The sequence below is a fragment of the Methanobacterium alcaliphilum genome (genome assembly GCF_023227715.1).
In the GTDB taxonomy this organism is placed as follows: Archaea; Methanobacteriota; Methanobacteria; order Methanobacteriales; family Methanobacteriaceae; genus Methanobacterium_E; species Methanobacterium_E alcaliphilum.
Window position 1 is genome coordinate 57,372 of sequence record NZ_JALKIF010000004.1, and the last position, 115,343, is coordinate 172,714.

114 protein-coding genes and 3 tRNA genes (2 of these 117 cut by a window edge) are annotated in these 115,343 nt (G+C 34.6%); 60 read left to right on the forward strand and 57 right to left on the reverse strand.

Translation table 11 applies throughout. The annotated features are described in order from the left end of the window. The 3 genes from MXE27_RS03745 to hisF form a co-directional block, all read right to left on the reverse strand. Nucleotides 1-164, reverse strand: the 5' end (the start) of a protein-coding gene (locus MXE27_RS03745) for a cation-translocating P-type ATPase (protein WP_248611067.1). It extends 2,545 nt beyond the left edge of the window; only the first 164 of its 2,709 coding nucleotides appear in the window; the start codon lies at nt 162-164; its stop codon lies off the left edge, out of view. 227 nt (nt 165-391) lie between these two features. Further along, on the reverse strand, nt 392-883 hold the full coding sequence (locus MXE27_RS03750) for a hypothetical protein (RefSeq protein WP_248611068.1): 492 nt from the start codon (nt 881-883) through the stop codon (nt 392-394). Nucleotides 884-957: 74 nt separating this feature from the next. Next, complete coding sequence (hisF, locus tag MXE27_RS03755) at nt 958-1,782, reverse strand: imidazole glycerol phosphate synthase subunit HisF (RefSeq protein ID WP_248611069.1); 825 nt, start codon at nt 1,780-1,782, stop codon at nt 958-960. Nucleotides 1,783-1,932: 150 nt separating this feature from the next. Here hisF and MXE27_RS12025 point away from each other — a divergent pair, with 150 nt between their 5' ends. Further along, on the forward strand, nt 1,933-2,184 hold the full coding sequence (locus tag MXE27_RS12025; protein ID WP_425438268.1) for a PAS domain S-box protein: 252 nt from the start codon (nt 1,933-1,935) through the stop codon (nt 2,182-2,184). On the opposite strand, the gene MXE27_RS03760 is transcribed toward MXE27_RS12025, so the two are convergent. Then, nucleotides 2,137-2,535 carry a hypothetical protein gene (locus MXE27_RS03760; protein ID WP_248611070.1) on the reverse strand — a complete coding sequence of 133 codons (399 nt, stop codon included), beginning with the start codon at nt 2,533-2,535 and terminating at the stop codon, nt 2,137-2,139. The two genes, MXE27_RS12025 and MXE27_RS03760, sit on opposite strands and share 48 nt — an antisense overlap. Here MXE27_RS03760 and MXE27_RS03765 point away from each other — a divergent pair. Next, a complete protein-coding gene (locus MXE27_RS03765) occupies nt 2,492-3,613 on the forward strand; it encodes a CARDB domain-containing protein (RefSeq protein WP_248611189.1) in 1,122 nt (373 codons plus the stop codon). The two genes, MXE27_RS03760 and MXE27_RS03765, sit on opposite strands and share 44 nt — an antisense overlap. A gap of 95 nt (nt 3,614-3,708) precedes the next feature. Here MXE27_RS03765 and MXE27_RS03770 read toward each other — a convergent pair whose 3' ends face one another. Next, on the reverse strand, nt 3,709-4,146 hold the full coding sequence (locus MXE27_RS03770; protein ID WP_248611071.1) for a hypothetical protein: 438 nt from the start codon (nt 4,144-4,146) through the stop codon (nt 3,709-3,711). A gap of 632 nt (nt 4,147-4,778) precedes the next feature. Here MXE27_RS03770 and MXE27_RS03775 point away from each other — a divergent pair. The 6 genes from MXE27_RS03775 (at nt 4,779) to MXE27_RS03800 (ending at nt 8,801) form a co-directional block, all read left to right on the forward strand. Then, complete coding sequence (locus tag MXE27_RS03775) at nt 4,779-5,450, forward strand: DUF4013 domain-containing protein (protein ID WP_248611072.1); 672 nt, start codon at nt 4,779-4,781, stop codon at nt 5,448-5,450. A gap of 10 nt (nt 5,451-5,460) precedes the next feature. Beyond that, complete coding sequence (locus tag MXE27_RS03780; RefSeq protein WP_282730729.1) at nt 5,461-6,279, forward strand: DUF4013 domain-containing protein; 819 nt, start codon at nt 5,461-5,463, stop codon at nt 6,277-6,279. A gap of 62 nt (nt 6,280-6,341) precedes the next feature. Next, nucleotides 6,342-6,944, forward strand: coding sequence for an FmdE family protein (locus tag MXE27_RS03785; RefSeq protein ID WP_248611074.1), 603 nt, complete (start codon nt 6,342-6,344; stop codon nt 6,942-6,944). Between the two features lie 100 nt (nt 6,945-7,044). Continuing rightward, nucleotides 7,045-7,779, forward strand: a complete 735-nt coding sequence (locus MXE27_RS03790) for a DUF4013 domain-containing protein (RefSeq protein ID WP_248611075.1) — start codon at nt 7,045-7,047, stop codon at nt 7,777-7,779. A gap of 117 nt (nt 7,780-7,896) precedes the next feature. Continuing rightward, nucleotides 7,897-7,972: transfer RNA gene (locus tag MXE27_RS03795), tRNA-Arg, on the forward strand. Between the two features lie 205 nt (nt 7,973-8,177). Further along, a complete protein-coding gene (locus tag MXE27_RS03800) occupies nt 8,178-8,801 on the forward strand; it encodes a flavin reductase family protein (protein ID WP_248611076.1) in 624 nt (207 codons plus the stop codon). Nucleotides 8,802-8,808: 7 nt separating this feature from the next. On the opposite strand, the gene MXE27_RS03805 is transcribed toward MXE27_RS03800, so the two are convergent. After that, on the reverse strand, nt 8,809-10,620 hold the full coding sequence (locus tag MXE27_RS03805; RefSeq protein ID WP_248611077.1) for a helicase C-terminal domain-containing protein: 1,812 nt from the start codon (nt 10,618-10,620) through the stop codon (nt 8,809-8,811). 233 nt (nt 10,621-10,853) lie between these two features. On the opposite strand from MXE27_RS03805, the gene cobI reads away from it, so the two are divergent. Continuing rightward, nucleotides 10,854-11,549, forward strand: coding sequence for a precorrin-2 C(20)-methyltransferase (cobI, locus tag MXE27_RS03810; protein ID WP_248611078.1), 696 nt, complete (start codon nt 10,854-10,856; stop codon nt 11,547-11,549). Here cobI and MXE27_RS03815 read toward each other — a convergent pair. Then, entirely contained in the window at nt 11,533-12,912 is a 1,380-nt protein-coding gene (locus MXE27_RS03815; RefSeq protein ID WP_248611079.1) for a glycoside hydrolase family 191 protein, read from the reverse strand. The two genes, cobI and MXE27_RS03815, sit on opposite strands and share 17 nt — an antisense overlap. Nucleotides 12,913-13,000: 88 nt before the next feature. After that, entirely contained in the window at nt 13,001-13,798 is a 798-nt protein-coding gene (msvR, locus tag MXE27_RS11985; RefSeq protein ID WP_248611080.1) for a transcriptional factor MsvR, read from the reverse strand. Nucleotides 13,799-14,025: 227 nt separating this feature from the next. Here msvR and MXE27_RS03825 point away from each other — a divergent pair, with 227 nt between their 5' ends. From MXE27_RS03825 to MXE27_RS03840, 4 genes are all read left to right on the forward strand, one after another. Beyond that, on the forward strand, nt 14,026-15,249 hold the full coding sequence (locus MXE27_RS03825; RefSeq protein WP_248611081.1) for an FprA family A-type flavoprotein: 1,224 nt from the start codon (nt 14,026-14,028) through the stop codon (nt 15,247-15,249). Nucleotides 15,250-15,299: 50 nt separating this feature from the next. Continuing rightward, entirely contained in the window at nt 15,300-15,716 is a 417-nt protein-coding gene (locus tag MXE27_RS03830; RefSeq protein WP_248611082.1) for a ferritin-like domain-containing protein, read from the forward strand. Nucleotides 15,717-15,839: 123 nt separating this feature from the next. Next, a complete protein-coding gene (locus MXE27_RS03835) occupies nt 15,840-16,451 on the forward strand; it encodes a rubredoxin (protein WP_248611083.1) in 612 nt (203 codons plus the stop codon). Between the two features lie 80 nt (nt 16,452-16,531). Further along, the gene (locus MXE27_RS03840; protein WP_248611084.1) at nt 16,532-17,158 is read left to right on the forward strand and encodes a DUF998 domain-containing protein; all 627 of its coding nucleotides are present in this window, start codon (nt 16,532-16,534) and stop codon (nt 17,156-17,158) included. Nucleotides 17,159-17,168: 10 nt separating this feature from the next. Here the strand turns inward: MXE27_RS03840 and MXE27_RS03845 are convergent, their stop codons facing one another. Continuing rightward, entirely contained in the window at nt 17,169-18,521 is a 1,353-nt protein-coding gene (locus tag MXE27_RS03845) for an FAD-dependent oxidoreductase (protein WP_248611085.1), read from the reverse strand. Nucleotides 18,522-18,690: 169 nt separating this feature from the next. Between MXE27_RS03845 and arsM the strand changes: the two genes are divergently transcribed. The 12 genes from arsM (at nt 18,691) to MXE27_RS03905 (ending at nt 24,456) form a co-directional block, all read left to right on the forward strand. Further along, nucleotides 18,691-19,446, forward strand: a complete 756-nt coding sequence (arsM, locus tag MXE27_RS03850) for an arsenite methyltransferase (protein WP_248611086.1) — start codon at nt 18,691-18,693, stop codon at nt 19,444-19,446. A 19-nt stretch (nt 19,447-19,465) separates the two neighbouring features. After that, the gene (locus MXE27_RS03855; protein ID WP_248611087.1) at nt 19,466-20,434 is read left to right on the forward strand and encodes a reductive dehalogenase domain-containing protein; all 969 of its coding nucleotides are present in this window, start codon (nt 19,466-19,468) and stop codon (nt 20,432-20,434) included. A gap of 8 nt (nt 20,435-20,442) precedes the next feature. Further along, nucleotides 20,443-20,625 carry a hypothetical protein gene (locus MXE27_RS03860; protein WP_248611088.1) on the forward strand — a complete coding sequence of 61 codons (183 nt, stop codon included), beginning with the start codon at nt 20,443-20,445 and terminating at the stop codon, nt 20,623-20,625. Nucleotides 20,626-20,640: 15 nt separating this feature from the next. Beyond that, the gene (locus MXE27_RS03865; RefSeq protein ID WP_248611089.1) at nt 20,641-21,015 is read left to right on the forward strand and encodes an ArsR/SmtB family transcription factor; all 375 of its coding nucleotides are present in this window, start codon (nt 20,641-20,643) and stop codon (nt 21,013-21,015) included. Further along, the gene (locus tag MXE27_RS03870) at nt 21,005-21,379 is read left to right on the forward strand and encodes a putative zinc-binding protein (protein ID WP_248611090.1); all 375 of its coding nucleotides are present in this window, start codon (nt 21,005-21,007) and stop codon (nt 21,377-21,379) included. Before MXE27_RS03865 ends, MXE27_RS03870 begins: the two co-directional genes overlap by 11 nt. Before the next feature lie 20 nt (nt 21,380-21,399). Next, the gene (locus tag MXE27_RS03875; RefSeq protein WP_248611091.1) at nt 21,400-21,825 is read left to right on the forward strand and encodes an arsenate reductase ArsC; all 426 of its coding nucleotides are present in this window, start codon (nt 21,400-21,402) and stop codon (nt 21,823-21,825) included. Nucleotides 21,826-21,843: 18 nt separating this feature from the next. Then, nucleotides 21,844-22,500 carry a DUF166 domain-containing protein gene (locus MXE27_RS03880; RefSeq protein WP_248611092.1) on the forward strand — a complete coding sequence of 219 codons (657 nt, stop codon included), beginning with the start codon at nt 21,844-21,846 and terminating at the stop codon, nt 22,498-22,500. 76 nt (nt 22,501-22,576) lie between these two features. Then, on the forward strand, nt 22,577-22,951 hold the full coding sequence (locus MXE27_RS03885) for a DsrE/DsrF/TusD sulfur relay family protein (RefSeq protein ID WP_248611093.1): 375 nt from the start codon (nt 22,577-22,579) through the stop codon (nt 22,949-22,951). A gap of 1 nt (nt 22,952) precedes the next feature. Beyond that, nucleotides 22,953-23,315, forward strand: a complete 363-nt coding sequence (locus MXE27_RS03890; RefSeq protein ID WP_248611094.1) for a DsrE family protein — start codon at nt 22,953-22,955, stop codon at nt 23,313-23,315. Nucleotides 23,316-23,336: 21 nt separating this feature from the next. After that, nucleotides 23,337-23,936, forward strand: a complete 600-nt coding sequence (locus MXE27_RS03895; protein ID WP_248611190.1) for a (Fe-S)-binding protein — start codon at nt 23,337-23,339, stop codon at nt 23,934-23,936. Beyond that, a complete protein-coding gene (locus MXE27_RS03900; RefSeq protein ID WP_248611095.1) occupies nt 23,926-24,279 on the forward strand; it encodes a DsrH/TusB family sulfur metabolism protein in 354 nt (117 codons plus the stop codon). The genes MXE27_RS03895 and MXE27_RS03900 overlap by 11 nt, the downstream gene beginning before the upstream one ends. A gap of 9 nt (nt 24,280-24,288) precedes the next feature. Next, on the forward strand, nt 24,289-24,456 hold the full coding sequence (locus MXE27_RS03905; RefSeq protein ID WP_248611096.1) for a hypothetical protein: 168 nt from the start codon (nt 24,289-24,291) through the stop codon (nt 24,454-24,456). An 11-nt stretch (nt 24,457-24,467) separates the two neighbouring features. Here the strand turns inward: MXE27_RS03905 and MXE27_RS03910 are convergent, their stop codons facing one another. Both MXE27_RS03910 and MXE27_RS03915 read right to left on the reverse strand, forming a co-directional pair. Then, entirely contained in the window at nt 24,468-25,694 is a 1,227-nt protein-coding gene (locus MXE27_RS03910; RefSeq protein WP_248611097.1) for a site-2 protease family protein, read from the reverse strand. Nucleotides 25,695-25,850: 156 nt separating this feature from the next. Beyond that, the gene (locus MXE27_RS03915; RefSeq protein WP_248611098.1) at nt 25,851-27,065 is read right to left on the reverse strand and encodes a molybdopterin molybdotransferase MoeA; all 1,215 of its coding nucleotides are present in this window, start codon (nt 27,063-27,065) and stop codon (nt 25,851-25,853) included. Nucleotides 27,066-27,305: 240 nt separating this feature from the next. Between MXE27_RS03915 and MXE27_RS03920 the strand changes: the two genes are divergently transcribed. From MXE27_RS03920 to MXE27_RS03930, 3 genes are read left to right on the forward strand one after another with little or no spacing between them, the layout of a single operon-like run. After that, a complete protein-coding gene (locus MXE27_RS03920) occupies nt 27,306-28,223 on the forward strand; it encodes an ABC transporter ATP-binding protein (protein WP_425438270.1) in 918 nt (305 codons plus the stop codon). Nucleotides 28,224-28,253: 30 nt separating this feature from the next. Continuing rightward, entirely contained in the window at nt 28,254-29,465 is a 1,212-nt protein-coding gene (locus MXE27_RS03925; protein WP_248611100.1) for an ABC transporter permease, read from the forward strand. Between the two features lie 6 nt (nt 29,466-29,471). After that, nucleotides 29,472-30,608 carry an ABC transporter permease gene (locus tag MXE27_RS03930; RefSeq protein WP_248611101.1) on the forward strand — a complete coding sequence of 379 codons (1,137 nt, stop codon included), beginning with the start codon at nt 29,472-29,474 and terminating at the stop codon, nt 30,606-30,608. A gap of 2 nt (nt 30,609-30,610) precedes the next feature. Here the strand turns inward: MXE27_RS03930 and MXE27_RS03935 are convergent, their stop codons facing one another. From MXE27_RS03935 to MXE27_RS03950, 4 genes are all read right to left on the reverse strand, one after another. Further along, a complete protein-coding gene (locus MXE27_RS03935; protein WP_248611102.1) occupies nt 30,611-31,177 on the reverse strand; it encodes a diacylglycerol/polyprenol kinase family protein in 567 nt (188 codons plus the stop codon). Nucleotides 31,178-31,220: 43 nt separating this feature from the next. Beyond that, complete coding sequence (gene purL / locus MXE27_RS03940; RefSeq protein WP_248611103.1) at nt 31,221-33,371, reverse strand: phosphoribosylformylglycinamidine synthase subunit PurL; 2,151 nt, start codon at nt 33,369-33,371, stop codon at nt 31,221-31,223. A gap of 192 nt (nt 33,372-33,563) precedes the next feature. Then, the gene (gene ileS / locus MXE27_RS03945) at nt 33,564-36,740 is read right to left on the reverse strand and encodes an isoleucine--tRNA ligase (protein WP_248611104.1); all 3,177 of its coding nucleotides are present in this window, start codon (nt 36,738-36,740) and stop codon (nt 33,564-33,566) included. Between the two features lie 246 nt (nt 36,741-36,986). Beyond that, entirely contained in the window at nt 36,987-38,195 is a 1,209-nt protein-coding gene (locus MXE27_RS03950) for a methionine adenosyltransferase (protein WP_248611105.1), read from the reverse strand. 170 nt (nt 38,196-38,365) lie between these two features. Between MXE27_RS03950 and MXE27_RS03955 the strand changes: the two genes are divergently transcribed. Next, a complete protein-coding gene (locus MXE27_RS03955) occupies nt 38,366-38,722 on the forward strand; it encodes a DUF192 domain-containing protein (protein ID WP_248611106.1) in 357 nt (118 codons plus the stop codon). 9 nt (nt 38,723-38,731) lie between these two features. Here the strand turns inward: MXE27_RS03955 and MXE27_RS03960 are convergent, their stop codons facing one another. From MXE27_RS03960 to MXE27_RS03990, 7 genes are all read right to left on the reverse strand, one after another. Continuing rightward, a complete protein-coding gene (locus tag MXE27_RS03960) occupies nt 38,732-39,124 on the reverse strand; it encodes a HEAT repeat domain-containing protein (protein WP_248611107.1) in 393 nt (130 codons plus the stop codon). 111 nt (nt 39,125-39,235) lie between these two features. Next, a complete protein-coding gene (locus tag MXE27_RS03965; protein ID WP_248611108.1) occupies nt 39,236-39,928 on the reverse strand; it encodes a dihydromethanopterin reductase (acceptor) in 693 nt (230 codons plus the stop codon). Between the two features lie 65 nt (nt 39,929-39,993). Continuing rightward, nucleotides 39,994-41,262, reverse strand: a complete 1,269-nt coding sequence (gene glyA / locus MXE27_RS03970) for a serine hydroxymethyltransferase (protein WP_248611109.1) — start codon at nt 41,260-41,262, stop codon at nt 39,994-39,996. 221 nt (nt 41,263-41,483) lie between these two features. Then, nucleotides 41,484-43,463 carry a CoB--CoM heterodisulfide reductase iron-sulfur subunit A family protein gene (locus tag MXE27_RS03975; RefSeq protein WP_248611110.1) on the reverse strand — a complete coding sequence of 660 codons (1,980 nt, stop codon included), beginning with the start codon at nt 43,461-43,463 and terminating at the stop codon, nt 41,484-41,486. 431 nt (nt 43,464-43,894) lie between these two features. Then, nucleotides 43,895-44,803, reverse strand: a complete 909-nt coding sequence (locus MXE27_RS03980) for an AEC family transporter (RefSeq protein WP_248611111.1) — start codon at nt 44,801-44,803, stop codon at nt 43,895-43,897. A 100-nt stretch (nt 44,804-44,903) separates the two neighbouring features. After that, nucleotides 44,904-45,839 (reverse strand): DNA repair and recombination protein RadA, encoded by a 936-nt coding sequence (gene radA / locus MXE27_RS03985; protein WP_248611112.1) that lies wholly within the window; start codon nt 45,837-45,839, stop codon nt 44,904-44,906. A 59-nt stretch (nt 45,840-45,898) separates the two neighbouring features. Then, nucleotides 45,899-48,277, reverse strand: coding sequence for an OB-fold nucleic acid binding domain-containing protein (locus tag MXE27_RS03990; RefSeq protein ID WP_248611113.1), 2,379 nt, complete (start codon nt 48,275-48,277; stop codon nt 45,899-45,901). A 521-nt stretch (nt 48,278-48,798) separates the two neighbouring features. Between MXE27_RS03990 and hacA the strand changes: the two genes are divergently transcribed. From hacA to ribH, 6 genes are all read left to right on the forward strand, one after another. Further along, entirely contained in the window at nt 48,799-50,055 is a 1,257-nt protein-coding gene (gene hacA / locus MXE27_RS03995) for a homoaconitase large subunit (RefSeq protein WP_248611114.1), read from the forward strand. A 42-nt stretch (nt 50,056-50,097) separates the two neighbouring features. After that, nucleotides 50,098-50,580 (forward strand): 3-isopropylmalate dehydratase small subunit, encoded by a 483-nt coding sequence (locus tag MXE27_RS04000; RefSeq protein WP_248611115.1) that lies wholly within the window; start codon nt 50,098-50,100, stop codon nt 50,578-50,580. Nucleotides 50,581-50,628: 48 nt separating this feature from the next. Then, a complete protein-coding gene (locus MXE27_RS04005) occupies nt 50,629-51,618 on the forward strand; it encodes an isocitrate/isopropylmalate family dehydrogenase (protein ID WP_248611116.1) in 990 nt (329 codons plus the stop codon). A gap of 198 nt (nt 51,619-51,816) precedes the next feature. After that, nucleotides 51,817-52,581 carry a DUF169 domain-containing protein gene (locus MXE27_RS04010; protein WP_248611117.1) on the forward strand — a complete coding sequence of 255 codons (765 nt, stop codon included), beginning with the start codon at nt 51,817-51,819 and terminating at the stop codon, nt 52,579-52,581. 241 nt (nt 52,582-52,822) lie between these two features. Then, on the forward strand, nt 52,823-54,022 hold the full coding sequence (locus tag MXE27_RS04015; protein ID WP_248611118.1) for a cysteine desulfurase: 1,200 nt from the start codon (nt 52,823-52,825) through the stop codon (nt 54,020-54,022). A 147-nt stretch (nt 54,023-54,169) separates the two neighbouring features. Continuing rightward, complete coding sequence (gene ribH / locus MXE27_RS04020) at nt 54,170-54,580, forward strand: 6,7-dimethyl-8-ribityllumazine synthase (RefSeq protein ID WP_248611119.1); 411 nt, start codon at nt 54,170-54,172, stop codon at nt 54,578-54,580. Between the two features lie 260 nt (nt 54,581-54,840). Here ribH and MXE27_RS04025 read toward each other — a convergent pair whose 3' ends face one another. Then, on the reverse strand, nt 54,841-55,419 hold the full coding sequence (locus MXE27_RS04025; protein ID WP_248611120.1) for a DUF1847 domain-containing protein: 579 nt from the start codon (nt 55,417-55,419) through the stop codon (nt 54,841-54,843). A gap of 427 nt (nt 55,420-55,846) precedes the next feature. Here MXE27_RS04025 and mmp11 point away from each other — a divergent pair, with 427 nt between their 5' ends. Then, a complete protein-coding gene (gene mmp11, locus MXE27_RS04030) occupies nt 55,847-56,779 on the forward strand; it encodes a methanogenesis marker protein 11 (protein ID WP_248611121.1) in 933 nt (310 codons plus the stop codon). 28 nt (nt 56,780-56,807) lie between these two features. Here mmp11 and MXE27_RS04035 read toward each other — a convergent pair whose 3' ends face one another. Continuing rightward, nucleotides 56,808-58,526, reverse strand: a complete 1,719-nt coding sequence (locus MXE27_RS04035; protein WP_248611122.1) for a glycosyltransferase — start codon at nt 58,524-58,526, stop codon at nt 56,808-56,810. A gap of 322 nt (nt 58,527-58,848) precedes the next feature. Here MXE27_RS04035 and purE point away from each other — a divergent pair, with 322 nt between their 5' ends. Together purE and MXE27_RS04045 are read left to right on the forward strand one after the other, a co-directional pair. Beyond that, nucleotides 58,849-59,868: a 5-(carboxyamino)imidazole ribonucleotide mutase gene (gene purE, locus MXE27_RS04040; RefSeq protein ID WP_248611123.1), complete on the forward strand. Its 1,020-nt coding sequence runs from the start codon at nt 58,849-58,851 to the stop codon at nt 59,866-59,868. A 32-nt stretch (nt 59,869-59,900) separates the two neighbouring features. Beyond that, complete coding sequence (locus MXE27_RS04045; RefSeq protein ID WP_248611124.1) at nt 59,901-61,181, forward strand: UbiD family decarboxylase; 1,281 nt, start codon at nt 59,901-59,903, stop codon at nt 61,179-61,181. Nucleotides 61,182-61,213: 32 nt separating this feature from the next. Here the strand turns inward: MXE27_RS04045 and amrS are convergent, their stop codons facing one another. The 4 genes from amrS to MXE27_RS04065 all read right to left on the reverse strand — a co-directional run bounded on the left by amrS (nt 61,214) and on the right by MXE27_RS04065 (nt 64,220). Next, a complete protein-coding gene (gene amrS / locus MXE27_RS04050) occupies nt 61,214-62,221 on the reverse strand; it encodes an AmmeMemoRadiSam system radical SAM enzyme (RefSeq protein ID WP_248611125.1) in 1,008 nt (335 codons plus the stop codon). Continuing rightward, complete coding sequence (gene thiL / locus MXE27_RS04055) at nt 62,196-63,263, reverse strand: thiamine-phosphate kinase (protein ID WP_248611126.1); 1,068 nt, start codon at nt 63,261-63,263, stop codon at nt 62,196-62,198. The genes amrS and thiL overlap by 26 nt, the downstream gene beginning before the upstream one ends. Before the next feature lie 143 nt (nt 63,264-63,406). After that, nucleotides 63,407-63,850, reverse strand: a complete 444-nt coding sequence (cfbA, locus tag MXE27_RS04060) for a sirohydrochlorin nickelochelatase (protein WP_248611127.1) — start codon at nt 63,848-63,850, stop codon at nt 63,407-63,409. Further along, nucleotides 63,822-64,220 carry a Zn-ribbon domain-containing OB-fold protein gene (locus tag MXE27_RS04065; RefSeq protein ID WP_248611128.1) on the reverse strand — a complete coding sequence of 133 codons (399 nt, stop codon included), beginning with the start codon at nt 64,218-64,220 and terminating at the stop codon, nt 63,822-63,824. The genes cfbA and MXE27_RS04065 overlap by 29 nt, the downstream gene beginning before the upstream one ends. A gap of 427 nt (nt 64,221-64,647) precedes the next feature. Between MXE27_RS04065 and MXE27_RS04070 the strand changes: the two genes are divergently transcribed. Then, nucleotides 64,648-65,616, forward strand: a complete 969-nt coding sequence (locus tag MXE27_RS04070; protein WP_248611129.1) for a hypothetical protein — start codon at nt 64,648-64,650, stop codon at nt 65,614-65,616. 18 nt (nt 65,617-65,634) lie between these two features. Then, nucleotides 65,635-66,606, forward strand: coding sequence for a hypothetical protein (locus MXE27_RS04075; RefSeq protein ID WP_248611130.1), 972 nt, complete (start codon nt 65,635-65,637; stop codon nt 66,604-66,606). 23 nt (nt 66,607-66,629) lie between these two features. On the opposite strand, the gene cobJ is transcribed toward MXE27_RS04075, so the two are convergent. Both cobJ and MXE27_RS04085 read right to left on the reverse strand, forming a co-directional pair. After that, complete coding sequence (cobJ, locus tag MXE27_RS04080; RefSeq protein ID WP_248611131.1) at nt 66,630-67,697, reverse strand: precorrin-3B C(17)-methyltransferase; 1,068 nt, start codon at nt 67,695-67,697, stop codon at nt 66,630-66,632. A 43-nt stretch (nt 67,698-67,740) separates the two neighbouring features. Further along, on the reverse strand, nt 67,741-68,271 hold the full coding sequence (locus tag MXE27_RS04085; RefSeq protein ID WP_248611132.1) for a hypothetical protein: 531 nt from the start codon (nt 68,269-68,271) through the stop codon (nt 67,741-67,743). 359 nt (nt 68,272-68,630) lie between these two features. Here MXE27_RS04085 and MXE27_RS04090 point away from each other — a divergent pair, with 359 nt between their 5' ends. Further along, the gene (locus tag MXE27_RS04090; RefSeq protein ID WP_248611133.1) at nt 68,631-70,265 is read left to right on the forward strand and encodes a DNA-directed DNA polymerase II small subunit; all 1,635 of its coding nucleotides are present in this window, start codon (nt 68,631-68,633) and stop codon (nt 70,263-70,265) included. 89 nt (nt 70,266-70,354) lie between these two features. Next, complete coding sequence (locus MXE27_RS04095) at nt 70,355-70,927, forward strand: class II aldolase/adducin family protein (RefSeq protein WP_248611134.1); 573 nt, start codon at nt 70,355-70,357, stop codon at nt 70,925-70,927. A gap of 123 nt (nt 70,928-71,050) precedes the next feature. Here the strand turns inward: MXE27_RS04095 and MXE27_RS04100 are convergent, their stop codons facing one another. From MXE27_RS04100 to MXE27_RS04110, 3 genes are all read right to left on the reverse strand, one after another. Then, entirely contained in the window at nt 71,051-71,305 is a 255-nt protein-coding gene (locus MXE27_RS04100; RefSeq protein WP_248611135.1) for a stationary phase-response protein, read from the reverse strand. A 170-nt stretch (nt 71,306-71,475) separates the two neighbouring features. Continuing rightward, the gene (locus MXE27_RS04105; protein WP_248611136.1) at nt 71,476-72,489 is read right to left on the reverse strand and encodes a cobalt-precorrin 5A hydrolase; all 1,014 of its coding nucleotides are present in this window, start codon (nt 72,487-72,489) and stop codon (nt 71,476-71,478) included. A 143-nt stretch (nt 72,490-72,632) separates the two neighbouring features. Then, nucleotides 72,633-73,550 (reverse strand): cobalamin biosynthesis protein, encoded by a 918-nt coding sequence (locus tag MXE27_RS04110; RefSeq protein ID WP_248611137.1) that lies wholly within the window; start codon nt 73,548-73,550, stop codon nt 72,633-72,635. A gap of 118 nt (nt 73,551-73,668) precedes the next feature. Here MXE27_RS04110 and MXE27_RS04115 point away from each other — a divergent pair, with 118 nt between their 5' ends. Both MXE27_RS04115 and MXE27_RS04120 read left to right on the forward strand, forming a co-directional pair. Next, nucleotides 73,669-74,151 (forward strand): DUF2299 domain-containing protein, encoded by a 483-nt coding sequence (locus MXE27_RS04115; protein ID WP_248611138.1) that lies wholly within the window; start codon nt 73,669-73,671, stop codon nt 74,149-74,151. Between the two features lie 995 nt (nt 74,152-75,146). Continuing rightward, nucleotides 75,147-76,295, forward strand: coding sequence for an orc1/cdc6 family replication initiation protein (locus MXE27_RS04120; protein WP_248611139.1), 1,149 nt, complete (start codon nt 75,147-75,149; stop codon nt 76,293-76,295). Nucleotides 76,296-76,354: 59 nt separating this feature from the next. On the opposite strand, the gene pyrB is transcribed toward MXE27_RS04120, so the two are convergent. From pyrB to MXE27_RS04160, 8 genes are all read right to left on the reverse strand, one after another. Then, nucleotides 76,355-77,275, reverse strand: a complete 921-nt coding sequence (gene pyrB / locus MXE27_RS04125) for an aspartate carbamoyltransferase (protein ID WP_248611140.1) — start codon at nt 77,273-77,275, stop codon at nt 76,355-76,357. Between the two features lie 210 nt (nt 77,276-77,485). After that, nucleotides 77,486-78,217, reverse strand: a complete 732-nt coding sequence (locus tag MXE27_RS04130) for a tRNA (adenine-N1)-methyltransferase (RefSeq protein ID WP_248611141.1) — start codon at nt 78,215-78,217, stop codon at nt 77,486-77,488. Between the two features lie 138 nt (nt 78,218-78,355). Next, nucleotides 78,356-80,662 carry a DEAD/DEAH box helicase gene (locus MXE27_RS04135; protein WP_248611142.1) on the reverse strand — a complete coding sequence of 769 codons (2,307 nt, stop codon included), beginning with the start codon at nt 80,660-80,662 and terminating at the stop codon, nt 78,356-78,358. Between the two features lie 266 nt (nt 80,663-80,928). Further along, on the reverse strand, nt 80,929-82,116 hold the full coding sequence (locus MXE27_RS04140) for an aconitase X (RefSeq protein WP_248611143.1): 1,188 nt from the start codon (nt 82,114-82,116) through the stop codon (nt 80,929-80,931). A gap of 135 nt (nt 82,117-82,251) precedes the next feature. Continuing rightward, a complete protein-coding gene (recJ, locus tag MXE27_RS04145) occupies nt 82,252-83,604 on the reverse strand; it encodes a RecJ family nuclease (RefSeq protein ID WP_248611144.1) in 1,353 nt (450 codons plus the stop codon). After that, nucleotides 83,570-83,971, reverse strand: coding sequence for a 30S ribosomal protein S15 (locus MXE27_RS04150; protein WP_248611145.1), 402 nt, complete (start codon nt 83,969-83,971; stop codon nt 83,570-83,572). Before MXE27_RS04150 ends, recJ begins: the two co-directional genes overlap by 35 nt. Nucleotides 83,972-84,049: 78 nt before the next feature. Next, complete coding sequence (locus tag MXE27_RS04155; protein ID WP_248611146.1) at nt 84,050-84,619, reverse strand: XTP/dITP diphosphatase; 570 nt, start codon at nt 84,617-84,619, stop codon at nt 84,050-84,052. Between the two features lie 35 nt (nt 84,620-84,654). Further along, a complete protein-coding gene (locus tag MXE27_RS04160) occupies nt 84,655-86,292 on the reverse strand; it encodes a bifunctional N(6)-L-threonylcarbamoyladenine synthase/serine/threonine protein kinase (protein ID WP_248611147.1) in 1,638 nt (545 codons plus the stop codon). A gap of 290 nt (nt 86,293-86,582) precedes the next feature. Here MXE27_RS04160 and cobT point away from each other — a divergent pair, with 290 nt between their 5' ends. Then, nucleotides 86,583-87,653: a nicotinate mononucleotide-dependent phosphoribosyltransferase CobT gene (cobT, locus tag MXE27_RS04165; RefSeq protein WP_248611148.1), complete on the forward strand. Its 1,071-nt coding sequence runs from the start codon at nt 86,583-86,585 to the stop codon at nt 87,651-87,653. A gap of 40 nt (nt 87,654-87,693) precedes the next feature. On the opposite strand, the gene MXE27_RS04170 is transcribed toward cobT, so the two are convergent. Together MXE27_RS04170 and ilvE are read right to left on the reverse strand one after the other, a co-directional pair. After that, nucleotides 87,694-88,527, reverse strand: a complete 834-nt coding sequence (locus MXE27_RS04170; protein WP_248611149.1) for an undecaprenyl-diphosphate phosphatase — start codon at nt 88,525-88,527, stop codon at nt 87,694-87,696. Between the two features lie 339 nt (nt 88,528-88,866). Then, nucleotides 88,867-89,790 carry a branched-chain-amino-acid transaminase gene (gene ilvE, locus MXE27_RS04175; protein WP_248611150.1) on the reverse strand — a complete coding sequence of 308 codons (924 nt, stop codon included), beginning with the start codon at nt 89,788-89,790 and terminating at the stop codon, nt 88,867-88,869. Between the two features lie 322 nt (nt 89,791-90,112). On the opposite strand from ilvE, the gene MXE27_RS04180 reads away from it, so the two are divergent. Beyond that, nucleotides 90,113-90,184: transfer RNA gene (locus MXE27_RS04180), tRNA-Val, on the forward strand. A 103-nt stretch (nt 90,185-90,287) separates the two neighbouring features. After that, nucleotides 90,288-90,359, forward strand: a tRNA-Val gene (locus tag MXE27_RS04185). A 70-nt stretch (nt 90,360-90,429) separates the two neighbouring features. Here MXE27_RS04185 and MXE27_RS04190 read toward each other — a convergent pair. Further along, entirely contained in the window at nt 90,430-91,227 is a 798-nt protein-coding gene (locus MXE27_RS04190; RefSeq protein ID WP_342765989.1) for a restriction endonuclease, read from the reverse strand. A gap of 310 nt (nt 91,228-91,537) precedes the next feature. Here MXE27_RS04190 and surE point away from each other — a divergent pair, with 310 nt between their 5' ends. The 5 genes from surE to MXE27_RS04215 all read left to right on the forward strand — a co-directional run bounded on the left by surE (nt 91,538) and on the right by MXE27_RS04215 (nt 94,697). After that, nucleotides 91,538-92,314: a 5'/3'-nucleotidase SurE gene (gene surE, locus MXE27_RS04195; RefSeq protein ID WP_248611152.1), complete on the forward strand. Its 777-nt coding sequence runs from the start codon at nt 91,538-91,540 to the stop codon at nt 92,312-92,314. Between the two features lie 426 nt (nt 92,315-92,740). Next, nucleotides 92,741-93,082, forward strand: coding sequence for a hypothetical protein (locus MXE27_RS04200; RefSeq protein ID WP_248611153.1), 342 nt, complete (start codon nt 92,741-92,743; stop codon nt 93,080-93,082). Then, complete coding sequence (locus MXE27_RS04205) at nt 93,079-93,903, forward strand: DUF4405 domain-containing protein (RefSeq protein WP_248611154.1); 825 nt, start codon at nt 93,079-93,081, stop codon at nt 93,901-93,903. The genes MXE27_RS04200 and MXE27_RS04205 overlap by 4 nt, the downstream gene beginning before the upstream one ends. 153 nt (nt 93,904-94,056) lie before the next feature. Next, nucleotides 94,057-94,335, forward strand: coding sequence for an ArsR/SmtB family transcription factor (locus MXE27_RS04210; protein WP_248611155.1), 279 nt, complete (start codon nt 94,057-94,059; stop codon nt 94,333-94,335). Between the two features lie 14 nt (nt 94,336-94,349). Next, entirely contained in the window at nt 94,350-94,697 is a 348-nt protein-coding gene (locus MXE27_RS04215) for a DUF8036 family membrane protein (protein ID WP_248611156.1), read from the forward strand. A gap of 78 nt (nt 94,698-94,775) precedes the next feature. On the opposite strand, the gene MXE27_RS04220 is transcribed toward MXE27_RS04215, so the two are convergent. Then, on the reverse strand, nt 94,776-94,922 hold the full coding sequence (locus MXE27_RS04220) for a hypothetical protein (RefSeq protein ID WP_248611157.1): 147 nt from the start codon (nt 94,920-94,922) through the stop codon (nt 94,776-94,778). 167 nt (nt 94,923-95,089) lie between these two features. Here MXE27_RS04220 and MXE27_RS04225 point away from each other — a divergent pair, with 167 nt between their 5' ends. Further along, nucleotides 95,090-95,293 carry an LSM domain-containing protein gene (locus MXE27_RS04225; protein ID WP_248611158.1) on the forward strand — a complete coding sequence of 68 codons (204 nt, stop codon included), beginning with the start codon at nt 95,090-95,092 and terminating at the stop codon, nt 95,291-95,293. A gap of 18 nt (nt 95,294-95,311) precedes the next feature. On the opposite strand, the gene MXE27_RS04230 is transcribed toward MXE27_RS04225, so the two are convergent. The 4 genes from MXE27_RS04230 to MXE27_RS04245 form a co-directional block, all read right to left on the reverse strand. Next, entirely contained in the window at nt 95,312-96,331 is a 1,020-nt protein-coding gene (locus tag MXE27_RS04230; RefSeq protein WP_248611159.1) for a methanogenesis marker 12 protein, read from the reverse strand. A gap of 9 nt (nt 96,332-96,340) precedes the next feature. Next, entirely contained in the window at nt 96,341-97,327 is a 987-nt protein-coding gene (gene ilvC, locus MXE27_RS04235; protein ID WP_248611160.1) for a ketol-acid reductoisomerase, read from the reverse strand. A 252-nt stretch (nt 97,328-97,579) separates the two neighbouring features. Next, nucleotides 97,580-98,077 (reverse strand): acetolactate synthase small subunit, encoded by a 498-nt coding sequence (ilvN, locus tag MXE27_RS04240; RefSeq protein WP_248611161.1) that lies wholly within the window; start codon nt 98,075-98,077, stop codon nt 97,580-97,582. 1 nt (nt 98,078) lies between these two features. Beyond that, on the reverse strand, nt 98,079-99,827 hold the full coding sequence (locus MXE27_RS04245) for an acetolactate synthase large subunit (RefSeq protein WP_248611162.1): 1,749 nt from the start codon (nt 99,825-99,827) through the stop codon (nt 98,079-98,081). 383 nt (nt 99,828-100,210) lie between these two features. On the opposite strand from MXE27_RS04245, the gene purD reads away from it, so the two are divergent. Both purD and argF read left to right on the forward strand, forming a co-directional pair. Next, on the forward strand, nt 100,211-101,524 hold the full coding sequence (gene purD, locus MXE27_RS04250; protein WP_248611163.1) for a phosphoribosylamine--glycine ligase: 1,314 nt from the start codon (nt 100,211-100,213) through the stop codon (nt 101,522-101,524). Between the two features lie 434 nt (nt 101,525-101,958). Then, a complete protein-coding gene (gene argF, locus MXE27_RS04255) occupies nt 101,959-102,864 on the forward strand; it encodes an ornithine carbamoyltransferase (RefSeq protein ID WP_248611164.1) in 906 nt (301 codons plus the stop codon). A 33-nt stretch (nt 102,865-102,897) separates the two neighbouring features. Here the strand turns inward: argF and MXE27_RS04260 are convergent, their stop codons facing one another. The 4 genes from MXE27_RS04260 to ilvD all read right to left on the reverse strand — a co-directional run bounded on the left by MXE27_RS04260 (nt 102,898) and on the right by ilvD (nt 107,710). Then, nucleotides 102,898-103,497 carry a hypothetical protein gene (locus MXE27_RS04260; RefSeq protein WP_248611165.1) on the reverse strand — a complete coding sequence of 200 codons (600 nt, stop codon included), beginning with the start codon at nt 103,495-103,497 and terminating at the stop codon, nt 102,898-102,900. 157 nt (nt 103,498-103,654) lie between these two features. Next, entirely contained in the window at nt 103,655-105,358 is a 1,704-nt protein-coding gene (gene argS / locus MXE27_RS04265) for an arginine--tRNA ligase (RefSeq protein WP_248611166.1), read from the reverse strand. A gap of 145 nt (nt 105,359-105,503) precedes the next feature. Beyond that, a complete protein-coding gene (locus MXE27_RS04270) occupies nt 105,504-105,929 on the reverse strand; it encodes a signal peptidase I (RefSeq protein WP_248611191.1) in 426 nt (141 codons plus the stop codon). Between the two features lie 125 nt (nt 105,930-106,054). Further along, on the reverse strand, nt 106,055-107,710 hold the full coding sequence (ilvD, locus tag MXE27_RS04275) for a dihydroxy-acid dehydratase (RefSeq protein ID WP_248611167.1): 1,656 nt from the start codon (nt 107,708-107,710) through the stop codon (nt 106,055-106,057). 167 nt (nt 107,711-107,877) lie between these two features. Between ilvD and MXE27_RS04280 the strand changes: the two genes are divergently transcribed. After that, nucleotides 107,878-109,119 (forward strand): MgtC/SapB family protein, encoded by a 1,242-nt coding sequence (locus tag MXE27_RS04280; RefSeq protein ID WP_248611168.1) that lies wholly within the window; start codon nt 107,878-107,880, stop codon nt 109,117-109,119. Nucleotides 109,120-109,164: 45 nt separating this feature from the next. Here MXE27_RS04280 and MXE27_RS04285 read toward each other — a convergent pair whose 3' ends face one another. From MXE27_RS04285 to rd, 4 genes are all read right to left on the reverse strand, one after another. Continuing rightward, complete coding sequence (locus tag MXE27_RS04285) at nt 109,165-109,488, reverse strand: cupin domain-containing protein (protein WP_248611169.1); 324 nt, start codon at nt 109,486-109,488, stop codon at nt 109,165-109,167. Between the two features lie 52 nt (nt 109,489-109,540). Continuing rightward, nucleotides 109,541-109,879 (reverse strand): cupin domain-containing protein, encoded by a 339-nt coding sequence (locus tag MXE27_RS04290; RefSeq protein ID WP_248611170.1) that lies wholly within the window; start codon nt 109,877-109,879, stop codon nt 109,541-109,543. Nucleotides 109,880-109,944: 65 nt separating this feature from the next. After that, nucleotides 109,945-111,234, reverse strand: a complete 1,290-nt coding sequence (hcp, locus tag MXE27_RS04295; protein ID WP_425438271.1) for a hydroxylamine reductase — start codon at nt 111,232-111,234, stop codon at nt 109,945-109,947. Nucleotides 111,235-111,343: 109 nt separating this feature from the next. Next, entirely contained in the window at nt 111,344-111,499 is a 156-nt protein-coding gene (gene rd / locus MXE27_RS04300; RefSeq protein ID WP_282730806.1) for a rubredoxin, read from the reverse strand. 151 nt (nt 111,500-111,650) lie between these two features. Between rd and MXE27_RS04305 the strand changes: the two genes are divergently transcribed. The 4 genes from MXE27_RS04305 to MXE27_RS04320 all read left to right on the forward strand — a co-directional run. Beyond that, nucleotides 111,651-112,439, forward strand: a complete 789-nt coding sequence (locus tag MXE27_RS04305; protein ID WP_425438269.1) for a TrmB family transcriptional regulator — start codon at nt 111,651-111,653, stop codon at nt 112,437-112,439. Nucleotides 112,440-112,551: 112 nt separating this feature from the next. Further along, nucleotides 112,552-112,965, forward strand: coding sequence for a hypothetical protein (locus tag MXE27_RS04310; RefSeq protein WP_248611172.1), 414 nt, complete (start codon nt 112,552-112,554; stop codon nt 112,963-112,965). Nucleotides 112,966-113,157: 192 nt separating this feature from the next. Then, nucleotides 113,158-114,987, forward strand: a complete 1,830-nt coding sequence (locus MXE27_RS04315) for a threonine--tRNA ligase (protein WP_248611173.1) — start codon at nt 113,158-113,160, stop codon at nt 114,985-114,987. Nucleotides 114,988-115,163: 176 nt separating this feature from the next. After that, nucleotides 115,164-115,343, forward strand: the beginning of a protein-coding gene (locus MXE27_RS04320) for a ParA family protein (protein ID WP_248611174.1). Its footprint extends 594 nt past the window's final position; only the first 180 of its 774 coding nucleotides appear in the window; its start codon is at nt 115,164-115,166; its stop codon lies off the right edge, out of view.

Genomic DNA, 115,343 nt, shown 5'->3' on the forward strand with positions numbered 1-115,343 from the left:
AGAAATCTTAAAATGGGGCTGATTTTCTTAAAAGTGATTTCATTGTATCCGTACTTTTTCAGTCTTTTACTTGCTTCATCCGAGGTTAGTCCTTTTTCACTAGATTTTAAAATATTAAAAGTTTTCTCCAGGGACATCTGGTACCATTCAGTTTTTCTGGACATTAACAATATTTTTTGTTAAAATAAGATTATATAATTTTGTGAATTATATTAGCAATTAACAATCTGATCCATAGAATAGTAATAAACTGCTTTTTATTCCAAATACAAAGACAAGTTAAAAAAATAGATTTCACTTTAATTTTTCAATTAATTATCTGATTCAATAGCGCAAGATACGGGAATAAAAAACAAACTTGGATTTTTGCCCAGTATTGCAAATATGCCCCTTAAGAATTCTGAAAATCATCTAATTTCTGGCTTATATGCTGATAAATTTCCTTAGTTACGCCAGTTTTACTAATAAAATCATTAGAATACCTAATATCCCCTCTTCGAGGATTGTCCTTCCGCATGACATACATGCAGATGGCTGTTACTATCATTAAAGGATCGGTTTTTCTACCTTTTCCTCCCCGATAGAGTTTACGAAAATCTGCTTTGCATATGATCTCCTTGGCTCTATCTTTTTGACCTCCACCCACTGGCATGAGTATCTCGTCTCCTTCTTCCCTTTTGGTTAAAACCAGGGTTGGACTGTGGCCAGTCATCATGAAATTACTAGCAACCACACTAAGCATAGCTAATTTTTCCTGCAATCTGAAGTCTTCTTCAGCAGTTTTCAGTTTGTGTGGCTTGTATCTCTCGTATTTTTTAATTTTCCTTTCCATACGCTCGATTTTAGCGTTTTCGTCAAGGAAAATGTGTTTTCGTTTTTGCAATTAGATCGCCTGATTACTCACTGTTAGTATATTAAGATCGCCAGTATTAATTAATCTATTCAAAAAATAAAAAATTACTCTCTGACCACAACACCATTTTCCTTCAAGAAGCCCTTCACTATTGGTACTGGATACTCATCAAAGTGGAATATACTTGCAGCTAAAGCAGCATCTGCTTTGCCCAAAGTGAAAGCTTCCATGATATGTTGTGGGTTACCTACACCACCCGAGGCAATGACAGGAATGTCCACACTTTCACTTATAGTTCGGGTTAATTCAAGGTCATAACCATCTTTGGTACCGTCCCTATCCATTGATGTTAAAAGAATCTCCCCAGCACCGCGGTCTTCACATTCCATGGCCCAGGCGATAGCATCCATTCCTGTAAATTCTCGACCACCATATATACTGCAATCAAACCAGCACAGACCTTTATCGGTTTCCACAATTATCTTGTCTTTGGCCTCGCTCTCATCTTGGATGTATCTTCTTTTGGCATCGATTCCAATGACGCATGCCTGAGACCCCACAACTTTAGATGCTTCATTAATTAAATCAGGGTTGTGGATAGCTGCTGTATTGGTGGAACATTTATCTGCTCCAGCTTTGAGCATATTAACATAGTCTTCTGGTTTTCTGATACCCCCACCCACACAGATAGGCACGAATACATTTTCAGTGGTGGCCCTAATTACATCAGCCATGGTCTCTCTTCGCTCGTGGGAGGCAGTTATATCCAGGAACACTATTTCATCTGCTCCATCTTCATAGTATTTAGTGGCCAGATCCACTGGTTCACCAGCATATCTTATTTGTTTGAATTCTACACCTTTTACTACCCTTCCGTGAGGTACTTGAAGGTCGCAGTCTAAGCATGGAATAATTCTTTTGGCAAGCATGAGTAATCTCCTGTGAAACTTATTCAATAATAAATGTTAGTTAAATGTTTTATTTATAATGGATTTTATGGGTGTTTGAAAATAATAGTAAGTCTTATTTTAATATAATGTCATAATTATACATTAATCATAATTATTTTAGGGGGGACTATGAGCCACAGGGATAATAATCCGGACCCAGAATTATATGAACTAATTTTTGAAAATAGTGTGAATGCTATTTTACTTACATCTCCTAAAGGAGAAATTTTAAAAACTAACACTTGTTTTAAGGAAATTTTTGGATATCTCGATGATGAAATTCTACATAAAAAGCTGAATACCATCCTTCTTCTATTTCTCATTTGCATAAGATTAATTAACAGGATTCTTTACAATATATGCATTAAATTTAGTTTGTAAGTTATCAAATAATTTTTCAGTAAATTCAGAATCATTTGTTTCATTTACAAAATGATAACAACTTTCATCAGTCCTTATGACTTCAAAACTATTTGAGTCTTCAGAATAACTAATTGAATGAATATTATCAAAAAGAATAGGCCATGTATTCGTTTTTTTACTCTTAACATCAATTTTATAATCATGAATTTCGATATAAGATCTTTTAAAATCATGGTCGTTATTTACAACTTTTTGTTTAATTTTAGGTTTATCTTCTTTTTTAACTAATGCATAACCTGCAATTGCACCAACAGGACCTAAAAGAATTCCACCACCTAAAGCAGATCCTGCTTTTTTAAGATTAGTCAAATCTGGTGATTCAACTGTTTATAATGAAGGATTAGGTGCATGTGGACCATTTAAAGTATCATTATATGAGAACACAACACCTGCTGATGGAGATACACCACCTAAATTTGTTTTAGTGGATCAAAAAACGGTATTGGCTTTATGTGGTAAAGATGATGGTGTGTTATATCCTTCTAGTGAAGATGTATCTTTCAATTGGACTCCAAATTCAGGAGGTAAACATCTTTTAAAAGTTGTTGCAGATTCAGAAAATGTTACAATAGAAACAAATGAAACAAATAATGATGATTTTGCTAATGTAACAGTTGCATTACCAGACCTTAAACCTAAGTTAGAAGTTCCAGAAAAAGTATACAAAAACAAATTAACTAACGTTTCAGTTGACATAACAAATAATGAATCTGAAGGTACAGGTGATTTCCAAGTAACTTTATTAGAAAATTGTTCATCACCTGATGAAAATAACGATATGAACTTTACAATTATAGGAACGCAACGAGTACAAGGATTACTAGAAAATTCAACTAGTAAAATAAAATTTAATTGGACACCATCAACTAATGGTGAACATGTTCTTAGAGTTTTTGTCGATTCACTAGGTGAGGTAACTGAATCTAATGAAACCAATAATAATGACACTAAAACAATTGATGTAGAAAAAGAAAAAATGCATTTATATAACACAGAAATGTTCCCATCAACTAGTGATCCTAACGGATATAGTGCTGCAACATACTATTATGAAGCAGATGAACCAGTATATCTAAACCCCGGCGCCAGAACCCCTACATTTGTATTTAAAACTACGGATCCAGTATATAGTGATGTTGGATTCCAAGCATGGTATCCATATGGAGCAATTTGGTTATCTTTTTCTAATTCCTCAGATGGACCATGGACATCGGCTTTCTCTAATCCCTATGTATATTGTGGCGCTAATACCAGCGAATATGAAGTAGCACACTGGGCAAGTGGATCAGGATACTACAAATACTTTAAAGTACATATACGAACAAAACCAACACTTGGAAGCAGCGGACTACTAAAAACATTCATAGAAGGATTCGAAATAAAATAAAAAGAATAATTTCATTAAATTATTCTTATTTTTTAAAAAATATTCAGCAATGTTTTTTTAAAACATTTAAAGACTAAGCTCTCTCTAATATTTTTTTATTTTAAAGTGCTTATTATTTCTTCAAAATAGGGTCTGGCTTGAGTTCCATTTTTTGGTGAACCGTCATGTTTATTGGGTATATAGTTTATACTGTAATATTTGTTATTTTTTTCAAACCAAATTGCCGCAGGCGGTATATAGCTGCATTTGCAGATTGTACCATTTATGGTTGTAGTTAAGTTATTATTCTCACTATTTATTTGATAGCTATTTATATCAGGGTATTGTTGTACAATTATATTTTTTTCCCCGGAATTTATAATTATTCTTGTGTCATTTGTATTATTTCTATTTAAAATATAATGCCAGTCACTTGTGAGTTGAAAAGTACTGTTTCCCACTGTTACTTGGCTTGTAGATGGATAAGTACAACCAGATACTATTATTAGTAAAATAAATAATCCTATTATTGTTATCAATTTTGGTTTATTCATTAAAAATTACTCCCCTTAAAAAGTATTTTAATTAATAATTCGTATTTTATATCATTATTTTTATTTATATGGGTTTTTTTTTAGTTGATTAAACATGGAACATGAAACTAACAATAATCAATAGCTTTTTTCTTCTTCGTACATTTCTATTATATTTATGAAGTATTTTAGATCTGGGTCCTGGCATTTATTGTTGGTTTATTTTAACCAGGTTTTGAATTCTTTTAATGTATTCATATTTTTATTTTTAGTAATAATTAGATTTTATATTTTTTCTGAAAACATATTATCACTAAAAACAGGTTGTTGCTTTTTTGTAAAATTGAAATTGGAATGAGAATAAAATTATTAATTTATATTAAAAAAGTATGTCAAAGTTGATGGTTTACTGGACTGTGTAGGTGAGTAACCACCTAACCTCGACGAAATTAGCAGTTTAGGCCTTCAATTAGTTTACAGTTTAGTAAAACAGATAGACGGTGCAATAAACTTAAATTCTTCTCAAGGGACTAAATTTACCATTAAATTCCAGGAAATGGAATATAAAGAACGTATTTAAAAATATTTTTTTCATCGCTAAGCTTATATGACTTCTACTCAAATTGATAATAACACATTGTAGGAGATCAATTATGTATTTTAGTGAAATTTTAGTGGATTCTATTAGTTATCCTTTTACAGATTTAAAAAAATATTTTACATTACTGTTACTTTTTTTAACCAGTTTTTTAATTATTCCCGGCATTATGGCATGTGGGTATTTATTAAGAATAGTTGAATGCAGTACCCACAGACAAAAAGAACACCCAGATTTTAGTGACTTTAAAAAACTGTTAATGGATGGATTAAAATTCTTAGCACTGGGAATAATATTTGGAATTGTATTTTATGCATTGTTATGGATAATAAATCCCATAATTTCATCTTACATTCAATTAGATAGCAACTTTATCCTGGTTATTGAAGCTGTTTTTACAATAATTATTAACAGCATTTATATAATGTGTTTAGCCAATATGGCCCATGAAAAACAATTTAAAAGTGCCTTTAATTTTAAAAAAATATTTAGATTTATTTCCAGAGTAGGTGGAGCTAAATACCTAGCATTAATTACTATTTTCACTCTCTTGGGGGAAGTGCTGAATTTATTAATAAAATATGTAACAGAAATACTTAAAATTTACACGGGATCATATGCCATAGGATTTATTGTAGTGACTTTAGTAGTCTATACCTACCTATTTACATTCGAATCCAGATTCACAGGACTAATATATCCCAAAAAATTGAATAATTCCGTTTAGAGGCCAAATAATGCAAATTAAAGAAATAATATCGGACTCAATTAGCTTTCCATTTTCCAATCCAGTTAGATTTCTAATATTAGGAGTTATATTAATATTCAGTCCACTCATGCTACCCCTAATATTAGCTGGAGGTTATATGATTCGAATTATCAAAAATACCTCCCAAGGAATCCGAGAAATGCCTCCTTTTGAAGATTTGACTAATATGTTTATTGATGGTATTAAATTTCTCGTGGTTAATATTGCATACTCTCTTCCAGGGTTACTATTCATATATGCTGCGTTAATAATTTCCATATTTACGTCCTTAAGTAACATGATTACTTCGGGACATATCAATAATCAAACCATTGCCATGTATTCTGCCCCATACTACACTATGGATTACATGTCCCTATTTAGTGGCCCCATTCCTCTTTTATTGTTAATTATTGGAATAATATTAGTATCTCTTGGTTACTTAATACAAGTAATAGCTATTCCTAGAATGGTTTATAAAGATAAAGTAGGGGCTGCATTTGAGATCAAATCTATTTATAAAAAGATTCAAGTGTTGGGGTGGGGAAAATATCTAGTTTGTGGTATTTTCTTTTTGATAGTAGTTGCTTTGACTACTATCCTTGGTCTGATCTTGCCCGACCTCTTTAAAAATTATGGAATCAATGGCTACATCATAAGCATCATAATCAGTGGATTACTGATTAGTTCATTTGAATACTGCTTCCAAGGTCGATTTATGGGACTAATCTACCCGGGGAAAATAGAAAATGAAAAAAAGACTATGAATGATATTAGAAAGCCCCGATTTGTTAAAAATTCGGAATAATTCTTTTTAAAAATATGAAAATTTAAACCAAAAAAAAGTCATATAAAAAGCTGGTGAATTTAATGCAAAAAATAATCCCATTTTCAGAAGTAACTAAATTTCACGGGCATGTATGTCCCGGAACCGCTATTGGATACCGTGCCGCTAAAATATCTCTAAAAGAACTCCAATCAGATAGACCCGTTGATGAAGAATTTTTAACTATTGTGGAAAATGATAGCTGTAGTGTAGATGCCATCCAAGTAGTTACCGGTTGTACCCTAGGTAAGGGGAATTTAATCTTTAAAGATTATGGAAAACAAGTATATACTTTCCTTAATCGCAATACAGGTAAATCAATCAGATTATCATTAAAAAAATCTATCGACGAACTTGATTCTGATTTTTCTAAAATAAGAACTAAAGCATTTTCCAAAGAGGGCACACATGAAGATAAATTAGAATTTAAATCCCGGAAAAATGATTTATCTGAAAAAATTCTGGAAATGTCTGCTGACGAATTATTCAAATTAGAACATGTAACAATGGAAGAACCTGAAGAAGCCCGTTTATTTCAATCTATTAAATGTGAAAAATGTGGAGATTATGTGGCAGAACACAGGGCTAGAATAGAAGAAGGGAACATCGTTTGCATACCATGTTTTAAGGAATACAACCGGAATTAATTCCATTAATTTTTTTTATATTTATGAATTTACCCTATTTTTTTCGAAATGTATAATAATAAAAAAGAATATTGTATTATAATACTTGGAGGTATTGGTTATGAAAATTGGAGATATGATTTCAAGTTCATTTAAATTCCCTTTAAAAAACATAAATCGTTATATCGGGTTATTATTGCTAAACTTAGGGAGCATCTTAATTATCCCCATATTTCTTCAGTTTGGATATCTTTTAAGAATTATTGAAGATACCACTCACGGAAAAAATGAACTTCCCGCTTTTGTTGAATGGGGAAAAATGTTTTTTGATGGTTTAAAATTTCTGAGTGCAACTATAATCTATTATATATTGCCTTTAAGCCTATTTGTAGTCTCTTTATCTATGATGAATACACTACCATCCATCATTGCCGTCATTTTAGTAATTATATGTTTCATCATATTCTTCGTTCTAAATTTAGTTTATGTTACTGCACTGAATAATATGGCATATACTGGAAATTTCAAAGCAATTTTTGATTTCAATAAAATTTTAGGACTTATAGGGGACATGGGTTGGATAAATTATTTTGCATATATATTTACTGCAGGAATAATAGTTTTAATTTTTATTGCCGTGGCTCAGGTATTTTCACTTCTAAAAGTTTATGGAATTGCCGGTGCATTAATTGGAACTGTAGTTTCATTGTTATTGAGTAATTATGCATCAATATTCCAATACAGATTTATTGGATTATTATTTAACAAGATGAATAAATTGGAAACTTTAGAAGAGAATATGGGTCCTGAGATTAGAAATGAAAACCTTGAAGAAGGAGAATTCCAATCTCCCTAGCCTTATTTTTTATTATTAATAAAAATATGATTATATCTTCAAACCAACGAATACTTTATAAGGGAAAACCACCTAACAACTAATTTGTCTATTATTTTAGATAATATGAATTATATTGGGCCCGTAGTCTAGCCTGGAATATGACGTGGGACTTCGGATCCCAAGGTCGGGGGTTCAAATCCCCCCGGGTCCGCTATTATCAATTTTAAATTTTACAGTTCGTTGATAGAGGCCGGATTTTCAGTTAAGTTGAAAAATCAATCCTTTCGTTCGAGGCCTCTTGAGAACTTAATTCCAAGTATTTTAAAAAAACTAGGTATCATGCCAGTTAAGTAATACTTTTTATATATTTAATAAGATTTATATGTATCATACAATTAAATGAATTTGGTGATGCAATGATATTAAAAAATTTTAAAAGAGAATCTTTAATACCTCTTCCTGTAACTTTTATATCAACCATTAGTGAAGAAGGAATACGCAATATTGCACCATATTCATGCATCATGCCTGTTTTAAGGCCTTTTGATCTGATATGTGTAGCTTCTGCGAAAATGAGAGATACTTTCGTGAATATAAAGAGCACCAAAGAATTTGTTATTAATTTAGCCGGGGCAAATTTGGTAGATAAAGTAATACCTACTTCTTCACATGTTCCTTTTGATGTAAATGAATTTGAATTAGCAGACCTGAAAGAAAGGCCTTCTAAAAAAGTTAAAGCCCCAGGAATAGAAGGTTGCTATGCCTGGATGGAATGCAAATTACATTCCATATATGAAGAAGAATACCAGGGTTTTCCTTATTTGTTAATAATGGGCCAGGTGGTTCATCTGGAAATAAAAGACAATGTTTACAACCCCCATGACGGCAGCTGGGACGTGGAATCTGCTAAGCCATTGATGATGGTGGGTTCAGATGAAGGCATGCATTTTTGTACCATTGAAGATATTAACAAATTTGAACCATTTGGTGCTATGTTCCCTGATGGGAAAGACCCCTTATCATGGATGTATAATGATTAAGGCATATTTAATCTTCTTCAATCACTGCTTCTTTAAAGAACTGAGGAACCAGGGAACGGTATAACGGACTCTTAAACAACATTTTTATATTTTCATCCAGAACATAAGTGTAACACTCATCGTCATGAGCCCTCATTCCACGCCCATATGCTTGCATGAGAGTCATGACTGTTTTATAAGCATACCAACGTTGATCTCTTTGTCTTCTCAAGTTAACCTGTCTGTCCCCCAGATAAGGGAAAGGTACTTTATATATTACCTGAAAACGACACTGGTCATATGGTAAATCAACTCCTTCACTCATAGAAGGACTTACTAAAACCAGTGGATTGCGACTGGCCTCAAAGTGATAGAGAACACTTTCTCGGTTAGCAGAATTATGTCCTACCAGACGAGAATTAGGTACTTTTTCCATTAAATATTTTTGACACTGATAATTGTGAGTATGTATCAATCCTTTATCATGTTTGTGCCTTTTAAGTATCTTATTTAAAATGGGTAGCGTATCCGGAGCTGTCCTTTTTATCCTATTTTTAGACATTTTACCTGCTAATTTAAACTCTATTGGTCGTTTAGAAGCAGGGAAAGGGCTATCCACTTTAACAAAATATACTTCTTTAGGATCCAAACCCAGCCACTTGCAAAACATCTGATGGGAGAGAATAGTAGCACTCATAAATATACATGTCTCTGCATGGCGGAATAAATGTTCATGGGCATACTGGTGTACTCTGAGGGGTTTAAAGGATACTTCTTCCTGATTAAAATCAACCACCCAATTCTTTGGTTCTTTTTCTAATTTATCTGTTAAATCTTCCAAACGAGAAACAGTACGATTCACCCTATCTGCCTTGTTTTTTGGGAGATCTTTGAGATTTAACTCTTTATATCCCTTATAAACTGCTTCAACTTGCATTATCCAATCTTGAGGGTCTGGAGAAGATATTAACTCTTTAGAAAGCACTGTGTTGAGGTCCTTTTTTAATCTTTGATTAAATATATTTACCTCTAACCTCTTCATGAGCTTATCTTCAATATTATGCGCCTCATCAAGTATCATTAATTCCCGTTTGCCAAAGTGGCCCACATAATTGAGTTCTAAAAGAGCATAATCATAGTTCATTAAAGTTATATCACCATTTACAGCATCTGCCTTTTGATTCCAGTAGTGGCAATGGTCATTAGACTGATAGAATATGGAATTACCATAAGAATCCGTGAAAGCTTCGGTATTGCCCAGAGTAGGAGCTTTGCTCACACCATAAGAACAGTTGAATGGCCTATTGCGGGGAGTGGTCTGACATGTCCCTATATCACACCCCGATTCCAGATCATCATGTTTACACTGGAAGTTCCCCCGGCCCTTTACCAGTGGAAAATCAAATTCATTCGCATACTGTGCTTGGAGCTGCTTGGTCATAGTCAGAATATAAGCCGGATTGTATATTCTGGCCAAAGTAGTAGCAATTGGTGATTTTCCTGTGCCGGTTCCAGCTTCCAACACAATATATTTATATCCTTCTTCAATTGCGTTATAAATATCAGAAATAATATCTAACTGCCCCTCTCGTGGGTTTGGAAAAGGAAAAGATTCAATAATATCATCCTCAATATGTGGAAATTTATTTTTTATTTCTCTTCGACGGGAGGGGGATAAAACTGTGGGACGAGAAATATTATCATCATTTTTCTTATTTTTCCTTCTGGATAAAAACTTAGCTTCGAATAGAGATGTATCTTTTCTAATGTCATCGTCTGGTCCACATATACAACGACTTTTCATCATTCCACAATTGGGACAAAAAAGAGGGTTTGCCATGCCACCTATATTAGTTTTGATGCTATAAATAGGTTTAAAGAGACCAGCTGAAAACTATTAATAACATACCAATTAATATCACACATTATTATATGTGTAAAATTTAAAAGCATTCTTTGCCAATGTTAAATTACTGGTTGAAAACCTTGCTTAAAAAATAAAATTCCAATATTTTAATTTTTATAACAAATTTTAAATTCAAATATTAATTTACAATTATCATAGGTGTTTTAATGACAAAAGGAAAGCTTATAGGAGTGGGAGTGGGGCCGGGAAGCCCCGAACTCCTTACTATTAAAGCAGATAAAGTATTGAAGTCGGCAGATGTTATATGTGCTCCAAGATCTGCCCCTGGAAAGCCAAGTATTGCACTGTCTATTGTACAATCAGCATTAGATCAGAGAAACGATGATTATATTGTAATGGAACCTGTTTTCCCTATGACAGAAGATAAGAAATCTTTGGAAGAACACTGGGATCGCGCTGCAAAAATGGTGAAAAGGCATTTAGAAGAAGGAAAAGACGTGGCTTTTGTGACTTTGGGGGATCCGTCCATATACAGTACTTTTTCTTACCTCCAAAAACGCATACTGAAAAAAGGATTTTTAGTAGAAATGGTTCCAGGTATAACCTCCTTTACTGGTTGTGCAGCTAGTGCGGGTATCCCTCTGGTGGAAAAAGATGATATTCTAATAATAGTACCTAAGGTTGACCATAGATTAGATAGTATCTTAGAAGGCGGAGATACATTTGTGGTTATGAAAACCTCGCGCCATAGCCAACTTTTAGAGGATACTATTGAAAAAGATACCCGGCATAAAGAAATAATTTCTGTACAAAACTGCAGTATGGAAGATGAAACAGTTAATGAAGGTTTTGCCAAGAATAAAAAATATTTATCCACTACCTTAATTAAGTTTTCAAAATAACCTTTATTTTTTTATTTAAGTAATTCCAGGGCGGAGTATTAGACAATCGATCCAGTAATTTCATTGAACAATAAGGGATAAAGCCATTTTTTCTAGACTTCAAGTATGCTATTTTTGCTTTTTTTACAGCATATTCACAGTTAAAAACAGCTTTTCCTGCTTTTTTATAGCGATTTAAGTATTTAATATACTCTTTCGTCAATATTTGATCTGTTGAAATATCATGATTTTTCTTATGATTCCAATCATACCATATGGACTCCTGTGCAATCCCATCGACAATATAAAATGCTTCTGAATACCCATATGCTAAATTAGCAGCATTTTGTTGAATTATAATAAAGTTTGGATTTTTGGATCGGGCATAGTTTCGAATCTCTTTGATAAATTTAATCATTTCTACTTTAGGATTCTTACCTGCCTTTTTTGCTGCTTTGATAACTTCCGGATTTTCATATCCTTCCACCCAATCCAGATAAACTCCATCAAAGCCAGCTTTTAGGACTTCATCCACTAAACTACGGTATTTCCAGTAGGGATTTGTTTTTTGATTTTTTCCATATAATACAATATCTTTCCATCTCCCATCCCAATAGGCAACCGGGTAGTTTCCGCCCCATCCCTGAGGATCGGGTGTTAAAATATACGATGGCCAATCTTTAGGTTTAGATTTTCCTTTGACCCATGTTTTCGACCATTTCCAATACCCACGGTAATCTTCAGCCTCCCCAATATTAATATATGCCAGGACTAATTTACGGTGAATACCATCGTGGGCCTTAGAGCGCTTCAATCGATTGATTATTTTTTGAGTATTGAAACTTCCTTCATCTTTAACCGTCTGAGTAGGTTCAATAACCAGTAAATCATACTTTGAAGCAGCTAATTTCTTTACAGCACCAGGCTTTTCAATATTTTGAAGTTGATATGCCCAGTATTTGACTTTAGAAAGTTTAAGTGGTTTGTTAGTTGATAATAATTTTTTGCGGTATGCTTTCCAGTAGTATTTAGTGAGGGTTAATCGAGTTTTTATGAATTGGGATTTTTTAAAATTACCATTATATCTTATTTTAATTTTAGATTTAGACACTTTATTAAGATAAATATTTTTTTCTATCCTTTTTTTAGAATTATAATAATAGTTGTATCCCTTTATTTTAAGGTGTTTTTTTCCTTTTGCATATGTTTTAAAAGAATATTTAACATCTGATTTAGCCGCATAATCATGAAAAACTTGAGAACCTTTATCAATCAGTTTAGTTTGGGTAGCAGATGCAGGTTCAGCCAGTTGCATGGAAAAAACTATGATAAAAAGAACAATAATAGTGAAAAGTAATTTAGTGCTGGAAAAAACTCTATGCATACCCAACTCACCTGCTAATTTATCTTTTCTTTATGGTAAAAAAAGATTTCAGTGAGGCGTGATTAATTGAAAAAAATATTTATTGGATTTATTCTTCATCAGGTCCTATGACAAAGCAGCAGTAATCATCCCCTTTAGCATAGCATTTGGTTTCTTCAACCACCATTGGTTTGGCGAAATGCCCTGAAAATAACGCTTCTAATATCCCTGAATCAAGTGCACATGCAGATTCACCAGTTTTAGGGAGTAATTCACATTCAAAACAATCATAAGCTCTTATTACTAATGGTTCCTTGTTAAATACTTCTATTGTGCCAAGGCCATTGGCTTGCCAAAAATCGGCCAGGTTTTGAAGCATTTTGTCCATGTCAGGATCCTGTAATTTTTGATAAAATGATTGGCCAATCCTTATTCCTGCTTGGTGCAGTAATGGGTCTATATTTATGCCTTCCTGTATTAATTCAACCCTTAGAGTATGAAACATTAAACGGAAAAATTCAAATGGGTTACCCTGGTCAATAAGATTCTGAATTAAAAATTCTACCTTCTGTTCTTCTCTTTCAATTGCTTCTTGAGGGTTCATGTCCCCTATGTATCGGGAATTTATAAAGAATATCTTTTTTCGCTGATCATGGGGATGAGTTCTGGAGCCGATAACACTATCTCGAGTCAATGATTTGAGGTGTGCAGATACCGTTGATTTGGATTTACCTGCAATTTTAACTATTTCATCAAAACTAAGATCCTTTTCATTTAATGCATTGAGAATTAATGATTTTACAGGACTTTTTACCACATTAACTCCTTTTTTTGTAGCAAAAATAGTTATAGGCTTACTTAACTGCCCTGTTTTTTTATTTATCTGATTTTTATTTTTTGAAACCACCGTGGCACCAACCTGTTAAAATGTATGGCTCTTTTATTATATACTAGTTCGCATATGTTGGAACAAAAATAATTATATAATAACTATTATTTTCTCCCATATAAACTGTTCGCCTAGAAACGAACAGAAACCATTAAATATTAGTTCGTATAGTATAGTATATTCGAGGAAGCACGAACAAATATTATTCTCATGATTAAAATAAATGTGAAAAATTAGGTGAAAAAATGAAAGCAGAAGCAACTAAAATTACAGACGGCGTTTACTGGGTAGGAGTTTTAGACTGGGATATTCGAACTTATCATGGATATACATTGAATGGAACCAGTTACAATGCATACCTTGTTTTTGGAGATGAAAAAGTAGCTTTAGTGGACAATGCATATCCTGGAAATTTCCCAGAACTAATGGCAAGAGTAGAAGACGCATTTGCCCAAGAAGGCAAAGAAGTCAAAGTAGATGTTATTGTACAAAACCATGTGGAAAAAGACCACAGTGGGCTTTTGGTAGAACTTCATAAAAAATTCCCACAAGCACCTATTTACTGTACTGAAATTGCTATTGAAGGATTATTAAAGCATTTTCCTGCACTGGGTGGGGCCGAATTTGTCACCGTTGGTACTGGCGAAGCTCTTGAACTCGGAGGAAAAACTCTAGCATTTTTAGAGGCATTTTTACTACACTGGCCAGACAGTATGTTTACCCTGCTTGTAGAAGATGGAATCTTATTCCCTAACGACGCATTTGGTCAACATTTATGTTTCCCACAACGATATGATCACGAAATACCAGAATATGTCTTGATGGATGCTACCAAAAAATTTTATGCCAACCTAGTAACACCACTATCCAAACTGGTATTGAAAAAATTCCAGGAAGTAATAGACTTAGGACTGCTGGATAAAATCAATATGATTGCTCCAGCACATGGCCAAATCTGGACTGATCCCATGAAAATCATAGGAGCCTATAGTGATTGGGCTAGTGGAAACAACCAGGACAAAGTTACCATAATATATGATACCATGCATTATTCTACTCAGAAAATGGCACATGCCATGGCAGAAGGAGTAATGAGCGAAGGAGTTGATGTTAAAATGTACTATCTCCACGAAGATGAACGTAGTGAAATTGTGAAGGACATATTAGATAGTAAAGCAATCGCTCTGGGAGCTCCAACCATATATGATGAACCATTCCCTAGTGTTGGAGATCTAATTTACTACCTGCGTGGATTAAAATTCAATAGAACTGGATTTGAAAAGCTAGCCGTGACCTTTGGATCCATGGGAGGCCAAGGTGGAGCTCCAGCTACACTATCAAGAGACCTTAAAGAATGTGGATTCAATGTAAAAGAAGAATATGAAATATTATATGTTCCAAATGAAGATGAGTTGGATAAATGTTTCCAGACAGGCAAAAAGCTGGCTCAGGAAATAAAATCTCTTTAAATATAAAATTTATCCCCCCTAACTAAAAAAATCTATATGGAGACAAAAATATGGAATTAATAAACGAACATGAAATTGGAGTATGTAAAGGAACTGAACTAGAAGAAGCTGTGAAAGCAAATTTTAATGGCGAATGTCAGGAAGTAGGTATGTACCTAGCTATGGCCAGATTAGCCCAAAGAGAGGGACTTCCAGAAGTGGCTGAAGTACTAAAAACCATAGCCTGGGAAGAAGCAGAACATGCATCACACTTTGCAGAAATGAATGAAGTTATAAAACCATCCCTGAAAGAAAATCTGGAAATGATGCTGGAAGGAGAGACCATGGCCAACAACGAAAAAAAGGCCGCCGCTAAAAAAGCAAAAGAATGTGATATTGACCCTGCACATGATTTCTTTGATGAAAGTTCCCGGGATGAAGCCCGGCATGCACGTATGTTAAAAGGAATTTTGGAGAGATATTTCTAAATAAGATGTACCGCCTCCCCCCACATCTTAATCTCCCCCCTTTTAACATATTTTTTCTTTAAAATTAATATCACCAACCAATATACCCCCATATCAACATATATTTAAAATTCAGGCGTTAAAATGAAATACAGTTGCCAAATATGTAGTTATATATACAACTCAAACATTGGAGATCCCGAAAAAAATGCAACGGCCAGAACTGATCTTAAAGATCTTCCAGAAAACTGGGTTTGTCCCCAATGCGGAGTGGGAAAAGAAGAATTTTTTCCATTAAAACAAAATATTCCAAATCAAGGCGAATTTCCTATGGCCTTAATGATTTTAGCACTTACTAAAGGACTATGGACCATATCAGGTAAAGGATCTTATTCTGTTACTAAAGAAATAGGCCGCACATTTATTCAAGAATTAAAAAAAAATGTGAAGGATATTTCTTCCCAAGAAATTGCTTTAGAATCCATTAAAGAATATTTCATTAACCAAAATAAGTTTGCTCGGAATTTAGAATATGTTATCAGAGAAGAAACTGTGGAGTTAAATGTAGAAAACTGTAGATTTTTTGGACTATGCAAACAGTTAGAAAGCCAAGGCGTACTCATAACTACATGTCCCTACACCAACACTACCGCAACCGCACTAGAAGAAGTTACAGGATACAGATACCGCATCGATAAAGAACAAAAAGATTATGGACACCATATTACCCTTAAAAGAGTATCGAAAGTCAGATAAATCATTCTATTTTGAAATTTTAAAAATATAGAATAAAGAAAGTATTTTAATATTCTTACATGCTCATATAAAAAAATATGATGCATAAATTTAAATCTTCAAATAAATTCAACACCACCCTATCCGGCCTTTTATTTTTTCTTGCAGGTGCAGCGATTTTAATGGGAATAATAACTGGTGAAGCTTTTTATCCCCCAGAATATACTTATACTACTAGTGAAAGTATGATTAGTGATCTTGGAGCCACTGAACCACCACATAGCATTATTACCCAACCCTCTGCAAGTATATTCAATTTAACAATGATAATATCCGGAATATTAGTCCTTGTTGCTACTTATTTCTTATTTCAAGCTTATAATGATAAAATTGCGGCTATTTTAATGGGATTATTAGGATTGGGAGCTTTTGGTGTGGGCCTATTTCCCGGCAATATCAACCCCCAACACCCATTATTTGCCATTACAACATTCATATGCGGAGGATTATCTTTAATTTACTCCTACCGACTTATTAATTCACCACTTAAATATATATCAATAGTATTAGGCGTTGTAAGCTTATTTTTCTTGTTTACAGCCAATTTTTTTATACCATTACTTGGTGCAGGTGGCGTGGAAAGATGGGTGGCTTATCCAGTAGTAATATGGTTAATGGGTTTTGGAGGATATTTATCAGGAGTAAGCTCTGAGAAAATAGATAAATAAGAGGTGAATTTTATTCACCATTAACCCTTTTTAGTTTTTGACAGGCATCTTCTGCTGCTAGTATTATAGGATCTATAACCATAGAAACTGGTGGAGCATATGAAAATTCCATGTTAACCAATTCATTACAAGTAATACCTTGAGCTATTACTAAAGACATAGTATCTACTCTTTCTGCTACCCTTTCCTCTGCAATAATCTGACAGCCAATGATTTTACCATCTAACATAGCAGTCATTTTAACGTCTATTCTTTTCGCCCCAGGATAATATCTGGCCTTGGTCAATGCCCTACTTTTACCTGAAATCACTTTTAACCCATTTTGAAGAGCAGAAGTCTTAGTTAAACCTACTGCGCCAAATTCCAGAGATCCTATTTTAGAAACCATGGAATTTAGTACTGGCCTAAAAGCAGATTCAATACCTACAATGCTTTTAGCTGCAACTTTAGCCTGTCTAACTGCAGTACTTCCCAGTGGAGATTGGGTATTGTGACCAGTAATTGCATCATATACCTCCACACAATCACCTACCGCATAAATATTTGGCACAGAAGTTTGCATTTTTTCATTTACCAGTATCGCCCACCTACCAATATCTACACCCGCCATTTTAGCAAGTTTTGTTTCTGGCCTTACTCCAGTAGCTAATATAACCATATCTGCTTCAATCTCATCATCACCAAATATGGCCCCTTCTACTTTTTTTGCACCAGAGATTGTATCAATAGCATGTCCCAGAATGAAGTTAATTCCTTTTTTTTCCATGTATTTTTGGACAATAGATGCCATGGATGGATCCAATGACCGGGGAACAATTTGAGGAAGCATTTCAGTGACTGTAACTTTTAAACCCATGTTTTTTAGACCATAGGCAATTTCAAGGCCAATTAAACCCGCCCCTACAACCACTGCACTTTTACTTTTTTCAACCCATTGTTTTATCATAGCCCCATCTTTTATGGTTCTAATTTTAAAAACACCTTCAATATCCGCGCCCTCCACAGGAGGAATAAATGGTGCTCCTCCAGTAGCCATTACCAAGTAGTCATATGGCAATTCATTGAGTGATTCATCTACCTCCAGTGATTTATACTTGATTTTATTTTTTTCACTTGAAACTTCCAAGACTTCTGCTCTGGTTATAACAGTTATATCCCTTTCCAGATAATCCTCAGGCTGGTGCATAATAATATCATCAAAACAGCCCACTTCTCCACACAATACATAAGGGATTGCACAGGGAGAATATGCGATATGCTCGTCTCGAGTTATCACAGTTATCTCAGCGTCTTCATTATATTTCCTAATGTTTGAAGCAGTGGAAAGGCCTCCAGCCCCTCCCCCGATTATAACTACTTTCATTTTATTTTTTCCACCTATTGGTCGTACATTTAATATTTTTTTTATCTTTTCACCTATAAACTTTGGACCAGAATATTAAAAATCACATGAATTCACCCAAATATTTAAGTATTATATTGATATATTTGGATATATAGAATTATTAAAAATATGGAGTGAGGTTTTCAAAATGAAAGGCGATGATATCAAAAAACACGTCAAAGATCGTTATTCTAAAATAGCTCAGGGAAAATCGTCTTCCTGTTCATGTTGTGAGGGCGTTAATTCAATCATGGACCAAGCCCAAAATGCGGGTTATTCTCTGGAAGAATTAAAAAATATCCCATCAGAAGCCATTTTTGGTTTAGGTTGTGGAAATCCCACAGCTCTTGCAGAGATAAAAGAAGGAGAAATTGTATTAGATCTTGGATCTGGTGGCGGAATTGATGTATTTCTAGCAGCAAATAAAGTAGGAAGCCTCGGAAAAGTCATTGGAGTAGATATGACACCCGAAATGATTGAAACAGCTAATGAGAATGCTGAAAAAGGAAATTACGAAAACGTTGAGTTTCGATTAGGGGAAATTGAAAATCTACCCATTTCAGACAATTCCATTGATCTTATCATCAGTAACTGTGTTATTAACCTCACTCCAGACAAATCAGTAGCATATGGTGAAGTTTACCGAGTTTTAAAACCAAACGGTAGAATATTAGTTTCGGATCTGGTTACTGAAGGAGATATTCCCGAAGAAATTAAGAAAAATTTCCAAGCATGGTCCAGTTGTATTTCAGGAGCTATGGAAAAAGAAGAATATTTGGATACTATTAAAGAAGCGGGTTTTAAAGATTTAAAAATAATAAAACAAAATTTTTTTACTGAAGCCGGAATGGATGAAAGGCTGATTGGTAAAATAACCAGTATTCAACTTAAAGCTACTAAATAATTTATTAAGAGGCAATTAAATGAAAGAAAGCAGTCGTGGGTGTGAATGTGAAATCACGGATGAGATAAATCTAGAAAATAAAAGATGTAGTTGTGAGGTTGAAGAATCCTTTGAAAAAGAAGAAAAGAGTGTAGGCTCTGAATGTAAAAGCACAAAAGGCACATTTACCTCAAAAAGTACAGAATGTGAATGTAAAGAACCATCAGAAGAGGATAGTTGTGGATGTGGAAATATATCATATCCGGATAAATCACTAATAAAAAATCCAACCCACCCCCAATATATAACAGATGAAAAATTCATTAAAAAATTTGAAGATTACGCTAAATCAATAGGTATTGAAAACATTGGTTATTCCCAAATTGATGCGGAATTGCTTATTCAAGATAAATTTATCCAATACACCAATGTTATCGTATTGACTATGGAGATGGATGAAAAAATAATAAAAACTCTTCCTGGAAAAGAAGCACAAAAACTAAATAATGAAGCATATGCTAAGTTAGGTGATTTATCATATGTCCTTTCTGACTATCTTCGTGAAAACGGTTTTGCAACTGAGGTATCTCATCCTTATGAAGGCGTTATAAACTTCTCAGCGCTTGCAGAAAAAGCAGGATTGGGGCATATAGGGAAAAGTGGTCTTTTGATAACGCCAGATCTCGGCCCCCGGCAGAAAATCTCCGCCATATTTGTTAGTATAGCCAATTTACCTAAAAAAGGTCCTGATCATTCCTGGATAAAAGATTACTGTGAACGATGCAACAACTGCATTAAAGCCTGTAGTGAAAAAGCATTACATGAAACAGAAGGATGTTGCGGCAATAAAAAAGTTGAGTTGATAAAAAATCGATGCATTGGTTGTAGTCATGGATGTACTTTCTGTATAGAAGAATGTCCCTTTTATACCAAAGGATATGTGCACCTAAAAAGAAAATTTGACAAGATTAATGCTAAACTAAAGCAGAAGGAATGCTGTAGTTCTTAAGTGATTTGATGGTTAAAAAAGAAAATGAAAAGATAAGAATGAAAAACACCCACAGTAGAGGGGGCATTTCCTGTAAGTGGGGGATAAATATTCAAAGAGAATCTCATCTTAAAGAGGCAATATGTGAAAAATGTGATAAGGTATTCAAAACCGATAAAGACGAATATATCTGCCCTGATTGTCAAAAATAAAGTTAAGGTGATTTAGTGAAAACATGCCAGAGTACAGGAGAAGATAAACCCTGTGATGATCAATTAAAAAATCTAAAAAAAATATTAGAAGGACTGCCTGATCAAGAGAAATTAGAAAATCAATCCAATGTATTTAAAGCAATTTCCGATCCAACTAGGTTGAAAATATTATACTTACTTCAAGAAGGAGAACTATGTGTCTGTGAAATAAATACTGCTCTTGAAAAACCACAGTCCACAATTTCTCATCATTTAACTGTGCTTAAAAGTTCAGGGTTTATTAAAGGTCGTAAAGAAGGAGTATGGATACATTACAAATTATCCAATCCATCTATCATTGAATTAATAAAAAAAGTAATGGAAGTGAGGATTGTTAAAAATGAAATCTGAAAAAATTGCACTTTGTCCTTGTAATGGAATGAGCCCTTATGGATTAGTTGCCAGAGCATCATGCTCCGATAGTGTAGAAGAGTCATCCAATTTAATATCAATATGCATTACTGCTACCTCTGCAGATAAAGCAGGTTTTAGGAGTATGATTAAAAAATACCCTATAATTGCAGTTAATGGATGTAATCACTCTTGCGTCGATAAGATACTTGAGAGTAAAGGGGTTAATGTAATTAAGAGTATGAATGTTATGGAACCCCTGCAAGAAAACGATTTAGAACCTGGTGGAGTGGCCAGATTAGGGAAATCTGGAGAGGAATGTGTAGTTGAAATTAAGAAAAAAATTAAAGATTTGGTTGATTAAAAACTCATTCCAGTGGTCAAATGAGATCTTATAAAAATAAAGTACTTTTTATTTGTGAAAACAATTCTTGCAGATCCCAATTAGCTGAATCTCTCCTTAGAGAAATTTATGGTGACTATTACGAAGTTTACAGCGCAGGTTCTGATCCAAAAGAAATTAATCCAATTACAATTGAAGTTTTAAGTGGAATTGGTATTGATATAAGTGAAAAAAAGTCAAAAAGCTTGAATGATTTTAAGGAGTATGAATTTGATTACGTAGTCTCTTTATGTGGGGAAGAAGACGAAGTTTGTCCCGTATTTATCAATACCAGAAAGCATATTCATAAAGGATTTCGTGATCCCCAGGCATTCACCGGAGATGATGCCGCTAAAATAAAATATTTTAGAGAAATAATGAATGAAATAAAATTATGGATTGAAAATGAGTTTGAAGTAAAATATTAAATTATTTTGAGGGATTAAATGATTAATGTAGTTATAATAACAGACGGACCCTATGGTGAACGTGCCTATGAAAATATTAAAAAAGAATTTGAAACTGACTTTATAGAACTAGAACCACCACAAGGAATGTTCATTGATGAAATTGAAATCCCCTCCGATTCAATGAATCGTATTTCAAAAGCAGACATTATTATTACTTATGTACTCCATCCTGATTTAACTCTAGAGTTGGTAGAACAGTTACATGATAAAGTAGAGTGGATAATTGTTGGAGCTTGGAGAGGAGAAGGATTTAAAAATCAGTTAACTCGTTTTAGAAATGTCACTGCGCCAGATAATATGTGTGATCTTGAAGAAAATGGAAATGTTATATTTGATGAATTCGTCAGTAAATTCGGCCAACCTATTGTGCGTATAAACTGTCAAGGCGATAAAATAATTGATATTGAAGTTTTAAGATGTTCTCCTTGTGGTGCTACTGCTTTTGTAGCAGAAGAATTAACGGGAGATAGTAAGGAAAACTTACCTATTAAAGCCGGTTTAAAAATTCAGCACTTCCCTTGTAGAGCACCTAAAATGCGATTATTCTCAGATGATGAGTGTAAAAAAGAATTAGCAGCCAATATGCATAAAGATGCATTTGAGAAAGCTCTTAAAAAAGCTGAAAAAAATTAATTATTATTTTTCAAATTATAATTCTTCATTATTATTCATGGACAATTATTTATCCTTGTAATTACAATAATATATTATGGTAGAGAATCAACAAAAAACTCTGACCATTGTACTAACAGAAGGTCCTTATCGTTCACAGTACGCAGATATTGCTTATGAAATAGCAAAAAGTGCTCTAGATAAAAAATACCAGGTTAATTTATTTTTATATATGGATGCTACCCATATACCTAAAAAAGAACAGAACCCCCATTCATTTCCAAATGTAGCTGAGAAATTCAGGACTCTTATAAAAAAAGGCGCAGATATACGGGCCTGCATACGTTGTTCCACCGCCAGAGGACATAGTTGTGCAAAAAAGCCGTACATCAAAGGAGTTAAAATTACCAATGTCTATGATTTGGCGGGGTGGATTCAAGAAAGCCACAAAGTTATCAGTCTGGGGTTTTAATATGGAATCTGCAACAATAATCATCGACCGTGCCCCTTACGGTTATGAAGATGCTTTTAGTGGGCTTTATGTGTGTATTGCTTGTTTAAATAAACATGTAGATTCAGATGTGCTTCTTTTAGGAGACGGAGTTTACGCTGCCTTAGAAGGGCAGGACAGCGAAAACAGAATAAAATTCCCAAGCGTAGAAGAATTAACTTACCTTATTTTTCCTGAAGGCAGCCTATTTGTGCATGAAAAATCTCTAAGAGAAAGGGGATTTGATGAAGAAGATTTAGTAGAAGCCGCAGAAATAATCACTGATAAAGAATTACAGGAAATAATAATCTCCAAGTCTCATAATATTGCTTTTCTCAGGATTTGACCAGGAGGTTTGTAATTGGAGATGCAAGAATTAGAATATGAAGTATTTACTGACGGATCATTGGTAAACAAAGTTTCTATTAAAAATATAAAACCTTGTATTGCCACTGAAGGAAAAGTACGGGTTTTAATGCAGTTAGATGCCAGTTTAGATGCAATATTAAAACACATGGTTAAACGATATCCACCAGGAAAAGTTAATTTTGTTGAAAAAAAGAAAATTTTAACTCTTTCAATTTACCACCGCCTTATAACACTTTATCCATCAGGTAAAGTAACTATGAACAAAACCTTAGATAAAGAAGATGCCGTGGAAACCATAACAAAGATAATGGAAACCATCAACCAAGTTTATGATGATTTATCAACTATGACCCAAGAAGAAGAGGTTGATTTATCTAAAATTGGGCCTATGGACCTTTATAATTGTTTACCCCAATCTAACTGTGAAGAATGTGGAGAAACTACTTGTCTAGCATTTGCATTTAAAATATTATCTGGAGATCAAGAATTAAAAAATTGCTTGCCTCTGCAGGAACCCTGGAATCAGAAATATGTAAAATGCCTTGGAAATTTGTTAGGCGATTCTATGATGCAGACCATGGGATGGAATGGATATTAATCATTTAAAAAGTGGAAATATGCATATAGCATTTATAATAACAAAAACACCTCAAGAACCAGGTTTTTCAAGTTTCATTCAGTTATTGAATCTTTATGCTGATGAAAATGAGATTTATATTTATTTAATCGGTAATGGAGTGTATTGTGCTACACATGGCCATGGCCATTCCGAGTTAATAAATACCCTATCTAAAAAAAATCAGGTCTGGGCATATGATAATGACATTTTAGCCAGAGGCATTCACGATAAACATATCATCAATGGAATAACTACTTTTAATGATTATGGGAAGTTAGTTGTAGATATTATGGAAAAAATGGACCAAGTATTGAGTTTTTAAGGTAATGAAATGAAAAGGAAAAGAAAATCCCGAAAAATGGTAGGTATTCGTTGCCAATGCCAGGACCGACCTGTGCCTATAGAAAAAGAGAAACTTAGGACAAAGCAATGCCCTAAGTGTGGTAAGGTTTACAAAACCAATCGAAATGGAAATATTTGTTTTAATTGTAGCAGATAAATCGGATACTGTTAAAACATCATCATAATTCCTCTTCCCGTCCCATATATTATGCTTATAGCAATTATTGCAATGATAAATATGGAAAGCGTATTGATTATGGGTTTTACTAGGTTATCTGAAAGTTTATATCTCAGTAATTCCTCTAACATTAGCCCGCCATCTAATGGTTTCATAGGGAGTAAATTAAAAACCCCTATTAAAAAGTTCAAGGCGTAAATGTAGAAGAAAAGTTCCACAATATAAGGAATTACAAATGGAATGTCCCCAAAAGTTTTGGCTACATTTTCTTTTATCACGAGATTAGGGGTGCTCCTAACACCCATGTACGGTTTACTGGAATTATTAGGATTTTTCTCTGTTTTTATGGAATATGTTCCTGTAGATGTCATTATACTGACATTTTGTCCGATTTTAAGTGTGGATAATGCCTCAGCATAAGTTGATGAATCATTAGTTTTTATTCCATTGATACTTTTAATAACCATACCCTGCTTTAAAACTTCACTGGCCGGACTTTTAGGCACCAGGCCGGTGATTTGAATTCCATCAGATTCAAAAGTATTGGGGACTACATAAGTGTTCATTCCCACAAGAACTAACACTGCTAGAGCAGCCAAAGTTAAATTTGCTACAGAACCTGCCGCAAAAATTCTCAATTTAGCAGATCTTTTTGATTTTTGTACATCTTCTTCATCGGGTTCTACAAATGCCCCGGGAAGTACAGCTAAAAGGAGAACACCTATAGATTTAATGCGCACCCCTTCCACCCGAGCTAAAATTCCATGCGCAAATTCATGAACAATGATCACTGTGGCCAGACCAATTATCCCATAACTTAATGGAATGTAAAAAGGATTTCCAGGCATATCGACTCCAGGGATAATAAGAGATGCTTGAGGTGCCACAAATAACTGATTTAAAGACATTAAAAGCATGTAAAACATGTTGAACATGTAATAAAAAGCCACGAGTATTCCTATGTTCAGAAAAACTCTCCATGGGCTTACTGTGGGCCCTATCTTGAAATTAATATTCCTGCCAAATAAATTCCAGTTATAGTGGCGTTCTTTTATATTAAATTTCTTTTGAGCTAATCTATCAATAAACCCTCTCATTCTTTTAGTTTTTCTCATTAATAAAGGACCGTGAATTTCTATTTTGAGTTGTTTTCGGAACAATAATGCCATTATCCATATCAATACAAAGACAATGACATAGAACCATAAAGCATTCATTATTTTCACCTGATTAGATAATCATATAATCTATTAATGCAAATTATCTGGTTTATATATAAAATTTATAGTAAATACGAATTACTTTTAAGCATATAAGTACTTGATTATTACTTCTTGAAGTTGAAAGTAAATAAATTAATTAAGAATATTTAATCAAATATTAAAAGAATCGAAAAGAATAACTTCACATTCATCTCCTTCACCACACCCTTCCTGATTTTCAGGGATAACAAGGTAACAGTTCGAATCCACCATGGATCTGATTACACCCGACCCTTTACTCAAAATAGGTTTAACTTCGTTTTCTGATGCAATAGCCCGGATATAATCTGTACGCCCTAAATTAGAAGGAACTTTTTTAGTGCTTATTCTTTTGACTAATTTGTTTTTAAAAGATATATTCTGCATTTTAAGTAGATATGTACGTACAAAAACATCGAACTGAACCATAGCTGCTACTGGATATCCTGAAAGCATGAAAATAGGTTTATCATTAATAATTCCAAATGCTACAGGTTTACCAGGCCTTATGGCAACACCGTGAAGAAAAACTTCACCTAAATTATTAACTGCATCCACTACAACGTCACCTTTGCTGATAGCAGTCCCACCCGTAGTTATAACCACATCATAATCATCTATTACCCTTAAAAGAGTATTTTCCATGAGCTCCAAATCATCCCTGCAATGGAATACATCTACCCTTGCATTAGTACTTTCTACCATTGCTTTTAAAGCATATTGATTAGAATTAATTATTTTTGCGTCCTCTAAAATAGGGGTGGGATCAACCAATTCATTACCAGTTATAATAACCGCCACTATTGGTTCTTGGTATACTTCTATCTCGCCAAATCCTGCAGAAGCAATAATTGCAAGTTCCTGAGGCCTTAATACTCTCCCACTATCTACTACTTTATCCCCTTTATTAATATCCTCGCCAGTATATGAAATATTCTCTCCAGGAACCATCGCAGCCATAACATCTAATTTTCCAGCTTTTTGATAAGTATATTCCTCCATAACTACCGCATCAGCACCAAGAGGTATAGGTGCTCCAGTAGCTATCTTAACTGCTTGCCCCTGATTTAATTCTACTTTAGATACATCCCCTGCACCTATACTATCTATTATGACTAATGAAGCAGGATTACTTACAGAATAACCAGTTGTATCTTGAGCCTTTATAGCATAGCCATCCATTGCGGATTTATCAAATGGGGGAGAACTGTGTTGAGATAAAATTTCATTAAAATTAACTCTTTTGTGTGCGTTCTCCAATTTTATTATTTCTTTGTCCATTACTTTTTGATGAGAATCTATTATTTCCATTGCCTGATCAACAGACATCAATTCAGATAGGAACATGTTGAACACCTGATTAAATGATTATTAATAAATTAAATAAATTAAAATATTAAATGAATTTGTTTAAGCTCCATATAACATATGAAGTTTAATCTTTTTATTTGTACCATCACGACCTCCCCATAATGATTTTAATACTGTTAATACTATGAAATTTATTAAGTTTAAAATAATAAATATATTCAGAAGTAAAAAAATAATCGAATTTAAAAGGGGTTAAAATTGAGTTCAAGCGAAAACATGATTGAAATTAAGTCTCTTACCAAGCGCTTTGGAAAAATTGTGGCTTTAAATCAGCTCGATTTGCATATAAAAAAAGGAGAATTATTAGGTATTATAGGACCTAATGGTGCGGGAAAAACTACTGCCATTAGAATTATATCCTGTATTCTTCACCCAGATGAAGGGGAGGTTATGGTAGGAGATTACGATGTTTTAAAAAAACCCATCGAAATCAAAGGAATGATTGGATATCTTCCTGAAGAACCAAACCTTTATGAACGTTTTACAGCTTATGATCTTTTAAAATACTTTGGAGAATTATATGGGGTTCCTAAAGCTAAATTGGAAACTCGAATCGAAGAACTCTTGGAACTGGTAGGTATGACTCATCGCGCTCAGCACAGAATTAATACCTTTTCTAAAGGCCTTCGTCAAAGAATTGGAATTGCCCGTGCCTTAGTTCATGACCCCCAAATAATAATCTTTGACGAGCCCACTATGGGATTAGATCCTGCCACATCCATAGCCATACGAGAATTTATTTCTGGATTGAAAGGGGATAAAACTATAATATTATGCACACATTACATGGATGAGGCAGATGCTCTCTGTGATAGAGTAGCAATTCTAAATCAAGGACAAATATTAGATATGGGAACACCTCAAGAATTAAAATCCCGAATACATGGAGATATAATTCTTAAAATAGGGTTAAATAATCCATCACTTGTTCAACAAAGTGCTTTGGAAAAAATTGATGGTGTGGAAAATATCTCCTGGTCTGGAGAAGATTTACATTTATCATTAAGCACCCGAAAAGTTATTGCACAAATTGTTGATTCACTAGGTAGTAACGTTAAATCCGTTAATACAAAAGAACCCACATTAGAAGACGTTTTCATACAGACTGTGAGTCATATTCAGGAAAAAAAGTAATTAATTAAAAAATTCAATAGGGTTTATAAAATGGGATCCTGGATCATAACTAAGTGGGAATTAAAAAATACACTATCAAGTAAAAAATTCTTGATTATTTTCTTCTTCCAGTTAGCCGTGCTTTTATTGATGATCATGTTCTTCAATAATTTCATGGCCAGCGTGGAATCTGAAGAGGGAATTTCGCTTACACCTTCTTTGAACCAATTCGCATCTTTAGATGTTTATGACCCTGAAAAAAGTTTTATTAGATATTTGAATCCCGAAATACTGGAAATTACCCAAACTGATGGAAAAGAATCATCTTTAGTTTATGAAAGCCATAAAACTGGTTATTTATCCGTTAATGCCAGCGACCCCCTTAGTTTAAATTTAGAAAATTTGAAGCCAATCCAGGCCAATCTTTTTTTAGACTACAGTGACCCTAAAAGAAGTGTGGTGAAAGATGAAGTTGAATTGGCTGGAAATAAATCCGCGACAAGAATATCACAACAATTAATTGCATCTTTAAGTCCTCAAGAAGACGTGGATGTGCCTCAAGTCAAACAAGAAGCTCAGGGTGAATCACTACCCCTGCAACTTATTAATAAGGTTATGACTGCTATTTTATTATTCTTGCCCTTATTTTTATTTGGAAATTTAGTAGTGGACAGCATTGTTGGTGAAAAAGAGAGAAAAACCGGCGAAATATTAATTGCCATGCCCATATCAAGATCTTATATAATATTGGGCAAAAGTATGGCTGTTATTATAACTATGGCTTTACAGGTGGCTTTATGGATGATAGTAATGCTAATGGCTGGTTTTTCTCTTAAAAATCCATTTCTGATTTATCTTATAGTAGTAATCACTGCAGTACCCATAGTTGGTTTAACTGCCATTATAGCCGCATTTGCAAAAAATTATAAAGAAGCAGGAATAGGGATTACTTTTGCATATATTGCCATAATCGGATTTTTAATTGTCCCCGCATTAGCTTACATATCCCAGCAGGGAAGGAATGTGAGTTTATCCACCATGACACTCATTATCAAGATATTTTCTGGTGAAACCCTAACTCTAGGAGATATTGTCGTGCCTTTAATATTCATCACAATTATAAGTTTTGTTTCATTTAGTATTGCCATATGGCTTTTTAGAAGAGATGATATAGTTTTTGGGCCCAGGCCTAACCTTTTTTACCTGATATTTGAATTAATGGGAATAAACAAATTAATCAAACTATTTAAAGGAAATGAGTGAACTGTCATGAAAATTCTTACCTTAGCACGAAAAGAAGGCCAGGACATACTTTCTAACAAGATATACCTCTTAGTAATGTTTGTCCAGCTTTTAATTATTTTAGGTGCATTTGGTTTAGCCATAGTCAGTTCTGTAGTGACTGATTCTGATTTAATGGACGAGTGGGGAGGTAGTACGGCCCTAAAAGTTGGTGTTCTCCAGGAAATAAATGGCACCTCACTTGAAAAAGCTTTAAACTCGCAAAATCTTAATTTAATTTATTATGATACCTTAAATAATGCTAAAAGGCAGGTGGGATCTGAAATTGTAGCCTTGGTCTATATTAGTAATTCTAAAGGAGATATTGCTGTACAAATTGATAACAGTAATGTTTTTTATCCTGCTGTTTCTGAGAAGATAAGCAAAGCACTGGAATCTTATCGTTTAGATGAAAGGCTTTCTAAAGAGGGATTTTCTCAGACGCAGATAAATGTTATTCAAAATCCAATTAATTTAAATGAAATTAAGGTGAATGAAAATTCTGCAGTTCCTCTAGCACTGGACAGTTCTTATTTTGTGGAGATAATGTATGGATTTATAGTGCCTTTCATACTGCTTTTACCGTTTTTCTTGGCCAGTAACATTGTTACAGACAGTATAGTCGGTGAGAGAGAACGTAAAACATTTGAAGTTCTTTTAATGACACCTATGAGCGCACCCATGGTAATAATTGGTAAAATTCTCCCAATACTCATTTTTTCACTAATACAAAGCGCAGCGTGGATACTATTATTAAATGCACTGAAAGTACCTATTTTCCATAGTTTATTGATATTGGTGCTATTATTCTTTGTTGGGCTGGGTTTTATTGGTCTAGGGGTCCTTATTTCCATGCTGGTTGATAGTACCAAAGAAGCTAATTCCGCTATAACGCTGATGCTCTTTTTTGCGACTTTTATACTCTTTGTACCTCTTTTTATGAATATTCCACAGCTACAAGGTATTTTGAATATCATACCTACGGTTTTAATGGTGCGTATGGCATCTACACCCACTTTGCAGCTGGATCTGATTTTAGGTTTTTTACCATCAATACTACTATCTCTGGGAATATTTGCATTATCTGTTCGTTTTTTTAAACAAGAAGGCGCTATTAGGCTTTAAAATTACAAAAATAGCATTGTTATTGAAACCGTTGCCCCTACTGCTAAAGGGATAGTTAAGTTATCATCTACAGGAGAATAAGCCTCAGTTATAGTGCCGGCCAGTGCCCCTAAAAAGGAAGCATATAATGGTATTTGAGTTAGGGCGCCTAAAAATCCTAAGATAAAAAATGCTGAAGATCCAGCCCAAGTCTTTCTAGTGCTAAATGGCAGAAGTTTTTTTCCATAGCGAGTTCCAATGACTGTGGAAGCAGAGTCTCCTAAAACCAGAATAATTATTGCTGTATTAACCACAGCCAAATTAGTGCCGAAAATCGAAAAAGTTAAAGTTAAAGCTAAAAAGAAGTGAATAAATCCCCTCTCCAAATTATCCCGTCGGCAGTTTCTTAATATTCTTGAAAAAAAAGGTAGGTATTTCTTTTTATCAAGTTGATAAATTATCTCTCCAGCCAATGCTGCAAATAATGCCACAATTATCAAATAAGGTAGTTTAAGGAAACTTTCCAGTAATATAAAAAGAATGCCTGATGCATGTATTAGTTGTCTTACAATCTCCCTCGGTACTTGCAAAAGAACACCAGACTCCTTTAAATAAAAAAAATATTTTTAAAATTTAAGCCATGTATTTTTCAATAACTCCTTGATAAGCATCCTGAAGTTTTGATACATCTAAATCAACCATGCCTTTAATAACCAAGTTTTTACCCACAACTTCACCAATTATTGCTGATGGCGCTTTTATTTTAGTTAATATCTCATCTGCCTTATCTGCTTTTGCAGTGATAATAAATCTTGCATGTGATTCCGAAAGCAGAGCTTCAAAATCATTCACATCTTCTTTAGGGGTTAAACTCAAATCTACTTTAGCACCCATGCCGCTTTTTATAACCATCTCGGACAAGGCTATCCCAATTCCGCCAGCAGAGCAATCATGAATCGCAGTTATATCCCCTTCAGAATCGTCATCTAGTAGTTTTAAAATGCTTTTTACAGATTCCAGTTCATCATCCATGCGTATTTTTGGTGCTGATCCCTGCAACAACCCATGAACAGAGCGATGGTATTCTGAACCAGATAATTCATTGTAGGTTTTACCAATGATTATTATCTTGTCTCCCTCCTCTTTGAAATCCATGGTGCGTATTTTTGGTATGTCCACTACACCAACTACACCCACTGTGGGGGATGGGTTAACAGTTATTCCCTCGGTCTCATTGTAAAAACTAACATTACCACTTATAACTGGAGTCTGGAATTTTTCAGCTATTTCCGCCATACCTGTTACGCATTGTTTGAATTGCCAGAATACTTCTGGTTTTTCAGGGTTTCCGAAGTTCAAGCAGTCCACCACACATAAGGGTTGGGCACCCATGGCTACCACATTCCTTATAGCTTCTGCTACTGATCCCGCGCCACCATCGTAGGGATCTAAACGAGTGTGAAGACTATTACAATCCACAGTCAAGGCCACTGCCTTTTCTTCATCCACCCTCATTACAGCAGCATCGTCCCCCGGTTTTATTACAGTTCTAATTTGTACTTCATGATCATACTGTTTGTAAACCCATTTTTTACTGGCAATATTAGTTGAGGACAATATTTTTAAAAGAGCTTCTTCTGCAGAAGGATGTTCCACTTCCACATATTCTGAGGGTTTTTCCATTTCTTTTTCTTCCCTTTGAACCACTGGTGGATCAGCCAATAAATTAGTGGGCAGTTCTGCAATTACTTCTCCTTCTTCTTCTACCACCATTAAATCCGTACTTGTGACTTCTCCCACAACAGATGCTGGAAGTTCGTATTTTTCACAGATTTTTATAGCTTTATCAACGTTTGCAGGGTTTATTACAAATACCATTCTCTCCTGGGACTCAGAGAGCATTATTTCATATGGAGTCATCCCTTCTTCTCTTAGGGGTATTTTATTTAAATCTACCTTTGCCCCGTTATGGCATTTATCTGCCAGTTCTGAAATGCAGCAGGTTATACCTCCACCTCCAAGGTCTTTGACACCCGAGACGGGTACTTGTTCCATAATCTCCAAACTTGCTTCTAATACCTTTTTCTTGGTAAATGGATCACCAATTTGAACCGCAGGGCGATCTTCTATTTCCGATGCCGTAGTTAATTCTTCAGAAGCAAATGTTACTCCATGTATTCCATCTCTTCCTGTCATTCCACCCATAAGTAAGAAGACATCCCCTACGTTGGGAGCAATTCCTCTTTTAAGGTCTTTTTTAGGCACCAGACCAGCACACATTACATTTACTAAAGGATTCGTTTGGAAAGCATCGTCAAATTCTACTTCCCCTCCCACTGTTGGTATGCCTACTCGGTTACCATAGTCAGATATCCCCCTGACTACATGTTCAAAAAGATAACATGATTTTTGATCTTCTAAATGTCCAAACCGTAGCGAATCCAGTAAAGCAATGGGCATGGCTCCCATAGAGATAATATCCCTCAATATACCTCCGATTCCGGTTCCAGCCCCACCATATGGTTCAATAGCTGAAGGGTGATTGTGGCTTTCTATCCCTACTGCTAGTGCCAGTTCATCTGTGATTTCAACTACCCCTGCATCGTCCCCCGGACCTAAAATTATTTTCTCGCCTTCTGTAGGAAATAGGCCCAGTACAGGGCGGCTGCTCTTGTAAGAACAGTGCTCAGAGAACATTATGTCCAGCATTCCATATTCCAAAGAATTTGGTTCTCTTCCCAGTTTTTCTTTTATGAATTTCATTTCTGAATCGGTTAATGCCATTTTACCACCCTAATTAAAGTTAAATTAATTATCATGATTTTGGTTTGATTTTAATTATTTCTGAATATAAAATTAATTAATTTCATATATTACTTTTATTTGACTTAAAAGTTGAATATTCTATTTATCACATTATAATAAAAAAATGATTTTACTTAAAAAAGGAATAAAGAATTTTTTAAAGAAAAGAAATTAGGATTTACTGATAGATACCATAAGATTCTCATCAGATATTTTCCATTCTTTAGTATATTCTCCTTTTTCCTCACTGAAGACCATGCTTTCAGCCCGTACTTCATGTTCTACAAATTGTTTTTGAGATTCTACCAATTCTTGGAAGTCATGACTACAATTAACAGAAACATTAATATTTGCTTCTACATCCAGATCCAGATCTTTTCGCATGTCCTGAATTCTTCTAATAAGTTCCCGGGCCATTGCTTCTGAGAGAATTTCAGGAGTGAGTTCTGTGTTGACAAACACACTTCCTCCTTCAAATTCGGCACTCACTATATCTTCTGGAAGTTCTGTTTCGAATACAACATCCTCTAGAGAAATTTCAATACTTTTATCAGGTAATTCTACAGTAATTGGTCCCTGTTCCAGTCTTTGTTTAATATCATAACCATCCTCTTTTTCCAGTTCCTTTGCAACTAAAGGTACATCTTGCCTTAGGCGCGGGCCTAGAGTTTTCATATTTGGTTTGGCTAAAACTTTCAATTGAGGGAATTCACTAGCAGTGATCACTTTCTTGGTATTTGCCTGTTCCATTAAAACGTTTTGAAGTGATTTTGCAGCCTCAAGTGTTTCTTCATCTTCAGATACCACTACTATTTCGCTAACAGGCCATCGCAGCTTGTAACGGGCTACATCTCTACCACGAGCACATGCTTCGATGATTTCCCTGACTACATCCATTTCTGCTTCGAGTTCTTTGTTAATTAAGTCCTCAGAGTAGGTCCAATCCAGCATGTGGATACTCTCTGGAGCATCAGAATCACTTCCTCTCACCAGGTTTTGATAGATGTCCTCAGTAATGTGAGGTGCTATTGGAGCCATTAAAGTTATAAGGCGTTCCAATACCGTGTAAAGAGTCTTATATGCACCTAATTTATCAGGGTCTTCTTTTTCAACCCAAGTCCGTCCCCTTATGAGTCGAATATACCATCTACTTAAATCTTCCAATATGAATTCATTAATACTACGGGTGGCCTTGTGGAAGAATAATTTATCTAAAGATTCTGTAACTTCTTTTGTCACGGAATTAATTCGTGATAAAATCCATAAGTCCTCTTCTCTTAGTTTTACATCCTCATCAGCGTATTCATATGGTAAGAAGTTGTCCAGGGACATGTAAGTTGTGGAGAAAACATAAACGTTCCATAGGATGTTGAACATCTTATTTACGTTTTTAAGTTCATCCCAAACAAATTTTAAGTCTTCCCACGATTTGTTAGCCCATAAAAGATAGAATCTTAGAATATCTGCACCATATTGAGCAATGACTTCTTCTGGTTCTACCACATTGCCCAAAGATTTACTCATCTTTTTCCCTTCATCATCCAGAGTGAAACCGTGCATTAAAACCTTTTTATATGGTGTTTTATCCAAGGCAATTACTCCAGTACCTAATTGAGAATAAAACCATCCTCTAGTCTGATCGTGCCCTTCAGTAATGAAATCATAAGGGAACCACTCTTCAAACTTGTCCTTTTCTTGAGGATAATAGAGTGACGCCCATCCGGCTACTCCAGAGTCAATCCATACATCCAGTACGTCTGGTGTACGGTACATTTTTCCTCCACAATTACATGGTAGAACAATTTCATCTACGTGAGGTCTGTGTATGAAGTCTCCTTCTAAAGTGCCTTCAATGGCCAGTTCTTTGAGTTCTTCTACCGACCCTACCACACTAATTTCATCACAGTCTTCGCATGACCAGATAGGTATAGGTATTCCCCAGTATCTTTGCCGGGATATTGTCCAGTCCCTGGCATTTTCAATCCAGTTCCTGAATCTACTTTCACCAGCCCATGACGGAACCCATTCCACAGTATCCAGTTCTTTTAGCATCTGGTCTTTGATTTCAGTGATCTTTAAAAACCACTGCTGGGTGGCTAAATAGATAATTGGGGTTTTACATCTCCAACAAAAACCATATCTGTGGTTTATTATTTCTGATTTTAAAAGAAATCCGTGGGCATCAAGGTCGGCGATTATGAATGGATCTGCTTCTTTAACAAATTCTCCAACATATTTTCCAGCTTCGTCTTTGAATAACCCTGCTTCATCCACGGGACAAAATATTTCTAACCCATATTCTTTTCCTATTTCAAAATCATCAGGACCATGCCCTGGAGCTGTATGTACGCAACCAGTACCTTCAGTTAGAGTTACGTGTTCACCAGGTAATATCTGGTGTTTGAATGCTTTTTGTGCAGGAATTTCTTCAAGTAAAGGGTGATTGTATTCTTTAAACTGTAAGTCTGAACCTTTGACTATTTTTAAGATCTCGTAAGGTTTTTCACTGCAACAATCATCTTCACAATCACAATCTTCAGCCCCGAACAATTGATCCACCAATGCTTCGGCCATGATATAAACTTCATCACCGACTTTCACATATGCATAATCAAAATCAGGATGTACACATACGGCCATATTTGCAGGTAGTGTCCATGGTGTGGTGGTCCAGACCAGTACAAACTCTTTTTCTGCAACTTCAGGGTTGAGTATCGGGAACTTGACAAATATGGATGGATCGTCTTTATTCTCGTAATCGATTTCAGCCATTGCCAGGGCAGTCTCACAACGAGGACACCAGGTAATAACCCGTAAATCATTGACCAATAAATCCTTTTCATTGGCTCTTTTTAGTGTCCACCAGCAGGATTCCATATATTTTGGGTCATAAGTAACATAGGGATTTTCCCAGTCCATCCATACACCCAATTTCTGGAATTGTTCAGTCATTACTGCCTTGTTTTCCACTGCAAAGTCATGACACTTGTTTATAAAGTTTTCAATACCTATTTCAGTTTCAATTTGTTTTTTACTGGTAAGGCCTAAAATTTCTTCCACTTTATGTTCAATTGGAAGACCATGAGTATCCCATCCTGCTTGGCGGCGGATGTTAAATCCACTCATACTCTTAAAACGTAAATGAGTGTCTTTTATGATCTTATTCCAGGCAGTTCCCAGATGTATCCTGCCACTGCAGTATGGTGGGCCATCTAAAAATGAGTATTTGGGTTTGTTTTCCCTTAATTCATTGGTCCTCTGGTATATATCTCTACGTTCCCAGAAGTCCTGGACTTTTTCTTCTATAAGCTTGGAATCATATGATTTCTTTGCCTCCTGGATTGGCATGTTTACTCTCCTGAAAAATTTTTAATGAAAAATTATCGCAAATTTACAATGTGATAGTTTAGACTGTATTAGATGTATAGTTGCGATTATATAAAATAATTCCAAAATAAGAAAAATTTCGATAGAAAATAGAATTCCTTAAAAAACTAAAAAAATAGAAAGTAAAACCCTTCCTCCAGATTAAAAGTAACCATCATAAAATGATCAGTCGGAGGTAGAATCTTATATTTAATTATACCTAATCACTTAGAAAGTTCGTAGTTTACCTTTAACTAACATGTCGGTAATGTTTGATGTGTCTGCGAGCCATGTGTCCATAACTTTTTCCACTTTTTGCTGTACTTCATCCATTTTGAATCCATCTTGGAGGATGATTTGAGATGTGGCAGCTTTTGGTTGGTCAATAGGTTTTCCAATTTGGCTTAATATCATGATATGGACCTGGTCAACACCTTCAACACTTTCTACAATATCTGCAGCCATTTGATTAGATAATAAATTGTATATTTTACCTACGTGGTTGATTGGATTTTTACCAGAGGTTGCTTCCATAGACATTGGCCTGTTTGGAGTAATTAATCCATTAGCTCTGTTTCCTCGTCCTACAGACCCATCATCTCCCATTTCTGCAGAGGTACCGGTTACTGTTAGATATACTGATGGTTGTCCATCGTCTTCACACCTATCAGCAGTATTTACAAATACCTCAAGGTTTCTGGAGGTGTGTTTGGAAGCAAGTTTCATTACTTCGTCTCGAACGCTGTGTTTGACATCCAGATACATATCAAGGTCATCTACATATTTATCCACCATAGCTGAAGCAACTGTAAGAGTAACATCGTCTCCTTCACGCAGTCCCATGACTTTTATATCTTCTCCAACTGCAGGATATTTGTTTTTAAATGCCCGGGAGTTCAAAAGGTTTTCTGCTTCATTTACAATAGTTTCGGTTTCAGAAAATGGTGCAAATCCCACACCAAATGAAGTATCATTAGATAGTGGTGCGGCTCCAGTTCTTGCAAATACATCCGTTAGGTCCCCAGAACCATGCCCAATCTTACATTCCACAACAGCACAGGTTTCCACATCTAAGTTGATTATATTATCTTTTAAGAATTCTTTAGCAGCTGAAATGGCAATTCGATCCAGTCCGATTTTTTCACCATCTACTTCTGCTATTCCCCTCCCAGTAAGAAGAATATCCATAGGTTTTATGATTTCTCCGCCACCGAATGCCGGGTTAGACTCACCAGCAGTAATTTGCACTTCATCAGTATTATGGTGCATTATAGTCCCAAATCTTTCCAGGTAGGCATTGCATAAAGCTCTGCTTACTGATTCTGCGATTCCATCACTGATACTGTCAGGGTGACCTATACCTTTTCTTTCTACGATTTCTATGTCCTGTTTCTCAATAGGTGTCTGGTTAAGCTTTTCAACAATAATGTTCCTCATAAAAAATACCTCCAATTATACTTCCATGAATAAGGTGCGTCAAAATTATTTCAATGGATATTTATAATTAGCATTTATAGTAGATATCATTTTGAACTGATAATATAAATAAATGTGTAGGTTTTAATTCCACTTATTTAATCTATAAAAATAATTAGTCTGGTGTTGTAATGGAAAAAATATTGATTAACAAAACTAAAAACACTAATTTAGGATCCGTAGAATTTGCAGATAGCTTTTTTTCAAGATTTAGAGGACTCATGTTAAAAAAAGAATTACCATCAGGATTAGTTCTTAAGATCCCAAAGGGACGTGGAAAAAAAGGTTCAGCCATCCACATGTTTTTTATGAGAATACCCCTGGATTTGATTTTTGCTGATGAAAATAAAAAAATTGTTGATATAGTTACTTTAGATCCCTGGGCCACTTACACCCCAAGAGCACCTGCTAGATTCGTGGTTGAGTTAAAAAAAGGATCACTTGTTTCTTCTCAAACAGAAATTGGAGATTTTATAGAATTTGAATAGTAATAAAAATTACATTTTCTTTTTTATTTCGGAAATAGCTAAGCGGGATACCGTTTGCACTACTTCATTTTCATCTTTTGTGGCTTTTTCCAGAGGGTTTAGTGCTCTTTCATCTCCAATCATGGATAAACTTAAAGCAGCAGCATATCGAACCCCTGACACTTCATCAGATAGGCATTTTATAAGGGGTTCTACTGCATTTGAATCTTCAAATGTACCCAACGCCAGAGCAACCGCCTCTCGAACATGATAATCTTCATCGTTTAATGCATTAATCAAATTTTGTACTGAATCAGGATCCCCTATCTCTGCAATTAGTTCAGCAGCATCCACTCTCCTTTCCCAATTTCCAGTTTCCAATTCTTTAATTAGATATTCGATTTGACTCATTTCTTCGGGCATTGATATTCCCCCGTATAATATCTATTCCAACAGTGATATTAATCTTGCTTTCATTAGGGATATAAATTTAGAAAAAAAAGTTTTCAGTTAAGATTAAAATTAAGAAATTATTCAATTATGAGATTTTATATCTTCAGGATGCTTTATAATAGACACTCCTTCTAGATGCACCAGTTTGTGAGTATTTTCCACATCAAGTTCTCTCATGCGTATGGTTATTATTTTACCCTCTGAAACCGCATTAAAAGGACAAGCGCCCTGACAGTTCCCACAACCTATACATTTAAGAAGTTTAATTTCTGTTCCAGGAATAATGGCATCTTGTGGGCAAGCAGCTGCAGCTTGACATGGTTCGCAGTTTTCACACGATTCAAGTTCTAATTTCGAAGGTAAAACTGTTTCTATATCCCCTACTTCCATATCAACCGGAACTATTAATGTTTTAATCTTACCTTTCCCTGCTTGAGCCACTGCATTGGTAACCAAAGTATCAGCAATACCATTCACAATTTTAGCAATAGTATTTGAGGTAGTGGGAGAGACAATTAAAAGATCATATCTGCCCATGGAAAGACGCCCAGTTATGGGAAAACTGAATTCTTGATCACTCTCTAAGGCCATTTCCCGGTAATATCCCCCAGTAACATTTGCCACCCGTTCATATAACCCATACATTTTGAGTACTTCTTCAGATGCCCGTGAAAGCATGACTGTGATTTCATGTTTTTTAGCCATTTTTTCTAATTCTTCCACACTTTCCAATAGCAAGTGTCCAGCACCAGTAAAAGCCCAAGCAATACGCATTTTTTACCCCAGTTAATATATATTTAAAACAAATATCTCAAAAAATTAAAAATAAAGTGAAATAATTAAATTTCCAGGAATTTATATGCCTCGTCTTCTTCAAAAGCATAGTGTACTTTAGTGTACTGATTCATGAATTCCGTGACTTCTTCTTTGACATTTTTATTTTCAATTGCCACCTTTTTAACGAATTCTGCTACTTCAATCATCTGTGCTTCTTTCATACCACGCCTGGTAATCTCCTGAGTACCTACCCGGATACCCGATGGATCATCAGATCTGTTTACATCATCCCAAGGAAGTAAATTTTTATTTAAGATGACATTGTTGCTTTCTAATCGTTTAGATAGCTCAGAAGCCCTTCCTATGTCTGAAACTTCCATTACTACCTGGTGAGACTCAGTAAATCCTAAGTCTTCGCAAAGTACCTTGAATCCTAACTCATGAAGAGCCTGAGCCAGAGCCTGAGCATTTTTAATTGTTTGTGAAGCATATTCTGCACCAAATTCAAGCATTTCTGCGGTGGCGATACCAAGCCCGGCCATATGGTGCAAGTGATGGTTACTTACCACACCAGGGAATACTGCTTCATCAATCTCATTCTTTATTTCTTCTTTGCAGAGGATTATGCCCCCTTGAGGTCCCGGATATGTTTTATGAGTACTACCTGCCATCATATCTGCACCCTCTTTTAATGGATCCTGGAAGTAGCCTCCTGCAATTAATCCTAAAACATGTGCCCCATCATACATAACTTTAGCACCGATTTCGTCTGCAGCTTCACGAGCAGCTTCTACAGGATGCGGGAATAAGAATAAGCTACCTCCTAAGAGAACTATTTTGGGTTTTACTTCCAATATTTGTTTTTTCATTGCTTCTGCATCAATATTCATGGATTCAAAGTCAAATGGATGAGTATAGACTTTTAATCCTCTGATACCTGCTGCACTCACATTAGCGTGAGAAATATGTCCACCATAAGGTACTTCCATAGCCATTATAGAGTCACCTGGCTTAGTGAAAGCAAAAAATCCGGCAAGGTTAGCTACTACACCCGAAGTTGGTTGTACATTAGCATGTTCCGCATTGAATAATTTTTTTGATAGTTCTACAGTTATATCTTCAATACTATCTATGTATCTACAACCTTCATACAACCGTTCACCAGATTGTCCTTCGGCATAGCGGTGCGAAAGGTCAGTTGCCATGGCTTCTTTAACCCGAGCGCTGGTTATGTTTTCGCTGGCAATAAGATTTATACTATTTTTCATCCATTTTGTATGCTCTTTTGTGATATCTTTTATTTGTTGAGCGTAATTTTGGTTTTCAGACATTTATATCAGTCATCCGTAAACTAGATAATTAAATTATAGAATGCATTTAGAAGATATGAATTGTAGAATATAAATATTCATATTTTACTAAAAATATCTTAAAATATTTTAATTTTTTATGAAAAATTGAAAAAAATCGGGTATTCAGTTAAAATAAGTTAGTTGAAAGATAATCTTGAATTTAAAAAAAAGAATATTTAGTGGAGATTAAAATCTCTCACTTATTTTGATGGTTCATTCATTGCAGCTTCAATCTGAGCCATAATTTGGTCTGTCTTGAAGTGCTGCTGATCCATAGCTCCAGATGGGCATGCACCTACACAGGTACCGCATCCTTTACATAGAGCTACATTGACTTGTGCTTGTTCCTCTTCCATGGTTACTGCACCATATGGACATAGTTCTATACAAACTTCACATCCACCGCAGACATCCATGTCAGTTACAGCAATAATAGGTTCAATTTCCACTTCACCTTTAACCATAGGGATAGCTGCCCTTGCAGCAGCACCAGATGCTTGAGCTACAGCATCAGGAATATCTTTAGGTCCTTGAGATACACCAGCTAAGTAAACACCGTCAGTTAAAGTGTCAACAGGCCTTAGCTTAGGGTGAGCTTCCATTAAGAATCCGTCAGCGGATTTAGATAGACCTATGGTCTGTCTTAATTCCTCAGCACCTTCTGGTGGGACTAGTCCTACGCCTAAAACAACCATATCATAATCTAACTCAGTTACTTTACCGAGTAAAGTGTCTTCTCCCCTAACAGTAAGGGTAAGATCATCATTTTCGATTACTTCAGCAGGCCGTCCTCTGATGAACTTGATACCATATTTTTCTTGAGATCGTTTGTAGAACTCTTCGAATCCTTTACCGAATGCACGGATATCCATGTAGTAAAGAGCAACATCAGTATCAGGCATTTTGTCCTTGATTAACTGAGCGTTTTTCATGGCGTACATACAGCACACACGGGAACAGTATGGTTTACCAATTTGGTCATCTCTGGAACCAACACAGTGGATGAATGCCACACTTTTTGGTTTTTGTCCGTCTGATGGTTTAATTACTTTACCTTCAGTAGGTCCAGATGCATTGATCTGTCTTTCCAGTTCCATACCAGTAATCACATTGGTGTGGCTACCGTAACCGTACTCGAGTTTTTCGGTTGGGTCGTATGGGTCGTAACCAGTTGCTACAATAATGGTACCTAATTCCAATTCGATTTCTTCTGGTTCTTGGTCGTGTTTAACTGCTCCTCTTTCACAGATTTGATCACAGAGCATACATTCGATACAGTAATCTTTATCGATTGTAGCACATAGTGGTACTGCTTGTGGGAATGGAATGTATGCAGCTTTTACCATACCAATACCTTCGTCGAAGTAGTTAGGCATTTCAATTGGGCATACTTCTACACAGGAACCGCAACCGACACATAGTTCTTCGTCTATGTATCTTGGTTTTTTCTCTACTTTAACTGTAAAGTTACCAATGTAACCGTGAACTTCTTTAACTTCAGAGTAAGTCATGAGCTCGATGTTTTCGTGCTTACCTACATCCACCATTTTAGGTGCTAGGATACACATGGAACAATCGAGAGTTGGGAAGGTTTTATCCAGTTGTCCCATTCTTCCACCAATGGTAGGTTGTTTTTCCACCATATAGGTTTTGAATCCCATGTCAGCTAAGTCAAGAGCGGATTGAATACCGGCTACTCCACCACCAATAACCATAGCTTTGTTATCCACACTTACAACTGAGGATTCTAGAGGTTCTAATAATCTTGCTTTTGCAACAGCCATTCGAACTAAATCTTTAGCTTTTTCAGTTGCAGCTTCAGGTTCACCCATGTGAACCCATGAGTCGTGTTCTCTTAAGTTTGCGAATTCAAACAAGAATGGATTTAATCCAGCTTCTGAAACAGCTCTTCTAAAGGTCGGTTCGTGAAGTCTAGGAGAACAAGCAGCTACTACTACTCGGTTTAATCCTTTTTCTTTAATGTCTTTTTGAATTTCCATTTGTCCTGGGTCAGAACAATAGTATTTGTATTCGTTAGCAAGAACCACATTTGGTAAAGTTTTAGCGTATTCTGCTACTGCTGGTATATCCACCACACCACCGATGTTTATACCACAGTGACATACGTAAACACCAACTTTTGGTTCTTCCATGGTTTCTTCTTTCTTTTCTTCTGCCATTAGATCACCTGTACAAGTTGAAGATATCTAATCTTGATTAATTTAGATGATGTTAGGTGTATCACAACAATAAATAAAGGTTTCTATCCATATTTTTGAGTAAAGTATATATATTAAAACAAAAATTAGAATCATAGCTAACTAATACTAGTTTTTTAGCCAAATAAATAAATTATATCACTTTAGAATAAATTTTAATTTCTAATAACTCCAAATTAGTTTAAATAGATTACTCTGCATCTTAATCTAATAAAAAAATTATGAATAAATTAAACATACTTATCAAAATTAGGGATAAAACAAATATCTAAATAATTATTAATTAAATAAAAAAAACAGAGAAATGGAATTTTTTTAAAAAAAAATTGTATAAATAGAATTAAATTCTGATTATCTAACCAATAACACCGAATTTATTAAAAAAAAGTATATCAGAGTAAAGCTAATATCAGCGGTAATGTAACCATACTCAGTAGTGTAGACAAAAAAATGCATGACGCCGTTGTTTTAAAATCAAGATCATAACTAATTGCCAAAACCATAGATAACATAGCTGAAGGCATAGCAGATTCTAAGATAGTAACAGTTTTTTCTAAGCCTCCTAACCCAATAATAGACACAACTACAAGGGCCATTAAAGGAGAAATTAGTAATCTTGTTATACTTACAAATGTGGCATCTTGAAAATTTTCTTTTATTCCCCTAAATTCAATAGATAGTCCCAGAGAAATCATAATCAAGGGAATAGCTGCCCCAGATAAATAATACAATACATCCTCCACCACAAAACCTAGGGGAAAATGCAAATAATTAGATCCTAACCCTAAAATAATAGCCCATAGTGGAGGAAACATCAAAAATCTTCTCAATATGTCTTTGAGTTTTCCTCCGAAAATTAAAATCAATACAATTCCTAAGATAATAAAAACTAAAACAGAACCCATATCATAAAATACTGCCCTTAATAATCCTTCTGATCCAAATAATCCCATTGAAAATGGATAGCCCATAAATCCAGAATTTAACATGGCCGTGGGTAGTATGATACCCCATTTTTTCTGGGGAGAATAGCCTTTCATGCTTGTCCATAAATAAGCAATAGATCCTGTGATTAATGCCACTAAAATACATATAAGTGGAATAAATGTTAATCCCGGCAAATCAGAAGTATTCATACTATACACTGAAAGAAATATCAAAGAAGGGATAGCTACATTTACCACGATTTTATTTAGAGCATGCGCATCTTCTGTTTTTAAAAGATTAATTCTGCGCAGAATATAACCTAATATAACCATTAAAATAATAGCAAGTACAGTTTCAATAGAATTTAAGTTCATTTCAGACCCTTAATAATCAAGTAAAATAAGATATGTGATTAATATATAAAAATGCTTAATGATCCTATGAAAAAAAAATAAAATAGAGTATTATGATTTATTAATCCACAATACCCTCTGTAGTAATCTTAAATACTGATTCACCTTCAGGTAAATGAGGGCTGTCCACTAAACGGGCTATTCTTTTACCAGCCAATCCTTTTTTCAGCCATACCCTGTAAGTAGCTGCGTGTCCCAGTACGTGGCCACCAATAGCTTTTGTAGGACTTCCAAAGAATGCATCTGGACGGGCCTGAACCTGATTAGTTACAAAAACGGCAGTATTGTAGGTATTTGCAATATTTTGCAGAGTGTGTAAATGTTGATTCAATTTTTGTTGTCTAGAAGCAAGGGCTTCTCTTCCCACATATTCAGCTCTAAAGTGAGCGGTTAAAGAATCCACTATTACCAACCTAATATTTCGGCCGCCTTGAATGAGTTCATTGACTTTTTCAGCCATTAATATTTGATGACTGGAATTAAAAGCACGTGCAATATGTATTTTCTGTAAAACTTCTTCCATATCTAATTCAAACCCATTAGCAATCTGTTCGATTCTTTCAGGACGGAAAGTATTTTCAGTATCAATAAAAACACATTCAGCTTCTAATCCTCCTTTTTCAAAAGGTAATTGAACAGTTATGGCCAATTCATGTGATAACTGACTTTTACCAGATCCAAATTCACCGAAAACTTCAGTTATAGATTGAGTTTCTATTCCCCCACCAATTAGTTCGTTCAAAGCTGTGCTACCTGTGGTGATTCGACCGACATCTTTTCGTCTCTCCATTACATCGAAAGCTGTTTCAAAATCAATTTGTTCAGCCTTCCGGGCAGCTTCAATAACTTTTTCTGCTACACCTTCACCAATCTCCGCTTTAACAGATAATTCTTTTGCAGTGGCCGTGGCCAACCGCATCATGTCTGCGAAACCAGCATCGCGAAGTTTTTGAGCAGTTTTTTCTCCAACATTAGGCAAGTCTTCAAGTTCCACCATTTTAATCTCCCTTTAACTAATTATATTTATGTTAAATATGTTAATCCAGAATATCCTGATTATAATTCAACTTCAATGATTTTCTTAGGATTTAATCTTAATTCTTCATTATATTCATCGAATTTAGCATCTCCAATGACTGTAATATGTACTCCATTTAAGTCTTCTACTTTATCTTCTAAAGCGCCCTCATCAGCACTTTTAGCAATAATGTCTGCCACTTCAGGAGTAGTCATACCCAATAATTGTTCAGCTTGCTTTCCAAAGAAAGTAACTCTTATTTCTCCAGTATCATCAGCTAATCTAGCAGGTAACATTAATAAATAACGAGGTTCTTCAGCTGTTTCACCGCAGAAATCACATATATATTCTTCTTCAATGGATTCTAATCTATTATTACAATTAGGGCATCTGTAAGATAAAATTCGGCCGCCAAAAGCATCTGTAAGATCTCCAGAAACTTTTATATTTCTATCATCTTCATCTAATTCCTCAATTTTACGGGATTGGAATATCATATCTTCTAATTCTTTAAATGTAGGTAAAGCATCTAAATCTTTATCTTTTGCTGGACCAAGTTGAGTATTTCGACCTACACTTAATTCTAAATTATCATTACGGAAAGTTACCCGGGGATTTTCAATACGTATCGCATCACCTATATTTAAAGGTATTTCAGCTTTTTCATCCCATAGAGAAGCCCTCATAGCCCCGGTATCATCTCCCAATTCTAAAGAGCGCACCAATCCCCTGCTTCCATCATCTCTCTGGAATTCATTAGGATCGTATATATCAATTATCCTACCAATGATACGTACATTACGATCGTCTTCTTCCAACTCATCAATCTTTTTGGTGGTGAAAATCATTTCTTCTAACTCTTCAAAGCTTGGAAGATCTTTCATATCTTCTTCGTTAGGATCCATTATCCGTGAAGTTTTTCCTACACTCAAATCAACACTGTATAATCCTAATTTAGTGCGTGCATTTTCTATACGTACTGGTTCTCCAATTTGGATATTAGTATGTGCTTTTTCATCCCACAAAGAGATTCTTACAACCCCACTTTCATCTGCTAAATCGGCCGAACGCACCAGCCCAACAGTGCCATCTTCTCTCTGGAATTCCCGAGGATCATTTATGGATACTACACGACCTACAACATCTATTTCTTCCCCTTCGTCTTCCATGTCACTAATTGTGCCTATTTTAACAGGCTCAAGGTGTTTTTTATATTCTTGAAGCACTTCTAATAAATTTCCATCTGATTCGGGATTAATCATGATACGAGTATTCCAGGTTGTGTTAATCCGGTACCCGCTGGCAGCATATTCGTCGAATTCAATGTTTCCTCCAAGAATTTTAACGATGTCTCCCTTGTTTATTTCAAGAGTAGTATCATCATTCCATAGAGTAACACGGATAGAACCAGTATCATCAGCGATTTCAATTGATCTTACTGAACCAGAACTTCCATCAGATCGTTCAAATGTTATGGCATCCTGAACTTTTGTCACCAGCCCCATGACAGTTACATCTTTTTCTTCATGGGCATCTCCAATTTTAAAAACCTTTTCTTCAATATCCGGGACATCATAATCTCCTTTGATTATTCTTCCAACAAATGGATGGGTAAGTGAAATTTCACCGTTTCTCAATTTACTTTGTGCACCAAGTACTTTTATTGCATCTCCTTCATTTAAATCAAGGTCCGCTATTAATTCTGTATCTCGATTCCATAAAGTATAAGAAACTTGACCGGTTTCATCTTTAATTTCTAAAGAAGCTACTTTGCCGTCTTTACCGTCTTTATCAAATGTCCTTATCCGTGGAACCCTTACGATACGGGCTATTATATTTACTTCCTGATCTTCTTCAATAGAACCAATAGGAGTTATTTCTTCTTTATAATCTGGAAAAGCATTATCGGTATCTTCATCCAGTACTTCGATAGTTGATCGAGGTTTTAGATGTATTTCTTTACGTCCCCTATATCCCTCTTTAACATCGCCCCCATCAATCTCTATTACATCCCCTTCTTTGATTTTTTTGAGTAATTTAATATTTTCAGTCCAAAAAACAATTCGAACTTCCTCTGTTTCATCAGCCAAAACTAAATTCGCTACTTTACCATCTTTGCCCTTGCGGCTGGTGAATTTTTTTGGATTAGAAATTCTCATTACTCTTCCAATAATCTTAAGTTTATCAGCACCTTCTTCCATTTTGGAAATCTTATCCATGCTGTGCTCCTTTTTCTGAGACAACGGAGTGTTTTTTTCAGTAACATGTTGCCCTACAATCATTCGAGCTATATCAATATCATTCATGAAGCTTACATCTTCATAATCTTTCTTCATTTCATTCATTTTTTCCAGGAATTCCTCTTCAGAAATTTTATCCTTTACCTTCTGATATTCCTGCATTATTTCCTCATTCATTTAAACTCCCTCACTATCTCTGTATAATGATATTATTCACCATATAATATACTATATGTGAGAGCCTTTGAGAACTAATTTTCAAATTCCGTAATATCATTATATTCACTAAGTAATATTGTATTAATATAATTAAAAATTATAATACTAATATATAAATTTTTTTAAAATGAACAGATCCGTGCATCAATAAACCAGTGCACAGCAATTTCAAAGCATTTATTTATATAGGGTTAATAAGAATTAATAAACAAAGATTTAATAAAAACTATATTTAATAAAAATTTTTCACAATGATAACTAAAAACACCCATCTTATGACTTTGAATTCCATTTCAATGGATATTGCTGGAATTTTGCAGTTGGGAAACTATTTTCTAATTTTGTAAGTGTTTATAAAGCCTTATGGCAAATTTAACGTTTTTTTATTTGATTTACACTTTTATAATAATCCAGAATTGTTAAAATAATAAAATAAAAAATAGCTCTAAAAGCTAAAAAGAAAATAAGGAGGATTTAACATGTCTATGACCATGGCAGAAAAAATACTAGCTAAAGCTGCTGGTAAAAAAGAGTCTGAAGCTGGAAAAATAGTTATGGCCAATATTGACGTGGCCATGACCCACGACCTCACCGGACCACTATCGGTAGAGTCTTTTGAAAAGATAGGAACCAAAAATGTTTGGGATCCAGAAAAAGTAGTGGTGATTTTTGACCATCAAGTACCTGCAGATTCCATTGATGCTGCAAATAATCACCTAATTATGAGAAATTTTGTAGAAGAACAGAAAATAACTAATTTTTACGATGTTCAAGAAGGTGTTTGTCACCAAGTGCTGCCTGAAAAAGGGCACATTGTTCCAGGAGAAGTAGTAGTAGGAACTGATTCACATACCTGTACCCATGGAGCTTTAGGGGCATTTTCCACTGGAATTGGATCAACAGATATGGCCATGGTATTTTCCACCGGACAATTATGGTTTAAAGTACCTGAAACAATTCGATTCGAAATTGAAGGGAAGTTAGGAGCCCATGTATATGCAAAAGATTTAGTGCTTAATATAATCGGTCAGGTAGGGGCAGATGGAGCTACTTACAAAGCATGCGAATTTGCAGGAGAAACTGTATCCAATTTAACTATATCTGATCGAATGGTGCTCTGTAACATGGCCATTGAAATGGGTGGGAAAACTGGACTGGTAGAGCCCGATGCTAAAACCCTGAAATACGTTGCTAATCATTCAACCAAACAGTACCACACTATGAAAACAGATATGGATGCTGCATCCCTTGAAACAGTTGAAATAAATGTCAATGATTTAGAACCTCAAATAGCTTGTCCCCACAATGTAGATAATGTTAAACCCGTTAGCGAAGTGGATGGTATTGAAATAGACCAAATTTTCCTGGGGTCCTGTACCAACGGACGGATTAGTGATTTAAGAACCGCTGCACGCATATTAAAAGGAAAACAAGTTGCAAAAGGAGTTAGAATGTTAGTTATACCTGCTTCTCGAGAAGTGTACAGTAAAGCACTGAATGAAGGGTTAATGAACACATTTGTAGATGCTGGAGCATTAGTATGTAATCCCTGCTGCGGGCCTTGCCTTGGAGGGCATGTAGGGCTGCTTGGGCCGGGGGAAGTGAGTTTATCCACATCTAACCGGAACTTCCGAGGTAGACAGGGCAGTCCTGATGCTGAGGTGTACCTTTCTTCAGCCGCAGTAGCTGCTGCTTCTGCAATTACAGGAAAAATCACCGATCCAAGAGGTTATTAGATTTAATATGAAATTTACAAAAGGGAAATAAAGGTGCTTAAAATGAAAGGAAATGTATGGAAATTTGGAGATGACATTGACACGGACATAATCATCCCCGGCCGATACCTGGTTATGAGAGATCCTGAAGACCTGGCTCAGCATGTAATGGAAGGATTAGATCCTGAATTTCACCAAAAAGTTGATGATGGAGATTTTATTGTCGGTGGAAAGAACTTTGGTTGTGGATCCTCTAGAGAACACGCACCATTAGCATTACAGGGAGCTGGAATTTCTGCAGTTATAGCAGAATCATTTGCCCGTATATTCTATCGTAACTCCATAAATGTAGGAATTCCTCTTTTAGAAGCTCCTGGAATATCAAATCATTTAGAAACAGGAGATGAAATCGAAGTGGATATGGAAAAAGGAGTAATACGCAAATTAGAAACTGGCGAAGAATTCGAATTCAAAAAACTCCCTGAATTTATGCTTGAAATTCTTAATAAGGGCGGTTTAATCTCTTATGTAAGAGAAATGGAATAAACAAATGAAATTAAATTTCAAAAATTTTATTAAATTATAGGTGTTAATATGTATAAAATATCTGTTATTCCTGGAGATGGAATAGGAAAAGAAGTTATGGAAGCTACGCTCCACGTTTTAGAAGCAGTCAACGTGGATTTTGATTATGAATTTGCCGAAGCAGGGGATGAATACGCTGAAGTAAGTGGTGTACCCTTACCCCAAGAAACAATTGATATTGTTAAAAATTCCCAAGCCTGTCTATTTGGAGCAGCAGGAGAATCAGCTGCAGACGTGATTGTTAAATTAAGACAGGAACTAGATCTTTATGTTAACTTACGTCCTGTGAAATCATATCCTGGGACCAAGAGCATATTTGATAACCTGGACTTTGTTATTGTAAGGGAAAATACAGAGGGTATGTACATTGGACTGGAAAATGAAACCGAAGAAGGTGCAACCGCCACCCGAGTCATCACGAAAAAAGCTTCCGAACGCATATCTCGTTTTGGATTTGAATATGCCAAAAAAACAGGCCGTAAAACAGTGACTGCAGTTCATAAAGCTAACGTTCTTAAAAAAACCGACGGAGTATTCAAAGAATCATTTTATAAAGTATCTGAGGAATTTCCAGAACTAGAATCTAATGATTTCTATGTAGACGCTACTGCCATGTATTTCATCACCAAGCCGGAAATGTTCGATGTGGTAGTTACCACAAATCTCTTTGGAGATATATTATCTGATGAAGGAGCAGGACTTGTAGGAGGATTAGGCCTTATACCTTCTGCCAATATAGGAGATAAACAAGGATTATTTGAGCCCGTGCATGGTTCTGCACCAAGCCATGCAGGTAAAGGAACTGCAAATCCTGCAGCCATGATGCTATCTGCGGTTTTAATGTTGGATTACTTAGATGAATCTGAAGAAGCTAGAAGAATGGAAAAAGCTATTGTAAAAGTACTTTCAGAAGGAAAAGTAGTGACTAAAGACCTTGGTGGTGACGCTTCGACCATGGAAATGGCTGCTGAAGTTCGAAGAGTATTAGAAGAGTCTTAATCTCTTCTTTAATTACTTATTTTTTGTTTCTATTTTTTGTTTTTTTAAAAATTCTCAAATTTTATAAATCCTTATTTTTTATTATTATTCTAGCCGATTCCGCAATTATTAATATGGAATAATTAAAAATTTTAATCATAGTCCGAATTTCCATTATCTGAACATAATATAGCAGGTGGTAAAATCTCAAAAAATAAAATGAAAAATATTGAGGAAAGCCTTATTCGTGCCGGGAATTTAAATGTGAATCCATTAACAGTATATGGTGCTGATGAAATCCCTGCAGGGGCAGTTCCCATGTGTTCTATTGATACTTGTGTGGCTAAAGGGATATTAATGGCAGCATTAGATGATAATATTCCTGCTCTTTATATAGGAAAAGATTCTTTGAAGGGATGTTGTTTAGGGGCAATGAGTTGGCTTGGGTTTGTTGAACCTAATAAATACATTAAATACTTTGTGTCAACGGGACATGATAAATTCAGAAAAGGTGAAGCCGAATATCTAAAAGCAAGTCCTGAAATTTTTGAAAAGTGGAAAGAATATCTTGGTGAAATTAACACCCCAGGTAAATACTTAGTAATAAGTAAAGTTTCTGACCTATCCGCTGATTCAGATATAAAGTCTTTTGTTTGTTTTGGTAATGGGGAATCTATCCGGAATTTAAGCAGCCTTATACATTTTAGAAGCATTAATCCATTTAATGTCATCAGTATGCCCATGGGGCCAGCTTGTGCTACTCTTGTAACATATCCCGCTAGAATGGCTGAAAATACTCCTAAAGGAATGGTATTTGTTGGGCCAGTTGATCCCACTGGAAATTCATGGTTCCCAGCTGACTACATGGCTATGGGAATTCCCCTAGACATGGCAATAAAAATAAATGAAGATTTAGAAAATTCTTTCGTTAATAAACGACCCAATATAGCGTATCCAAAACAAAGGGAGCATATAATTGATTAAATGCCCTAATTATAGTGTTGGAATATATTCAAAAATAAGATGTATTTAATCAATTAATTTTTTTAAAGTAAAATAAATAACAATTGTTAATTATATAAAGGGGTTTAAATATAAGTTGATTTCTATAAAGTGATCAAATTCCCATAGATATTATAAAAAAATATACAAAAAGAAGCAAATGAAAATCATATAAATATTATTAATAATTAAAATCATTCCCTCAAACATTAGGAGAAGTACAATGGAAAGTGCAGATGTAAGATCAGACATACCTATACTGGAAGAAGTCATTTATCTAGATGCTGCGAGTACTGGGCCTACCCCCCAACCAGTCGTAGATGCTATGTGTGATTATTTTTACAATTACAATACTAATACTGGTAGAGGTGCATATTCTCTGGCTATAAAAACCACCCAGAAAATGCAGGAAGCACGGCAAAAAGTAGCCGGTTTTGTTAATGCTCCACCAGAAGAAATAATATTTACAAAAAACACTACCGAAGCCATAAATATAGTGGCCCATGGCCTAAATTGGGAAAAAGGAGACTCCATATTAGTTCCCAATATAGAACATCACTCTAATTTCTTACCCTGGTTAAGGCTTAAGGAAAAAGGAGTAAATGTAAAAGTTATAAAGGCAGATAAAAATGGCATTATAAATCCCGAACAATTAGTAGAATCTATAGATGATACTACACGTTTAATAACAATTACCCATGTATCTAATGCTTTTGGATCATTACAGGATATTTATGAAATAGGAAAGATTGCGGAAGAAAATGAATCCTTGTATATGATTGATGCCGCTCAATCCGTTGGTCATATGGAAACTAATGTGAAGAAAATGAAGGCCAATTTTATTGCATTTCCAGGACACAAAGGAACATTAGGACCTGTAGGAACAGGATTTCTTTATTGTAAATATGAAGACGCGGAAAAATTAGAAGTTAGTGATTTAGGTGGGGGAACTGTACTTGATGTTGATGAAAATAATTACCAGTTAGAAAGTATTCCTGCACGTTTTGAAGGAGGTACCAGTAATATTGCAGGTTATATTGGTTTAGGGGCGTCTGTTGATTATATACAGAATATTGGTTTGAAAAAAGTAGAAAAGCATGGTTTGAAACTAACAAAAGAACTTTATCAGGGGCTTTCTAATGTGGAAAATGTAACCTGTTATGGTGATCCCCAAAATATTTATGGTATCGTATCCTTCAACATAAATAATATACATCCTCACGATGTGGCTAAAATACTTGATGAGGTCAGAAAAATATGTGTAAGAAGTGGTCACCACTGCGCCATCCCTTCCATGAAACATATGGGTGTACATGAGTTAGGAGGAACTGTGCGTGCATCAATACATTACTATAATACTTCTGAAGATATTCAAGCATTAGTAGAAACCGTGGAAGATATCGCAAAAACATTTGGAGTGTAAAACATGGAAAAAGCACAAGCAATAGCCCTTTTATTAATATTCATTATGGTTGTAAGTACCGTAGCTTATGTTCTGATATTATAATTTATCTAAACTCAGCGAATAATTAATTAATATGATAATTATATAACTTATTGGAGGCAAATAATGGTTAATGTGAGAATAGGGGCCGTCGTGGCTGAATTTAATTATGATATAACCCATATGATGCTGGAAATAGCAAAAGAACATGCTAAGTTTTTAGATTCAGAGATAACAGAAGTAATTACTGTTCCCGGAGTTTTTGATATGCCCCTGGCTATTAAGAAACTACTGAAACAAGATGACATAGATGCAGTTATCACATTAGGAGCTGTAATCGAAGGTGCAACAGACCATGACCAGATTGTGGTACAACACGCCTCACGTAAAATCGCCGATTTAGCATTAGATTACGACAAACCAGTAGCTTTAGGAATATCTGGCCCCGGCATGACCCGTATAGAAGCTCATCAAAGAGTAGATTACGGTAAACGTGCAGTAGAAGCTGCTGTTAAAATGTACAATCGATTAAAATAAGTTTTCTTATTTTAATATTTTATTATTTAGATAATTTTTGAAATTTTATTAACTGAATTTGAATTTTTTTAATTTTTATAACAAATATTCTGAAAATTTGCTGTTTAGACCCGCATTTTATTGCTAATTTTTGAACAAAAATATAATTTAATAGTAATAAATTGAAAATTATTTATTTGTTTTTCAAATTGTAATATTTATTTTCAATTACTGACATCAATTTCAAGTGAAACTATATGGATGAAAACTGAATAATAAATTTATAAATCAGAATTCAAGATTTTATTCATATAATATTTAGAATAAATTGCCCCTGCAGGATTATGGGCCAATACCCTATCTTTTACAATTAAAGTAGTCACGGGAGCACGAGAATGTTTTGAAAATAACATATCATGACCTAAACAAATCCCAATAGCAATATTAATATCTGTATCTTTTTTGTTTAATATTTCGGCTTGAGCTAATGGATTGCACAATGATTCCCAAGAACCTCTCTGGATTTTATCAATATCATATTCATCTTTATCTATGCCACAGACCTTGCAACAGACAGAATAAACTTTAAAATGTTTTTCAAGGATTTTATTAATTTTATAGGTTTCTCTTTCCAAGCCTACGCAAAAAGCCAGCCCCAATTTTTTATAATTCATTTTTTTAGAGAAAATGATGATCTCTTCGATGCGAGTTTTCTGCATATAATATCTGGCTTCAACTTCCCCTGCAGCTTTCATTAGACCTATTTCATCATTAGTATAACTATTTCTTACTTTTTCTTTGATATTAGTACAATCTTTATCAAATCGACAGCTTTTTTCTGTGCAAGATGCGCATTTCATGATAAATCACTTTTTAATTAATTAAAGTTGTAAAATTTAAAGTTCGTGATAATATTTGATCTATGACCATGTAATTTTCCTTCATATTAGATATAATACATTAGTCATATATTGATTTCATATATTCTAAAAGGGGTAATATCCCACGATTAATTAATTATTAGAATTAAAAAATAAAAGAAAAAAATATTATTTTTCTAAGTTGATGTTTTAATAGATGATTCAACCTTGAAATTACCTGATTTTACTGCTTTAGCACTCAAAATTAAATAATGATCTCCAATACCTAATGTTTGTGTATGGATATGTTACACTTGAAAATCAAAATTTTATAAAATATAGATTTATTTCTAACAGTTAAATTAATTATTAGAATAAACTAATAAAAGAAATTAATATTTAATAAATTCAAAATTAAGGGATCACCATGGAAATTCTAACTCCTAAAGACTTAAAAGAAAAATTCGACGATCCATGGATCGCCCCCTATCAAAAAGTATTAACAATGGTAGACGGTGATCTGGTGGAAATTGTAGAATATCATCCTTGCTTATCTGGGTCTCACTGGATAGTTCATCAATACCAGCGAACCAGCGAATTGATTTTGAAATCATATAGAGATGGTAACAAACACGTGTTCTTAACTAAAGTGGGTAAAATTCCCTTAGAACTTAAAGCGAGTATAAATGCCGCGGGAATTGAAGAAGTTTCTGTGGAAAATGACGAGGTTAAAGTAGTGCATGCTGGTTTGGCAGGTGCTGGAGTGGGAGCGGCCATGTGTAGAGGAATGGCGCAGGGTGTTAAAAGAGTAGAACTATATGATGTAGGTGGTGGTTCAAAGCTTGGAAAAGCTGCCGTAGTTACTCCAAAAATGGAAAAGTTAGTTCTGGGTGTGGACGACACTGATACAAAAGACGAAGGAGCCACCTGGACCATGGCCCATAATATGGGGATGGAACTAGCAAAACAGGGGTTCCAATATTTAGACCATTTGATAGTCCAACTCTACCCACACAACCCCCATAAAACTCAAAACTGCGTTTCAATAGCCCTTACATTTGCTATTAACCCTGGTGAGAGAGATAAAATAGTGGAAAAAGCTCGCAAAATTTTAAAAGAAAATACTTTATCTGAAAAAACATCCATAGCCGTACTTGACGGACTTAAAATTCCTCCAGAACTGAAAGCGTATGCTGAAAGAGCGAAAAAATCCATGATAAGTGTTGAAGAAGCTGAAGAAATTGCTCGAAAAGTGGGGGTAGAATTAATAGAAGTTACTGGTTCCCAAGGTAAAATAGGGGCTTTAGCTGCTTTAGGATTGTATGATGATGTGGATGAAGCCGTTAAAGTATACTATTAATTATTTTTTTATTTTTATTAAATTAAATCTACTCTTCAAATCTTATGCTTAAAAATCGACCTTCTTCCGCAGGAATGAATCTCATATCTGAAGTGGATTCATTTCCTATCTGTATTTTAATGATGTGATTTTCCCAATAAATATAATAATCATCTTTAATTACCTTATCCCCTATTTGAATGGTTTTGACTTTTTCCCCATCCACATATATGCTGTAAGCTCCTTTTTTGAATATCCCATTAGTTGTAGATACTTTCTTTTTATCTAAAAAAATATCAACCATATATGATTTTTCAACATCATTTTGAATAGAGTATCCATTTAAAATCGTGACATTGGTTATATTTTCCAGCAAAGCTAAGTTTTTCTGAGCATATATTCCATTGAATATTTTTCGAAGATTACTATCTTGTATTACTTCACCAATACTTATATCAAGACTTTTTCTAGCATCTAGCGGAATTCGTAGTATGTTAGTTTCGCCGGGACGTGTTTCATTTAAAGTATAGCTCTCAGAATGAATATATACTTTATCACCATATTGTAAGCCTAGAGTATCTAAAGCCTCTTTAGATATACGTATCAATGTATTTTCATTTTCTAAAGCACTGTCCACTTCATAAGGCCCCCTTACATCAAATGTTCGATTTTCGGTATTGCTTTTCCAAATAATAAGATTCCCCGAATTGGGTTCTATTGATATTTTTCCCTCATCAACATGGACTGCTCCTAAAAGCGTAGAAAGCATGGCAATCAATATAAGCCCTGAAACTAAAATCGGAAAGTGCATATAAGTAAAGGATTTTACAGACTGAATACGTCCTTCTTGACGTAATAAAACATGATAAGAGCGCTTTATTAACTTTAATATATAATAAACAGCCATTATCATCCCAATAATAGATACGATTATCCAGAGGGTTGATGGGACAAATCTTATAAAAAATACTCCAAAAACTCCAAGAGATGCTAGAGATAAACCTAAAATACCCATCCTAATAGATTTTCCCATAGAATCCATCATAGTTACTCGACCATACTCAATTGCGCGATCTACAATAGTACGTACAACTTCATTTGCCACTAAATTTAAATCAGATAGCGTGGACATTTGGTGTTGGATTTCTCCAATATCAACTTCTCTAATATTTAGACCTAAAACATCAGCATCCAGAACTATACCCACATCAACACCATAATCTTCTTCAAATCGTATTTTAGTAAGAGCAGTTCTTTTAGCAGCGAATTGTCCGCTCAAAGGTTGGTCAAATTTTATTTCAGGAAAGAAAAAGTCTAATAATGGTTTTGCGGTTAATTCCGTGACTCTTCCTGCTTCTCTTTTAAATTTAGTTTTGGTTATATCTGCTTTTCCTTCTATAATTGGTCGAATGATGTTTTCAACTTGTTTAGTGGATAAATCCTTTAAATCCGCATCTATAAAAGCAATAATATCCCCTTTAGAATGCTTAAATCCAGTTTTTAATGCTGCACCTTTTCCATGATTATTAGTATGCCTGATTATGCTGGCACCCGCCACTTTAGCCACTTCATAAGTATTATCTGTAGAACCATCGTCTACCACCAGTACTTCATGAACATACTTAGAAGACATTGCTATTTTAACCACATTAGCAACTGTATTTTCCTCATTGTAAGCTGGAATAACAACTGAAACTAGTATTCCAGATTTACCATTATTTTTTGCAGCCATTAGCAAAAATACTATTATTAAAATTAAACAAGACAAATTTTGCACCTCAACCATGAAAAGCTTGAATTTGATAATTAGAATTTTAATGGATTTTTAATCCTTAACTTAAATTAATGTTTCCAATTATCCCCTGTAAATAAATCATTAAATAAATTTTATTATTGAAAGTAATAGTAGATACAGTTAGTTTAATACTGCACATAACTTATTCTTCTTATTCATCTTAATTCCACTTACTTAAATAAGGTGTTGCAATATAAATACATTCAATGATTGAAAGTTTAATAACCGAAACTAATATCCAAGTCAATGCCATGGAGCTAGAATATTGTAATTTTCAAATAGGTGGATAATTGTTATGCAACCAAAAGTGATGATATTACTGGGAAGTGCCTCGGATTATAAAATCGCAGAGAAAGCTATAGAAATTTTTGAACAGCTTGAAATAGCTTATGATATTAGAGTAGCTTCTGCTCACCGTACTCATGAAAAAGTGAAGCAAATTGTGCTTGAATCCACAAAAAGAGGAGTGAAAGTATTTATAGGAATTGCAGGCCTATCTGCACACCTGCCAGGAATGATTGCTGCTAATACACATCGCCCAGTAGTAGGTGTTCCAGTAGATGTAAAGATAGGAGGATTAGATGCTCTCTTTGCCTCTTCACAAATGCCTTTCCCCGCCCCTGTGGCAACAGTAGGAATAGATAGGGGAGAAAATGGAGCACTGCTGGCTGCTCAAATTATTGCTATTCATGACGAAGAGGTTAGAAAAAAAGTTTCAGCCCTCAGACAAGGATTCTATGATAAAGTTCAAAGAGACGAATATCAATTATTAAACAATATTGAGGGTAATTTTTATGCCCCTGAAAAAATTGAGTTTCCAAAACTTGATGATGATATATTCTCATCTTCATCTCAAGAAAGTGATGATTCCCCATTAATAGCAGTTATACCTGGCAGTTATTCAGATATGAAAATTGCTAAAAAAACAACCATGTTCCTGGAAAGGATGGGAATATCCTATGATATGAATGTTATATCTCCAATACGATATCCAGATCGTTTTGAAAAATACATGGCCCGGATGAGAGATGTAAAACTATTCATTGCAATTAGTGGTCTTTCTGCTCATGTTACTGGAGCAGTAGTAGCTTTAAGTGAAAAGCCGGTAATTGGAGTTCCATGCCCCATGCGCATGGGAGGTATGGATGCATTGTTATCAATGGTAAACATGCCCCCAGGTGTACCTGTAGGAACAGTTGGTGTGGCTAATGGGGGTAATGCAGCAGTTTTAGCCGCTGAAATGTTAGGAATATCTAATAAAACCATAGAAAATCGTGTTAAAAGATTAAAAAGCAAATCTGCAGATATTAAATGAAAACCCGTGCCTAATTCTAAAGGGGTAATTACATGAAAGAATTTTTAAAAATTATAGAAGATGAGTTTGGAGTTATTAGAATTGATAAAGAAGTTTCAACAACATTTGAAGCGGCTAAAATTTTCAGAAAGTATCCCAAAGAAACCGTTATCTTAGAAAATATCGCTGAATCTAATATTCCTGTAATTTCCGGAATCTGCAATACCCGAGCCAAAATCGCGACAGCATTAAAAACAGACGTGCCAAATATTACTCACAAAATTATTGAAGGTATGAATAAGCCGCATCCCATTAAAAATATTGAAAATATTTCCAAAAATTATAATACCTCGCAGGCAGATCTATCAAAATTACCAGTACTTACCCACTACCAGAGAGATGGTGGATCATACATAACTTCAGGAGTGATCATTGCAAAAAATCCAGAAGATGGAACCCCTAACGCATCAATACACCGGATGTTAGTTCTTAGTGAGGATCAACTTACTGTAAGGATTGTTCCTCGCCACCTTTACACGTATCATCAGATGGCTGAAGCTCAAGGAAAGGACTTGGATATAGCGATAGCTATTGGAATGAATCCCGCCACATTACTGGCTACAACTACATCTATTCCAATTACCGCTAATGAAATGGAAGTAGCTAATAATTTCCATGAAGGGAACATGAAACTAATTAAATGTGAAACTGTCGATTTAGAAGTTCCAGAATCGGAAATAATTTTAGAAGGAAAAATATTAGCTAACGAACGAGCCAGTGAGGGGCCTTTTGTTGATTTAACTGATACTTATGACGTTGTCCGCCAGGAACCTGTGATTCAGTTGGAAAAGATGCATCTAAAAGAAGATGCTATGTATCATGCCATTCTCCCTGCCGGATTTGAACATCGACTATTACAGGGTCTTCCTCAAGAACCCAGAATATATCAAGCTGTCCAAAATACAGTACCCACCGTGCAAAATGTTGTTTTAACTGAGGGTGGTTGTTGCTGGCTCCATGCCGCAGTATCCATCAAAAAACAGACTCAAGGTGATGGTAAAAATGTTATGATGGCTGCTCTGGCCGCACATCCTTCTCTAAAACATGTCGTAGTGGTTGATGAAGATATTGATCTCTTCAATCCAGAAGATTTAGAGTATGCTATTGCAAGCAGGGTAAAAGGTGATGATGATATAATGATTATTCCTAAAGCTAGAGGATCATCCCTTGACCCCTCCGCCCTACCTGACGGGACAACAACCAAAGTAGGGGTTGATGCCACCAAAGAGCTCAATAAAAAAGACAAATTTGAAAGAGTTAGTTTATCTGAATAAACCTCTTTCTTATTTATGGGGAGTATAGGGAATTAAATTTCAATATCAATTTCAGCCCCACAATCAGGACATTTCTTGTTTTTATCGATTTGAATCTTACCTATCCCATAACCGTCTCGAGGAATTAGTAATTTTCCACAGCCATAACAGTAAGTATTTTCACCATCTAATCCCGGTGCATTTCCAACATAAACATAACGCAGACCTGCATCTAAAGCCATTTGCCTTGCTTTATTTAGTGTTTCAATAGGGGTAGGAGACACATTTTGCATTTTATAATAAGGGAAGAATCTTGTGAAGTGCATTGGAACATCAATCCCTACTTCCTCGGCTACAAAGCGTATTAAATCCTTTAGATTTTCTTCAGAATCATTATATCCTGGAATAATTAAATTTGTGATTTCTAAATGTATTCCTTTCTCACGCATCCATAATATGTTTTCCAGAACAGGTTGCAGGTGGGCATTGCATAACTGCTGATAAAATCCATCGGACATGCCCTTTAAATCCACATTAGCTGCATCTAAATGAGGCCCAATATTTTCCAAAGCTTCTTCACTCATATATCCATTGGTAACGTAAACAGTCTTAATATTATTTTTATGAGCCAATTTTGCAGAGTCAATTGTATATTCCAACCACATTGTTGGTTCATTATATGTCCAGGCTATTGATTTACAGTTATATTTTTTAGCAAGATTTACTGACTCCTCGGGCAGTATTTCTTGTGTGGAATGATTATCGATTTGAGCTTGAGATATGCTCCAATTTTGGCAGTACTTACAAGTTAAATTACATCCTACTGTGCCCAGTGAATAAACTAAAGTGCTGGGATGAAAATGAAATAAAGGTTTCTTTTCAATAGGATCTACTGCAGAAGAAGATACTGATGCATAAATTAAAGAATATAATTTTCCATCTTGATTTTCTCGAGTTAAGCAAAATCCCCTATTTTTTGGTAGAATAAGGCAGTTACGCCGACATACATTGCAGTGGGTTTTTCCATTACTTTTTTCATAAAGAATTGCTTCCTTTTTCATTGCGACCCCCCAGGTGCTGGTAGCCTCCTGGTGGTAAAATATTTGTTTTTCCTTGTTTATCTATTATCTCCATAACCTCACCACTAGTTACTTCACCTACCACATAAAATTCAGTTATTTTTTCAAGTTCTTTTAATGCCTCTTTTTTTGATATCAGAAGTAGTTCAAAGTCTTCACCATAATATAATGCCATTTCAAGGGGTTTTTTATTGAAATATTGTCCTACAGTTACTACTTCAGGAGGTATAGGGATCTTATCTTCATATATTCTCATACCTATAGGCTCATTTGCTGCCTGCATTAATTCCCATAGTTCACTAGCTAGGCCATCAGTTATATCTGTAGCAACTTTTAAAATCCCTGCTTCGGCTACAGATATCCCTTCTTTTAACCTAGCACGAGGATTTAAGGCATAGTTTATTACTTTGTTTATAGTTTCATGTCCAATTTCAGTTTCAATTTTTTTATCCGAGAAATCAGATAATAGGATCTCAAATCCTGCTGCTGCCATTCCAAGGGCCCCCGTTACCAAAATTAAATCTCCGGGTTCCGCTCCTGATTTCATCAATACTGTTTTTTTACTAACTTCACCCATTGCATTTCCACTTAAAACAAGTTGAGGAGATTCATTGGTATCGCCTCCAATGAGTGGAATATGATAGTACTGACAGGCCTCCAGTATACCATTGATTAGATCATCGAAAAACTCGAGTTCCATATCCACCGGAAGGCCCATAGAAATTATTATACCCTTGGGCTGGGCACCCATAGCCGCCAGGTCGCTGACATTAACCGTCACAGTCTTCCATCCTCTTTGTCCAGCAGTCATTTGATGTGGGAAATGAGTATCCTCCATCAACATATCGGAGGTGGCTGCTAAATAACTGGTACCCAAATCTATTAGTGCCGCGTCATCTCCTAAGCTTTCTTTAATCTGAGGATGAGTTTTAAAATAATCTTTTTGAAAAAGATTGGTTTTCTCTATTATCCTATTAATTAGCTTTTTTTCGCCAAAATCAGAAACTAAAAGTTTTTTAAACATTACGATTAGTTTATTGTTTATTTAAAATATAATTTTTGATTCTTAAATTTAAAAAAATGCGTTTTTAATGAGTATAATTAAAAATAAATGAAAATTAACTATCAAATGGAAAAAAAGATTTATAATTTTTAATGAAAAAGAATTTAGTTCAGGGCAGTATTTACCCTGTCTTTAATTATTTCCACCAGCCTGGAATCTGCACCTAATGGCTCGGTGTATATGATTTCTCCATCAAATTGGATTTCTTCATCTTCTTCATCATGGTGACTATGATCATGGCCATGCCCGTGTTCTGAACCATTATCCAGGCCAAGTATATGGGGTATATCCTGTTTAGTGTGGACTCCATGAGCCAGGAATACAGGAGTTACGATAATTTTTTCTACTCCATTTTTGGATAGTTCATTAATGGCCTTAGGTATGGATGGTTTATTCATATTCATAAAACCTACCATAATTGGATAATCCGCTTTTTGCCGGTATATTTCAGCAATTTGATTAATTACTTCTTCACCATAGGGTAATCTGCTTCCATGTCCTACTAATAGTACGCCAATTTTATTTTTTGAGTTTAAACTTGAATCCATAGGATATCACTCCATCGTCACCTTGTTCTCTGATTCTTCTAAATACCATTTCCACATCATCGCCAATTTGGACATCTTCAGGGCTGCAATCCACTACCTGAGTGGTTACTTTTGCTCCTTCTTCTAATTCAACGATGGCCACTACATAAGGAGCTATTTCCTTAAATTCATCAGTGGGTGTGTTAATAACGGAGTAAGTGTATATTTTTCCTTTTCCACTTAGTTTTATATCTTCTAGTTGGCCCTTTCTTCTGCATTCAGGGCAAATTATGCGGCTGGGAAAGAAAACTTTACCACACTGTGCACATTTAGAACCTATGAGATTGTAACGTTGTGGAATATGACGCCATGCTCTTACAGTGTCTGACATATTAATCCTCCAAATTCAATTAGATAAATACATTTTATTTATAAAGTCATTGCTAAAAAATCTGTCAAAATAATTAATAATTCATTAATTATGTTTATAAATTCCAAGGAACTCCTAGAAATATTTATCTCTAAATACTCATTTTATCTTTGAATTCATGGTAATTAAACCCTTTGGTATTATTACCATCTCCCTTAAAAAAATTCTATTATAATTCTTTAATCACTAATTATTTGAATTTAAAGTATTTTAATATTAATATTAAGTTAATAATAATTTATTTTTCTAAAATTTAGTATATTATCCATTTAAAAATTAATTAAAATCTTAATTACCCCCATATATATTTATTATTAAAAATAGTTATAGTAATACTTATATGATAGTATTATTATTATATTTTTAGGTATTAATTAAGGTGGTTATCATGGATCAGAAAGGTTACATTATTGGCGCTACGACTTTTTTAATAATGATTCCAGTAATATTTATCTGTATAAGTTTATTGGATCTATTTCACGAAGAAAATATAATTAATTACCAGTCCATTGAATCAGATTCAATTTCATACACATTTAAAGACATTAAAAGAAATATTCCTATCTTTACACGTCAAATAATAGAAAATAAATCCCTAGAAGTAATAGAAAATAATAAAACAATTAATAATAGCTCACAAATCATCAAAGCAGAGTTAGAATATAAGACCCATAATTTTACAAAAAATTATGATAAATTTAACACATCATATGTGGTTAAATCAATTCAATCGTATTCTGACGATCCATTCTATATTGAAGTAAACAGCAGTTTGTGGATAACACAAGGTCACGTAATTCACCATGAAAACTTCTCACAATTAATCTCAATTCAGGGTCTTAACGATCCGTTACCATTTATTAAATGTAAAAATTATGGAACTATTACTTCTAAAGGGCATACTATCAACTATGGTGATATTCTAGCAAATTATCTAAAAAATAAAGGATTAAATAGTTCTATTTATTATCAAAATGCTACATCTCCACTTATTATAAAAAAATGTCCCTACGAACCATACAGCACCCATGGAAATCTAAATAATTTGAAAAATTGCTTGGATAATGGATTTTTCCATGAAAGTAATGATGGATCTTGTTATTTGTGTAGGTTGGAAGGGAAAGGGAGCTGTTCTCACTATGGAATCGAAACATTCATTCTACCCCCTCCCCTTAATTCATCAAATTTAAACTCTATTAATAATGCATCCTGCTGTATTGATCACGTTATTTTTGGAGAAACAAATTATCCAGGCAAATTGATTAATTATTTCCAAGAAAATGAGAGTGAATACGTTTTGTTTCTTGAAAATGGCCATCAGTCAAAATATGGTATTCTTAATAAAATTAAAGATTAATCATTTAAGAGGATTTCAATGAAAAATATTTTTATTAATCTTAAAAAGGATTCCAGAGGTCTTCTATTTTCCACTGATTTACTTTTTTCTTTAATAATAATTCTGGTCATTATTGGAGGTAGTGCTGATTTAATGGATATAACTAGTAGTAATATGCAGGACCATGTTTTTCGCTCAGGGTTTGAAAAAATAGTTATAGATACTACAGATATTCTGATAAAAACTCCGGGAACTCCAGTTAACTGGGAAGAATCTAATGATTTTAGTATTGTATCCCCTGGCTTAGCAGAAATAGCAGACGATGAGGTAAAAGTCAGTGGGGTGCTGTCTTTGAAAAAAATTATTGCTTTAAAAAAATATATGGTGCAGGAAAACATCTTCCCCGAATACATTGAATCAAATATAGTGATTTATCCTTTAAACAAGAATATTCAGCCTATTTCAATAAAAAATAATACTATTCCTCCTAATTCACAGGAAATAGTCTTAGTTAACCGTACAGTTACATGTGATTTTCAATATATGAACTGCATACTTCAAGTTAACCTGGATAATAACTCAAAAAATCATCAAGAAATTTGCAGCCATCGCGAACATGCCTCTGCCCTCGAGTTAAAAAATTACATGTGGACTTGTAAAAATTTCAAAGTGAGCTTAAAAGACCTTAATTCAAGAGATTATTATTTAATTATGGAACCAAATCAGGGAAATAATGAAGAATCCTGGATTTTAGATAATGTAGATAGCAAAATTAATGAGGAAAATAAATTTAATGGTGCTGCTGTAAAATTAAATGATAAAATTAGTAGTTTAATGAATAGCAAGAATCAAACTTTGCTTTATTTACACATTAAATCTGTTAAAAATGCTGAAAAATCAATTTGTACATATGTTGTTAGTGCACCTAAAAATACATCTCCAGAAGCCATTAAAGAGTATTATGTACATCCTCAAAGATGTTATTTTGTGGTAAGTGCCTGGATTAAATGATAAAAAAGAATATTTGTTAATGATTACTTTTGATTAGTCTTATTTATGCATTCTCTTCTAAGTTTAAGTAATTTTTTCTTGTGTTTTTTCAGATCATCAACATCTTCAGCGATTTCGGGCAATTTAGACAATATACAGTCAACTGTGTCATTACGATGAATCCATTCACAGTTCTGACAACTCCAGACTCCTTTATCACGTATCCAATGCCCCCCAGTTGAAGCATCACCACAGGGATAAAATGGGCAGTAACAGAATGTGCAGTTTTGAGGATGTGCGTGGCAGGGATAGAATTCACATGATTCATTGCATCCTTTAACTGTTTTATCTTTAAAGAAATCCTCATAGAACTCCCGAGCCATTGAATGGATAGGGTATCTGACTACATACCCCCTGGGGGTAATCATATAACCTTCTTCCACATAAGTCATGGAATTTCCTATAATTAATACTGTGGACATGTCAATTTGATCTTCACTCAATTCATCTAATGACGTTACTGTAATTTCTGGAGGCTTAGAACTACTACGGACTAAGCCTACTGGAGTAGAATGGTTTATATTCTCTAAAAGGATCTTGTATGCTTCTCTAAAAGGTTCCTTTCGTGTTTTAGAAATAGGATTATAAAGTGCTATTACCATATCTGCTAATGCGGCATGTTTGATCTTGCGCTTAATTTCAGATAAAGGAGTTAAGATATCGCTCAAACTTATGACCGCAAAATCATGAAGTGGGGCTCCTAAAAGAGATGCACCATAATTAGCTGCAGTTACACCAGGCACAACATTTACCTGAATATCGCTGTATTTGGCAACCAATTGGAAAAAAACATTGGCCATTCCAAAAACTCCAGGATCTCCAGAGCTTATTAAAGCTACATTTTTTCCTTCTAAGTGTTTCTCAATGGCGAGTTCTGCCCTAGCGATCTCATCACCCATGCCTTTTTTAATTATTTCTTTTCCTTTAAGTAAATCTTCAATAGCATCAATGTACAGTTTATAGCCAATCACTACTTCAGAATCATTTATAGCTTCTAAAGCCCTAATAGTAATGTCTTTTCTAGAAGGGCCAATGCCCACAATGTTAATCATGAAATACCTTCCACTTTAAAGTTAATAGTTAAATCTAATTGAATTAAGTATATCTTGTACTATTAGTATAGAGTCTGCCTACTGAAACAATTTTAATTGTATTCACATCGATTTCTACACCATTATTTTTACTTTTACCTGAAGCAGATGCTGTGATGATATAGTTTTCAGTTGGAGTTATAACTATCTGTCCGCCACTTTTATTACCACCAGATTGTGTTTCTTTGTAGCCTTTAGCAGTTATATTTAGACTTATAACTTCTTCAGATGTATCCCCATAAGTGGTAACATTTATAGACTGCACATCTACTCCATTTAATTTTGATTTATTTTTCAAAGACTCGGCGACAAGATCCATATTGGTTACATTAAGTGACTCGGGAGATCCTATCAACACATCATTCACACCTTCACCAATAGCTAAAAGTGCAGATATACGATCAATTTGCATATCAATCAATTTTTCAACGTCTGGGGCTTCAGATGTTACTATAGTATAAGAGGCTATTAATCCTGCTTCAAAAAAAACGAGGAAAAACGCCAGGAAAAGTATAAATTTAATAATTCTTGACAAGAGACCACCTTTTAATTTTATGATGGGTATTAGTAATTTTTTATAAAAATTTTATTGAGTTCTTTAGATTTTAAATAATATATAATTTAAATTTTATTAATTCACAGAAGTTTATGATTTAAATTATTATAGATGATTATGTTTATTAGACCTATAATATTTTTTAAGCCTTACATCAATCTCTTAACAGTTCAGTTATTTTTCATGAGACATAAAGTTATGGTTATATCTGAGTAATTATAAATAAAATTAAGCAAATGAAAGTATGAGAAATTAAAATTTATAAATATTAAGTGCTTAATTCTCAAACAATGATGTTAAATTTGTTAGTTTAATAAAAAAATTATAGATAGATTATTATGAATCACAAAATCTTGTCAAAGTTTGCCGATGCTGAGATATTAATTAATGATAACGCTTTTGATAAAATTAATTTATTAGATGATCCGGTTGCAGTATCTTCTGCATTGATAGCAGATATAATTAGCCAGGGTAAAAAAACCAGGGATTTAATAATTGTAAGTACAGAGATGCTGGATACTTTTTTGGAAAAGAATAACATAGAAATTTCATCTAATGAAAAAAAAGAGTATTTTTCACAAGATATAGATACTCAATCCATGGAAAATGAAGCAATAGATAAAATAGAAAATAATTTACGGTTAAAGCAAGAATTAATTGATAATAATTCAATTTCAGAAGAAATATCTAATAAAATTGATGAGATTGTGAGTGAAATACCCTCGGAAATACAAGCAAAAACAAAACCAATTAAAGAAGTAGAATTCAATTTTGAAATAATACAAGATACCAGTAAGAAGTCTTACACTTGTGGGGATATCAAAGATATGATTTCCTACTTCAATAATAGATATCATAGAATAAAAGATATTCTGGTTAAAAGAAGAGAATTAAAAGATTATTCAAATATTGCTGATATTTTCCAATCTAAAGATGTTGTAAAAATTATTGGAATGGTTAAAGATCTCAGGACAACTAAAAATAACCATAAAATACTCGAAATTGAAGATGATACTGGTGAAATCAGTGTATTAATACATAATGACAACCATAAACTCTTTGAAAAATCAGAGATGATTGTGAGAGATGAAATATTGGGAATAATTGGAAGTCGAAAAGGTAACTTTGTAATTGCTTCTGAACTGATACACCCCGGAGTTCCAAGAATAGAAGAAAAGCCCATGAATTTTTCAACAGTATTTATTTCTGACGTCCACATTGGCAGCTGCACTTTCCAGGAAGAAGCCTTCAACAAATTTATCAACTGGATAAATGGAAACTTCGGAACCCCTGAGCAGGTGAAAATAGCAGAAGATGTAAAATATTTAATTGTTGCAGGGGATATTGTAGATGGAATAGGAGTTTATCCTCATCAAGAAAAAGAACTGACCATAAAAGATATTACCAAACAATACGATGAAGCTGCCAGATTATTTGGTGAAATAAGAGAGGATATAAAAATCATAATCGCTCCTGGAAACCACGATGCTTCTAGAGTAGCTGAACCACAACCCGCAGTTCCCGAAGAATATGCAAAATCATTATATCAATTGAAAAATGTTGAATTCGTCAGCAACCCATCTATAGTAAGTTTAGATGGGATTAAAACTTTAATATATCACGGAAGAAGCTTTGATGATTTGGCAATGACTGTCAAAGGATTATCTCACGAAGAATCTGATCTGATAATGAGAGAACTATTAGAAAAAAGACATATTGCACCTATTTATGGTGAAAGAACCCCTCTAGCATCCGAATTAGAGGATCATTTAGTTATAGATGAAATTCCAGACATTTTTCACACAGGACACGTGCATATCAATTCCTATAAAAAATATAAAGGAGTTCATATGATAAATTCAGGAACATTCCAATCTCAAACAGAGTTCCAGAAGATTTATAACATTATTCCTACATGTGGAGAAGTTCCAGTTTTAAATCGAGGTAATTTTAAACTATTAAAATTCAATTAATTTTATTAATATCTTTTTTTATTATAAATATAACTAGAATAAATTATGTTAATCAAATCATGACTGAATATTATCTTGGGAGGATTTAAATGAAAAATCTGGTGGAAAAAGTGGTAAATGCTTCGCATTATGTTTTTAATAGAAAATTAGTTTCAGGTAAAGCGGGTAATGTTAGCGCAAGGTTTAAAGATAAAGAACTAGATGTTATTGCCATCACTCCCACGGAAACTTCCCTTTTAAATGTCAGTCAGGAGAATATTGTTTTAGTAGATTTAGATGGAAATTTATTGTCCAGTGGTAATCCTTCTTCAGAATTATTTTTACATTTAGAAATTTATAAAAAAAGAGAAGACGTAAAAGGGATTGTACATACCCATTCACCTTATGCCACCGGATTTTCATTTTCTAATAAAAAAATAAAAAGATTAGAAGGTTTTGGTAAGATAAAAAATCAGTATTTAAATGAAGTTAGATATTCAAAGCCTGGAAGCAAAGAATTAGCAGATAATACAGCTAAATCATTATTAGATAATGATATCGTTGTCTTAAAAAATCATGGGATAGTGAGTATCGGCAGCAATATTTCTGATGCAGCAGCACTAGCTGAATTTATAGAAGAAAGTGCTAAAACTCAATTTATTACCCATATGTTAAATAAATAAGGTTTATTTTAAAAAATAATATAAAATTAATTTTAATTTTAATTTTAATAAAAAGAAGTTATAATTAATGAAAATTAGGATTTTATAAAATTTTTGATGGGAAAAGTTTAAAATTAATTTAAATTAGTTCCTAATGGACTCTAATTCACTTAAAATTTCCCAAATTAATGTTCGTGCATGTATAGGAATGTTTGGATCATTACTGATTTCATCCAGCTTAGAAATAACAGTACTGGCCCTTACAGTAGAATCTTCATCTTCTTTATTCAATATGTCGTTTGATTCTTCAGCAGCCCTTCTTATATTACGCGGGACACTGGTATCTTCCATTATGTGTTTTAAAATTGCAGAAACGCGATCAAATGCTTCATTACTCATAATAATTCCTCCAAATATAAATCCTAGAAAAATATATCAGATTAAGTGTTATATCCAATGTGCTTTATATAACTTGATTTAAATAGGTTTTGGTTACAAAATTATTGTATTGATAAATTATTTTTAGGATAAATATAATAGAATAATGCAAGCCTTTTTAAATAAACACACTATTGAGCAATAGCAACTGCTATAGTAACACCATTATAAGCAGTTTTCTTAAAAATTAACTTAGAGTTATCACCAGCTGCAATAAGCGCACTAGGCTCACAGATTCCAGGAACTCCAAAATTTTTATCTACAAAATCCGAAAAGGAACATTGATTTGAGTTAAAATTTTTTATATCTGCGATTTTAATTATATGCAAAGGTTTTTTTAGTTGAACAGCTGTTTTTAAAATTCCTTCTTCCTTAGATTTAATTTCAGCCGTGGCCAGTGCATCAATTCTATCAATAGATATATCTAATAAATAAAATGTTTTTTTAAGAGCACTGAGGACCAGATTATGAGATATATTCTTGCGGCTTCCTATACCTACTACTAATTTATAAGGCTTCAAAAAAAGTCTGGACTCAGCATTAGTTACTATTGCTTCAATTCCATCATGATTTACATTTGATTTATCATCTAAATCTAATATTTCATAAGTTTTCTCAAAATAGGGTTCATTTAATAAGTATTTTATATTGTTTTTACTCATTAATTTTATTTTTTCCCCATGGAGAATTTCTCTGTTGAAAAAACGGATTTGATTTGGATTCTTTATTTTCCAGTAATATTTTCTGGCCAATTCATCAATTCCTATTAATCCATTAACATCTGTTGCAGTGGTTATTACAGGGTTTGAATTTAAAAAATCACTAATTTTATAGGATAATTGATTAGCACCACCTAAATGTCCAGATAGTAAACTAATGATATTATTTCCTTTTTCATCCATCACTATTACTGCCGGATCTGTAGTTTTAGTCTTTAATAGATCAGCTAAATTTCTAACCATTATCCCTGTGGCCATGATACCAATTATAGCATCATATTCTGAAAAAATATTATTTAAAGTTGATTTTATGTTTTTATGAAAAGTATCCACTTTAAATATAGTTGAATCTTCAAGCAACATTATTTTAAGATTTTCAGCCAGGGTTTTTCCAGATTCTGTAAGTGAAATAATTGCTAAGTTCATATTAATCATTATTTTTATGAAAAAATATTACATGTTATTCAATAAGATCTGACAGTTTATTTTCAAATATTAAAGTAAATTATAAACACGATCATTATATAAATTTAATTTCAGGATTTTTTTACACTGGAAGTGGTGGTCTCCTAAAACGATACCATGTGCATTGCCTGAAAAATAATGAAGATTATCAAGCTTAAAATAATCAAATACAGTGAAATTGTAGTTTTAGTGAGTTTAATGGCATTATTGATTGTTTCTATATTTAAATCGTTTATATTATCGCCAATTGTATAAACATTAATTTTTTCAAGTTTTATATCCAGAGCACCAGCTACAGCTGCCATTGAGTAACCGGAATTAGGGCTTGGAGGTTTCCTGGCGTCTCTCAACATTATACGGTAACTATTTCTCCAGTTCATTTTCAGCAAAAAAGCAGACAATACCACTATTAAGCCCGTGATACGGGCAGGTATATAATTCAAAAGATCATCTATATTTGCTGGGAACCATCCAATAACCATCAATTCTTTAGTTTTATAGCCCACCATAGCATCCAGTGTATTTATAACTCGATAAAACATGGCACCTGGAAGTCCGAATAAAAATGCGAAAAATAATGGGGATGCTACAGAATCAGTTATATTCTCAGATAAACTTTCTATAGTGGCAGATATAAGTTGTTCAGAAGTAAGATTTGATGTATCTCTGCTGACTAAATATGAAACAGATTTACGAGTCTTATCCAAATCAATTTGAAGTTCATCCTCGATTTTCTGTGAAGATTTAATTAAAAATTTTATTGAAAAAGTAGATGATAGTAAGATAGTGGAAATAGTAAATGTTAAAATTATATGGTTTTTAGTTAAATTAAGTATCAATAAAGTTGAAAGCACAAATATAAGAGATATTATTAAAGTTAAGATGAAACCAGATATTTTATGATTTATTTTGATTAAGTGAGTTTTGAATAGATTAATTATATTTCCCATCCAGACTACAGGATGCAAGGCTGAAGGCAATTCGCCAAAAACAACATCTAAAGCAACGGCTGAAAAAATCATCAATAATATTAAAATTTCCATGCAAGTTTATTAGAAAGCTATTAATATTAATGATATGTATTTTAAATAGAAATAAAATCAGATAATCATTTATAATTTATTAGGGGATTGGTGAGCAATGACTAAAATCGAAGACAACATACAAAAATGGATGGCGGACGAAGGATATTTCCGTCAAAGAGTTCCAGACGATACTGCAAACTTTCACTTTATGGTTAACTACCCTGAAGGACATGTTATAGACATAATTCAACCAAAGGGAAAAGTAGATATGGTTGTTATTGGATGTGCTACAAATGTAAGCCCCGAACATTTGAATGCAATGCAAAAAATATCATATGATGAAAGGGAAGAATTTATTTGGGAATTCAGATTCACATTGAATAATTTCCTAGTGGATTTCCAACTACAGCACCCAGATAATATTTTACAAAGTTTTGTTGTTAGTGAAGAGATATATGAAGATGGAATGAATAAGGACAGGCTCATATCAACTGTAAAAAGAGTATTTAGAGCTAAATTACAAGGTCTGTGGAAAATACAGCATAAATTTGGCGAAGTAGAAAAAGACGAATTCCATTCAGATAGTATGTACGTTTAAAGAATTATTAAATCTTTTTTTTCTTTTTCATTATCTCCTAAATAAATCCTGCTGTTTAAGGGAGAGGAGTATTTCAAGTGTAAATATTTTTTCTTACCATAGATAAATTACCTGAGAGATATGTTTCAAGTGTAAAATTCAATTTTTTACATTTAATTTTTAATAAAAACTATTCATATTTTATTAGTTTCTATGAAAGTGAGAGGTATACTTCCAGTGTAAAAAAATTTAAATGATGGTATCTTCAAGGAGAGAGGTGTACTTCCAGTGTAACTATGTTTTTATTATAGGAAAATTGAAAGAGAGAGATGTATTTCAAGTGTAAAAAAATAATAAGTAATGCGAAATCAAGACATACATTTCAAGTGTAAAAAATCTTTAAAAAGCTTTATTTTTTTAAAAAAATACTTATTTAATCTTATTATTTCAAAAAAAATATTTTTTGAATGTATAATAATTTCTTAAATTATTTTACAGTTGAAATACATGTCTTAAAAAAACTCTATATACATTTTTTTTTTACACTTGAACTGATGGTCTCTCTCTTCAAACTTTCAAAAAGGATTTTTTTTTACACTTGAACTGATGGTCTCTCTTACATAATTTTCACAGTATCATTAATGTTACACTTGAAATGTATGTCCCTTACTTTTTTGCAACTGGTGAAATTATATATACACTTGAAGTCAATGTCTCACTGACACATAATTTTAAGTAAAAAAATAATAAAAAGTTTTATTTGATAGTTACTATAACATTATTTACACTTGAAACTTACCACCCATTCCTGAACTATATTGATTTTTTAAGTTAATTCATTATTAATCATAAGTAAACAGGGTTTTTTGAAGTATCAGTGATTTAACATATCATTTAAAATGATGTTCAGGGGGATAAATTACACTTTTTGAAATTTGGTGATGGTAACCTACTATTTGTCAGGACGGGGGTACTGACTTTGTTTGTCAAGATAAAAAAATTTGATGCGTGATCTTATGAACATATTTGATGAGTTAGGGGATAAAAAAACAGTTTTTAAAGATAAACAATATTTAGATCACAGATTTTTACCTGATAAACTTCCTCATAGGGAAGATCAGATAAAATCAATAGCAAAATATTGGATTGAAGCTTTAAGTGGGGTTACACCTCCAGATATTACTATCTACGGTAAAACAGGTACTGGTAAAACAGCTGTTGCTAAATTTGCCATGAAACAACTTAAAGAAGCATCTAAAGATCAAAATATTAATATTAAAACGGAATATATTCGTTGCACTGATTATACGACTGAGTATCAGGTCATCGCACGACTGTGCCAACAGATGGGGCGTGATGTTCCTTACCGTGGGTGGACTAAAGCAGAAGTCATTAACACTTTTAGAAACTTATTTAAAAAAAATGCTTTTGGTAATGATCTTATATTGTTAGTAGTTTTGGATGAAATTGATATTCTTCTAAGAAATGATGGTGATGGTCTGCTTTACACTCTTACTCGTACTGATAATGTATCTATTCTTTCTATTAGTAACTATGTAGACTTTAAGAAATTCATAAAACCTCGAGTCAGAAGCAGTTTACGTGATAGGGAAATAGTTTTTCCACCATATGGTGCTCAACAATTGGTTGATATTTTAGAAGAACGTTCAAAATTATCATTTAACGAAAAAGTATTAGAAAATGATGTAATTCCACTCTGTGCAGCATTAGCTGCTAAAGAAGAAGGAGATGCTAGGTATGCATTAGATCTTCTCAGGACTTCTGGTGAACTTGCAGATGAAAAAGATTCCGATCTTGTTCAGGGTGATTATGTTAGAGAGGCTAAAGATTACATTGAACATAATAAAATAACAGATATTATAATGACACTACCTTCTCAGCAACAAAGAGTCCTAGAATCTATTTTATATTTAACCAAACGTAAGGAAGAAATAACTTCCGGACGTCTCTATGAAGTATATAAAGACATTTCTAAAGGAGATACTGTTTCCTATAGGCGAATTTTTGATTTTATTAATGAACTGGAGATGCTGGGTTTGATTTCCACTAACACTGTTTCCAGAGGAAGAGCTAAAGGTAGAACTAATATAATTGACTTACAGTGTGATACTGATGTTTTAGAGGATGCTATTTGGGGAATGTGAAATACATATTCCTTATCTTTTATTTGAAAAATTAAAAAATTAATTAATTAAAATTGACTTTAAAAAGAACTTAATAAACTATTTAAAAGAGCCATCCTAACTGGAACACCATAAAATGCCTGTTCAAAATATTTACCATAGGGAGTATCATCTAAATCAGGAGATACTTCATCAACACGTGGTAATGGGTGCATTACAATTAAGTCTTTACCTTTAATAAGTGAAGCATCTATTTGATAGGCACCTTTAATTCGTGAGTACTCTTCAGGATCAGGGAATCGTTCTTTTTGTATTCTGGTAACATACAATATATCTACTTCGTCTAGAACATCCTGTAAATTATTGGTTTCCTGAGCAACTACTTTGTTTTGTTTTAAATCATGAAGAATTTCTGGAGGCATGCGTAGCTCTGGAGGTGAAACAAAACTCATTTTCACTCCAAACATACCTAAAGCATAAGAAAGGGAGTGAACTGTTCTACCATATTTTAAATCACCTATTAATGCCACTTTCAAACCATCTATTTTTCCAAAAATCCGGCGCATAGTATAAAGATCCAACAATGTTTGGGTTGGGTGCTGCCCTGCACCGTCTCCAGCATTTATCACAGGGACATTTACAATATCTGATACATATCTAGCTGCTCCTTCCAAGTTGTGTCTTATAACCAGAGCATCAGCATATTCAGCAACCATTCTCGCAGTATCAGCTAAATTTTCTCCTTTAGTTACAGAACTCGCACCTGTTTCAGCAAATCCTATTACTCCACCACTCATTCTTTTCATTGCAGTTTCAAAGGAAAGCCTGGTTCGGGTGGATGGTTCATAAAACATCATTCCAAGTATTCGACCTGTCATGACTTGAGATGTTTTTTGTGATCTGGCAATGGGTTCCATCCCTTCTGCTTCTTTTAAAATATAATTTATATCTTTTTTACTAAAATCTTTAATAGAAATAACGTTTTTAAGAGAAAAGGACATCTTGAACCTCCCAGAAATACATAAAATTATGTAAACTTTAATCTAATTTATATTGAATTTGTGGACTATAATATTTTTGCTAATTTCAAACTTAATTAGACTAGTGATAAAAAAAAATTCATATTAACAAATAAATAATGTGTTCTTGTTCCTAGAAACAATTAATTATATCACGATTTCATGATATAAAACAACATTAAAAATTTATTATTATAATTTCCGAGCAAAACTTAAATAACCGGTATGGCCCACCATACGAGTTTTTGGCCTGGTACCTTTTGATTTAACTTCCATTTCACGTAGTATGCATTCTATTGTATTTATCTCATTAAATCCTATTTTTTTTGCTATCCTATTTAAAATCTGAACCTGTTCAATATAAGGGGCATAAACAGCTAACCATCCACCACTTTTCAAAGCATCAAAAACGCTTTCCATCATTTCATATGGTTTAGGGAGGTCTAGAAATATGAGATCAACTTCTTCTTCATCTATACCTTCTTTAATATCCTGATTTTTTATAGTTATATTATCGAAACCAAATTGCTTCACATTTTTCTGGGCAATTTTGGTAAAATCTTCTCGAATTTCATAACTGTGGACTTCACCTTCCTTACCAACTACATTGGCAAAATGGAGAGCTATGGCTCCCGCTCCGGTACCAGCATCTACAACTTTGTCTCCACATCCAAGACCCGTATATGCTATAACTATTCCTATATCTTTGGGAAGTAAAATAGAACACTTACGTTCCATTAACTCTATGAAATCATTCACATTAGCCTGGATAACTTTAACTTCATGCTCTTTATGGGTTTTTAAAATGTCACCTGGTACACAGTTTTCTAGTTCTTCTTTTTTTATGATACCTAAATCATTATGAAAATCCTGACCTTCGTCAAGTATGTATTTCTTTCCTCTATCATCCATTAAAATCCGCACATTATCACCTTATGATATTGAATGAGCTGCCACATCTTTGATAAATAAATGTAAGAATCATTGATTTAATATACTCTTGGCTAAATTATACAATAAAAAATATAGTAAATCTATATCTACTTGATCTAAATTTTAAGTTCAATCTATAAGTTTTTGATCCTTTTCTTTTTTGATTTTTTTAAAACCAATTTCCACTACCTTATTGATATTTCGAGCAATCTTTTTACCAATACCATCTACTCTTTGTAAGTCTTCTTGAGATGCATTTATGATTTCTTTAACAGAACCAAATTCTTCTAAAAGTTTACGGGCATTAACCGGTCCAACATTAGGTAGTGATTCCACAATAAATAACTGCTGCTCCCATAAGGTCAAAGGTTTTTTTTCAGTCCGCACCTGAATTTCTGGCTTATTATGTGTCTGTTCTCTAATTGCGATTCTCCGAATCATAGCTGCGGTGTCTTCTGGTGATCTGGTTGGTAGTATGGGGATCCTAAAATCTACAGCTACAGATGCCAGGGCACCTCGTATTGCATTAGGATTCATAAAACCAGAATATAAATTATCTCCCTCTAATATCATGAGTGGCTTGTTAAATTCTTCTACCATCTCTTTAACTTGTTTATGCAGCCTTTTATCTGCAATGGAACTTACAAAATCCGAAGCAGTTTTTCGCTCCAAAGCCACATCATCACTCACCTGATAATCTGCCACAGCTAAAGGCTTAACAACCACTTCTACTCCGAGTTGGGTAAGTTCCCTTAAAACTCTAGAATTAACTTCTCTAGAATCGGCATATACCACTGGTTTGTCTTCAGAAGAAGAAAATTCTTTCTCATTTATTATCTCCTCTTCTAATACACTTGTATTTTCTTTCACTGGAGCCCTTGATTTAATATTATCTAAATTTATGGGTTTTATTTCCAAATTTTTTAGTGGGGATGATTTTCCAAGTTCTTCTTTCATCCGTCTTTCTTTATGCACGCTGGACCAATAGTATCCTTCATCCCGGGTACCTTTGGCAATTAGAACCATCATTCTCCCACTTTGCTTTCTTCCAGTACGACCACGTCGTTGAATCATTCTTATTTCTGAGGGAACTGGTTCATAGAGCACAACCAGGTCCACGGCGGGAATATCAATACCTTCTTCAGCTACACTTGTTGATAAAAGGACGTCATAATTACCCATACGAAACCCTTTAATAATATCTTTCTGCTGTTTCTGGGTAAGGCCTTTTTCTCCATTCCTTTTTCCCTGCCCGAAAAATTTTACAGCATTTATATTTTCTTTCTGACACCTCTGGTATATATTTTCTAGAGTATCTCTAAATTGTGTAAAAACAATAATTTTACTACTTTCTTTCTCCATTTCATTATTGAGAATCTTTATCAATTTATCTAATTTAGGATGTTCCACTCCCATTTGATACGCTTTACGAGTTAAAATCATGGCTGGTGCAAAATCTGCATCCATTATCAATCCCTTGGCGGCTTTAGTGTTTTTTTTCTTTAATCGAAGAAAATACTGTTGTAATGTATTTATTCCCTGTGTTTCCAGAAGTTCAAGTGCATGTTGGACATTGATAGAAGCAGCGATAATAGAAATAGCTTTGTAACATTCTTTAGGAGGATTAGTGCTACGAGCGATTCTATTTTGAACTTTAGAACGTGCCTGTAGTAAATCTTTTTTACTGACAGAGATGGTGGGGAGTATATCCATATTTTTAAGCATCTTCAAGCGATGTTTCAATGCCTTGTTCAAATGGTCTTTTATTCTCTTTAAATCTTCTCCTAGTTCTACACTAACCCATTCAATTTCAATAGGATTAAAATAAGGTGAAACATCGGGATCATCCTCACTTTTAATAATAACTTCTTGGATAAATAGATTTTCACAAACACATTTTATTTTTTCTTTATCTGAGCCGGGGGAAGCTGTTAACCCTAGAATAAGAGGGTCTTGAGATTCCTGAAGATAACGAGATGCTAAATAAACATAAGAATAAGATCCTACTCCCCTATGACATTCATCAAAAACCAGTAGTGAAACATCCTTAAAATCATAAATCCCTTTAATTAAATCAGATTCAATAGTTTGAGGCGTGGCACAAATTATCTGAGAATCTTCCCACCGCTTAAGTCTTTCTTCTCCTTTAATGGCTCCAGTGAGTGTGGTGGATGTTAAAGTTAGAAATTCCCTGAAACTTTCTTCATGTTGAATTACTAATGGTTTGCTGGGAGCTACTATGACTATTTTTGATCCTTTGTATCTATACAATCGGTCAGCTCCAACCAAAGCAGCCACTATAGTTTTACCCAATGCAGTAGGTGCCACAATCATAGTGTTGCCCTTTTTTAAAACATCTGCAGCTAATAACTGCTGGTAAAGCCGAGCTTCTACCTTATTTGGTTGGATGAGGGGGTGGCTGATGTACTTTTCCATGAGATTGTATATTTAAAATGATTCATATAAAAGTGGTGTTATACGGCATAATTATTCAATTTTCATAGAAATAATAATAGAAAAAATCTTATTTTAATAAAACTCAGAGCAACCAGGAAAAGCATCATCCTTATTAACATTAAATTTACTCTAAAAATAGAGAAATAAGTAGTATTATCCTCATTTTTCAAGATCTAGATAAATTTATAAATTCGTCAGGGCGGGGTGAGATTGAAAGTAAAGATTGATGTTTTACAGTAAAAAAATTATTTTTCTACAATTAAATTTTTAAAATCATCGAAAACTACTTCTAAACCGCACATACTAGGCACATAATTTGCAGCTTTTGCAGAATCCACTCCAATAACTTCAAAACCAAGTTCTTCTATGGGAGCAACCACCATACAAGTGTCACATACTAATTTTCCACCTGCTTTTTCAATCATCTTTTTGTAACCCATTCTCTCAGCAGCAGCTTTCATATTAATCGAAGTACAGAGCCATAATTCATTTTTTAATTTTTTGCCTTGTAATGATTCTGCAATATTTCGAATCTCTTCTAAAGAAGCATGAGGACATCCTAAACAGATTAAATCTGCTTTTTCACTACTGGTGGATAAGTTTTCACGTATTTGTTTAATATCATTTTTAGTCACGGTTATTTTATCCTTAACATCTTCAATCTGAGCATTTTGATATTCTGGTGTTACTTTTTCCACATGGTAAAGTGCTACGGCTCCTGAAGAGGCAAGTGCAGCCCCTAAACTTTTTAGATTATCTGAAAGTGGCCTATTTTTCATTTTAAAGTATGGAACACCGTCTCCCACTTCTTGACCTACCAGATATCCTAGTGCACCATAATCTGCTCCCTGCAAATCACACTCTACTTCTATTAAGATATTTGCGGTTCGGTTTTCTTTGAGGTGAAAACCATAACAGGGAGTTTTTCCACAAATTGCAGCAGCTAAAGCACCAGGGCCTCCTTCACGATTTGTTCTAGCACCTAAAACTGAATTTCCATACGCTACAGCAGAAGATTCTGACCATGCAATATGAGAACCTTGTAATGGAACATTTCCAATAAGATATGGTGTGCATGTACAGGTGGTCATTACATCCATTTTTCCATAAGCACCCACAATGCGCTTTTGATGCTCGGTGAACTCTGTAGAGAACCCTAATTCTTCCCATATGTCTAGATCAACCCCTGCAGGATTTAGAGTGGATGGTACTTTTGTCTTGGCTTGGGGGTCCTTGGCCAAATCTTCTAAATATTCCAGACCTGCGTCTCCAATAGTCTTGTAGGAAACTCCTGAAACTTGAGCTGAAGTTATATCTACTAATTCTTCGGCTTCGTATATGTCTCCCAGAGCCACTAGAATTTCCATGCTTTTTCTAATGGTTTCTCCATACTCTCCCTGATACATTTTTTCTTCTTCATGGGTAAGCTGCATTTTAATCCCTTTTATTAATTATTAAAATTCTTATATTAATTAAATTAAAATCAATTCAGTTAAAGTTATTTTAGTAAATTTGATTAATTAATATTTAGTATTGGAATTATAAAAATAAAAAAATAATTAGATAATTTACTCTAGTTGAGTGCCTACTATTTCATCTACTAATGTCAAAAAATTATCCATTTCTTTATAAGGTATCATAGCACCCGCGGCTATGTCGTGACCTCCACCAGTACCTCCAAAGCTACTGGAAGCGTCTTTTAAGGCTTGACCTAGATCAACACCTGCTTCCACCATTTCTGGAATGGTCCTACTGGAGATTTTCACCTGATTATCCATTCTTGATATTGCTAAAAGAGGGATATCTGCTTCCAATAATCCTAAGGATAAAGATATACTTGAAATTGTACCCATAACACTTTTACGAGCTTTTTCCTCAGCATAAATGTATTGTATATGCTCTAAAACAGTGGAGCCTTCTCTTTTGATCCATTGTAATCCTTTAACTAGAGTTTCTCTATATTTACGCTGTAAGTCAAGAGCTACTTCCAGAGCATTATTTTTTTCACCAAGGCAAATCCCCAGGCCCAGCCCATATTTCTTGTTCTTACCACATGCATCCAGAATGCGTGAATAATCTTCAATATTTCGGATAGATTGTGGTTGCCGGGCATCACTAAAAACATCACTGAAAATTTGGGGATTTAATTTTACCAACTCATCTTTCAAGATATCTCGCTCTTCCGGACCTAAATCTGAGAATTTAATCCCATAAGAAACACCCATTTTTTCTAAAAATGCCATAGAGCCTTCTAAATCCCCTGTAAGGCCGGGCAGAACAGGGTTAAATGTGTAGGCCAGGGATTTGTACAGTGGTTCTTCATTTTTTGATGCGATTTTAAGGTCCTGGTAGACTTCTACAGTATTAGCTTTTAGTCCTTCTTCAAGTATCATCTGGTTAATACCTAAAAATCTATCATAATACTGCATATCACCAAATGCACCTGCCAAAGCCATGCCTGCTAAGGATTGTTTTTCCATCCCTCTCACAGTCAGGTAAGTTACTCCTGATGCACTTACTTCACGACTACCGTCTATTCCAAATAGATGGGGGTTAACATGGGTTATCTTTTCACCAGTTTCAAAATCAATGGGCTGGTGATGGTCAGATATTATTACGTCTCCTTTAATACGGGATATAGCCTCTAAGTAAGCACTTCCCATATCGCAAAAAAAGAATAATTTGTATCTTTCCTGAGCTAACTTTCGGATAAAATCATCTCTAAGCCGGGGAACGATACTGATATGGAATTGGCCTTCTTCCTGGGATATAGCATTGGCTATTACTCCTGCTGCAGAAAGACCGTCTGCATCATTGTGAGAAATTATCCTCACAATGTCTCCTCTTTTCAGATGCTCTTTGAGCACCTGACAAGCTTCATCAGCTCTATTTAACAAGGAGTGCTGCTTTTTGTGGGTCATATCTCCATCCTTCTGGGAGTACACCTTCATTAACGTAATATCTACCTAAACGTCGAATCTGGGATTCAATGACCTGTAATCCTCGTTTGGTGTGTAAATCTTTAGGATTTTCTTTTAAATGGTCCCGTATGTTTACTGCTTTACGGATGAGATTCATTATATCTTCAGGGTATTCTGGTTTTTGCCCATGGTCCTCTAAGATTTTGGTAATTTTTTTACCAGTGATTAATTTGACATCAGGGATACCATACTGGTCTCTTAAGATGATTCCAATTTTACTGGTGGAGTTTCCTTCTTTAGTTAATTTTAATATTAGTTCTTCAATTTCTTCATTTGAGTATTCAACCCAATCAGGTTTGTTTGCCATTTAATCGCCTCTATATTTGTGTATAGATAAAATTATAATCATGATTTGCTAAATACTGGATAAGTAGTTATTTTCCACCTATATCAGTTTATTATAGTCCCTGCTTTTAAACCACACTGCAAATTTTTCCAGTGATCTGCTCCTATGAGAAAATTCATTTTTTTCAAGAGTACTGAGTTCTCCAAAAGTTTTATTTTTTTCTTTGGGATAAAACAGGGGATCGAAAGCAAAACCTTGATTTCCTTTCTCTTTATTAGAAATATGTCCTTTAACCGCACCTAAAAAAATCTCGGGCTCGACATTGGGGGCACAGTACCCAATCACCGACCTGAATTCGGCATATCGGTCTTTAACATTTTCCATTAGCTTTAAAATACCTGAATTTCCAATAGTATCCTGCACATATGCAGAATATGGTCCTGGAAACCAGTCCAAAGCTCTTATAAACAGTCCCGCATCTTCAACAATAACGGGTTCTCCTAACTGCTCAGCCGCATGTTTTGCGCCAAATATGGCTACTTCCTCCAGGGTTCCCTGAAGTTCTGGATAGCCAAGGTTAACATGCTGAACTTTTATGCTGAACTTCTCGAAGATTTTCTCTGCTTCTTCTACTTTGTGTTGGTTACCAGTTATAAATGTTACCTTCATGTTTTCACATTAACCTTCTTTTTTAAATAGGATTTTCAGGAAGTATATCTTCCCCTACCTTCAATTTCACTTATTTTATCTAATACTTCCTTATAATCGTTAGATTTTTGATAACCTTTCATTACAGCACTAAAACATTTATGGGCAATTTGGTAGTGGGTACTTCCCAAGGCCTTCTTAAGAACCAGTAAATCTACACCTTTATCTTCCACTAAGTCTGAAAACTTACCCAGCCCAAAGTCCAGAAATATTAGATCAATACTGTCTTTTAAAATGATATTAGATGTGGTTAGATCGCCGTGAATAATTCCACAATCATGAAGGAGGGCAATACTCTCACCAATATTCTGGCATGTTTTGTTCATTAAAGTGGGGGATGAATTGATGATTGCATCTTTAACTAATTGACCTTCAATTTTTTCCATTACCAAAGACTTATTTTCCAGATCAATATCAAAAATTATAGGGGTGCGGACTCCGCATCGTTTGGCTTGAGATAAAAGTCTGGCCTCTTTTTTCGTTCTGGATTTTCTAAGTTTATCATCTATTTCAATTATACGATAATTTTTAGGTATCCTTTCTTTAATTAAAACATCTTCATCTAACCAGTTTCCAGTATATATATTGGCTTCTGCACCTTTAGCTAAAATTTCATCAGGCAATGTTAGTTTTTTATTATAACTTTTCATCCAAGGTACATCTACCTCATCAGTACGGTAGCGCTGGATTACGGTGGTATCTTCAATTTTTTGTCCGCCCTTTTTTTCGTAGACTAACTGCCCCATCCATGCAATCATAGCCCCATTGTCTCCACAGTACTTCACAGGAGGCATAAAAAAATCCACATAATGCTCTTCACTCATTACAGCTAACATTTCCCTTAAACGGGTGTTGGCTGCAACTCCTCCACAAAGCATGATTTCCTGTTTCATGGTATGGGATAAGGCCCTTTCGGTAACTTCAACCAGCATGGCAAATGCGGTTTCCTGCAGACTGTAGCAGAGGTCTTCTATTCTAACATTTTTGGCATGTTTTCTCAGTGCAGCAGTTAGCAGGCCTGAAAATGAAAGATCCATCCCTTTTACAGCATAAGGAAGATCTATGTATTTATTTGCTTCAAGAGCTAATTTTTCAACCACAGGACCTCCAGGATGGCCTAGGCCGACTTCTCTTCCAAATTGATCAAGCATGTTGCCTACTGCAATATCCAGAGTTTCTCCAAAAACACGATAACGACCACTTTCAAAGGCAATCACTTGTGTATTACCTCCACTAACATAAAGTGAAACAGGATCCTGGGCCTCTGTGGTGAGTCGACCTATTTCTACATGCCCTAGGCAGTGATTTACCCCAACAATTGGTTTATTTAAACTCAAAGCTAGGGTTCGAGCTGCTGTGGCCACGGTTCTAAGGGCCGGACCAAGACCAGGACCTCGGGAGAATGCTATTAAATCGATTTCGGAAAATTTAAGATCTGCTTCATGTACTGATTTTTCAATTAGGTATGGAATCCACTGTGCGTGATGTTCTGCTGCTTCCCGGGGATGTATCCCTCCCGAAGCAGGTATCAATTGTTTTCCTTCCAAGGCCAATATATTGCCCTCTGAATCGACAATACCTACTCCTGTTTTTTCTGCAGTTCCTTCAATACCTATACAGATTTTATTTGACATGAAATTCCTCAATTGATATTTTCATTAGATTAACTAATTTTATTTAATCATGAAAAACTGGATTAAATCTATTTTAATTTTTAGTTTATATAATTCCTAATTTTAATGAAATTGTTTTTAATGAACAATATTGTTTTCAAACATTACACTTGAAACTTACCTTTATTAATTATGAACATTAATATTTTCGTTATATAATCTCTTATGAATTTAAGGAATAGATGATCATTATTAAATTAAATGTATTTATAATCTTTTTAATATAGTAAAAATCAAAATAAGGCGATATGATGTTTGATGGATTGAATATTTATGGTTCTGATGAATTTTTAAAAAAAGTGAATGGCAAAAACTCTTTATTTTTATGTACTATTGCGACCACGGCCACTTCTCGTATAGAAGGAATTACTGGAGCAGGAGTAACTCCAGAATTAACAGAATATACTCCTGCTGCTGATGTAGAACTTATATTACTTAATAAACCTGTTTGTCTTCCTGAAATCCCTCAAACAGTTGTTGGCGGGGAATCTGCACCTACTCCTGCGGTTATAACTAAAGCTGCTCTTGAACTTGCTGAGATACCTTTTATGGTGGCTGATGCAGGGTCATTAATTAAACCAAACCTTCCCTATGTGAATATTAATGAGAAATCAGGTGATGATATTCGCACAGGAATGGCTGTAGAGAACCCTGAAAAAATATTTGAGAATGCTAAGGTATTGGGTAAAATTCTTTCTAAAATAACTGATCATTTAGTGATTGGTGAAAGCACTCCTGCAGGAACTACAACGGCATTGGGTGTATTAACTGCATTGGGATATGATGCAAGCTTTAAAATCAGTGGCAGCATGCCTGAAAATCCACACAACCTGAAAAAAGATGTGGTCAGAGAAGGAATTGACTCTGCTGGTCTTAAGTTGGGGAAAATAACATCTGATCCATTTAAAGCAGTAGAAGCAGTAGGTGATCCTATGATACCTGCAGTGGCTGGGCTGGTGATTGGTAGTGACATACCCGTGACTATGGCTGGTGGAACTCAAATGACTGCAGTATGTGCACTTATAAAAGCACTAAAACATGACTTTGATTTTTCTAATGTCTGCATAGCAACAACAGTATTTGTTGCTGAAGATGAAACATCGGATATTAACCACATCGCCGAACAAATTGGAGATATCACTATTTTTGCTGTGGATCCTTCTTTCCAATCTTCAGAAAATGGAGGCCTCAGATGTTATTTAAATGGCTCTGTAAAAGAAGGAGTAGGAGCGGGAGGAGCCATGATGGCCGCCATGCTGCAGGGTGTTACAACTGATGAAATCCGAATAAAAACAGAGGAATTATGTCAGAAGATATTTTAGATAATTTTAGAATCAAATGAAAAATAGGAAATTAAGAGAATTAATATATTAAACTTAAGATTATTGCTAAAGGACCAATTATCCAGCAGTAATAAGCAAATACCATTAAGTCTCTTTCTTTAATTAGTTTTAACATTATCTTTATAGCTAGATAGCCACTTATTATCGCTGCTAAAAAACCAGCAAATGCTGAAACTGTACTTATATCTAAAATGGATGTGATATCTTTGGATTGTACTAATGCAGCACCTATAATAGCAGGTATTGATAATAAAAAACTGAATCTGGCAGCTAATTCTCTTTCAAGACCTAAAAATAATCCGGTGGATATAGTAGCTCCGGATCGTGAGATACCTGGAGCAATTGCTGCAGCTTGAGCCACACCCATGGTTAATGCATTTTTAAGACTCATATTGCTCATACTTTTTTTATCGGCTATTTTTTGAGATGCCATTTCAGATCCCCAAAGTAAAAATCCAGTAACTATTAAAAAGAATCCTACAGCTATTACATTACTGAATAAGCTTTCGAAGAAGTCTTTTAATAAAACACCAGCTAAACCTGCAGGTATGGTTCCAAGTAGTATAAACCAAGCCATTTTTTTATAAGGATCATCCTGTATACCCTGACGGAATTGGGCGCGGGGGACATCTATTAAGCTTGAAAAAAATGATTTCAACATACTTAATATGTCCTTCCAGAAGTAAGCTACTACTGCTACTAATGTTCCAACATGTAGTAGTGTATCATAAGCTACGCTGGGTTCAACTCCAGTCAAGCTGTGCATAAATACCAAATGGGCAGAACTACTAACTGGTAGAAATTCTGTTAGTCCTTGTATAATTCCTAAAAGTAATGCTTGTATAATATCCATTTAATCACCGTGAAAATGTAATTTTAATTAATTAATTTCAATTTTATTATTGACTATATTAAAAATTGTATTAGTATAATCTATATTACCGTTGTGTTCTTTTATTTCATTAGGCTTACTTATTTAAATCTCTAGTTTAACTTATTATATTTTCATTCCTTTTCACAATTTTCATGTAAAAAATATATTACATATGTAAAAAATAGTTTACATTATATTTAAAGATTGTTGATTGGATCTATTTGAAATAAATAATAGTGATAAAAATAGTGATAAGTTATAAGTTATCACTTATAACTTCTAAGTTATAACTTCTAAGTTATAACTTCTAAGTTATACTTATTCAATATAGGTTAACCAACCATAGTCATATCTACTTTCACCTTTCAAGACGTCAAAAAAGCATTTTTGAAGTTTTTCAGTCACTGAACCTCTTACACCTTCTCCAATTGTAATCTTATCCACAGAACGGATGGGTGTTATCTCTGCAGCAGTTCCAGTGAAGAATACTTCATCAGCCAGGTAAAGCATTTCCCGTGGGACCTGTTCTTCTCTAACCACGAGATCCATTTCATTGGCTAGTTTGATTACAGAATCTCTGGTTATTCCTTTTAAAACTGATGAAGCAATAGGTGGGGTGTATAGTTCTCCATCTTTAACCAAGAATATATTCTCTCCACTACCTTCACTCACATTTCCCTGATAGTCTAACATTATTCCTTCATCATAACCATTGGAAATTGCTTCCATCTTCACCAGCTGAGAATTCATATAATTAGCACCAGCTTTAGCCATATTGGGCAAAGTATCAGGAGCCATACGTCTCCAGGTAGCGATTCCTACATCAACGCCAACTTCTAAAGCTTCTTTTCCAAGATAACTACCCCATTCCCATGCTGCAATTACTACTTCTAAGGGGCTGTTAAGGGGATTAACACCTAATTCGCCCTGCCCTCTAAATACCACCGGCCGAATATAACATTCGCGCAACTCATTGATCTTAATGGTGTCCAATATGGCTTGACAAATTTCTTCCTGGCTGTAAGAAATATCCATACGGTATATTTTTCCAGAGTCAAATAATCTTTCTACATGTTCTTGGAGTCTAAAGACCGCTGAACCTTTTTTATTTTTGTAACAGCGGATTCCTTCAAAAACACTGGAACCATAATGAACAACATGAGATAATACGTGTATATTTGCTTCTTTCCAATTTCTGATTTCACCATTAAACCATATTTTTCCTGATTCATCCCATGCCATAATTAATACCTCAGTGAAATTAATGACAATACAAAATTTACTTTTACATTATTTAGTTAGTACCAGTTCTTAAATTTATCAAAAATGATTTACTCAGGAAAAAGGATTTTTAATAAATTTTTTTTATAAAAATAATTTTTAAGATCGTATATTGCTAATCAAACATTATAATGTAATTAAATATATTTTTTAAATATTTTTTTTAATTAAATTCTTATTTAAGATGTTTAGATTAAGTTTCATCATTTTTAAGAAATATTTAATACCAAGCATTGGCGGGAAAAGTTTATATAGGCATGTGTTCAAAGTGTGATGTACGCGAGGGCCGGTGGTCTAGGGGTATGATACCTCGCTTACAACGAGGTGATCACGAGTTCGAATCTCGTTCGGCCCATCTTTTTAATATAATTCTTATTTTATTTTTAATGAATGTTTATTTATTAAATGAAATTCTTATTTTACAAAAGAAGTTAATTTTATTGGAATAATAGGATTAGGGGTCCGTGGTCTAGGGGTATGATACCTCGCTCACACCGAGGTGATCACGAGTTCGAATCTCGTCGGACCCATTGGATTTATTTTAAAAAAAATTTATTAGATAATTTAATTAATTAAAATATATAAAATATAGAATTTTAATTAAATTAAAATGAACATTATGGAAACTAAAAGAGACACAAAGAACACTATTGTTCCTTTTATTAACATGGTGCTACTTTTTTCTTCTACTAAAAATACTAACCCATAGGCAAGGACTGCTGAGAGAAAGATTTTGATAACACCTAATATTCCTGTGCTGACTTGGGCCCAGATCTGAATGATTGTGGTAATTAAAAGAGATATCCCAATAACAACCAGTATTAAAACGAAAGTATTGCTGAGTATACTTTTAATATAAGGAGCCCATGCTTTTATCCGATCTCTTTTCCGATTTAGAGACCCCTTTTTACCATGCCCGAAAAAGCCCTTGGATGAGCTTGATGGTGTGTAGGATACTTCTACGCCCTCATTATTATCTTCGTATTCTTCATAATCCGGGTAGTCTTCGTTATCTCCCATTAAATCAGGAGTCTTTTTTGAAAATTTTTGAGCAAGGTTTAAAACTCCTTCTCTATCAATAAGTTTAATGTTTCGGCGGGCAGCGTAGTTTATGGCCTGGGAACTGTAACCCGAAGTGGTTACTATTACTACTTTAGATGCCTTTAAGGTTTTTGCCACCATTTCCATCTCTTTTAAAACATCTAAACCAACATTCCACTTTTCTTCATAGTTTTTACAAGCTATAACTATTCCTATATCGCCTAAAATTGTTGGTAGAATTCCATAGATATCTATAAGGTGTCTTGAGGTTCTAAAATCTTTATATACTTTAAAACCCGATTCTTCCATAACCTTTGCCATGAAGTCGACCAGTCTGCTTTTTTCCAATTTACACACCTTCTAGGGGATGACGATTATTGCCCCTAAATTCAAGATAATCTGTTAATCCTTAATATTATTATCAATAGGTTCATATTAATATTTGCTTTTTATGGTTACTAATTGATGTTTGTTTTATGGTAATCTCATCATTTTATAGAAAGAATTTTTTCCAGATATTATTTTTATTTATTTTATTTCGATCTTATCCTGCATTAGTAAGAATTAATTATCGATTTTAATATTTGCTTCCTTTTTTTACTAACTAGTATTGATATGATTGTAGGTTTCCATAAACTATTTTAAAATTAATAATTAAAATTGGTGTATGCGAATTTTAATAACCAATGATGACGGGGTAAATTCTTCGGGTATTGTTGCCACCAAACAAGCAGTGGACGGACTGGGAGATATTAGTGTAGTGGCCCCGGCAACACAACAAAGCGGTATTGGACACGCTTTAACTCTTTTTGAACCTATTAGAGTAACAGATACAAATTTAAGGGATGGAACTCAAGCTTATTCTGTCTCAGGAACTCCTACTGATTCAGTGATCATTGGCATTTTTGAAGTAGCCGATGAAAAACCAGATCTGGTTATTTCCGGAATCAATATTGGTGAAAATTTAGGTAAGTCTGAACTTACCACCTCTGGAACTATAGGGGCCGCCATGGAAGCTGCCTGTCATGGTATACCATCACTTGCAGTTTCTCTTCAGGTGGGTAGAGGTGATATTAAATTCCATGATGGCCATGTCGAGGTTGATTTTAGTGCTGCTGTACGCATCACACGTAAAGTGGCTAAAAATATCCTGAAAAAAGGTTTGCCTGCGGGCGTGGACTTTGTGAATTTGAATATTCCATCCCACCCCAAAAGTGAAGATATTAGAATCACCAGCCTGGGAGAGAGAATGTATAATGTTCACATTAAAAAGAGACTGGATCCTCGAGGAAGGCCCTATTACTGGTTGGATGGTGACTCAGTAGAAGATGATTTACCTGGAACTGATGTCCATACTTTAAAAGTTGAAAGAGAAGCCACATTAACACCTCTTTCACTGGACTGTACTTCTAATTTAGAATCCCTGGGTAATTGGTTGGACTAATGTATTGAAAAAATTTAGTAGTTTAAGGATTGACATGGGGATTGCCTGGCGCGGATTTCAAAGAAATCTTTAATCTACATTAAATTAAAGAATTTTCTTTATTATTTTTAAACACTTGTACAATAACCTATAATTTAAGCCGGGTCTTTGTCAATTAAAACATAGTTTTAGAATGATATATTTCTACTTTTTTATAAAAATATGTAAAGAAATTTATTAGAATATCTTTAATGAATTAACCTATTTATCAATAATATTTTAGTTTTATAGTTAATTCTAAAACTTATTTTTTTATTTAAACTAATAATGGTATTATTTGGGCTAGATTTGGGTGTAAATCTGGAAAAATTACTTTTAAGTAAACGGCGTTATATTAAATCAGACTTTTTATTAAAAGGAAGCACAAAAAAGAGGATTTAAAAAAAAATGGATTATGAATTAATATTGCCTTTTGTTCCATTCTTGGGAGGATATTTTGTAACTTACATATTATATAAGGTGGATATAATTAGAAAAGCTCAACATGTGGCTTTGTGGAATGCGGTCCTATTTCTGGCATTTTTAGTCTCTGGAGGAGCAGGATTTTTACTCATGGTATTGATGGAAATGGGAGTTATCACCCCAATTAACTACACTTTAATGTACTGGCATGTAGAACTGGGAATAACTCTAGTTTTAGTGACTATATTTCACTTACATATCTACTGGAAATCAACCAAAAGAATGTTCACTGGTAAAAAATCCCGTAAAAAGGAGGCGGGATTTTGAAAGATCCGATAAAGAATGGTTTATTAAAAATCAAGTCTCACTATCAAAACATATCTCCGGAATATAAAGTAAAAATTGCAGGAATTTTAGCCACAGTACCAATAATAGCTGCAAATATAATAGACGGGGCATTTGCAGGAGGATGCCCTCTGGGACTCGCTTGCTCATCTCCGGGTCAATGTGGAAGATACATTGATGGTGATGGTGATGGTTTATGTGATTTAGCTCAAACATCAGCAACTACCACAAACACTGATTCGTCATCTCAAGATAGCGAAACTACTGTTGGTTCCTATGATAAATCTGTTACCTATGACTCACAGGATAATGGATCTTTTGATATTGATACACCATCTTCTCAAGAAAATATGCAGGACCTTGATGGAAATGCTACAGGAACTGTGCAGGATCCGGGTACTTTGCAGGGAAGTGACTTGTCTGATGCTACAAACTACCACATACTTCCCATATCCATGTTGCTATTGGGTGGATACTTAGCCACTTACTATTTGTTTAAAAAGGGAATTTTAAAACCACAGCAACATAAAAGGATCTGGAATATGCTGTTGACATTTGGGTTTATCGGAACTGGAATAACAGGAGTACTCTTAACACTTATGATCAATATGGGGATTTCTACAGCATATAATCCTCAGATTAATTATATTCACGCAGAAATGGCAGTAATAATGGTTATTGGAACAGTTATTCACATGTATATCTATCGTAAGCCAATGAAAAATCATTTCAACATTTTACTAGGACTTAAATCGAAAACAAAAACTATGAAAATCATGAAAAATCAAGGAACATCAAAATAGGTGGTAAAGTTTCAATTAATTTCAATTTTTAACTATTTTTTTTTCACAAACCGGATTATACCTGGAGTATAACAAGATTTATCTCTTAACTGAAAAATATAGTTAAAAAGAAGGGCTTTTTTATTAGCCCCTTAATAATATTCTGTGATAACCATGAAGAAAATACTGTGGTGGTTAATAGCCGGCACAAAAGGTGGTGTTAATAGGGCCCGTATCATAAACGAATTAAATAAAAGGCCTTATAATGCACACCAACTGGCTGAAAACCTTGATTTGGATTACAAGACTATTAGACACCATATCAAGGTTCTGGAGGATAACCAGATAATTACGTCCACAGGAGAAAAATATGGAACAATGTATTTCATTTCACCTCAAATGGAGGAGAATTATGATCTTTTTAAAGAAATATGGAATCAACTGGAGAAGTAAAATAAGGTGATACGATGATTTCCCCTACACCAGAACCTATATTTAGAGGAGAAGAATTTAATAATGAACTGATAGATGACCCAAACCTGGCCACATTAGCCGCTTTAGTGGGAGCAGTTAATATAGGTTTATTAGTAGTCATGCTTTTTATTTACATATCCAGCTATAAAAAACTAAAATCTAGTTTTACCCTGGGACTAATAGTCTTTGTACTATTATTAATTCTTCAGAACTTGGTATTCATAGCATTTTTACTACTAAGGGAAGGATTTCATGGCCCGGGTATGGGCGGACCTGTACTCAGCATAAATGTTATTCAGTTCGGAGCATTAATGGTTTTATTAAAGATTACTTGGGATTAGAGAGATTTTTCACGTGCTGGAAATAACTAAATGAAAAAAGCAGTGAATCTTAAAAACTAATATTTTTAGGATTAAATGTTACTGCACATTTAACTCTTTCAAGAGGCGATTTCTCTCTTTTCTAAGTTCTTCGAGTAATTCAGGATCGCAACCATCTTGGTTTTTCAAATAAGCTAAAGTCATAGTTATAGCTTCTAAATTAGTTTCTAACTGGTTCACTGCCATATTTTAACTCCATCCATTATATTAACTAATTAAAATTATTGATATTATTATGCTATAAAGTTTTGTAAATGTAATTAATACATGCGAAAAGTATATGGTATCAATTATTCAATTATTGTAAAAGATAAGAAAAATTATTTGTAACTAGAAATTATTGAGGTTAGATGATGTCTGCAGATAACGATTTCAAGGTAAATCGACAATTTTTACGATTTAAGGAAAAAGATGTGGTAATAAGTTTAAAAAATAGAGAAGAAGATGAAGGAAAAATCATCGCTCTTGACAATTACCTTAACACTGTTTTAGAACAAGAAAACGGCATAAAATTTATTAAAGGCAGTAAGATTGCTTATATTGCTATTAAACAATAATATTTCAAAATAAATGGATTAAGGATCGTAGCTTTCAACTATAATCCCTAAAATGTTTTTTTTACCATTATATATGTCTTGGGCTATTTGAGCACTTCCCATGGAACCTGAAGTGGGAGGAATTCTTACAACAGAAACTACATTTCCTAAATACTCTTTTAAACTTCCAAAAAAGTCCACAGGTTCTTGCATAGCACCCATGGATCCTGTAAGAACTATTCCATCTATTTGATCAGATATTCCAACTAATCCCCATATTTCCATGGCAATTGTCATTATCATGGTGTTTATGGCCAGCTCTGCTTTTTCATCACCTTTTTGAAACATTTCTAAGAGCTCATCTTTAGCATCAGAAACTTTAGTGTTGATTTCTGCAATTTTAACAGCTCCTGCATGTGAAAAACATTCATTAGCTGTTTTATCTCCATCATCAATATCCCGAAGCATTTCTAAATCTAATGGGCCATGAATTACCCCCATGGCGCCTAAACAAGCATCCATAGCACCGACTATCTCTCCGTTTTGAATCAACATGGTAACTGAGTTGGAACTGATATCTGCTACAATCATGTTTTCCCAACCGGTTTCAAGATAGGCATTGTAAGAAATACTTATCTTTTCAGCACTAGCATGGTGGGAGTACGCTGCTTTAAAGCGAGGATCTAAGCAAGGGATTTTTTTATGCAATCCTGGAAGGAGCAGGGTGGGTATATCTGAATTTTCAATTTCAGAGTATACTGCAGTTCCGCCACCGGTAACTTTTCCAGCACCACCAATAGAGAGCACACCTCTATTATTAACCTTATTGAGGGGTTTGATGGTAGTTAAACCATCACCCATGGCATAAGTGATTACCATTAGTTTAATAGAGTCCAATTCCACTCTTTTGGATAATTCATCTATTGCAGATACTTCACCTTTGGATAATTCATCTCGTCCAATTTTAAAGTGAGTAGCTGGTTTTCCTCCTTCTTGTGAAGAAGAAAGTATAGTAAATGAGACCCCGGTAGTGCCGTGGTCCATGCCCACGAAGACCAATTTTTCACCCTATTTCTCTAATCCACATAGTTTTCTAAGTTTGGAACCTACTTCCTCAATCTGAAGTTCGTCTTCAAGATCTCTCATTCGTTTAAGCATAGGTCGCCCAGCCTGATTTTCTAAGGCCCATTCTTTAGCAAATTTTCCTTCCTGGATTTCTTTTAAGATTTCTGCCATCTCTTTCTGTGCTTCAGGAGTCACTACTCTTGATCTGCGGGTTAATCCTCCAAACTCTGCAGTGTTACTCACATCATGCCACATTCCGGCAAACCCTTTTTCATATATTAAGTCAACAATTAATTTTAATTCATGGCAAGTTTCGAAGTATGCTACTTCTGGTTGGTATCCGCCATCTACCAGTGTTTTAAAACCTGCTTTGATTAGTTCGGTTACTCCTCCACAGAGAACGGCTTGTTCTCCAAAGAGATCAGTTTCAGTTTCTTCTTTGAAAGTGGTTTCCAATATACCTGCACGTGCCAGACCACAGCCTTTACCCATGGCCAGAGCTTGTTGTTTAGCATCACCAGTAGCATCAACTTCCACTGCCACTAGACCAGGAATTCCAAAACCTTCTAAATAAGTTCGACGCACCATGGCTCCAGGTCCTTTTGGGGCACTCATGGTAACGTTTACTCCTTGGGGAGCTTGTATGTATCCATAATGGATGTTGTAACCATGGGAGAAAGATATGGTGTTACCTTCTTCTAAGTATGGTTTGATGGATTGTTCGTATACTGCTCCTTGAATTTCATCCGGTATCAAAATATGCACGATATCTGCGGTTTTGGCAGCATCTTCTATGCTCATCACATTCATACCATCATCTTTGGCGGTTTGCCAGGATGATCCTCCTTCACGAAGGCCTACTACTACATTTAATCCACTGTCAGCCATGTTTCTAGATTGGGCCATTCCTTGACTCCCATATCCTATAACTGCTATGGTTTTATTTGCTAGGACTCCAGTGTCCACATCTTTTTCGTAATATATTTTCATTCGCCATCCTCCTTAGATACTTATTAAAAATTTAGAGTGAACTTTACCCACAGCATGGGTAAAAATATATCATAATATAGGTATTGTTAGATTCTCTTATAAATTAATCAGCTGATAGTTGCACTGCTACTTCAAATCACTGAATAATATAATACAACATCTACTTTTTTTTTTAAAAATTTAAAAAAAAATAGCTTCAAAGGTTTAAATTAAGATTTTTACCTTTTAAACTATAAAATTATTTATATTCTCTTAAATGGTTTTCATACCACGTGACATTGCTGTAGGCCCTGTCCTAGCCAATTCTTTAATACCAAAACCCTTTAAAAGATCAATTAAGGCATCAATTTTATCAGAATCACCGGTAATCTCTACAGTTAGGGCTTCACCACTAACATCAATTATCCTTCCTCTGAATATTCCGGCATACTGTATAACTTCTGCACGTACACTCTCACTAGGTGCGTGTACTTTAATGAGACACAATTCTCTTTTAACAGTACTCTCCGGATTCAAATCTCTGACCTTAATTACATCAACCAATTTATTGAGTTGTTTAGTGATCTGTTCCAGTACTTTCTGATCTCCATGGGCAATAATGGTCATTCTGGCCAGACCAGTAGTTTCAGATTCACCAACGGTAATGCTGTCGATGTTAAATCCTCTTCGGGTAAATAAGCCCGCAACTCTTTGCAAGACACCAGGTCTGTGTTCAACCAAAGCACTAATAATATGTGTGGGTTGTTCCATTTTAATCACCTTCCCCTGAAGTCTTTCCTGCAGGGTTATTATAGGTTATTTCTCCAGGATGTTCTCTTTCTACTTTATATTCTCCCACGATTTCTGTTAGACCGCAGCCTGGAGGAACCATAGGCAATATTTCATCAGGGTCAATTACTATGTCTAGTAAAGTAGGTTCTCCTGATTTAAATGCGTTTTCTAGAGCTTCGCGTGTTTGCCCTGGTTTTTCAATTCGTTCAGCCCTTACACCAAATGATTCGGCTAATTTGACAAAATCTGGTACTTCTCCTAAGTGCGTGTGTGACATTCGCTCATCATAGAATAGTTTTTGCCATTGGGCAACCATTCCCAGGTGCCGATTATCCAGTACACAGACCACTACAGGGATATCGTATTCTTTCACAGTTGCCAGGTCTTGACATACCATGAGGAATCCTCCATCTCCACAAACCGCAACAACATCACTCTCGGGCATGGCTACTTTAGCGCCTATAGCTGCAGGGAATCCGAATCCCATTGTTCCTAAGCCTCCAGATGAAATAAATTTTCTTGGATTGCGGGTATTGAAGTAGTGGGCCATCCACATCTGGTTTTGACCTACATCGGTGGTTAGTATGGTATCTTCATCAGCTGCCAGGGATATTTCTTTTATCACCTGCTGAGGTTTTAAGGGAACATCATTTTCAAATGAGATTCTGGGTATGCAGCTGTTTTTAAATTCATGGATTTTTTTAATCCAGCTGGAGGTGGTTGGATTGGCTTCCTGTTTTTCCAGCATTTTTATAAGGTCCTGTAGAACTATTTTAGCATCTCCCACGATTGGGACATCCACTTCTACATTTTTACCAATTTCTGCAGGGTCAACATCAATGTGGACAATTTTTGCATTAGGGGCAAACTCATCTATCTTACCTGTTGTCCTATCTGAAAACCTGCAACCTATGGCTATTAGGCAATCACTTTCATCTACAGTTAAGTTTGCAACTTTACGTCCATGCATCCCCAGCATACCCATAGAAGATTCATGATCCTCAGGGAAAGAACCTTTACCTAGTAAAGTAGTAGTAACAGGAGCATTTATAAGATTTGAAAGCTTTTGGAGTTCTTTAGATGCATTTGCAATTATTACTCCTCCACCTGCCAGTATAACTGGCTTTAAAGATTCATTAATAGCTTTAGCAGCTCTTTTTATTTGACGAGGGTTTCCTTTTTTAGTAGGTTTGTACCCTGGTAAATCCATAGGATTATCATTGTAATTCTCCATTTCCTGTTCTTGTATATCTTTAGGAAGGTCAATTACAACTGGCCCGGGACGACCAGTAATGGCAATTTCAAAACCTGATTTTACCATACTTGGTATTTCTTCAGCATCAGTTGCCTGGAAATTGTGTTTGGTTATGGGCATGGTGATACCAATCATATCCACTTCCTGGAATGCATCGTTACCAATCAAGTGAGTTGGCACCTGTCCTGCAATCGCTACCACGGGGGCAGAATCCATATAGGCTGTGGCGATTCCAGTCACCAGGTTGGTTGCTCCTGGTCCTGATGTGGCAATGCACACCCCTACCTTGCCGGATGCACGGGCATATCCGTCGGCAGCGTGTGCTGCGCACTGCTCGTGCCTTACCAGAATGTGTTTTAAGTCTGAGTCGTATATCATGTCATACAGAGGAAGTAACTGTCCTCCGGGATATCCGAATACAATGTCCGCTCCTTGATCTATCAGCGACTTTATTATGGCTTGGCCACCTTTCATACAAACACCTTATTATTAATTGACTTTGGGTAAAATAAATCCCAATTATTGATTTTATTTAATCATTGTTTCTATTTAATGTTCAATATGATATTGATGTTTCCATTTATATAATATGCCTCCTTGAAACATTTAGAAAATTTTAACAAATCGACATCTATTTTTGTAGTGAAGTCCATAGACGAAGTTAGGTATATACTATTTTGGAATTATAAAATAACATCACTTGATATTCTAAAAAATAGTATCGTTAAATAAAACACCCTAAATTAACTTGAAATTTGTTTAAAGTTTTAATTTCAATAATAAATAAGAATACTCTTTCAGTTAACTGATTGAAAGTAGTATTTTTTCATTTCGATGATTTTACTTGGAGGATTTAAATGAAAATTTTAGTTGTAGGAACCGGAGCACGGGAACATGCCATATGTGAATCTCTAAAAGATGAAGCAGAACTTTATTCAATCATGAGTAATCAAAACCCGGGAATTGCCAGAATATCTGATTTTAAAGTGGCCAGCGAAGGAGATCTTGAAATTGTTAAGAAATTCGCAATTGAAAAGAATGTGGATATGGCTTTTATTGGACCTGAATCTCCACTGGAAAAAGGTATTGTGGATGAATTAGAGGGTGCTGGAATAAGCTGTGTAGGGCCTAACCAACAAGCGGCAAGGATTGAAACAGATAAGTCTTTCATGAGAGACCTTTTCGAGGAACATAAAATCCCAGGATCCCTTGTTTACCGGGTCTTTGATAATTATCAGGATATTAGTGATTTTCTGGATGATTTTGATAAAGATGTGGTAATAAAACCAGTGGGACTCACTGGAGGAAAAGGAGTAAAAATTGTCGGCGATCATTTAAAGGACAACTCTGAAGCTAAAGAATACGCTAAACATGTCATGGATACTAAAATGGGTGGATATCCTAGGGTAGTAATTGAAGAGAGACTCATTGGCGAGGAATTTACTGTACAGGCATTTTCTGATGGGAAGAACCTGGTACCAATGCCTGCAGTTCAGGATCATCCTCATGCTTTTGAAGGAGATCAGGGCCCTATAACTGGTGGAATGGGATCCTACTCTGATAAAAATGGATTACTTCCTTTTTTAAGTCAAAAAGAATACAATTCTGCAGTTAAAATCATGCAAGAAACTATTGGTGCTATAAATAAGGAAGTAGGTCCATATAAAGGGATTTTATACGGTCAATTCATGCTCTGTAAAGAAGGGCCAAGACTGGTAGAATACAATGCCCGGTTTGGTGATCCTGAAGCCATGAATGTATTACCTCTTCTAAAGACTAGCATGGTTAATATTTGTCAGGGAATTGTTGATGGTAACTTGAAAAAGGCCGAATTTGAAGAAAAAGCGACTGTTTGTAAATACATAGTTCCTGATGGATACCCTGAAACTAAATTTGCCAATCAACCTATTTATGTGGATGAAACAACCATCTCTAATACCGGAGCTGATGTTTTCTATGCTGCAGTAAATCAAAAGGAGGACAATATATTCACCTCTTCTTCACGTGCACTGGGAGTGGTAGCATCAGCTGAAACCATATCCGAAGCAGAAAAAATCTGTGAAAACGCCACAAAATTTGTAAAAGGCGATTTATACCATCGAAAAGATGTAGGAACTCATGAAATTATTCAGAAAAGGATGAATCATATGAATAAGATAAGAGGAAACTAACATTTCCTTTTATTTAGATTAGGGGGGCCTAATTTGAAAAAATCTATGAAAAAAAGAAGTTAATGGATGAAAAATCCTCTCATTGAATAGATAAATTTTTCAAAAACTAATCTGATCTTCAAAATGCTGTTTAGAATAATCCGGAATTTTAGGGAGGGGTCTTTCAGATATTACCACAAATAAATTATCAAAAATATAACCCGGTATAAATGAATTATAAGTATTTAGAACTTTCTTTTAAAGATTATGATAAAATGGAAATAAAAGAAAGAACTTTATAATATAAACAGCGCATTTAAGTCGATTTGAGCAATAAATACTTTATTTTAATATAAAAATCACTTATTATAAATAACTTTTATAAGGACGATATTACATATAATTATCCTTAATTAGTTAATAGTATTTTTCACGATTATTGGAGATGAATTATAATGAAACATCTTTTATCACTCTGCGATGCCCAAAATCAAGTGCAGGAATTATTAGACTTGGCTATGCGTTTTAAAAATAGCCAAATGGAAGAAAAACCACTGGATAATAAAACATTGGCCATGATTTTTCAAAAATCATCAACCCGAACTAGAGTTTCCTTTGAAGTGGGCATGGCTCAACTTGGAGGTACAGCACTGTACTTGTCCACCAATGACTTGCAAATAGGTCGGGGTGAACCCATTTCTGATACTGCTAAGGCAATGAGTAGATATGTGGACGGAATAATGATAAGGGCCCTGAAACACGAAGACGTGGTGGAACTAGCTGAAAATTCAACTGTGCCGGTTATAAATGGTTTGACTGATCTGGAACACCCTTGCCAGGCCCTAGCTGATATGCAAACTATAAAAGAACATAAAGGCGATTTCAAGGGTAAACTGGTTTTTGTAGGTGATGGAAATAATGTCTGTAATTCACTAATTCTGATTTCTGCTATATTGGGTATGGACATGGCTGTGGCCTGTCCCCAGGGGTATGAACCAAATATAAAAATCTTAAAAAAAGCACATATTTTGGCTAGTAGATCGGGGGCCCAGATTGAAGTAACCTCTGATATAAAAGCAGCATTAAAAAATGCTGATGTGGTATATACTGATGTTTGGGTCAGCATGGGTGATGAAGAAGAGGAAGAAAAGAGGATGCGTGAATTCATGCCATTTCAAGTTAATCAAAACTTAATGGCCCTGGCCAATGATGATGCTATATTCATGCATTGTTTACCGGCTATTCGCGGACAGGAAACCATAGCCGAAGTTATTGACGGACCTCAATCTGTGGTATGGGATCAAGCAGAAAACAGACTCCATGCCCAAAAGGCAGTCATGTACTATCTGATGAAAGATTAAACTATTTTTTTAATTCTTTTTTCCAAATAAAAACTATTCAATTTGATTTATTATAAAAAAATATTTAGAGTTGCTCACTTTATTTATCATATTATTGTCAAAGAGTAAGTCTTTTACCTGGTCTAATCTTTTCTTTCCTATGGCTTCAAATTGTTTATGGACTAAATCATTATCTTTAGGGATAACAGCCAGAATTTGAAGATCAATCATGGAATAACCAGATAAAGGAGTCATTCCATCCCACTCTAAAGCAACTGGACACCTCAATATTGGTTCAAAGAATTCTTCTGGCAAGAAATCGATGGACTTCAAGTATTCTTCTAAAAAGAATTTTTTCATAGATTTGCTTTTGGATTTGAGGAACAAATTTGCATATTCCAGATCAGCAGAATTTTCTATAAAAAAATAAATATCTCCTTCCAATTCGTCTAGTGAATAAAATCGTAAGGGTGAAAACTCTTCCCCCAAATGCATATTTAATAAAATATGTGAAAAAGGTTTTAAATCGACAATGGCATAATGGCGTTTTAAATCATTCGCGGATATATTCATTAATGTTGCCAATGTATGATCACGATAATCAAGCACTTTTTTTTCATAATTGTTTTGAAAATTTACCAGTCCTAATTCCATTTTTTCATCTTCATATTTTTAATTGAAATAATTACAATTTTTTTAATCAAATCATGAAAATGGTTTCCAATTAATTAGTGTAAAAGAATAAAAATTATAATCAATTATTATATGGAGTATTTATTATAAAAAGTTAATATAGTGATTTTTCACAAAATCACATGCTCTCAGGAGCACTAACACCTAAAAGTTCCAGACAATTTTTAAGGGTCATCTTACTTTTCTCCACCAGCAGCAATCGGGCATTCTCGTAGGGAGAGCCAATAACTGGGGTGGACTTGTAGAACTTGTTGAATGCATTGGCTAGATCCTGGGCATATTGGGCTATATTATGGACTCTTCTAATGCGGGCTGATTCTTCCACAGTCTTGGGGAATTTTGCCAAAGTCCTTATGAGGTCTATTTCTATATTTTCAGGAGTCCAATGACTTTCTATAGTCACTTCATCTTCACTGAAGGCCTCTGACTTTTCCAGTAACTTACCTGCTCGAGCATGAGCGTATTGTATGGATGCACAACCTCTTTCAAAGCTTAAGGCATCGTCCCATTTAAAAACAATATGCTTTTCTGGTGATAAACGAGCAATATAATATCGTATTGCACCAATTCCTATTTCCCTAGCAATTTTATCGGATTCTTCAGGGTTCAAATCAGGCCTTCTTTTTTTAATTTCATTTAAAGCCCTTTTTATGGCTTCATCCATCAAATCATCCACTGAGATAAATACTCCTCGCCGGGTGGACATGGATCCTTCTGGTAGGGTTATGAATTCGTAAAAAATTACTTCAGGGGACTTGTCTCCAAGTAATCCCATGGCGATTCTTATTTGATCAATGGCCAGTTTATGATCAGATCCCAGGATATCTAGGATTATATCTCCTTTCTCTGATTTTTCCATATGATAAGCCAGGTCTCTGGTAGAGTAAAGTGATGTTCCATCAGATCGAGTTAATACCAACTCTTTTTCCAGACCAAAGTCTTCTAAATCTAAATAAAGAACTTCATTTTGCTTGGTATGTCCACTTTCTTTGAGTTTATCCACAATATCCCAAACAGAACCATTTCTTACAAATTTCCCTTCCCATACAAATGCATCGTGGTTGATGTGAAGATTTTGCATGGTAGTTCTCATACCGTCTATGCAGCTGGAAACAGCAAACTTAAATTTTTCATTAAGGTCCGGGTCTTCCCCATTTTCATATCTTTTGATTAGCTGATCAATTTCAATCTTCATCTCTGGATTTTCTTTAAGGGCTTGGTTGACCTGATAATATAGTTTTCCAATTTGATGGTCTTTTTTTTCACCAGAACCATATGATTCTAGATCATCACCAATATTTATAAGTCCCCACACTACCATTGCTATTTGGCGGCCCATATCATTAACATAGTATTGTGTTTCTAACTCATAACCTGCAGCCCTTAAAACTCGGGATAGGGAATCTCCTATTATTGCGTTTCTTACATGGCCTATGTGTAATGGCCCGTTAGGATTAGCTGAAGTATGTTCTAGGATTATTTTTTTAGATCGCCTGGGCAGTTGACCGTAGTTTTCATCTATGCCTTCCACAACCATGCGGGAGAATTTTTTATAATCAACAAAGAAATTTATATAGGGGCCCTTGGACTCCACACTCTCAAATATTTCCGGACTTTCCAGTGCACCAAGTATACTAATTGTGATTTCCATAGGAGATTTTTTAAGTTCTTTAGCCAGCTGAAATGATATGGTGGTAGCTAAATCTCCCATTTGCGGATTCGGTGGTTCTTCCAGCTTTATTTCTGAAGGAACAGGATAATTAAGCTGATTCAAAGCTTTTTTTAATGATTCTAATGCTTCTATTTCGATTATATTAAACATTAATTCACCTTTCATGATGTTGCAAAATAAATTTTATAATATTATCTGTTTATTATAAAAAATAATATAAAAATTAATTTAAATTATTTACTAATAAATATGATTTTCTTATAATAAAAAAATGAATGGACTTTTGTCCACTTTGTTATAATCCTCTAATCCAAAGAGTTATATAACCTACCTTAGGAATGAATGCCGGATAGTTCCCCAGTTCAATTACTTTCGATGTAACTTGTGATGGATAAACCACCGTGGGGTCGGGGCTTGGATTATTATCTCCCTTGGTAACGTAATATTTTTTACCATTATTATCAGTTCCCACATATATAATTCTGTGAATAACTGGTTCAGGGAACCATGTAGCATTATAGATTACTATGTCACCTTTTTGAAGATTTTCAGCATTGAATTCTTCAATTCCCAGGAAATTAGCCTTTTCTATTAGTACAATATCTCCCCTATAGAAAACTGGTTCCATACTTCCTGATACTACAACATTCATGTGTTGTGCAGCAATTAGGCCTATGATAATGATTATGATGTAAATAGCAATCTCTTTTATATCCTGGATGTCGCTCATCTTAACACCTGATTAAATAAATAAGTAAATCCTAATTTTAAATAATCCCTATTCATTTTCTTATTGAGGATTTACTTATTAATACTTTGCAGTTCTCACCTGAGAAATAATGAGAACTATCTTAAAATAGCTCCTTTATCTGCAGAACTTGCTAATCTCTGATAACGAGCTAACCAACCTTTTAAATTTCTATCTGGGGCTTTAACAGATTTCAATCTTTCTTGGATTTCTTCAGCAGATAGTTCCACTTCTAGCAATCGTTTAGGGATGTCAATGCTGATTATGTCACCATCTTCCAAGGCGGATATGGGGCCTTTGCCCATGGCTTCAGGGGATATATGTCCTATACACGGGCCTCGGGTACCTCCTGAGAATCTTCCATCAGTTATGAGGGCTACGGATTTTATACCCATTCCGACAATTGCTGAAGTTGGATTCAACATCTCTCTCATTCCGGGACCACCTTTAGGTCCTTCATAACGGATAACAATAACATCTCCTTCCTTAATTTCATTGTCAAATATGGCCTTTACGCACTCATCTTCACTGTTGAAAACTCTAGCAGGTCCTTTATGAATAAGCATTTCCTTTGCTACAGCGCCCTGTTTAACAACAGACCCATTAGGTGCTAAATTGCCCTTTAAAATCGCGATTCCGCCCTCTTCATGCACTGGATTCTCAATAGGTCTTATAACGGTATCGTCACGCACATGAACTTCTTTTAAATTTTCTTTTAAAGTTGAACCATTGCAAGTGACGGTGTTAGTAGCCAATACTCTTTCTAACGCTTTTAATACCGCAGGTATTCCTCCTGCCCTATCTAAATCCAGCATCATGTGTTCACCAGCAGGCGAAATAGAAGCTATGTGGGGTATTTTTTTACTTAAAACATCGAAAAGTTCTAAATCTACTTTAACACAGTGTTCTTCCAGTTCACTAGCAATAGCTGGTATGTGCAGTGCAGTGTTACTGGATCCTCCCAAAGCTAAATCAACTGCAACCGCATTATTAAATGCGTCTTGTGTCATAATATGTGATGGTTTCAAGTCTTCTTTTACCATTTCAACTATTCTTGCTCCAGTGGAATTGGCAATGCGCATTTTTTTAGCATCCACTGCGTGAGCTGTAGCACAACCAGGTAAACTCATACCCAGGGCTTCAGTTAGACAAGCCATAGTATTGGCTGTGAATAAACCAGCACATGAGCCAGCACCAGGACAGGCACACCTTTCAAGTTCGTTTAATTCTCCCATAGACATTTTACCTGAAGTGACAGCACCTACGCCTTCATAAACATTTATTAAGTCCACAGCCTTGCCCTGAAATTTACCTGGAAGCATGGGCCCCCCAGTAATTGCAATAGATGGTATATCCATTCTAGCGGCAGCCATAAGCATCCCTGGAACAACTTTATCACAGGTAGGCATAAGTACCAGACCATCTAAGCTGTGGGCCTGAACCATACTTTCTACAGTATCGGCAATTATTTCACGGGAAGCAAGAGAATATCTCATTCCCTCATGATTCATAGCTATTCCATCACAAATGGCCATGGTATTGAATTCAAAAGGCACTCCTCCTGCCTTACTGATGCCCATTTTAACAGTTTCAGCCAGATCTCTTAAGTGGATGTGGCCAGGTACAATATCAGTAAAACTATTAGCTATTCCAATGAATGGTTTTTCAAAATCATCATCAGTGACTCCACACGCACGAAGCAGTGAACGGTGAGGAGCCCTTTGAAGGCCTTTTTTTATATTATCGCTTCTCATTTAATCACCAATTATCATAAATCTCATTAAATAATTTTTAAAATCAATCAAATTAATTCAAATGGACTATGCCTTATTTAATATAATATAGTTGTTGTGCCTATTAATTTGATATATATAATTAAATTCTATTATTATTTTATATTTGAATTGTATATAAATTAAACATGGACACATTACTCCTCCTAAAATTTGTAATTGCTTTGTCTATAGGTGCTCTTATTGGTATTGAAAGAGAACGAAAAACCAAAGAAACCGAATTTGCAGGAGTAAGGACATTTATTTTAATTGCTCTTTTTGGTATTATTTCGGCTTATTTATCTACAAAAGTTTCCTATTTTGTTTTGATTGCTTTTATAGGGCTTTCTATTTTAGTTGGGTTGAGTTATTGGGTTAGCACCCGAGACAACGGTGACTTGGGACTTACTACAGAAGTAGCAGCTCTTTTAACATTTTCACTAGGGGCCCTGTGTTATTGGGGTGATGGATACAAATTAGCCCCTATACTGGCTATTATCATAACTTCGCTCTTGGCTTTAAAGCCGTCATTACATCGCATGGCTCAAAAAATCAGTGAAAAAGAAATGATTGATACCCTGAAATTTTTAATAATTGCCTTTGTTATCCTACCTCTTTTACCTGACCAGTCCATGGGCCCTTGGGATGTTTTCAACCCATACCAGGTGTGGTTGATGGTAGTATTCATTTCTGGAATTAGTTATGCGGGATACATTGCCATGCGATTTTTGGGCCCAGAAAGAGGCGTGGGAATTACAGGGATTATTGGCGGCTTAGTATCCAGCACAGCTGTCGTGACTGCCATGGCTGCTAGGGTTAGAGAATCAGAAACACTAATGAAGGCAGCAGTATTTGCAGCAGTTGTAGCCAGTTCTATGATGTTTTTACGGATATTTTTAGAAGTTTTAGTAATAAATCCGACTATAGCTCCATTACTTGCAGCGCCTATGTTAGTTATGGGTATTTTAGGAATTTTATTAGGGGTATGGGTGTGGAGAAGTTCAAAGATTAAAGAAATGGATCCTAAAGTCAAACTTGAAAATCCCTTCTCTTTAAAACCAGCACTCATATTTGGGGCATTGTTCATAGCTATTTTATTCTTAAGTAAGATTGCCAATATCTACTTTGGAAGTAAAGGCGTTTACATGGCCAGTATCATATCGGGGATAGCAGATGTGGATGCTATCACCATAAGCATGGCACTTTTAGCACAAAATTCGACATTATCTGCTACCACTGCAGTAACGGCTATTACGTTAGCCAGCATATCTAATACCCTTGTTAAATTTGGAATTGCCTTTCTTTTAGGAACTCGCAGCTTTGGAAAAAATGTAGGAATGCTATTTGCAGTTATAATTGCTGCCGGTGTAATTGCAGTTATTTTTATTTAAAAAAGTTTTCTTGGAAAAAATTGTTAAAAAGAATTAAATAATGTTTTAAGACCTTATCATGGTCAAGAGCATCTTGTACTTTTCCACAGCATGTAATGCATGTGGTTCATGGGCGGGCATGATAATCATTTCCCCTTGTTTCACATGTTTTTCCTTACCCGAAATGGTTATAATTGCTTCACCATCTATAATCTGAACTAATGCATCAAAAGGAGCGCTGTGTTCACTAAGTCCTTCTCCCTTATCAAAGGCAAATATAGTCACAGTGCCTGTTTCTTTGCGGATTATTTCTCTACTAACTACAGATCCTTCTTGATATGCAATCAAATCAGCTATATCCAATGCTTTTGATTTTAAATCTTCAGACATAAAAATCACCATTTACCTATATAAATCGGATATTATTAAATAATTTTCTAATTTAGACAATTCTAGTATCTTTAATAGGGCGCGGAACTTTTATCACGAGAAATCTAAGATCTTTAGAACTCTCATTATACCAGCAGTGCATTATATTAGCAGGACTTTCAATTAATGAGTCTGCCACTACTTCTTCTTTTTCATCACCTATTTCAACTATACCGGTACCTTCTAAAACATAGAAAAACACATCAACTGGGGTGACATGCCTTTTAAGTGATTCGCCTGGCTTTAAAGTAATATGAACTGCTATTGCATTTTCAGTGTCATATAATTTACGAACATCAACTTTATGTGGAGTTTCAGATATGGACGCATTTTTAACTTCTGTGATTTTCATATTAATGTTCTCCAATAAAAAAATTAAAAGAGATGCTGTAGAATAGCACCTAATCTTGGATTAATTTACTGTCCCATAATTTTTTTAATATCGTCTTCAGCTTCTCCTAGGGGGGTGAGTCCGTAGTTTTCTACTAAAACATTCACGATATCATCATTGGCCCATCCCGGTAATATTGGCCCAATATACATTCCTTGGAGATCCAGAGCAAGCAAGCTCCATAGAATAGCTGCTGCTTTTTGTTCCATCCAGCTTAAGACTATGGTCAATGGTAATTCATTCAGTCCTACGTCGAATAGTTCGGCTAATGCTGCAGCAATGTCTATGGCCACAATCGCATCGTTACACTGTCCGATATCTATGAGTCGTGGTACGCCTTCAATGTCTCCTAAATCCATGGCATTGAATCGGTATTTGCCGCAGGCCAGAGTTAAAACTACGGCATCTTCTGGTAATTTTTCCACAAATTCGGTATAGTACTTGGCTTTGGCCAGTGGAGAGTCACATCCTCCAACTAAGACAAACTGTTTGATTTTTCCAGCTTCTACCAATTCTTTAATCTTTGGAGCAAGAGATAATACGGTGGAAGCTCCAAATCCAGTGGTTAAAACAGTATCTCTTGATTCTTCTTCTAAATCTCCTAGTTCTAAAGCTTTTTCAATAACTGGAGTAAAATTGTAGTCTTCTATATGCTGGACTTCTGGTAGTTCAGCTACCCCTACGGTGAACATTCTTTCTTTGTACTCATCTTTAGGCAGCAATACACAGTTTGAGGTTCCTACTACAGCTACATTGTAATTGGCAAAAGTTTGCTTTTGATCAAACCATGGACCTCCTAATTGTCCAACAAGGTGCTTGTATTTTTTCAGTTCAGGGTATCCGTGGGCAGGTAATAGTTCAGAATGGGTGTAAATATTAATTCCTTTACCTTCTGTCTGTTTTAAGAGTTCTTCTAAAGCTTTTAGACTATGCCCTGTGGCTAAAATTCCCGGTCCTTTAACTGCACCTACTGGTACCTCTGTAGGCACGGGTTCACCGTAAGTATCTATATGGGCTTTTTTTAGAAGTTGCATGGTTTTAATATTCATTCTACCTGCTTCCAAGGCTAGTTCTACAAACTTACCTGCATCGAAGTTCACATTGGTCAATGTTGAGTAAAATCCTCTCTCCAGGAAGGCATCTACTTCATCGTCAGTGTATCCTAATTCTCGGGCATGGTATAGGTAAGCAGATATTCCCTTTATAGCATACAGTAGGTTATCCTGTAACCTTGCCACAGTTGGTTCTTTCCCACATACTCCTCTAACAGTACATCCAGTCCCTCGAGCAGTTTGTGAGCACTGGTAACAAAACATATCTAATGCTTCTTTTTTATCCATTTTATCTCCTCCTTTAGAATCCTGATTTTTAGTCTTCCCTTTTATAAGATCAACAAATCCCATTCTATCTCCTCTTTCATCTTCATTAGCACGGTTCAAACTGATCTTTACCAACCTGGCACAGAGGACAAACCCAGTCATCAGGTAAATCCTCAAATGAAGTGCCGGGTTCTATTCCGGAATCAGGGTCTCCGTCTTCGGGATTGTAAATATATGCGCACACAATACATCTGTATTTCATGATATCTCTCCAGATTTTTTCCCTATATTAAACCCTATCCGGAAAACATATATAGTTTTTGTCACTAAGTCAGTATAAAATAAAACAAATAATTTTAAAATGATATAAATCTGATTCTTAATGATTCATTATATTATTAAACGGTGATAACGTGCCTTTGAACAAAAAAACATGGAACTCTCTTAAAATTATGGGATTAACTGATTATGAAGCCACAACTTACCTGACTTTAACATCTATGATTTCTGGAACAGCTACAGAAATTAGTAATGATTCTAAGGTTCCCCGCTCTAGAATTTATGATATATTAAAAGAAATGGCCAAAAAAGGGTTTGTAGAGATTGAACGGGGAAGACCTTTAAAGTACGTAGTAGTGCCTCCAGCAGAGATTTTCCAAAAACATAGACAAAGTTTAATGGAAGATTTAGAAGAAGCAGAACTGGAACTTACGGCAGACTATGAAAGTCAAATATCCAAAGTTCCAGCCCCCATATGGCTTATCCATGGCCCGGAAAAGATAATTAAAAAAGAAATGGAGATAATTTCCAGGGCAAAAGAGAGCATCAATATAAGGGCAGGGTTCATGTTTGAGGGCGAAGCAGAACACCTCAAATCCAAAATAAATAAGGCCAATCGTAGAGGAGTTAAAACTAAAATAATGGCGGCACCATTTGCTATAATTGGGGATAAAAAAATCCACCTATCTAAAGAATTAGCAGGAATAAATGCGGAGATAAGGATTTATCAAATACCGTTTGTAAAAATGATTGTAAGGGATGGTATGGAAATGATGTTGATCTTTTCCAAGTTCTCTGGTAAAGAGAAAAAAGCAGTTTCACAGAGTGCTATTGGGGTATGGAATCAATATCCAGAAATAGCTCGCAATTATGCTAATGTTTTTGAGAATATGTGGGAGGGAGACATGCCTAAAAGGGGATGAAACTTTATTTAATATATTTTTTTCATAATTTCTAATGGGAATTATATTTAATAATCACTTAAAACAGATAGTCATACACAAAATAATTTATTCTATACAAGGGGGTGTATGGATGAAAAAATATGCGCTTTTTGTTTTGCTGGTCTTTTTTGCAGTTGCAGTAGGTATTCAATTTTCAGAACCGGTAGCTGCAGCTAAATGGGTTAAATTAGATAAAAAAGTGATCTATAATCCTTATTTAGAACCAGGAAATACAAAAATAGTTTTCATGGTATATAAAAAGGGCAAAAATAAGGTAATGGTTAAACAGAAGTTTTATGTGAAAGATCCCGGATCAACTAAATTTACTTATCGATACACTTGGACAAATTATCTGACAAAAGTTTCTAAGAAAAAACTAATTTTTAGACAATGGCATGCTATTGACGAGAGATATGGGAAAAAAATCTTTAAAACCAGATATTCTGCTGTTAAATTCTACTATAGATACTATATAAAAAAATATATTAATACACTAAAGCCCTGATAAAAATACAGCAGATTTCTACTTTATATTATTTTTAACTTTTTTTTAAACCATCATTTAAATGACATTAATTGAATTTCTTATTTTCACCGAGGTTAATCTTATATAATACGGTGTAGATTTTATTTTATAGAGAATTTTTATTGATTCTAAATGAAGATTATACCCATCTTCAGTGTAGAAGGTGATTAAATGCGTGTACTTTTAATTCATTCTGATTATTTAAAGTATCAGACCAAGTCCAAAACAAAAATAGCTGAAAAAATAGACGATGATAAAAAACAAGGATCATTTGATAACTCTTTAGTAGCTTTTACTGCTGTAGAGAAAGAAGATGAAGGGAATATAGACGAAGTTATTTCAAATGCTGTTACTGAAATAAAAGACGTCTTTGGGAAAGTAGGGGCAAATAATATTGTAATATACCCCTATGCTCACTTAAGTTCATCTTTAAGTTCTCCTGATGCGGCAAAAACTGTATTAAAAGGAGTAGAAGAACAACTTCTCCAAGATGGTTTAAAAGTGGTCAGAGTACCGTTTGGTTGGTACAAATCTTTTGAAGTATCCTGCAAAGGACACCCTTTATCTGAACTTTCCAGAACTATTTCTCCTAAACCAAAGGAAGAAGTTAAGGAAGAAAAGTCTGAAGAATCCAAATGGTACATTCTGGATCAAAAAGAACTTATACCTGCTTCTGAATTCAAATTTGAAAATGAAGATCTGCGAAAATTGGTAATGTATGAGTTAGGTAAAGCGGAATCTACTGGAGAAGAACCTCCTCATGTTAAATTAATGAAGGAAAAGGGAATGGCTGATTACGAGCCATCTGCTGATGTGGGTCATTTAAGATGGTATCCTAAAGGTCGTTTAATCAGAGACCTTCTGGCTGACTATGTATATTTATTGGTGAGTAAAGAAGGAGCCATGCCTGTAGAAACTCCAATCATGTATGATTTGGCAGATGATGCTATACGCGCCCATGCTGAGAAATTTGGTGAAAGGCAATACAGAATGAGCCATAAAAATAAAGAACTCATGTTGAGATTTGCCGCTTGTTTCGGGGCATTTAGAATATTATCCGATTCATTTTTAACCTGGAAAAATCTCCCTGCAAAAGTATACGAACTTTCCACTTACAGTTTCCGGTTGGAGAAAAAAGGAGAAGTTGTTGGACTTAAAAGACTTCGCGGATTTACTATGCCTGATTTACACACAGTTTGCCGTGATTTAGATCAGTCACTGGAAGAATTTGATAAACAGATTGATATGTGTATGCAAACAGGCAAAGACTTCAATGTGAATTATGAAGTCATCTTCAGAGCAACTGAAGATTTTTACCAGGAATACAAAGATTGGATGTATGCTGCTGCTGAAAAAATTGGAAAACCTCTGCTCTTGGAAATTTTACCAGAGAGAAAGCATTATTGGGTTTCTAAAATGGATTTTGCTGCCATTGATTATCTAGGGCGCCCTATTGAGAATCCTACTGTTCAAATAGACGTGGAAAGCGGTGAAAGATTTGGTATAAGTTACCTGGAAGAAAATGAGGAGGAGGGATGTCCCATCATTCTTCACTGCAGTCCTACTGGCAGTATTGAACGGGTTATCTGCAGTTTACTTGAGAAAACGGCTGTGGAACTTAATGAAAAACCACCAATGCTCCCGATATGGTTATCTCCTACTCAAGTTAGATTCTTACCTATTGCTGAGAGACATATGGAATATTCTCTGAATCTGGCGGATCAACTTAAAGAGCAGAACATCAGGGTAGATGTTGATGATCGACCTGAAACTGTTGGTAAAAAAATACGTAATGCTGCTCAGGATTGGGTTCCATATGTGGTCGTTATTGGTGATAACGAGCTTGAAAGCAGTGATTTAACTGTTAATATTCGAGAAACTAAGGCTAAAGAAAGCATGACTATACAATCATTGATAGAAAGAGTTCAAGAAGATAACAACTCCATGCCATTTAGAGGATTGCCTTTACCTGTTAAAATTTCCCAAAGAATTAATTTCTAAGGGTCATTTTTTTATTTTTATAAAGTGCTGTTTGAAAGAGTTTTTATTAATTTCACTCAGATATTCAATTTTTAATTTTATTATAACTTATAAGTTATAACTTATACTAATGAAAAGAGTTATAACTTATAACTAATATTAATTATTAACAAAAAGTAACATAGGGAGGTTTTAGAATGGGTGAAGTTATTTCAATAATTAATCAGAAGGGAGGCTGCGGTAAAACCACTACTGCTGTAAATTTATCTACTGCTCTAGCATTATTGGACAAAAAAGTCCTTATAATTGATTTAGATCCTCAGGGGAATGCCACCACTGGTTTTGGAGTTCAAAAATCTGATTTGGATTTTACCATT

What these genes read in the sequence shown, in the direction of transcription:
- hisF (WP_248611069.1), bottom strand. Translation starts at nt 1,782, where the DNA reads ATGCTTGCCAAAAGAATTATTCCATGCTTAGACTGCGACCTTCAAGTA.
- MXE27_RS12025 (WP_425438268.1), top strand. Translation starts at nt 1,933, where the DNA reads ATGAGCCACAGGGATAATAATCCGGACCCAGAATTATATGAACTAATT.
- MXE27_RS03770 (WP_248611071.1), bottom strand. Translation starts at nt 4,146, where the DNA reads ATGAATAAACCAAAATTGATAACAATAATAGGATTATTTATTTTACTA.
- MXE27_RS03775 (WP_248611072.1), top strand. Translation starts at nt 4,779, where the DNA reads ATGTATTTTAGTGAAATTTTAGTGGATTCTATTAGTTATCCTTTTACA.
- MXE27_RS03780 (WP_282730729.1), top strand. Translation starts at nt 5,461, where the DNA reads ATGCAAATTAAAGAAATAATATCGGACTCAATTAGCTTTCCATTTTCC.
- MXE27_RS03785 (WP_248611074.1), top strand. Translation starts at nt 6,342, where the DNA reads ATGCAAAAAATAATCCCATTTTCAGAAGTAACTAAATTTCACGGGCAT.
- MXE27_RS03790 (WP_248611075.1), top strand. Translation starts at nt 7,045, where the DNA reads ATGAAAATTGGAGATATGATTTCAAGTTCATTTAAATTCCCTTTAAAA.
- MXE27_RS03800 (WP_248611076.1), top strand. Translation starts at nt 8,178, where the DNA reads ATGATATTAAAAAATTTTAAAAGAGAATCTTTAATACCTCTTCCTGTA.
- MXE27_RS03805 (WP_248611077.1), bottom strand. Translation starts at nt 10,620, where the DNA reads ATGGCAAACCCTCTTTTTTGTCCCAATTGTGGAATGATGAAAAGTCGT.
- cobI (WP_248611078.1), top strand. Translation starts at nt 10,854, where the DNA reads ATGACAAAAGGAAAGCTTATAGGAGTGGGAGTGGGGCCGGGAAGCCCC.
- MXE27_RS03815 (WP_248611079.1), bottom strand. Translation starts at nt 12,912, where the DNA reads ATGCATAGAGTTTTTTCCAGCACTAAATTACTTTTCACTATTATTGTT.
- MXE27_RS03825 (WP_248611081.1), top strand. Translation starts at nt 14,026, where the DNA reads ATGAAAGCAGAAGCAACTAAAATTACAGACGGCGTTTACTGGGTAGGA.
- MXE27_RS03830 (WP_248611082.1), top strand. Translation starts at nt 15,300, where the DNA reads ATGGAATTAATAAACGAACATGAAATTGGAGTATGTAAAGGAACTGAA.
- MXE27_RS03835 (WP_248611083.1), top strand. Translation starts at nt 15,840, where the DNA reads ATGAAATACAGTTGCCAAATATGTAGTTATATATACAACTCAAACATT.
- MXE27_RS03840 (WP_248611084.1), top strand. Translation starts at nt 16,532, where the DNA reads ATGCATAAATTTAAATCTTCAAATAAATTCAACACCACCCTATCCGGC.
- MXE27_RS03845 (WP_248611085.1), bottom strand. Translation starts at nt 18,521, where the DNA reads ATGAAAGTAGTTATAATCGGGGGAGGGGCTGGAGGCCTTTCCACTGCT.
- arsM (WP_248611086.1), top strand. Translation starts at nt 18,691, where the DNA reads ATGAAAGGCGATGATATCAAAAAACACGTCAAAGATCGTTATTCTAAA.
- MXE27_RS03855 (WP_248611087.1), top strand. Translation starts at nt 19,466, where the DNA reads ATGAAAGAAAGCAGTCGTGGGTGTGAATGTGAAATCACGGATGAGATA.
- MXE27_RS03860 (WP_248611088.1), top strand. Translation starts at nt 20,443, where the DNA reads ATGGTTAAAAAAGAAAATGAAAAGATAAGAATGAAAAACACCCACAGT.
- MXE27_RS03870 (WP_248611090.1), top strand. Translation starts at nt 21,005, where the DNA reads ATGAAATCTGAAAAAATTGCACTTTGTCCTTGTAATGGAATGAGCCCT.
- MXE27_RS03875 (WP_248611091.1), top strand. Translation starts at nt 21,400, where the DNA reads ATGAGATCTTATAAAAATAAAGTACTTTTTATTTGTGAAAACAATTCT.
- MXE27_RS03880 (WP_248611092.1), top strand. Translation starts at nt 21,844, where the DNA reads ATGATTAATGTAGTTATAATAACAGACGGACCCTATGGTGAACGTGCC.
- MXE27_RS03885 (WP_248611093.1), top strand. Translation starts at nt 22,577, where the DNA reads ATGGTAGAGAATCAACAAAAAACTCTGACCATTGTACTAACAGAAGGT.
- MXE27_RS03890 (WP_248611094.1), top strand. Translation starts at nt 22,953, where the DNA reads ATGGAATCTGCAACAATAATCATCGACCGTGCCCCTTACGGTTATGAA.
- MXE27_RS03895 (WP_248611190.1), top strand. Translation starts at nt 23,337, where the DNA reads ATGCAAGAATTAGAATATGAAGTATTTACTGACGGATCATTGGTAAAC.
- MXE27_RS03900 (WP_248611095.1), top strand. Translation starts at nt 23,926, where the DNA reads ATGGATATTAATCATTTAAAAAGTGGAAATATGCATATAGCATTTATA.
- MXE27_RS03905 (WP_248611096.1), top strand. Translation starts at nt 24,289, where the DNA reads ATGAAAAGGAAAAGAAAATCCCGAAAAATGGTAGGTATTCGTTGCCAA.
- MXE27_RS03910 (WP_248611097.1), bottom strand. Translation starts at nt 25,694, where the DNA reads ATGAATGCTTTATGGTTCTATGTCATTGTCTTTGTATTGATATGGATA.
- MXE27_RS03915 (WP_248611098.1), bottom strand. Translation starts at nt 27,065, where the DNA reads ATGTTCCTATCTGAATTGATGTCTGTTGATCAGGCAATGGAAATAATA.
- MXE27_RS03920 (WP_425438270.1), top strand. Translation starts at nt 27,306, where the DNA reads ATGATTGAAATTAAGTCTCTTACCAAGCGCTTTGGAAAAATTGTGGCT.
- MXE27_RS03925 (WP_248611100.1), top strand. Translation starts at nt 28,254, where the DNA reads ATGGGATCCTGGATCATAACTAAGTGGGAATTAAAAAATACACTATCA.
- MXE27_RS03930 (WP_248611101.1), top strand. Translation starts at nt 29,472, where the DNA reads ATGAAAATTCTTACCTTAGCACGAAAAGAAGGCCAGGACATACTTTCT.
- purL (WP_248611103.1), bottom strand. Translation starts at nt 33,371, where the DNA reads ATGGCATTAACCGATTCAGAAATGAAATTCATAAAAGAAAAACTGGGA.
- ileS (WP_248611104.1), bottom strand. Translation starts at nt 36,740, where the DNA reads ATGCCAATCCAGGAGGCAAAGAAATCATATGATTCCAAGCTTATAGAA.
- MXE27_RS03950 (WP_248611105.1), bottom strand. Translation starts at nt 38,195, where the DNA reads ATGAGGAACATTATTGTTGAAAAGCTTAACCAGACACCTATTGAGAAA.
- MXE27_RS03955 (WP_248611106.1), top strand. Translation starts at nt 38,366, where the DNA reads ATGGAAAAAATATTGATTAACAAAACTAAAAACACTAATTTAGGATCC.
- MXE27_RS03960 (WP_248611107.1), bottom strand. Translation starts at nt 39,124, where the DNA reads ATGCCCGAAGAAATGAGTCAAATCGAATATCTAATTAAAGAATTGGAA.
- MXE27_RS03965 (WP_248611108.1), bottom strand. Translation starts at nt 39,928, where the DNA reads ATGCGTATTGCTTGGGCTTTTACTGGTGCTGGACACTTGCTATTGGAA.
- glyA (WP_248611109.1), bottom strand. Translation starts at nt 41,262, where the DNA reads ATGTCTGAAAACCAAAATTACGCTCAACAAATAAAAGATATCACAAAA.
- MXE27_RS03975 (WP_248611110.1), bottom strand. Translation starts at nt 43,463, where the DNA reads ATGGCAGAAGAAAAGAAAGAAGAAACCATGGAAGAACCAAAAGTTGGT.
- MXE27_RS03980 (WP_248611111.1), bottom strand. Translation starts at nt 44,803, where the DNA reads ATGAACTTAAATTCTATTGAAACTGTACTTGCTATTATTTTAATGGTT.
- radA (WP_248611112.1), bottom strand. Translation starts at nt 45,839, where the DNA reads ATGGTGGAACTTGAAGACTTGCCTAATGTTGGAGAAAAAACTGCTCAA.
- MXE27_RS03990 (WP_248611113.1), bottom strand. Translation starts at nt 48,277, where the DNA reads ATGAATGAGGAAATAATGCAGGAATATCAGAAGGTAAAGGATAAAATT.
- hacA (WP_248611114.1), top strand. Translation starts at nt 48,799, where the DNA reads ATGTCTATGACCATGGCAGAAAAAATACTAGCTAAAGCTGCTGGTAAA.
- MXE27_RS04000 (WP_248611115.1), top strand. Translation starts at nt 50,098, where the DNA reads ATGAAAGGAAATGTATGGAAATTTGGAGATGACATTGACACGGACATA.
- MXE27_RS04005 (WP_248611116.1), top strand. Translation starts at nt 50,629, where the DNA reads ATGTATAAAATATCTGTTATTCCTGGAGATGGAATAGGAAAAGAAGTT.
- MXE27_RS04010 (WP_248611117.1), top strand. Translation starts at nt 51,817, where the DNA reads ATGAAAAATATTGAGGAAAGCCTTATTCGTGCCGGGAATTTAAATGTG.
- MXE27_RS04015 (WP_248611118.1), top strand. Translation starts at nt 52,823, where the DNA reads ATGGAAAGTGCAGATGTAAGATCAGACATACCTATACTGGAAGAAGTC.
- ribH (WP_248611119.1), top strand. Translation starts at nt 54,170, where the DNA reads ATGGTTAATGTGAGAATAGGGGCCGTCGTGGCTGAATTTAATTATGAT.
- MXE27_RS04025 (WP_248611120.1), bottom strand. Translation starts at nt 55,419, where the DNA reads ATGAAATGCGCATCTTGCACAGAAAAAAGCTGTCGATTTGATAAAGAT.
- mmp11 (WP_248611121.1), top strand. Translation starts at nt 55,847, where the DNA reads ATGGAAATTCTAACTCCTAAAGACTTAAAAGAAAAATTCGACGATCCA.
- purE (WP_248611123.1), top strand. Translation starts at nt 58,849, where the DNA reads ATGCAACCAAAAGTGATGATATTACTGGGAAGTGCCTCGGATTATAAA.
- MXE27_RS04045 (WP_248611124.1), top strand. Translation starts at nt 59,901, where the DNA reads ATGAAAGAATTTTTAAAAATTATAGAAGATGAGTTTGGAGTTATTAGA.
- amrS (WP_248611125.1), bottom strand. Translation starts at nt 62,221, where the DNA reads ATGAAAAAGGAAGCAATTCTTTATGAAAAAAGTAATGGAAAAACCCAC.
- thiL (WP_248611126.1), bottom strand. Translation starts at nt 63,263, where the DNA reads ATGTTTAAAAAACTTTTAGTTTCTGATTTTGGCGAAAAAAAGCTAATT.
- cfbA (WP_248611127.1), bottom strand. Translation starts at nt 63,850, where the DNA reads ATGGATTCAAGTTTAAACTCAAAAAATAAAATTGGCGTACTATTAGTA.
- MXE27_RS04065 (WP_248611128.1), bottom strand. Translation starts at nt 64,220, where the DNA reads ATGTCAGACACTGTAAGAGCATGGCGTCATATTCCACAACGTTACAAT.
- MXE27_RS04070 (WP_248611129.1), top strand. Translation starts at nt 64,648, where the DNA reads ATGGATCAGAAAGGTTACATTATTGGCGCTACGACTTTTTTAATAATG.
- MXE27_RS04075 (WP_248611130.1), top strand. Translation starts at nt 65,635, where the DNA reads ATGAAAAATATTTTTATTAATCTTAAAAAGGATTCCAGAGGTCTTCTA.
- cobJ (WP_248611131.1), bottom strand. Translation starts at nt 67,697, where the DNA reads ATGATTAACATTGTGGGCATTGGCCCTTCTAGAAAAGACATTACTATT.
- MXE27_RS04090 (WP_248611133.1), top strand. Translation starts at nt 68,631, where the DNA reads ATGAATCACAAAATCTTGTCAAAGTTTGCCGATGCTGAGATATTAATT.
- MXE27_RS04095 (WP_248611134.1), top strand. Translation starts at nt 70,355, where the DNA reads ATGAAAAATCTGGTGGAAAAAGTGGTAAATGCTTCGCATTATGTTTTT.
- MXE27_RS04100 (WP_248611135.1), bottom strand. Translation starts at nt 71,305, where the DNA reads ATGAGTAATGAAGCATTTGATCGCGTTTCTGCAATTTTAAAACACATA.
- MXE27_RS04105 (WP_248611136.1), bottom strand. Translation starts at nt 72,489, where the DNA reads ATGAACTTAGCAATTATTTCACTTACAGAATCTGGAAAAACCCTGGCT.
- MXE27_RS04110 (WP_248611137.1), bottom strand. Translation starts at nt 73,550, where the DNA reads ATGATTTTTTCAGCCGTTGCTTTAGATGTTGTTTTTGGCGAATTGCCT.
- MXE27_RS04115 (WP_248611138.1), top strand. Translation starts at nt 73,669, where the DNA reads ATGACTAAAATCGAAGACAACATACAAAAATGGATGGCGGACGAAGGA.
- MXE27_RS04120 (WP_248611139.1), top strand. Translation starts at nt 75,147, where the DNA reads ATGAACATATTTGATGAGTTAGGGGATAAAAAAACAGTTTTTAAAGAT.
- pyrB (WP_248611140.1), bottom strand. Translation starts at nt 77,275, where the DNA reads ATGTCCTTTTCTCTTAAAAACGTTATTTCTATTAAAGATTTTAGTAAA.
- MXE27_RS04135 (WP_248611142.1), bottom strand. Translation starts at nt 80,662, where the DNA reads ATGGAAAAGTACATCAGCCACCCCCTCATCCAACCAAATAAGGTAGAA.
- MXE27_RS04140 (WP_248611143.1), bottom strand. Translation starts at nt 82,116, where the DNA reads ATGCAGCTTACCCATGAAGAAGAAAAAATGTATCAGGGAGAGTATGGA.
- recJ (WP_248611144.1), bottom strand. Translation starts at nt 83,604, where the DNA reads ATGACCCACAAAAAGCAGCACTCCTTGTTAAATAGAGCTGATGAAGCT.
- MXE27_RS04150 (WP_248611145.1), bottom strand. Translation starts at nt 83,971, where the DNA reads ATGGCAAACAAACCTGATTGGGTTGAATACTCAAATGAAGAAATTGAA.
- MXE27_RS04155 (WP_248611146.1), bottom strand. Translation starts at nt 84,619, where the DNA reads ATGAAGGTAACATTTATAACTGGTAACCAACACAAAGTAGAAGAAGCA.
- MXE27_RS04160 (WP_248611147.1), bottom strand. Translation starts at nt 86,292, where the DNA reads ATGTCAAATAAAATCTGTATAGGTATTGAAGGAACTGCAGAAAAAACA.
- cobT (WP_248611148.1), top strand. Translation starts at nt 86,583, where the DNA reads ATGTTTGATGGATTGAATATTTATGGTTCTGATGAATTTTTAAAAAAA.
- MXE27_RS04170 (WP_248611149.1), bottom strand. Translation starts at nt 88,527, where the DNA reads ATGGATATTATACAAGCATTACTTTTAGGAATTATACAAGGACTAACA.
- ilvE (WP_248611150.1), bottom strand. Translation starts at nt 89,790, where the DNA reads ATGGCATGGGATGAATCAGGAAAAATATGGTTTAATGGTGAAATCAGA.
- surE (WP_248611152.1), top strand. Translation starts at nt 91,538, where the DNA reads ATGCGAATTTTAATAACCAATGATGACGGGGTAAATTCTTCGGGTATT.
- MXE27_RS04200 (WP_248611153.1), top strand. Translation starts at nt 92,741, where the DNA reads ATGGATTATGAATTAATATTGCCTTTTGTTCCATTCTTGGGAGGATAT.
- MXE27_RS04210 (WP_248611155.1), top strand. Translation starts at nt 94,057, where the DNA reads ATGAAGAAAATACTGTGGTGGTTAATAGCCGGCACAAAAGGTGGTGTT.
- MXE27_RS04215 (WP_248611156.1), top strand. Translation starts at nt 94,350, where the DNA reads ATGATTTCCCCTACACCAGAACCTATATTTAGAGGAGAAGAATTTAAT.
- MXE27_RS04220 (WP_248611157.1), bottom strand. Translation starts at nt 94,922, where the DNA reads ATGGCAGTGAACCAGTTAGAAACTAATTTAGAAGCTATAACTATGACT.
- MXE27_RS04225 (WP_248611158.1), top strand. Translation starts at nt 95,090, where the DNA reads ATGTCTGCAGATAACGATTTCAAGGTAAATCGACAATTTTTACGATTT.
- ilvC (WP_248611160.1), bottom strand. Translation starts at nt 97,327, where the DNA reads ATGAAAATATATTACGAAAAAGATGTGGACACTGGAGTCCTAGCAAAT.
- ilvN (WP_248611161.1), bottom strand. Translation starts at nt 98,077, where the DNA reads ATGGAACAACCCACACATATTATTAGTGCTTTGGTTGAACACAGACCT.
- MXE27_RS04245 (WP_248611162.1), bottom strand. Translation starts at nt 99,827, where the DNA reads ATGAAAGGTGGCCAAGCCATAATAAAGTCGCTGATAGATCAAGGAGCG.
- purD (WP_248611163.1), top strand. Translation starts at nt 100,211, where the DNA reads ATGAAAATTTTAGTTGTAGGAACCGGAGCACGGGAACATGCCATATGT.
- argF (WP_248611164.1), top strand. Translation starts at nt 101,959, where the DNA reads ATGAAACATCTTTTATCACTCTGCGATGCCCAAAATCAAGTGCAGGAA.
- MXE27_RS04260 (WP_248611165.1), bottom strand. Translation starts at nt 103,497, where the DNA reads ATGGAATTAGGACTGGTAAATTTTCAAAACAATTATGAAAAAAAAGTG.
- argS (WP_248611166.1), bottom strand. Translation starts at nt 105,358, where the DNA reads ATGTTTAATATAATCGAAATAGAAGCATTAGAATCATTAAAAAAAGCT.
- ilvD (WP_248611167.1), bottom strand. Translation starts at nt 107,710, where the DNA reads ATGAGAAGCGATAATATAAAAAAAGGCCTTCAAAGGGCTCCTCACCGT.
- MXE27_RS04280 (WP_248611168.1), top strand. Translation starts at nt 107,878, where the DNA reads ATGGACACATTACTCCTCCTAAAATTTGTAATTGCTTTGTCTATAGGT.
- MXE27_RS04285 (WP_248611169.1), bottom strand. Translation starts at nt 109,488, where the DNA reads ATGTCTGAAGATTTAAAATCAAAAGCATTGGATATAGCTGATTTGATT.
- MXE27_RS04290 (WP_248611170.1), bottom strand. Translation starts at nt 109,879, where the DNA reads ATGAAAATCACAGAAGTTAAAAATGCGTCCATATCTGAAACTCCACAT.
- hcp (WP_425438271.1), bottom strand. Translation starts at nt 111,234, where the DNA reads ATGTTTTGTTACCAGTGCTCACAAACTGCTCGAGGGACTGGATGTACT.
- rd (WP_282730806.1), bottom strand. Translation starts at nt 111,499, where the DNA reads ATGAAATACAGATGTATTGTGTGCGCATATATTTACAATCCCGAAGAC.
- MXE27_RS04310 (WP_248611172.1), top strand. Translation starts at nt 112,552, where the DNA reads ATGAAAAAATATGCGCTTTTTGTTTTGCTGGTCTTTTTTGCAGTTGCA.
- MXE27_RS04315 (WP_248611173.1), top strand. Translation starts at nt 113,158, where the DNA reads ATGCGTGTACTTTTAATTCATTCTGATTATTTAAAGTATCAGACCAAG.